The 115,343-nt window shown below is 45.8% G+C and carries 104 protein-coding genes, 3 tRNA genes and 2 pseudogenes (2 of these 109 cut by a window edge); 28 read left to right on the top strand and 81 right to left on the bottom strand.

Going from position 1 to position 115,343, the window contains the following annotated elements:
• The 4 genes from grxB to H3S82_RS07940 all read left to right on the top strand — a co-directional run.
• A protein-coding gene (gene grxB / locus H3S82_RS07925) for a glutaredoxin 2 (RefSeq protein ID WP_198233049.1) crosses the window boundary here: on the top strand, nt 1-239 show its 3' end. The gene continues 412 nt to the left of window position 1, outside the view; only the last 239 of its 651 coding nucleotides appear in the window; its start codon lies off the left edge, out of view; the stop codon is at nt 237-239.
• 20 nt (nt 240-259) lie between these two features.
• Nucleotides 260-610: a DMT family protein gene (locus tag H3S82_RS07930; RefSeq protein ID WP_077971728.1), complete on the top strand. Its 351-nt coding sequence runs from the start codon at nt 260-262 to the stop codon at nt 608-610.
• Between the two features lie 80 nt (nt 611-690).
• The gene (locus H3S82_RS07935) at nt 691-1,902 is read left to right on the top strand and encodes an NADP-dependent isocitrate dehydrogenase (RefSeq protein ID WP_077973559.1); all 1,212 of its coding nucleotides are present in this window, start codon (nt 691-693) and stop codon (nt 1,900-1,902) included.
• A gap of 158 nt (nt 1,903-2,060) precedes the next feature.
• Nucleotides 2,061-3,518 (top strand): MFS transporter, encoded by a 1,458-nt coding sequence (locus tag H3S82_RS07940; protein WP_198233050.1) that lies wholly within the window; start codon nt 2,061-2,063, stop codon nt 3,516-3,518.
• On the opposite strand, the gene cbiB is transcribed toward H3S82_RS07940, so the two are convergent.
• The 4 genes from cbiB to cobA form a co-directional block, all read right to left on the bottom strand.
• Nucleotides 3,477-4,454, bottom strand: a complete 978-nt coding sequence (cbiB, locus tag H3S82_RS07945) for an adenosylcobinamide-phosphate synthase CbiB (RefSeq protein WP_198233051.1) — start codon at nt 4,452-4,454, stop codon at nt 3,477-3,479. The genes H3S82_RS07940 and cbiB overlap by 42 nt on opposite strands.
• A gap of 5 nt (nt 4,455-4,459) precedes the next feature.
• Nucleotides 4,460-5,683, bottom strand: coding sequence for an MFS transporter (locus tag H3S82_RS07950; RefSeq protein WP_077971732.1), 1,224 nt, complete (start codon nt 5,681-5,683; stop codon nt 4,460-4,462).
• A gap of 229 nt (nt 5,684-5,912) precedes the next feature.
• A complete protein-coding gene (locus tag H3S82_RS07955; RefSeq protein ID WP_198233052.1) occupies nt 5,913-7,211 on the bottom strand; it encodes a cobyrinate a,c-diamide synthase in 1,299 nt (432 codons plus the stop codon).
• Nucleotides 7,208-8,017 (bottom strand): uroporphyrinogen-III C-methyltransferase, encoded by an 810-nt coding sequence (gene cobA, locus H3S82_RS07960; protein WP_198233053.1) that lies wholly within the window; start codon nt 8,015-8,017, stop codon nt 7,208-7,210. Before cobA ends, H3S82_RS07955 begins: the two co-directional genes overlap by 4 nt.
• Before the next feature lie 117 nt (nt 8,018-8,134).
• On the opposite strand from cobA, the gene H3S82_RS07965 reads away from it, so the two are divergent.
• Both H3S82_RS07965 and H3S82_RS07970 read left to right on the top strand, forming a co-directional pair.
• Nucleotides 8,135-9,238 carry a cobalt-precorrin-5B (C(1))-methyltransferase gene (locus H3S82_RS07965; RefSeq protein WP_198233054.1) on the top strand — a complete coding sequence of 368 codons (1,104 nt, stop codon included), beginning with the start codon at nt 8,135-8,137 and terminating at the stop codon, nt 9,236-9,238.
• Nucleotides 9,225-10,004: a cobalt-precorrin-6A reductase gene (locus H3S82_RS07970; protein WP_198233055.1), complete on the top strand. Its 780-nt coding sequence runs from the start codon at nt 9,225-9,227 to the stop codon at nt 10,002-10,004. Before H3S82_RS07965 ends, H3S82_RS07970 begins: the two co-directional genes overlap by 14 nt.
• On the opposite strand, the gene cobM is transcribed toward H3S82_RS07970, so the two are convergent.
• From cobM to H3S82_RS07985, 3 genes are read right to left on the bottom strand one after another with little or no spacing between them, the layout of a single operon-like run.
• On the bottom strand, nt 9,937-10,704 hold the full coding sequence (gene cobM / locus H3S82_RS07975) for a precorrin-4 C(11)-methyltransferase (RefSeq protein WP_198233056.1): 768 nt from the start codon (nt 10,702-10,704) through the stop codon (nt 9,937-9,939). The two genes, H3S82_RS07970 and cobM, sit on opposite strands and share 68 nt — an antisense overlap.
• The gene (locus H3S82_RS07980) at nt 10,701-11,087 is read right to left on the bottom strand and encodes a cobalamin biosynthesis protein (protein ID WP_198233057.1); all 387 of its coding nucleotides are present in this window, start codon (nt 11,085-11,087) and stop codon (nt 10,701-10,703) included. The genes cobM and H3S82_RS07980 overlap by 4 nt, the downstream gene beginning before the upstream one ends.
• A 14-nt stretch (nt 11,088-11,101) precedes the next feature.
• A complete protein-coding gene (locus tag H3S82_RS07985; RefSeq protein WP_198233058.1) occupies nt 11,102-11,539 on the bottom strand; it encodes a TerB family tellurite resistance protein in 438 nt (145 codons plus the stop codon).
• Nucleotides 11,540-11,698: 159 nt separating this feature from the next.
• On the opposite strand from H3S82_RS07985, the gene H3S82_RS07990 reads away from it, so the two are divergent.
• Nucleotides 11,699-12,487, top strand: a complete 789-nt coding sequence (locus H3S82_RS07990) for a TSUP family transporter (protein WP_198233059.1) — start codon at nt 11,699-11,701, stop codon at nt 12,485-12,487.
• Nucleotides 12,488-12,589: 102 nt separating this feature from the next.
• On the opposite strand, the gene H3S82_RS07995 is transcribed toward H3S82_RS07990, so the two are convergent.
• The 13 genes from H3S82_RS07995 to gyrA all read right to left on the bottom strand — a co-directional run bounded on the left by H3S82_RS07995 (nt 12,590) and on the right by gyrA (nt 29,764).
• Nucleotides 12,590-13,018, bottom strand: a complete 429-nt coding sequence (locus H3S82_RS07995) for an EamA family transporter (RefSeq protein ID WP_077971747.1) — start codon at nt 13,016-13,018, stop codon at nt 12,590-12,592.
• The gene (gene cobO / locus H3S82_RS08000) at nt 13,018-13,644 is read right to left on the bottom strand and encodes a cob(I)yrinic acid a,c-diamide adenosyltransferase (protein ID WP_198233060.1); all 627 of its coding nucleotides are present in this window, start codon (nt 13,642-13,644) and stop codon (nt 13,018-13,020) included. Before cobO ends, H3S82_RS07995 begins: the two co-directional genes overlap by 1 nt.
• Nucleotides 13,623-17,372 carry a cobaltochelatase subunit CobN gene (cobN, locus tag H3S82_RS08005; protein WP_198233061.1) on the bottom strand — a complete coding sequence of 1,250 codons (3,750 nt, stop codon included), beginning with the start codon at nt 17,370-17,372 and terminating at the stop codon, nt 13,623-13,625. The genes cobO and cobN overlap by 22 nt, the downstream gene beginning before the upstream one ends.
• A complete protein-coding gene (gene cobW / locus H3S82_RS08010; RefSeq protein WP_198233062.1) occupies nt 17,372-18,439 on the bottom strand; it encodes a cobalamin biosynthesis protein CobW in 1,068 nt (355 codons plus the stop codon). Before cobW ends, cobN begins: the two co-directional genes overlap by 1 nt.
• 5 nt (nt 18,440-18,444) lie before the next feature.
• Nucleotides 18,445-18,957, bottom strand: coding sequence for a bifunctional adenosylcobinamide kinase/adenosylcobinamide-phosphate guanylyltransferase (cobU, locus tag H3S82_RS08015; protein ID WP_198233063.1), 513 nt, complete (start codon nt 18,955-18,957; stop codon nt 18,445-18,447).
• Between the two features lie 265 nt (nt 18,958-19,222).
• Nucleotides 19,223-20,677, bottom strand: coding sequence for a cobyric acid synthase (locus tag H3S82_RS08020; RefSeq protein WP_198233064.1), 1,455 nt, complete (start codon nt 20,675-20,677; stop codon nt 19,223-19,225).
• A 472-nt stretch (nt 20,678-21,149) separates the two neighbouring features.
• Nucleotides 21,150-22,136 carry an LLM class flavin-dependent oxidoreductase gene (locus tag H3S82_RS08025; protein ID WP_077971758.1) on the bottom strand — a complete coding sequence of 329 codons (987 nt, stop codon included), beginning with the start codon at nt 22,134-22,136 and terminating at the stop codon, nt 21,150-21,152.
• A gap of 68 nt (nt 22,137-22,204) precedes the next feature.
• Nucleotides 22,205-23,332, bottom strand: a complete 1,128-nt coding sequence (gene tgt, locus H3S82_RS08030) for a tRNA guanosine(34) transglycosylase Tgt (RefSeq protein WP_198233065.1) — start codon at nt 23,330-23,332, stop codon at nt 22,205-22,207.
• A 5-nt stretch (nt 23,333-23,337) separates the two neighbouring features.
• Entirely contained in the window at nt 23,338-24,414 is a 1,077-nt protein-coding gene (queA, locus tag H3S82_RS08035; protein ID WP_198233066.1) for a tRNA preQ1(34) S-adenosylmethionine ribosyltransferase-isomerase QueA, read from the bottom strand.
• A 904-nt stretch (nt 24,415-25,318) separates the two neighbouring features.
• Entirely contained in the window at nt 25,319-25,831 is a 513-nt protein-coding gene (locus H3S82_RS08040; protein WP_077971764.1) for a peptidylprolyl isomerase, read from the bottom strand.
• 10 nt (nt 25,832-25,841) lie between these two features.
• A complete protein-coding gene (locus tag H3S82_RS08045; RefSeq protein ID WP_198233070.1) occupies nt 25,842-26,399 on the bottom strand; it encodes a peptidylprolyl isomerase in 558 nt (185 codons plus the stop codon).
• A gap of 37 nt (nt 26,400-26,436) precedes the next feature.
• Nucleotides 26,437-26,931, bottom strand: coding sequence for a pantetheine-phosphate adenylyltransferase (gene coaD, locus H3S82_RS08050; protein ID WP_198233067.1), 495 nt, complete (start codon nt 26,929-26,931; stop codon nt 26,437-26,439).
• A 40-nt stretch (nt 26,932-26,971) separates the two neighbouring features.
• On the bottom strand, nt 26,972-29,764 hold the full coding sequence (gene gyrA, locus H3S82_RS08055; protein ID WP_369458785.1) for a DNA gyrase subunit A: 2,793 nt from the start codon (nt 29,762-29,764) through the stop codon (nt 26,972-26,974).
• A gap of 242 nt (nt 29,765-30,006) precedes the next feature.
• On the opposite strand from gyrA, the gene H3S82_RS08060 reads away from it, so the two are divergent.
• Nucleotides 30,007-30,639, top strand: a complete 633-nt coding sequence (locus tag H3S82_RS08060; RefSeq protein WP_198233068.1) for a MarC family protein — start codon at nt 30,007-30,009, stop codon at nt 30,637-30,639.
• A 425-nt stretch (nt 30,640-31,064) separates the two neighbouring features.
• Here the strand turns inward: H3S82_RS08060 and H3S82_RS08065 are convergent, their stop codons facing one another.
• Nucleotides 31,065-31,562 carry a single-stranded DNA-binding protein gene (locus tag H3S82_RS08065; RefSeq protein ID WP_198233069.1) on the bottom strand — a complete coding sequence of 166 codons (498 nt, stop codon included), beginning with the start codon at nt 31,560-31,562 and terminating at the stop codon, nt 31,065-31,067.
• 236 nt (nt 31,563-31,798) lie between these two features.
• On the opposite strand from H3S82_RS08065, the gene uvrA reads away from it, so the two are divergent.
• Nucleotides 31,799-34,714, top strand: coding sequence for an excinuclease ABC subunit UvrA (gene uvrA, locus H3S82_RS08070; protein ID WP_198233216.1), 2,916 nt, complete (start codon nt 31,799-31,801; stop codon nt 34,712-34,714).
• A 656-nt stretch (nt 34,715-35,370) separates the two neighbouring features.
• Here uvrA and H3S82_RS08075 read toward each other — a convergent pair.
• Together H3S82_RS08075 and H3S82_RS08080 are read right to left on the bottom strand one after the other, a co-directional pair.
• Nucleotides 35,371-36,612 carry a porin gene (locus H3S82_RS08075; protein ID WP_078039644.1) on the bottom strand — a complete coding sequence of 414 codons (1,242 nt, stop codon included), beginning with the start codon at nt 36,610-36,612 and terminating at the stop codon, nt 35,371-35,373.
• Between the two features lie 131 nt (nt 36,613-36,743).
• Nucleotides 36,744-38,273: an NAD(P)H-hydrate dehydratase gene (locus H3S82_RS08080; protein WP_246785254.1), complete on the bottom strand. Its 1,530-nt coding sequence runs from the start codon at nt 38,271-38,273 to the stop codon at nt 36,744-36,746.
• A gap of 236 nt (nt 38,274-38,509) precedes the next feature.
• Between H3S82_RS08080 and H3S82_RS08085 the strand changes: the two genes are divergently transcribed.
• The 3 genes from H3S82_RS08085 (at nt 38,510) to H3S82_RS08095 (ending at nt 41,027) form a co-directional block, all read left to right on the top strand.
• Nucleotides 38,510-38,848 (top strand): P-II family nitrogen regulator, encoded by a 339-nt coding sequence (locus H3S82_RS08085; RefSeq protein ID WP_075870859.1) that lies wholly within the window; start codon nt 38,510-38,512, stop codon nt 38,846-38,848.
• A gap of 78 nt (nt 38,849-38,926) precedes the next feature.
• Nucleotides 38,927-40,336 carry a type I glutamate--ammonia ligase gene (gene glnA, locus H3S82_RS08090; protein ID WP_077971776.1) on the top strand — a complete coding sequence of 470 codons (1,410 nt, stop codon included), beginning with the start codon at nt 38,927-38,929 and terminating at the stop codon, nt 40,334-40,336.
• 142 nt (nt 40,337-40,478) lie between these two features.
• A complete protein-coding gene (locus H3S82_RS08095) occupies nt 40,479-41,027 on the top strand; it encodes a hypothetical protein (protein WP_077971777.1) in 549 nt (182 codons plus the stop codon).
• 640 nt (nt 41,028-41,667) lie between these two features.
• Here the strand turns inward: H3S82_RS08095 and H3S82_RS08100 are convergent.
• The 4 genes from H3S82_RS08100 to H3S82_RS08115 all read right to left on the bottom strand — a co-directional run bounded on the left by H3S82_RS08100 (nt 41,668) and on the right by H3S82_RS08115 (nt 44,626).
• A complete protein-coding gene (locus H3S82_RS08100; protein ID WP_198233214.1) occupies nt 41,668-42,096 on the bottom strand; it encodes an organic hydroperoxide resistance protein in 429 nt (142 codons plus the stop codon).
• 91 nt (nt 42,097-42,187) lie between these two features.
• Nucleotides 42,188-42,976, bottom strand: a complete 789-nt coding sequence (locus H3S82_RS08105; protein ID WP_198233213.1) for an ATP12 family chaperone protein — start codon at nt 42,974-42,976, stop codon at nt 42,188-42,190.
• Nucleotides 42,969-43,646 carry an HAD-IA family hydrolase gene (locus H3S82_RS08110; RefSeq protein WP_198233212.1) on the bottom strand — a complete coding sequence of 226 codons (678 nt, stop codon included), beginning with the start codon at nt 43,644-43,646 and terminating at the stop codon, nt 42,969-42,971. The genes H3S82_RS08105 and H3S82_RS08110 overlap by 8 nt, the downstream gene beginning before the upstream one ends.
• Nucleotides 43,643-44,626 (bottom strand): RluA family pseudouridine synthase, encoded by a 984-nt coding sequence (locus H3S82_RS08115; RefSeq protein ID WP_077971789.1) that lies wholly within the window; start codon nt 44,624-44,626, stop codon nt 43,643-43,645. The genes H3S82_RS08110 and H3S82_RS08115 overlap by 4 nt, the downstream gene beginning before the upstream one ends.
• Before the next feature lie 210 nt (nt 44,627-44,836).
• On the opposite strand from H3S82_RS08115, the gene H3S82_RS08120 reads away from it, so the two are divergent.
• Nucleotides 44,837-46,666, top strand: coding sequence for a glucan ABC transporter ATP-binding protein/ permease (locus H3S82_RS08120; protein WP_198233211.1), 1,830 nt, complete (start codon nt 44,837-44,839; stop codon nt 46,664-46,666).
• 1,016 nt (nt 46,667-47,682) lie between these two features.
• Here H3S82_RS08120 and alaS read toward each other — a convergent pair.
• The 36 genes from alaS to rpsL form a co-directional block, all read right to left on the bottom strand.
• Nucleotides 47,683-50,349, bottom strand: coding sequence for an alanine--tRNA ligase (gene alaS / locus H3S82_RS08125; protein WP_198233210.1), 2,667 nt, complete (start codon nt 50,347-50,349; stop codon nt 47,683-47,685).
• A 1,333-nt stretch (nt 50,350-51,682) separates the two neighbouring features.
• Complete coding sequence (recA, locus tag H3S82_RS08130) at nt 51,683-52,765, bottom strand: recombinase RecA (RefSeq protein WP_077971797.1); 1,083 nt, start codon at nt 52,763-52,765, stop codon at nt 51,683-51,685.
• Nucleotides 52,766-52,981: 216 nt separating this feature from the next.
• Nucleotides 52,982-53,653, bottom strand: a complete 672-nt coding sequence (locus tag H3S82_RS08135; protein ID WP_077971798.1) for an OmpA family protein — start codon at nt 53,651-53,653, stop codon at nt 52,982-52,984.
• Nucleotides 53,654-53,764: 111 nt separating this feature from the next.
• Nucleotides 53,765-55,045, bottom strand: coding sequence for a replication-associated recombination protein A (locus H3S82_RS08140; RefSeq protein ID WP_198233209.1), 1,281 nt, complete (start codon nt 55,043-55,045; stop codon nt 53,765-53,767).
• Between the two features lie 47 nt (nt 55,046-55,092).
• Nucleotides 55,093-56,487, bottom strand: coding sequence for a DegQ family serine endoprotease (locus H3S82_RS08145; RefSeq protein WP_077971802.1), 1,395 nt, complete (start codon nt 56,485-56,487; stop codon nt 55,093-55,095).
• 886 nt (nt 56,488-57,373) lie between these two features.
• The gene (gene rplQ, locus H3S82_RS08150; RefSeq protein WP_198224386.1) at nt 57,374-57,799 is read right to left on the bottom strand and encodes a 50S ribosomal protein L17; all 426 of its coding nucleotides are present in this window, start codon (nt 57,797-57,799) and stop codon (nt 57,374-57,376) included.
• Between the two features lie 23 nt (nt 57,800-57,822).
• Entirely contained in the window at nt 57,823-58,836 is a 1,014-nt protein-coding gene (locus tag H3S82_RS08155; protein WP_077971808.1) for a DNA-directed RNA polymerase subunit alpha, read from the bottom strand.
• A 93-nt stretch (nt 58,837-58,929) separates the two neighbouring features.
• Nucleotides 58,930-59,319 (bottom strand): 30S ribosomal protein S11, encoded by a 390-nt coding sequence (gene rpsK, locus H3S82_RS08160; RefSeq protein WP_075870499.1) that lies wholly within the window; start codon nt 59,317-59,319, stop codon nt 58,930-58,932.
• A 125-nt stretch (nt 59,320-59,444) separates the two neighbouring features.
• A complete protein-coding gene (gene rpsM, locus H3S82_RS08165; protein WP_075870498.1) occupies nt 59,445-59,813 on the bottom strand; it encodes a 30S ribosomal protein S13 in 369 nt (122 codons plus the stop codon).
• Between the two features lie 183 nt (nt 59,814-59,996).
• Nucleotides 59,997-60,575 (bottom strand): adenylate kinase, encoded by a 579-nt coding sequence (locus H3S82_RS08170; RefSeq protein WP_077971810.1) that lies wholly within the window; start codon nt 60,573-60,575, stop codon nt 59,997-59,999.
• On the bottom strand, nt 60,572-61,918 hold the full coding sequence (gene secY, locus H3S82_RS08175) for a preprotein translocase subunit SecY (protein ID WP_078039655.1): 1,347 nt from the start codon (nt 61,916-61,918) through the stop codon (nt 60,572-60,574). Before secY ends, H3S82_RS08170 begins: the two co-directional genes overlap by 4 nt.
• Nucleotides 61,919-62,148: 230 nt before the next feature.
• Nucleotides 62,149-62,616: a 50S ribosomal protein L15 gene (gene rplO, locus H3S82_RS08180; protein ID WP_198224384.1), complete on the bottom strand. Its 468-nt coding sequence runs from the start codon at nt 62,614-62,616 to the stop codon at nt 62,149-62,151.
• A 20-nt stretch (nt 62,617-62,636) separates the two neighbouring features.
• On the bottom strand, nt 62,637-62,843 hold the full coding sequence (rpmD, locus tag H3S82_RS08185; protein WP_077971819.1) for a 50S ribosomal protein L30: 207 nt from the start codon (nt 62,841-62,843) through the stop codon (nt 62,637-62,639).
• Between the two features lie 33 nt (nt 62,844-62,876).
• On the bottom strand, nt 62,877-63,437 hold the full coding sequence (rpsE, locus tag H3S82_RS08190; RefSeq protein ID WP_078040399.1) for a 30S ribosomal protein S5: 561 nt from the start codon (nt 63,435-63,437) through the stop codon (nt 62,877-62,879).
• A 103-nt stretch (nt 63,438-63,540) separates the two neighbouring features.
• The gene (rplR, locus tag H3S82_RS08195; RefSeq protein ID WP_077971821.1) at nt 63,541-63,903 is read right to left on the bottom strand and encodes a 50S ribosomal protein L18; all 363 of its coding nucleotides are present in this window, start codon (nt 63,901-63,903) and stop codon (nt 63,541-63,543) included.
• 12 nt (nt 63,904-63,915) lie between these two features.
• The gene (rplF, locus tag H3S82_RS08200) at nt 63,916-64,449 is read right to left on the bottom strand and encodes a 50S ribosomal protein L6 (protein ID WP_078039658.1); all 534 of its coding nucleotides are present in this window, start codon (nt 64,447-64,449) and stop codon (nt 63,916-63,918) included.
• 37 nt (nt 64,450-64,486) lie between these two features.
• Nucleotides 64,487-64,885, bottom strand: coding sequence for a 30S ribosomal protein S8 (rpsH, locus tag H3S82_RS08205; protein ID WP_075870491.1), 399 nt, complete (start codon nt 64,883-64,885; stop codon nt 64,487-64,489).
• Nucleotides 64,886-64,899: 14 nt separating this feature from the next.
• Nucleotides 64,900-65,205: a 30S ribosomal protein S14 gene (rpsN, locus tag H3S82_RS08210; protein WP_077971825.1), complete on the bottom strand. Its 306-nt coding sequence runs from the start codon at nt 65,203-65,205 to the stop codon at nt 64,900-64,902.
• 24 nt (nt 65,206-65,229) lie between these two features.
• Nucleotides 65,230-65,787, bottom strand: coding sequence for a 50S ribosomal protein L5 (rplE, locus tag H3S82_RS08215; protein WP_077971827.1), 558 nt, complete (start codon nt 65,785-65,787; stop codon nt 65,230-65,232).
• A complete protein-coding gene (rplX, locus tag H3S82_RS08220) occupies nt 65,780-66,094 on the bottom strand; it encodes a 50S ribosomal protein L24 (RefSeq protein ID WP_077971829.1) in 315 nt (104 codons plus the stop codon). The genes rplE and rplX overlap by 8 nt, the downstream gene beginning before the upstream one ends.
• A gap of 12 nt (nt 66,095-66,106) precedes the next feature.
• Nucleotides 66,107-66,475: a 50S ribosomal protein L14 gene (gene rplN, locus H3S82_RS08225; RefSeq protein ID WP_008039971.1), complete on the bottom strand. Its 369-nt coding sequence runs from the start codon at nt 66,473-66,475 to the stop codon at nt 66,107-66,109.
• Nucleotides 66,476-66,619: 144 nt separating this feature from the next.
• Nucleotides 66,620-66,859 (bottom strand): 30S ribosomal protein S17, encoded by a 240-nt coding sequence (gene rpsQ, locus H3S82_RS08230; protein ID WP_077971831.1) that lies wholly within the window; start codon nt 66,857-66,859, stop codon nt 66,620-66,622.
• Nucleotides 66,860-66,871: 12 nt separating this feature from the next.
• Nucleotides 66,872-67,072, bottom strand: a complete 201-nt coding sequence (gene rpmC, locus H3S82_RS08235; protein ID WP_077971833.1) for a 50S ribosomal protein L29 — start codon at nt 67,070-67,072, stop codon at nt 66,872-66,874.
• 12 nt (nt 67,073-67,084) lie between these two features.
• Nucleotides 67,085-67,498: a 50S ribosomal protein L16 gene (gene rplP / locus H3S82_RS08240; protein WP_075870485.1), complete on the bottom strand. Its 414-nt coding sequence runs from the start codon at nt 67,496-67,498 to the stop codon at nt 67,085-67,087.
• A 38-nt stretch (nt 67,499-67,536) separates the two neighbouring features.
• Nucleotides 67,537-68,247 carry a 30S ribosomal protein S3 gene (rpsC, locus tag H3S82_RS08245; protein ID WP_077971835.1) on the bottom strand — a complete coding sequence of 237 codons (711 nt, stop codon included), beginning with the start codon at nt 68,245-68,247 and terminating at the stop codon, nt 67,537-67,539.
• Nucleotides 68,247-68,636 (bottom strand): 50S ribosomal protein L22, encoded by a 390-nt coding sequence (gene rplV / locus H3S82_RS08250; RefSeq protein WP_075870483.1) that lies wholly within the window; start codon nt 68,634-68,636, stop codon nt 68,247-68,249. Before rplV ends, rpsC begins: the two co-directional genes overlap by 1 nt.
• Before the next feature lie 2 nt (nt 68,637-68,638).
• Nucleotides 68,639-68,917: a 30S ribosomal protein S19 gene (gene rpsS / locus H3S82_RS08255; protein ID WP_075870482.1), complete on the bottom strand. Its 279-nt coding sequence runs from the start codon at nt 68,915-68,917 to the stop codon at nt 68,639-68,641.
• 15 nt (nt 68,918-68,932) lie between these two features.
• The gene (rplB, locus tag H3S82_RS08260) at nt 68,933-69,766 is read right to left on the bottom strand and encodes a 50S ribosomal protein L2 (protein WP_077971836.1); all 834 of its coding nucleotides are present in this window, start codon (nt 69,764-69,766) and stop codon (nt 68,933-68,935) included.
• 20 nt (nt 69,767-69,786) lie between these two features.
• The gene (locus tag H3S82_RS08265; RefSeq protein ID WP_077971837.1) at nt 69,787-70,080 is read right to left on the bottom strand and encodes a 50S ribosomal protein L23; all 294 of its coding nucleotides are present in this window, start codon (nt 70,078-70,080) and stop codon (nt 69,787-69,789) included.
• A complete protein-coding gene (gene rplD / locus H3S82_RS08270) occupies nt 70,077-70,697 on the bottom strand; it encodes a 50S ribosomal protein L4 (RefSeq protein WP_077971838.1) in 621 nt (206 codons plus the stop codon). The genes H3S82_RS08265 and rplD overlap by 4 nt, the downstream gene beginning before the upstream one ends.
• Nucleotides 70,698-70,699: 2 nt before the next feature.
• A complete protein-coding gene (gene rplC / locus H3S82_RS08275; protein ID WP_077971839.1) occupies nt 70,700-71,437 on the bottom strand; it encodes a 50S ribosomal protein L3 in 738 nt (245 codons plus the stop codon).
• A gap of 27 nt (nt 71,438-71,464) precedes the next feature.
• A complete protein-coding gene (rpsJ, locus tag H3S82_RS08280; protein WP_075870855.1) occupies nt 71,465-71,773 on the bottom strand; it encodes a 30S ribosomal protein S10 in 309 nt (102 codons plus the stop codon).
• A 66-nt stretch (nt 71,774-71,839) separates the two neighbouring features.
• Nucleotides 71,840-73,015 (bottom strand): elongation factor Tu, encoded by a 1,176-nt coding sequence (gene tuf, locus H3S82_RS08285; RefSeq protein ID WP_078040400.1) that lies wholly within the window; start codon nt 73,013-73,015, stop codon nt 71,840-71,842.
• Between the two features lie 64 nt (nt 73,016-73,079).
• Complete coding sequence (fusA, locus tag H3S82_RS08290; protein ID WP_077971840.1) at nt 73,080-75,164, bottom strand: elongation factor G; 2,085 nt, start codon at nt 75,162-75,164, stop codon at nt 73,080-73,082.
• A 30-nt stretch (nt 75,165-75,194) separates the two neighbouring features.
• Nucleotides 75,195-75,665 (bottom strand): 30S ribosomal protein S7, encoded by a 471-nt coding sequence (gene rpsG, locus H3S82_RS08295; RefSeq protein ID WP_075868529.1) that lies wholly within the window; start codon nt 75,663-75,665, stop codon nt 75,195-75,197.
• An 18-nt stretch (nt 75,666-75,683) separates the two neighbouring features.
• Nucleotides 75,684-76,055 (bottom strand): 30S ribosomal protein S12, encoded by a 372-nt coding sequence (gene rpsL / locus H3S82_RS08300; protein WP_002964366.1) that lies wholly within the window; start codon nt 76,053-76,055, stop codon nt 75,684-75,686.
• A 905-nt stretch (nt 76,056-76,960) separates the two neighbouring features.
• Between rpsL and xth the strand changes: the two genes are divergently transcribed.
• The 5 genes from xth to H3S82_RS08325 all read left to right on the top strand — a co-directional run bounded on the left by xth (nt 76,961) and on the right by H3S82_RS08325 (nt 81,154).
• Nucleotides 76,961-77,737 carry an exodeoxyribonuclease III gene (xth, locus tag H3S82_RS08305; protein ID WP_198232835.1) on the top strand — a complete coding sequence of 259 codons (777 nt, stop codon included), beginning with the start codon at nt 76,961-76,963 and terminating at the stop codon, nt 77,735-77,737.
• A gap of 155 nt (nt 77,738-77,892) precedes the next feature.
• Nucleotides 77,893-78,798 carry a transporter substrate-binding domain-containing protein gene (locus H3S82_RS08310; RefSeq protein ID WP_198232836.1) on the top strand — a complete coding sequence of 302 codons (906 nt, stop codon included), beginning with the start codon at nt 77,893-77,895 and terminating at the stop codon, nt 78,796-78,798.
• 128 nt (nt 78,799-78,926) lie between these two features.
• On the top strand, nt 78,927-79,679 hold the full coding sequence (locus H3S82_RS08315) for an amino acid ABC transporter permease (RefSeq protein ID WP_198232837.1): 753 nt from the start codon (nt 78,927-78,929) through the stop codon (nt 79,677-79,679).
• Nucleotides 79,680-79,681: 2 nt separating this feature from the next.
• Nucleotides 79,682-80,395 (top strand): amino acid ABC transporter permease, encoded by a 714-nt coding sequence (locus H3S82_RS08320; RefSeq protein ID WP_149867440.1) that lies wholly within the window; start codon nt 79,682-79,684, stop codon nt 80,393-80,395.
• A 12-nt stretch (nt 80,396-80,407) separates the two neighbouring features.
• Nucleotides 80,408-81,154, top strand: a complete 747-nt coding sequence (locus H3S82_RS08325) for an amino acid ABC transporter ATP-binding protein (protein WP_077971854.1) — start codon at nt 80,408-80,410, stop codon at nt 81,152-81,154.
• A 598-nt stretch (nt 81,155-81,752) separates the two neighbouring features.
• On the opposite strand, the gene H3S82_RS08330 is transcribed toward H3S82_RS08325, so the two are convergent.
• The gene (locus H3S82_RS08330; RefSeq protein ID WP_078040401.1) at nt 81,753-82,547 is read right to left on the bottom strand and encodes a tetratricopeptide repeat protein; all 795 of its coding nucleotides are present in this window, start codon (nt 82,545-82,547) and stop codon (nt 81,753-81,755) included.
• A 356-nt stretch (nt 82,548-82,903) separates the two neighbouring features.
• Between H3S82_RS08330 and H3S82_RS08335 the strand changes: the two genes are divergently transcribed.
• A complete protein-coding gene (locus H3S82_RS08335; RefSeq protein WP_198232838.1) occupies nt 82,904-83,152 on the top strand; it encodes a hypothetical protein in 249 nt (82 codons plus the stop codon).
• A gap of 91 nt (nt 83,153-83,243) precedes the next feature.
• On the opposite strand, the gene H3S82_RS08340 is transcribed toward H3S82_RS08335, so the two are convergent.
• The 6 genes and pseudogenes from H3S82_RS08340 to H3S82_RS08360 all read right to left on the bottom strand — a co-directional run bounded on the left by H3S82_RS08340 (nt 83,244) and on the right by H3S82_RS08360 (nt 90,539).
• Nucleotides 83,244-85,967, bottom strand: a complete 2,724-nt coding sequence (locus H3S82_RS08340; protein WP_198232839.1) for a valine--tRNA ligase — start codon at nt 85,965-85,967, stop codon at nt 83,244-83,246.
• Nucleotides 85,968-86,249: 282 nt separating this feature from the next.
• Nucleotides 86,250-86,789 (bottom strand): DUF2497 domain-containing protein, encoded by a 540-nt coding sequence (locus tag H3S82_RS08345; RefSeq protein WP_370541282.1) that lies wholly within the window; start codon nt 86,787-86,789, stop codon nt 86,250-86,252.
• A gap of 137 nt (nt 86,790-86,926) precedes the next feature.
• Nucleotides 86,927-87,014 (bottom strand): annotated as a pseudogene (locus tag H3S82_RS11405) (DUF2497 domain-containing protein); the annotation flags it as partial.
• A gap of 718 nt (nt 87,015-87,732) precedes the next feature.
• Nucleotides 87,733-89,088 carry a TolC family outer membrane protein gene (locus H3S82_RS08350; RefSeq protein ID WP_077971863.1) on the bottom strand — a complete coding sequence of 452 codons (1,356 nt, stop codon included), beginning with the start codon at nt 89,086-89,088 and terminating at the stop codon, nt 87,733-87,735.
• A gap of 142 nt (nt 89,089-89,230) precedes the next feature.
• Nucleotides 89,231-89,905, bottom strand: a complete 675-nt coding sequence (locus H3S82_RS08355; protein WP_198232841.1) for a protein-L-isoaspartate O-methyltransferase — start codon at nt 89,903-89,905, stop codon at nt 89,231-89,233.
• Nucleotides 89,906-90,465: 560 nt separating this feature from the next.
• A tRNA-Cys gene (locus tag H3S82_RS08360) sits at nt 90,466-90,539 on the bottom strand.
• A 578-nt stretch (nt 90,540-91,117) separates the two neighbouring features.
• Here H3S82_RS08360 and H3S82_RS08365 point away from each other — a divergent pair.
• A tRNA-Asn gene (locus H3S82_RS08365) sits at nt 91,118-91,192 on the top strand.
• A gap of 578 nt (nt 91,193-91,770) precedes the next feature.
• Here H3S82_RS08365 and H3S82_RS08370 read toward each other — a convergent pair.
• Nucleotides 91,771-92,451, bottom strand: a complete 681-nt coding sequence (locus tag H3S82_RS08370) for a glutathione S-transferase (protein WP_198232842.1) — start codon at nt 92,449-92,451, stop codon at nt 91,771-91,773.
• A gap of 312 nt (nt 92,452-92,763) precedes the next feature.
• Nucleotides 92,764-93,747 carry an autotransporter outer membrane beta-barrel domain-containing protein gene (locus H3S82_RS08375; RefSeq protein WP_198237133.1) on the bottom strand — a complete coding sequence of 328 codons (984 nt, stop codon included), beginning with the start codon at nt 93,745-93,747 and terminating at the stop codon, nt 92,764-92,766.
• A 947-nt stretch (nt 93,748-94,694) separates the two neighbouring features.
• Between H3S82_RS08375 and H3S82_RS08380 the strand changes: the two genes are divergently transcribed.
• The 6 genes from H3S82_RS08380 (at nt 94,695) to pqqE (ending at nt 101,939) form a co-directional block, all read left to right on the top strand.
• Nucleotides 94,695-95,732, top strand: a complete 1,038-nt coding sequence (locus tag H3S82_RS08380; RefSeq protein WP_255519326.1) for a LacI family DNA-binding transcriptional regulator — start codon at nt 94,695-94,697, stop codon at nt 95,730-95,732.
• Nucleotides 95,733-96,014: 282 nt separating this feature from the next.
• The gene (locus H3S82_RS08385; RefSeq protein ID WP_198233530.1) at nt 96,015-98,462 is read left to right on the top strand and encodes a membrane-bound PQQ-dependent dehydrogenase, glucose/quinate/shikimate family; all 2,448 of its coding nucleotides are present in this window, start codon (nt 96,015-96,017) and stop codon (nt 98,460-98,462) included.
• A gap of 400 nt (nt 98,463-98,862) precedes the next feature.
• A complete protein-coding gene (gene pqqB, locus H3S82_RS08390; protein WP_198232845.1) occupies nt 98,863-99,798 on the top strand; it encodes a pyrroloquinoline quinone biosynthesis protein PqqB in 936 nt (311 codons plus the stop codon).
• Nucleotides 99,791-100,549: a pyrroloquinoline-quinone synthase PqqC gene (gene pqqC, locus H3S82_RS08395; RefSeq protein WP_198232846.1), complete on the top strand. Its 759-nt coding sequence runs from the start codon at nt 99,791-99,793 to the stop codon at nt 100,547-100,549. Before pqqB ends, pqqC begins: the two co-directional genes overlap by 8 nt.
• The gene (pqqD, locus tag H3S82_RS08400) at nt 100,546-100,851 is read left to right on the top strand and encodes a pyrroloquinoline quinone biosynthesis peptide chaperone PqqD (RefSeq protein ID WP_246785255.1); all 306 of its coding nucleotides are present in this window, start codon (nt 100,546-100,548) and stop codon (nt 100,849-100,851) included. Before pqqC ends, pqqD begins: the two co-directional genes overlap by 4 nt.
• Entirely contained in the window at nt 100,848-101,939 is a 1,092-nt protein-coding gene (gene pqqE / locus H3S82_RS08405; protein ID WP_198237134.1) for a pyrroloquinoline quinone biosynthesis protein PqqE, read from the top strand. The genes pqqD and pqqE overlap by 4 nt, the downstream gene beginning before the upstream one ends.
• Nucleotides 101,940-102,519: 580 nt before the next feature.
• Here the strand turns inward: pqqE and H3S82_RS08410 are convergent.
• The 5 genes from H3S82_RS08410 to ilvA all read right to left on the bottom strand — a co-directional run bounded on the left by H3S82_RS08410 (nt 102,520) and on the right by ilvA (nt 108,225).
• Nucleotides 102,520-103,041 carry an N-acetyltransferase gene (locus H3S82_RS08410; RefSeq protein ID WP_198232847.1) on the bottom strand — a complete coding sequence of 174 codons (522 nt, stop codon included), beginning with the start codon at nt 103,039-103,041 and terminating at the stop codon, nt 102,520-102,522.
• A gap of 1 nt (nt 103,042) precedes the next feature.
• Entirely contained in the window at nt 103,043-103,903 is an 861-nt protein-coding gene (gene sseA, locus H3S82_RS08415) for a 3-mercaptopyruvate sulfurtransferase (RefSeq protein WP_198232848.1), read from the bottom strand.
• 401 nt (nt 103,904-104,304) lie between these two features.
• The gene (locus H3S82_RS08420) at nt 104,305-105,729 is read right to left on the bottom strand and encodes a DEAD/DEAH box helicase (RefSeq protein ID WP_198232858.1); all 1,425 of its coding nucleotides are present in this window, start codon (nt 105,727-105,729) and stop codon (nt 104,305-104,307) included.
• A 656-nt stretch (nt 105,730-106,385) separates the two neighbouring features.
• Entirely contained in the window at nt 106,386-106,916 is a 531-nt protein-coding gene (locus tag H3S82_RS08425) for a hypothetical protein (RefSeq protein ID WP_198232849.1), read from the bottom strand.
• A gap of 40 nt (nt 106,917-106,956) precedes the next feature.
• Nucleotides 106,957-108,225, bottom strand: coding sequence for a threonine ammonia-lyase IlvA (gene ilvA, locus H3S82_RS08430; RefSeq protein WP_077971880.1), 1,269 nt, complete (start codon nt 108,223-108,225; stop codon nt 106,957-106,959).
• A 648-nt stretch (nt 108,226-108,873) separates the two neighbouring features.
• Here ilvA and H3S82_RS08435 point away from each other — a divergent pair.
• Nucleotides 108,874-108,960, top strand: a tRNA-Leu gene (locus H3S82_RS08435).
• Between the two features lie 524 nt (nt 108,961-109,484).
• Here the strand turns inward: H3S82_RS08435 and H3S82_RS08440 are convergent.
• The 4 genes and pseudogenes from H3S82_RS08440 to H3S82_RS11410 form a co-directional block, all read right to left on the bottom strand.
• The gene (locus H3S82_RS08440) at nt 109,485-109,751 is read right to left on the bottom strand and encodes a hypothetical protein (protein ID WP_198232850.1); all 267 of its coding nucleotides are present in this window, start codon (nt 109,749-109,751) and stop codon (nt 109,485-109,487) included.
• A gap of 1 nt (nt 109,752) precedes the next feature.
• Complete coding sequence (locus H3S82_RS08445) at nt 109,753-112,122, bottom strand: mechanosensitive ion channel family protein (protein WP_246785256.1); 2,370 nt, start codon at nt 112,120-112,122, stop codon at nt 109,753-109,755.
• 962 nt (nt 112,123-113,084) lie between these two features.
• Nucleotides 113,085-113,168, bottom strand: a pseudogene (locus H3S82_RS08450) (hypothetical protein); the annotation flags it as partial.
• Between the two features lie 7 nt (nt 113,169-113,175).
• Complete coding sequence (locus H3S82_RS11410; RefSeq protein WP_369459117.1) at nt 113,176-113,289, bottom strand: hypothetical protein; 114 nt, start codon at nt 113,287-113,289, stop codon at nt 113,176-113,178.
• Between the two features lie 267 nt (nt 113,290-113,556).
• On the opposite strand from H3S82_RS11410, the gene secD reads away from it, so the two are divergent.
• Nucleotides 113,557-115,343 carry the 5' portion of a protein translocase subunit SecD gene (secD, locus tag H3S82_RS08455; protein ID WP_198232860.1) on the top strand. Its footprint extends 763 nt past the window's final position, so 1,787 of the gene's 2,550 nt are visible here — the first part of the coding sequence; the start codon lies at nt 113,557-113,559; its stop codon lies beyond the right edge, outside the window.

Consider the following 115,343-nt stretch of genomic DNA (forward strand, 5'->3'; position numbering starts at 1 on the left):
ATCAGGCGATGGCTGAAACAGCCGAACATAAAAAGAAGGTCGAAGACAAACTCGCAACTTTGTCTTTTCATCCGGATAATACCAATGAAAACTTGAGCTGGGACGATGTCATGATCTTTCCGACATTACGCAATCTGACGATTGTCAAAAACATCAAAATGCCACAGCAGCTCCAGAATTATGTCAAACATATTTCTGCTCTGACCGGCGTTCAACTTTATTACGATCGCGCTTTATAAACTTTTTTAATTTACGACAAATGCAAATTTTACCCTATATCGCGCCTATCGGCTTGTTGTTGTTATCAAATGTTTTCATGACCTTTGCCTGGTATGGGCATTTGAAATTCACCAACAAGCCGTTAATGATCGTCATTATTGCAAGTTGGGGAATTGCATTTTTTGAATATTGCCTTGCAGTTCCGGCAAACCGATTGGGACACACTGTGTATAGTGCGGCCCAACTCAAAACGATTCAGGAAGTGATCACACTTCTGATATTTTCCGGTTTTTCCATTCTTTATCTTGGCGAAAAACTGACTATAAACCATTTTGTCGGCTTTGCGCTTATTGTAAGCGGCGCCTACTTCATCTTCAAAGGTCCGTTATAATCTCGGTTTAGGGCTTTCCAGTTCGTGTTTGCGAATGTTATAACGGCAAAAATACCAAAATTATGGAAGAGGATTATCATATGGCAAAGATCAAGGTCGCAAATCCCGTCGTCGAACTCGACGGCGATGAGATGACACGCATTATTTGGCAATATATCAAGGAAAAATTGATCCATCCCTATCTCGATGTAGATCTGAAATATTATGATCTTTCGATAGAAAATCGTGATGCGACCAACGATCAGGTAACAACCGACGCTGCAAACGCCATCAAGAAATATGGTGTTGGCGTTAAATGCGCGACAATCACACCCGACGAAGCGCGCGTTAAAGAGTTCAACCTGAAAAAAATGTGGAAGTCGCCGAATGGTACAATCCGTAACATTCTTGGCGGCGTTATTTTCCGTGAGCCAATTATTTGCAAAAACGTTCCGCGACTCGTTCCGCACTGGACAAAGCCGATCATTATCGGTCGTCATGCTTTTGGTGACCAATATAAAGCAACAGATTTCAAATTCCCCGGCAAAGGCAAGCTGACAATCAAATTTGTGGGTGAAGACGGAACCGTTATTGAACATGACGTTTATGATGCACCGGGGGCCGGCGTTGCATTGGCCATGTATAACCTTGATGCATCAATCCGCGATTTTGCCCGTGCATCGTTCAATTATGGTTTGCAACGCAAAGTTCCGGTCTATCTTTCCACAAAGAATACCATTTTGAAGGCTTATGATGGCCGTTTCAAAGATATCTTTCAGGAAGTTTTCGATAAAGAATTCAAGTCTGAATTTGATAAATACCATCTCACTTACGAGCACCGTCTGATTGATGACATGGTGGCCTCATCACTGAAATGGTCCGGTGGTTATGTCTGGGCATGTAAGAACTATGATGGTGATGTCCAATCCGATACAGTGGCTCAGGGGTTCGGCTCTTTGGGGCTCATGACCTCTGTTCTTATGACACCTGACGGCAAAACAGTTGAAGCCGAAGCTGCACATGGAACAGTAACCCGCCACTATCGCCAATATCAGCGCGGCGAAGAAACATCGACCAACTCGATTGCTTCAATTTTCGCGTGGACACGCGGTTTGGCACACCGTGCAAAGCTCGACAACAATGACCAGTTGAAGCACTTTGCCGATACACTTGAAAAAGTATGTGTCGACACGGTTGAATCCGGTTTCATGACCAAGGATCTTGCCCTGCTCATCGGACCGAACCAGAAATGGCTTTCAACAACAGGTTTTCTTGACAAGATTGCGGAAAATCTTGCCAAAGCACTTGCTTGAATATTTCAAATTTAAAAAGCCGAAAGCCCCGTTTCACACGGGGCTTTTTCTCTTGGCGGGAACAAAAATTGCTGATCAAAGTTTCGTTTCTTGGCTCCACGGTCTTATGACGTTATTTAGAAGACCGGCACTGATTCTAAAAATACATAGGGATAACAATGAATGAACAAGGCTGGTCAACACTTCTTTCAGGTAGAAACGGTGTCCGCTCTGTAACACTTGCAGGCGGGGTTGCTCTGCATGCGGTCAATGTCTATATTGTTGTCACTATTCTCCCTTCTCTTGTTGCCGATATTCACGGTGAACAATATTATTCGTGGGCAGCAACAATTTTTGTGACAGCATCACTTATCGGTGCATCGCTTGCAGCAAAATTACTAGCCCGTTTCGGGCCCAAAACAGCTTACGTCCTTTCGGCTCTCCTGTTTGCAGTTGGCACCCTCATCTGTAGTGTTGCTCCGACTATGGCGGCGTTCCTGTTTGGTCGGCTCATTCAAGGTTTCGGCGGCGGATTTTTGTTGTCATTGTCCTATTCCATGGTCAGAATTGTATTCGACCCTGCCTTATGGCCACGTGCCATGGGGCTCATTTCCGGCATGTGGGGCATTTCAACATTACTTGGCCCCGCTATTGGCGGCATTTTTGCCGAATACAGCACTTGGCGTGCTTCATTCTGGACGGTTGGTATTCTGGCACTTTTATTTTCCGGCGTTGCACTTAAAGTTTTGCCTGCCTCGGCAAAACTTAAGAATGCTTCGGAACGGCTTCCTGTTATCCAACTTGCTGTTTTGACCGTTATGGTTCTTGCCATTTCCGCAAGCAGTGCGGTTGCCGACAACAACATTAAAATTGCCGGTATTATTATCGGTGCTATCCTGCTTTTAGTTCTTGGGATTATCGACAATCATTCTGAAAACAAAATGCTTCCCGAAGGTTCATTTTCTATTCAATCGATATTCCTGCCGCTTTACGGCCTGATGGTTATTATTTCGGTCGCTGTAAACGGTGCGGAGCTTTATCTTCCCCTGTTTCTTCAGGAACTTCACGGGCGTGGACCACTTGTTGCAGGCTATATTGCCGCGCTTATGAGCATCGGCTGGACTTGTGGTTCATTGCCAAGTGCCGGAGCCGCTCCAAAAATTGTGCGCAAAATCATCATTCTCGCGCCCGTGATTGATATGCTCGGAATGGCAACATTGTTTTATTTCATCCCCTCCGAAATGCAATCATCGGGATTTCTGATTTCGATTTGTATTGCCCTTTTCCTGATCGGTGTCGGGGCTGGAACATCGTGGCCGCATTTGCTTACCCGCGTATTACAATGTGCTTCCGATAAAGACGCCACGCGTGCCAGTGCATCTCTCACAACAATCCAATTGTTTTCAACAGCTTTAAGCGCAGCACTCGCCGGAAGCATTACCAATCTTGCCGGATTATTTGATCCGGGTGGTGTCAGCGGTATGATTGCGGCTTCCAAAGTGCTGTTTATCTTTCTGATTATTATATTGCTACTTGCTGTACCGCTCGCCTTTATTATTTCGCGCGATATGCTCAACCGTCCCGATGGAAAACATTCAAACAACCAAAGCGATCAGAAACAGCACCAGAATAATTAAAAATAACACATCCATCAAACGCTTGAAGAGCCGGATAGCACGATAAATATCGGCGGGACCGGCCATTTTCCCGCTATCATTCTGGAAAGGTTCATCAACGGCTTTGCCTGAATAGATTCTCGGTCCCAAAAGCTTGACATCAAGGGCGCCTGCAAAGGCGCATTCGGGAAAACCGGCATTGGGCGAATGATGGTGCCTCGCATCTTTTTTCACCACTTCGAGTGCTTTTGCTGCAGCTTTCCAATTGATAAAAAGTCCGGATGTCAGGATAACGATAAACGCTGTCAATCTTGCCGGTATAAAATTGACAACATCGTCAAGTCGTGCCGAAGCCCAGCCGAAATCCTTGAAGCGCTCATTCTTATAGCCGATCATCGAGTCGGCAGTGTTCACCAATTTATAACAAAAAAGGCCGGGAAGACCGAGAACAAGATACCAGAATACAGGTGCCACAACGCCATCAGAGCTATTTTCGGCGAGGCTTTCGATAGCTGCACGGCAAACCGCACTTTCATCGAGATTTTTTGTTTCCCGCCCGACGATGAGTGAAACAGCATCTCTCGCTTCAACAAGCGAACCTTGTTTGAACGCTTTTTCCACTTTACCAACGTGATCAACCAGGCTTTTTTGAGCAATAAATATGGAGGCAACCAGCGCCTCAATGACTATCCCTGCGAACCCCAATCCGAACAAAAACTTATGAATAAAAAGGCCAACAAAAAAGCTTGCGGTTAACAAGACGAGAAGAGCATCGAGGCCACACCATTTCCTGAGACGGGGCGACATCGACTTTCTGTTATATCTTGTTTCAAACCACTTTATCCCTGCCCCGAAAGCCGCTACCGGATGAGGGAGCTTGCGCCATATCCAGTCGGGGTCGCCGATTGAACGATCAATCAGGAGCGCCAATAAAAGGATAAAACAGAGACGCTCCACCGGTGTCATACCTGTTTTTGTGCTTTGGCCTGATCACGCTTATCGACGTACCACGATGCTGCAAAGATCAACACACCGCAAAATGTAAGACACCCGCCCAAAATCGCCGTATCCTGATAACCGAAGCCTAGGCGCAAAATTTCTGCACCCGATTCAGCACCCAAAGCATTGGCAACATTGTAGGCCGATTGCATCAGTGCTCCGGCGAGTGTCTGGGCGTTGGCTGCAACATCCATCACGCGCGCCTGAACTGACGGCATACTGGCAAAAGATGTACCAATCAAAAAACAACCGATCGCAGCCGTAATGCCGGAGTGACAGAGGAAGAAAAACAGAAAGAATGTAATTGTACTCCAAAGCATTGCATAAAATATCATCTTCATCGGACCAATTTTCACCGCTATTTTTGGTCCGAAGATGTTTCCTGTTACCATGCCAAGGCCGATAAGCGGCATGATAAACGGTACCCAGGCAATTGAAACCCCGGAAACGACAGTCAAAGTCGATTTGATGTAGCTGAATACAGTAAAGAGACCTGCAGTGCCAATGGCTACCATTGCCAGCATGAACCAGACCTGCTTTTCTTTTAAAGCGCTAAGTTCGGTAAGTGGACTTGTACCCAATGCCGTTGGCAAACTGGGCAAAAACAAAAATACCAAAATAGCACAAAGAGCACCGATGCTGCCGACCAGCACAAAAGCCATTTGCCAACCAAGTTGCTGACCGAGCCAGGTTGCAAAAGGTGCGCCAACAACAGTCGCAATTGTAAGCCCTAGCATCACCGCACCGATCGCCTTGGGACGATTTTTCATCTCCACCATAGAAGAAGCGGCAATAGAGGCAACACCGAAATAGATGCCGTGCGGCAAACCGCTCATGAACCGTAAGCCAACCAGCGCGTGAAAGCTCGTCACACAGGCACTCGCAATATTGGCAAAAGCATAAAACAGCATCAGAGCAATCAGAACATATTTCCGCGGAAATTTTGCAGTTGCTACAGCCAGAACCGGCGCACCAACAACAACCCCCATTGCATAGGCCGAAATATATTGGCCGGCGGTCGGTATATCCACTCCCGAACTTTTGGCCATTTCCGGTTGCAGCCCCATTGAAACAAATTCTGATGTACCGATTGCGAAGGCGCCGACAGCAAGAGCAAGTATGCTGATACGGCGTGTTCTTGCGTTAACCGCGGAAGCAACATTGAGCTTATCAATTTCATATTTCATAATTAACGGACGAATCCCTGAATGCGGTAGTTTTTCAATTATCCGGTTTTGCCATTTCACATCATATTAGTGCAAGAAAATATCTTCCAATTTCAATATGTTCACGGCAGTTTGTATTGAAGTCTTTTGCTTTAACTGCTCTTCCGATAGAAAACTGAATAGCTTACCTTTTAGCGAAATTGCAATAAATGCATGTAGTTTTAACTGCATCCACAATTTCCGATTTTTTTCAACCTTCAATATCTATCAAATGAATAAATGAACCGGCAACACTGTTTATTCTCATTCCCCTTGTACCTAAAGAATTGTCGAGCGCATCATAGGCTTTAAAAAGCGGTATATCGACCTTTTCATCTACAATGGAGGCATAATGGAATTCGTGACCTCGAAAGCGGTTTTTTCCAAAAAACGCCCCTTCCGGAACCAGACGGCGATAGCCTAAATGCAGTTTCTTCTGTTTGAAGCTGGTATTCAATGGCAAAAGACCAAGCATCAGGTGTTTAACCCCTTCGCTATCTTCCAATGTTTCCCCCAAGGTCATATAACCACCGCATTCGCCATAAATGGTTTTTCCGGCTGTTGCCATATCAACCATGGCTTTTTTGAATTTATCCGCTGCCGCCAGTTTTCCGGCAAAAAGTTCCGGATAACCACCACATAAATAAATGCTGTCACACTCTTTATCCGGCACCTCATTCGCCAAAGGCGAAAAGAATGTGATTTCGGCACCGGCTTTTCTCCAACCATCAAGCAGGTGTGGATAAGAAAAGCGGAAAGCATCATCACGGCTCACCGCAATACGTTGTCCAAGTGGCGGAATATGATCAATCGTAGCACTAGTAACTTTCACCCGATTTGAAGTCGATAATGTGATCATCGCCTCGAGATCAACGCTTGCCTTAATGATTTCTGCTGCTTTTCCGATAAAGTGATAAAGATCGGTTCTTTCCGAAGCTTGAACCAAACCCAAATGACGTGAGGGGAGTGTCAGCGCTTCATTCCTGTAGACCGCACCAACCACCGGTATATCAAGCGGTTGCAAGGCCGCGCGAAGCATAGCTTCATGTCGGGGACTTCCAATTTTATTCAGAATAATTCCGGCAAAGCGCAATTCCGGCATAAACTCGGCAAAGCCTTTGACAAGTGCCGCAACCGAATGTGATTGGCTTGTCACATCGACAACAAAAAATACCGGCAAATCCAACAATCGGGCAAGTTCGGCAGACGACCCCTTGCCGTTCATGGCGCCATCATAAAGCCCCATCATACCTTCGACCACAAAAAACTTCTGCTCCGAAGTGTCGGTAAAATTGATATTTCTTATGAGCGCGTCGCGCATTGCCCAACAATCGAGATTGTAACTATCCTCGCCTGTTGCCGCTTTATGAAACGCGGGATCAATAAAGTCGGGACCTGCTTTTCGCGGCGCCACGGCGACCCCCACTTCTTTCAAAGCGCGCATCAATGCCAGAGTGATAACAGTTTTACCGGCTCCCGAATTGGCAGCGCTCACCATAAAGCCATTCATAATGATCTGTTATCCAATTCGTCTGTAACAATATTTGGAGCAAGTTTATCGGAAAGAGAAACAACTTTACCAACGACAACAATTGTCGGTGGTTCGATATTATGCTCTTTGATTGTTTGTTTTATATGGCCGAGTTCGGTTTTATAAATCCGCTGATTGGAGGTGGTCGCATGCGTGATAAACATAACCGGCTCGTCACTTTTGCGCCCGCCTTTCATAAGGTCATCGGCAATTTCATCAATATGTTTCATCGCCATATAAAACACAAGAACCGGTGCAGCGCGCGAAATTGCTTTCCAGTCAAAAGATTTGGGCACTGTTCCGTCAGCATCATGACCGGTTAAAAACAATACACTATGATTGACCGAACGATGCGTTACCGGAACACCTGCATAGGCAGGCCCTGCTATTCCTGCTGTTATTCCGGGAAAAACGCGAAAGGGAATATGCGCCTCTATCAAGGCAAGCGCTTCTTCACCACCACGCCCGAAAACAAAAGGATCGCCACCTTTCAAACGCAAAACCCGCTTGCCTTCTCTGGCAAGGCAAATCATGCGGTCGGTAATTTCCTGCTGTTTAAGCGAGGGTTTGCCACCGCGTTTACCGGCAAATTCTAAAATTGCGCCTTGTTTTGCAAGCTTGAGGCACGAATGATCGACCAGCGCATCATAAAGGATGTGGTCTGCCTGTTTGAGTGCATTGACACAATGAAGCGTAAGAAGTCCGGGATCACCCGGCCCAGCGCCCACCAACCACACATGCCCCGCAATGAACTGTGGCAATTTGAATGGCAAATCTGCCGTCATTTCGGGTCCTTTTGATGGTAAAATCTATAGAAATCAAGAATCAATGCATTATATGTGTTATCTATTGTGCAGTTTCCAACCACTGTAAACGTTTAATTTTCAAGAAATATTGTCAAAATGGCAGATCTGCAAAGCACATTGAAACGCAAACCGGAAGGTCCCCTTCGCTTGGGCTGGACAACAGGCGCCTGCGCTACCGCTGCAACCAAGGCAGCGCTCACTGCTCTCATAACCGGTGCTTTTCCCGATCCCGTGGAGATAAGATTGCCAAGGGGGCAAATGCCGCAATTTGCGCTTTCTCTCAAAAGTCTTGGAGAAAATCAGGCGACAGCAGGAATTATCAAAGATGCAGGTGATGATCCCGATGTGACAGACAAGGCGACCATTATTGCCACTCTCACCCCTGCCCGTCCAAACAGTGGAATTATATTCAAAGCAGGAAAAGGTGTTGGAACTGTTACAAGACCGGGTTTGCCGCTTGATGTCGGGGAAGCGGCCATCAACCCCGTTCCGCGCCGGATGATGAGCGAGGTTTGCAAGGAAATTTGTGACATATATTCTTTTCCGCAAGACCTGGTCATTACAATTTCAGTGCCGGATGGCGAAAATATCGCGCTCAAAACATGGAATCCGCGCCTTGGTATTCTGGGCGGCATTTCCATTCTCGGCACTACCGGTATTGTTCATCCGTTCTCGTGCTCGGCATGGATTCATTCTATTCATAGCGGTATTGATGTAGCACGTGCGGAAGGGGCAAGCCATGTTCTTGGTGCAACCGGCGCAACTTCGGAAGATGCCGCACAGGCAATCTACCATCTTCCCGACTATGCCATATTGGATATGGGAGACTTCGTCGGTGCCGTGTTAAAATATTTGCGTCACCACCCGATTGATAAACTGACAATTGCAGGTGGTTTTGCAAAACTCACAAAACTCGCGCAAGGGGAAATGGACCTTCATTCTTCCCGCTCCCAAGTCGACAAGACATTTTTGTGGAATGTTGCAAAGAATGCCGGCTTGAACCAATCTTTCAAGCAATTCATCGAAAATGCGAATACTGCAAAAGAAGTGCTTGATATTGCTACAAAAGAAGGAATTGATATTGCTACCCCTATTGCGCTTCAGGCAAAACATATTGCTGAAGAAACATTAAGGGATGCGCCGGTATCGGTCGAAATCATTGTGACCGACAGGAAGGGAAATATTCTTGCGAGAAAGTAGGACAGTTTTATTATTGGGTGGCACCAGCGAAGCCTATGCTCTCGCAGAAAAATTTGCCGAAAAGGACTATCCTGTTCTTTCGTCTCTCGCTGGCCGCACATCGCATCCGAAAATTCCCGCGGGGCGATACCGCATTGGCGGGTTTGGCGGCATTGACGGGCTTATCAATACAATCAAAAAGGAAAATATAGGGCTTATCGTTGACGCAACCCATCCTTTTGCCGAAACTATGACCGATCATGCCTGGCGGGCAGCGCGCGCAGAAAAAATCGACTATATCCGGTTCGAGCGTCCGCTCTGGCAAGCGGGTAAAGAAGACAAGTGGCTGACGGTGAATAATATTGCGGAAGCCGTTACTGCTATTCCTGTAAATAGCCGCTGCTTCCTTGCGATAGGGCGTCAGCACGTCAATGAATTTCTGGTGCGCAAAGATGTTTCATTTGTCGCGCGTATGGTCGAGAAGCCGGAAAATTTTGTTCCCGAAGCCAATATAGAAATTGTGCTTGGTAAACCGGAAAACGAACAAGAAGAATACGACTTTCTCGTCAAACATCATTTTGATTGTCTCGTGTGCAGAAATTCCGGAGGTTCCGCCTCTTTTCCAAAGTTGGAGGCTGCCCGCAAACTCGGCCTTCCGGTGATTATGATCACCAGAAAGCCCCTGCCCAATGTCGTCACATTGAACACGGAAAAAGATGTTATCGACTTGGTGCGGACGTTTTGCCAAGCGGACCGTGCGGAAAAGCATAAAGAGACGAACGGCTAAGCTTTTCCGGACGAAGTGCTTTTCCGACAAAGATGATTGCGGTTTTTTCTATTTTTTCTTGCGCTATCTTTTCATGAATATCGGCCAATGTGCCTGAAATGATTTTTTCGTCCGGCCAGCTTACGTGATAGGCAACAATGACGGGGCAATCGGCCCCGTAAATCGGCAATAATTCTTTCTGGATTGCAGCAATATTTTTTGCCGAAAGATGAATTGCCATTGTCGCTTTTGCTTGTCCGAGATTTGACAATGTCTCAAGTTCCGGCATTGGTGAAGAATTGACCGATGTCCGTGTCAAAATGACCGATTGGTTTAGCTTTGGAAGTGTCAATTCCTGCTTCATGGCTGCCGCTGCCGCCGCGTAGGAAGCAACCCCCGGTACCACCTCATAATTGATTGCAAGCTTGTCGAGCGCTGCCATCTGTTCGGCAATTGCGCTATAGATCGAAGGGTCGCCGGAATGAAGCCTTGCAACATCCTTTCCCTCTTTTTCCGCTTTGACAAATTCTTCGACAATCGCATCAAGATCAAGATGGCCGGTATTGACGCGCCGTGCTTTATAAGGAATTTCGGCAATCAATTCTTCCGAAAGAAGCGAGCCGGCATAAAGGCAGACCGGACAACGTTTTATGAGATTGAGCCCGCGCAGTGTAATGAGATCATATGCCCCCGGACCTGCGCCAATAAAATATACTGTCATTCTTCCTTCTGTCCTGCCACAGCAATGGTAAGCCCACCAATTTTTGTCTTTTCAACGAGCAAAATACCACTTTTACCGGAAGCCGCCAAAGCCGCCGCTTCCGCAACGCCATGGCAGCCCGTATGTTGAAAAACAATATCGGAGGGGTTCTTCAGAAAGCAAGTCATTGTCTCCAACTCTTCTGAAGAAAATGTAATGAGTGGAACAGAAAGACGTTGCAAAGCACGCAAAATAAGCCCGTTGGATTTTTTACCGTCAAGCGTTGAAAAAGCCGCAATATTCCACTTTTCGAGAGTTTCGAGAGCTTCTTCCATGTCGCCCGTCGTGGCAGATGACGAAATGCCTATGCCCACAAAAACCGGCATAGAGCTTCTATTGACCATATCCGTTTTTGCCTTCAAGCGCGTCTTTTGACGGTGTTATAAATCCGCTCCACTTCTTGCGAGGGAACACCGAGAATTGCGGCTATCCGATGGATGAGCGCAACTTCATCCGCATCGACATGGTTATCGGCAGCCGCAATCGTCATCAAATTTTCGATAAGTGCAGTACGCCGATCCGGCGCCAATTCGCCGAAGAGAGCCGCAGCCTGACCGGTTGTTGTTTCATAGCCATAATCATAAAGATATTGGATGACATCCGGCAAAGCATCGGGAGATACGCCGAATTGTTGTTCGGCAATTTTTGAAAAAGCGGCAGTTTCGCTTGGGGTATGTTTACCATCGGCAAAACCCAAATGAATGAGCAAGAGAAGTTCGGCCGCTGTTGCCGGATTTTCGGCCACTTTACGAACCGAATTATGACGGGAAAAATAATTTGCGATGCTGTCAAACATGCGAAACTCCGCTTCTTGCCACGTTAGAAGAGCTGAACTAAAAGCAGAGCTTGCCAATATTGCACAAAAAACACAAGTGCATGAATGCAACGTTTGACGTTTCTTTATCGAAATTATTCTATTATTTCTTATTCTATTCTTTTCAGGTAATATTCGCCAATGCTGGAATTCCTTTTTGACCCGACTGTTCTGATTTTGATTTTTGCCGGTTTGCTTGCCGGTTTTATAGATTCGATTGCCGGTGGCGGTGGCCTCATCACCATCCCTGCCCTGATGCTTTCAGGCCTTCCACCAGTTGAAACACTAGGTACAAACAAGTTGCAGGGACTTTTCGGGTCATTTTCTGCAATGGTGGCCTATGCCCGTGGTGGTCAAGTCAATATAAGGAGACAAATCCTCCAAGCCACTATGGCCTTTATCGGAAGTGTTATCGGCGCATTGGTTGCGACCCTCATTCCTGTCAAATTATTTCAAGCGTTCCTGCCCGTTTTGCTCATTATTGTCGCCGGTTATTTTGCGTTAAAGCCGAACCTCAACGACATTGATAAACAGGAGCGGATGCGGCCAATCATCTTTTCGCTGACTATGGCGCCACTTGTCGGCTTTTACGACGGCATATTCGGTCCGGGTGCCGGTTCTTTCTATATGCTGGCCTTTGTTTCTTTGTCAGGGTTTGGAATCCTCAAAGCGACAGCCCATACGAAACTGTTGAACTTTTCATCCAATCTCGGCGGTTTTTTAACCTTTGCTGTCATGGGCTCGATCAATGTAAAAATCGGCATTGCTATGGGAATTGCCCAATTCATCGGTGCACAAATGGGTGCGCGCGTTGCCATGAAAACCGGTGCCAAGCTCATAAAACCGCTATTGGTCATTGTATGCGTTATTCTTGCCTATAAACTCTTGGAAGCTCATGACAATCCGCTACGGCAATGGCTGAACTTCTGAGAGTTAAAACCTCTCCATCAGAATATCATCATGGAGCTTTAAAAAACCGGTTTGCACAAAGCTGCCGAACCGGTTTTTTAAGACAGAACAATTGATGTTTTTCTAAAATTTTAATGCCAGTAAAATAACACCTGCCCCGATCAGCACGACGCCGGTCCAGTTGATGGCTGTCAATTTCTCACCAAGAAAAGTAACGCCGAAAATGGCAACAAAAATAACCGACAATTTGTCAATCGGAGCAACATGGGAAGCATCTCCCAATTGCAGAGCGCGAAAATAGGCAAGCCATGAAGCACCCGTGGCAAGTCCTGATAAAACAAGGAAAACCCATGATTTTGCCGGAATAGCTCCCGGACGTTGCCATTGTCCGGTAATGCTTAAAAAGAGACACAATGCGGCGATGATAACGATTGTTCTTATCAAAGTGGCAAAATCGGAATTGATACCGCTTATACCTACTTTTGCAAAAATCGCTGTTAAAGCCGCAAAAATTGCTGAAAGAAATGCCCAGAACTGCCAGGTTGCGGTCATCAGAATTCAATCCCCTTCTGTCCTTTTATGCCGGAACGGAACGGGTGTTTGACCAATTCCATTTCTGTCACCAGATCGGCAGCCTCAATCAATTCATTTCGTGCATTGCGACCGGTAATGATAACATGCTTCATGAAAGGTCGCTTCGATAATACATCAAGCACTTCTTCCAAAGGTAAATAATCATAGCGCAATACGATATTCAACTCGTCACAAAGCACCATATCCGTGGTGTCGTCGAGGATCATATCTTTGGCAATGTTCCATGCTTTTCGCGCTTCGGCAATGTCTTTTTCACGATCCTGCGTTTCCCATGTAAAGCCTTCACCATGGGCATAAACGCGCACCTGATCGCCAAATTTTTCAAGTGCGATACGCTCGCCGGTTTGGCGTAATCCCTTGACAAACTGCACAACGCCAACCTTCATATTCTGGCCGAGAGCACGAAAAACCATACCGAAAGCTGCCGTTGTCTTGCCTTTGCCCTTGCCCGTATGAACAATGAGAAGACCTTTTTCTTTGGTTTTACCGGCTTCTATTTTTTTGCGCGCGGCCTCTTTCTTTTTCATTTTTTCGGCATGACGGGCATTCAATTCCGCTTCCGTCAGCTTTTCCTTGGCGTCCATCTTATCGAGCCTTTCTGTAGTTCTTCCAGTTCAAACAAAGCAGAATTGGAGCGCGGTTTCCACAACTCTCTCCGGATCGCCTGTTCAAGTTTATGTGCCATTTCTCTTAAAGCGGCAGGATTATTTCCGATTAAAAAATTCCGCACTGTCTCGTCGTCGATATAGGCATTATAAATCGCTTCGAATTGTTCATTGGATACGGCATTTGTTGTAGCCGAAAAAGCAAAGAGATAATCGACAGTTGCAGCCATTTCGACCGCGCCTTTAAAGCCGTGTCGCATGACTCCTTCTATCCATTTCGGATTAACGGCACGCCCGCGGAGTGTTCGCCCGATTTCTTCCTGCAATGTTTTTATCATTGGCCGTTCGGGGCGCGACATATCATTGTGATAGACTTTCGGAAAAGCACCCTGCTTATCAGCAACTGCCGAAGCCATTCCCCCTTCAAAGGCATAATATTCACCGGAATCAAGAAGATCATGTTCGCGATTATCCTGATTTTGGACAACGGCATTGATATGATGAAGCCGGTTTTCAAGCATATTTTGTGCAGAAACACCATCTTCCTTACCGTAAGCAAAAGAAGAATGGGCAATCCACGCTTTACCAAGGTCGTTACGGTCATTCCATTCGCCCTTGTCGAGAAGCTCCTGAACGCCTGTTCCATAGACACCCGGTCGAGCGCCGAAAACACGAAAACCGGCTTCTCTTTCTGCCTCTTTTGTGCTCTTTCCGTTTTCTGTGAGCGTTTTTACGTCTTTCAAATAATGCGCATGAAGCGGATTATCTTCTTCCTCTTCGTCAAGCGAGGCAACGAGACGCACCGCCTGATCGAACAAGGCGATCTGTTCGGGAAATGCATCGCGGAAGAAGCCGGAAATCCTTAATGTCACGTCAACACGTGGCCGACCAAGAACTGCTATCGGAATAACCTCAACACCGGTCACACGGCGGGATGCCGCATCCCACAAAGGTTTGACGCCGATAAGTGCGAGAGCCTGCGCAATATCATCGCCACCGGTGCGCATATTGGCGGTTCCCCAAGCGGTAAGGCCAAAAGCCTTCGGCCAATCACCGTGATCCTGCACATAGCGGATAATGAGAAGCTCGGCCGATTTTTTACCCAATTGCCAAGCCGACTGTGTGGGCACTGCCCTAGTGTCGAGCGAAAAAAAGTTGCGCCCCGTCGGAAATACATCCGGCCGCCCGCGTGTCGGAGCGCCGGATGGACCCGGCTCCACAAAATGCCCGTCAAGAGCCGTTAAAAGCCCGTCAATTTCTGCCTTGCCGCAACTTAAAATCAATGGCCGCAATGTTTCTTCAATATTTTTAAGAATTGGCGCTGTTTTCGTGAAGTTTTGCGGAAGAGTGACCTTTCCGGAAACCAGCGCCAGCGCCAGAAGTTCAATCCGTTCAACCGTGTCACCATTTGTGCGCCATAGGCTGTCGGTCATTCCTTTTAATATTTCAGGCTTTTCACCTTGCCATTTTTCTGAAAAAACACAATCAAGCGGGTCGAAAGCAAGTCCGAGATCATCGGCGATAGCGCGGTGTAAACTGCCATTTTCTCCCTCGCCACGGGGAACACGTGCCGTTGCAACAAGGAGATTTTCCAATTGTTCGCCAGAAGGCGCTTTGCCAAAAATATGCAGCCCGTCCCTGATTTGCAATTCTTTAAGATCACACAAAAAGGCATCAAGTTTCTCAAGTGCCAGATCATCGCTATCATGGTCTTCAATTCCGGCATCATGATTGAGACCGGTGAGCCGCACCAGATCAAGTATTTCGCCTTTGAGCTTTACGAGACGGCGCGGGTCAACGCCTGAGGCCTCATAATATTCATCAACAAGCCCTTCCAGATCTTTTAACGGGCCATAACTTTCCGCGCGTGTCAAAGGCGGGGTCAGATGGTCAATGATAACGGCAGAAGAGCGTCGTTTTGCCTGTGTCCCTTCACCGGGGTCGTTAACAATAAACGGATAGATATGCGGCATTGGTCCAAGAGCAACTTCAGGATAGCAATGGTTCGAGAGTGCCAAAGCTTTTCCCGGAAGCCATTCAAGATTGCCGTGTTTACCCATATGGATGATGGCATCGGCTTTATAAACAAACCGGAGCCAGAAATAGAATGCAAGGTAATGATGGGTGGGAACAATGTCGGGTGCATGGTAGACTTGCTTTGCATCCATTCCGAATGCACGTTCCGGCTGTAATCCGACAACCGTTTCCCCCAACATTAAAACCGGCAAAGCCAATCCGTTGTCAACCACATAGGCATCGTCTTCCGGTGCGCCCCAGCGTGCAGTCACTTCATCTTGAATCTTTTTATCAAGTGATTGAAAGAACTTCTTGTAAACACTCAAAGAAAGAGCTTTCCGAACTATCCTTCCCTTTACTCCTTCATTGGTTGGACCTTCAATCATCAACCGCATGAGTTCATTGCCATTTTCCGGAATATTTTCTATTTCGTAGCCTTGGTTTTTCATGGCTTTAAGCGTCACAATCATGGCTGCCGGTGTATCAAGCCCGACACCATGCCCCAAGCGGCCATCGCCACCGGGATAATTGGCCATGACAATGGCAACATGCCGTTCTTCCGGCTTCTTGTTGCGCAATCTTACCCAGTTTTTTGTGAGCTCTGCAACAAAATCGACCCTGTCTTTTAAAGGTTTATGGACGACAACATTACATTCTGTCTCGTCATCGAATTCCACTGCCGATTTGAAAGACACAGCGCGGGTGAATACGCGTCCATCAACTTCCGGAAGCGCAACATTCATGGCAAGGTCACGGGCGGTCAAGCCACGTCCATCTTTTTCCCATTGCTCTTTGCTGCTTCCGGCAAAAACCACCTGCAAAACCATTGCGCCGCGCTTTTCGAGCACGGTAGGTTTTCGTCCCGTATGCCCGTTTGAAACCGCAAAGCCGGTCGCATTCAATACAATATCGGGCGAAAGCCGGTCAAAAATCGAATCGACAATTGCGACACTCAATTCATCTTTAATACTTGAAACAAAAATCGGCAGCGCGATTAATCCGCGTTTTTGAAGTGCGTCGATAAGTGCTTCCACGCTCGCTGTTTGCCCGCTCTGCACCAATGCACGATAAAAACAGATGGCTACAACCGGTTTATGGGTGGCATTGTGACGTTTTACGAGATCATCAACAGTTAACGGCGGGTCATCCGGTGACCAGAGACCTGCCTTCATCAAGGGGATCGCCTCGACAGGCTTTTCGTGGCGGCCTAGCAAATAATCGCAATATTCGAGAAAGGAGCGCATATTTTGGGCGCTCGCTTCAATAAGATAGTGCCAAAGATTGCGGCAATCCTCTTCGGCAACAGTAGAAAATTTTTGCAAATTTTCGTCTACTTTATCGTCACCGGGCAAGACCACCAGTTTGATATTCTTTTCCAGTGCCAGCGAGTGGAGGACTTGCAAGCCATAAGGCCAATAACTTTCGCCGCCTATCACGCGCAACACAATCAATTTCGCATATGACGCGGTTTTTTCGACATAGGTGTCGACCGACATGGGATGTGAAAGCGAAAGCAAATTAACAAGCCTTAGCGAAGACGTTGTTTTCTTCAATGCGGCTTTTGCAACCGAAAGGCTTGCCAATTCGGTGTCAGCCGACGAAAGAAAAATAACATCGGCCGGCGACTGTCCAAGATCAATCGCCTTATCCTGTTCGGCTATGGTTCCCTTCTGGGCAAGAAGCAAATGCATCAGACATCAAGCGCTTCAATTGTTTTGCGCACCTTCTCCTCGTCGATTTGGTGAAGACCGATAACAACAAGGTGGCTTTTATGCTCTTCGTTTTTTTGCCAGGGGCGATCAAAATAGGAATCAATCCGCTGACCTACGGCTTGAACAACAAGGCGTATCGGCTTTCCAACCACATTGACAAAACCTTTGAGCCGCAAAATATCATTTTCTTCAATGATCGTTTTCAACCGTTCGATCAAAGCCCTCGGATCATGGATGGATGGTGCGTTAACGACAAAGCTTTTGAATTCGTCGTGGTTATGGGGAACGCCTTTCGCATGGTTCATTTCATGGTGGGATTTGCGGTTTTCAATATCGCTCTCGGTACCGACGCCAAGCCCCAATATAAGATCGGTTCCGATACTGCCAAAACTCGACGTGACCATTTGCGGAACTCTGTCACTATGGCTTGAAATGATATTGCGCACATTCTCGAGCTTATCCTCGTCGATAAGATCAACCTTGTTGAGGACGATAAGATCAGCCGCATGAATTTGGTCTTCAAACAATTCTTCGAGCGGGCTTTCATGGGTGATCGAATTATCTTGGGCACGTTCGGCATTGATTTTGTCAATATCATCGGCAAACCGGCCTTCGGCCACCGCCGGAGCGTCAATCACGGTGATCACTCCGTCAACGGTCACCTGCGTTTTGATTTCAGGCCAATTGAAGGCTGCAACAAGCGGCTGGGGAAGTGCCAAACCTGATGTTTCGATCACAATATGATCAGGTCTATCCTCGCGCTCGAGAAGTTTGGTCATAGTCGGAATAAATTCTTCAGCAACCGTGCAACAGATGCAACCGTTATTAAGTTCAATGAGATCATCATCGTGGCAATTATCAAGACCACAGCCTTTGAGCAAACCGCCATCCACACCAAGTTCGCCGAATTCGTTAATGATGAGAGCAATGCGTTTGCCTTGCGCATTTTCCAATAAATGCCTGATCATTGTGGTTTTTCCGGAACCCAAAAATCCGGTTATGACGGTGGTTGGGATTTTGCTTTGTAAAAATTTTTGTTCCGACATTAAAGTTAGCCTTTCAATTTAAGCGGCAGACCAGCCGCAACAAAAAACACCGTTTCTGCTATATTTGCAATTTTCTGGTTCATGAGACCGGCATAATCACTAAATTCACGCGCAAGCTTGTTGTCCGGCACAATCCCGAGTCCTACCTCGCTCGAAACAAAAACCGCTTCTACCTCAAGCTTTGCAAGACCATCAACAAGCTTTGCTATTTCTGTTTCAACGTTCCGGTGATACTCCAATAAATTACCAAGCCAAACGCTGAGACAATCAATAAGGACGATCTTTTGTTCATTATTGTGTTTTTGGATCTCGCCTATAAGATCAATCGGTTCTTCAACATTAATCCAGCCGGACTTACGGCGTGAGCGATGCATGTCGACCCGTTTTTTCATCTCGTCATTGAAAATTTCTGCCGTTGCGAGATAGACCGGCACTTTATTGGCAGACAACACATAATTTTCGGCAAAAACCGACTTTCCCGAACGCGTACCGCCAAGAATCAATGTTATCTTTGCCAAAAAACTCCTCCATTTACGGAATAGACATTCATCACTTTACTAAGAAAGCTGAAAACCGGCTTCATGCCTTTGATGCAGAATCAGAGTTCTTGAATGATGAGAACACAAACCGGAACCGGATTTCTAGCCCATTCTTAAATACAATAATTTGACTGACCGGTTCGAATGAAATGCCCGAATTGGGTCCACTTCCTGAAAGTCCAGTTTATTTTTCGCAAATTCTTTTGCAAAAAACCGGCTATTTATAGAGATAGCTGCTTAAACTTTATCGTGCAAGCCGAAAAAGCGCGTTTATGTCGACAGCCTTTTCCAGTTCATCGGCAATCTTATCGAGCGCATTATCAATTTTTTCAAAATGTCCGGACGCATCCGGCTTTGCACCAAAATTTCCGATAAAATAACGACGAAAAGCATCTGCCGAAAATAAACCATGGAGATAGGTTCCCCAAATCTTTCCATCTGGCGAGGCCGCACCGTCTTCGACATTGTTTATTTTTAAAGGGGCATGGCGACAATCGGGACCAAAGCTTTTGCCCATATGAATTTCATAACCTCTGAGCGGAAGTCCACTTAAAAGATGAATAGCATTACTATTGCGCGTGAGTTTTCGTTTTCCGATTTCGGTTACCATATCAAGCAGGCCAAGCGCATCTATTTCGGTAACGTTTCCTTCCAGACAATCGCGATCAAAAATTTTCCTGCCCAGAATCTGGAATCCACCGCAAATGCCGATAACCATTCCGCCTTTTTTAGCGTGTTCGATAATCTCCCCATCCCACTTATTTTCACGAAGAGCAATCATATCGGCTATGGTCGATTTGGAACCGGGAAGGATAATAACATCGCTATCGGCTGGAAAACACTCACCCTTCCGGACAAAGACAATTTCAACATCACTTTCGTGAGCCAACGGGTCGAGATCATCAAAATTGGCAATATGGGGTAAAACCGGTAGAGCTATTTTTACTTTGCCATGTTTTTTTGGCTCTCTATGTTCGAGTGCCATCGAATCTTCAGGAGGCAACAGGCTCGCCCCTTCAAGCCAGGGAATAACGCCGAGGCATGGCCAGCCGGTAAAATTCCGGATTGCTTTGATTCCGTCATCAAAAAGGCTCAAATCCCCACGAAATTTATTAATGAGATAACCGCAAACCATTGCGCGGTCTTCACGATCAAGAATTGTTGCGGTACCTACGAGTGAAGCGATCACACCACCGCGGTCAATGTCACCAATCAATACGACCGGCACATCGGCGCTTCGCGCAAAACCCATATTGGCAATGTCACCATGGCGCAAATTGATTTCTGCCGGTGAGCCCGCCCCCTCCACCAGCACCAAATCGGCTCTCTCCTTCAATCGGGCAAAAGATTCCATGACCCGATCAAGAAGTGCACCCTTCATTTTTTGATAGTCGGCACCTTTTTTAAAACCGGAAAGCTTACCCTGTAGAATGATTTGGGAACCGGTAGAACTTTGCGGTTTCAATAAAACCGGATTCATATGAACGGACGGTTTTTCATTTGCTGCAAAAGCTTGCAGCCATTGACCGCGCCCGATCTCGCCACCATCATCGGCAACCGCAGCATTGTTCGACATATTTTGCGGTTTGAACGGCATTACCTTGATGCCCTTGCGGGAGGCCAAACGGCAAAAGCCGGCAACAAGAACTGTTTTTCCGACATCGGAACCTGTGCCCTGAAACATCAATGCACGTGCCAAATCAATCACCCTTTACCAATAAAAAAATCGCAATTTTTTTCAAAAAAATAGCGATTTTCATACTTCATTAAGTGTTCGCTAACCCGTGATTAACATTGTTGATCTACAAAGGCTCCAGAAACAAAAACACTTTGTTTCTCTCTGGATCAGGTAGTGCGTACCAGAGGTGTAATTCCGGACACGTGTATGAGTATCGTCCGGAAAATGCGTAAGATAAAACTGCGTAAACGGGCCACCGCTTGCGCAGTTTTACGCATTTCTAGCCTGCTTTACGGGTTAAGAAAAGATGACTTTCCGGTTCTTCCACATCTTTTCAGAAAACGGTGCATTGATAGCTCTGTAAGACAGCTTCAACCCAAAGAAAAACGCCGACTGTGCATTTTGGAAATAAATGATTTTAACCCCACAAATCCGCGACCATTAGCGCTCGGTTATCGAGGGCTCTACCGCTTGCTCATAGAGTGATTAAAAATCATAAATCTTTAATGATTCGGGCAAGAAGTGTGAATGAATCCATGCGTTTTTTATTATCCCAAATCGGGCTCGTAACAATCAACTCGTCGGCATTCGTATCGGCTATCAGTTTTTTCAGTCCTTGCTCGACTGTTTCAGATGAGCCAACGACAGAGCAAGACAAAGATTGCTCAAGCACCAAGCGGTGATTGAAAGGCAGATTGTCAACATAATTCATGACCGGTTTCGGTAATGGACCGGCACGCCCCGTTCTCAAATTGACAAAGGATTGTTGTTGGGAAGAAAATAGAAACTTTGCTTCGTCATCCGTTTCAGCAACCACAACATTTGCCGCAACCATTGCAACGGGCTTATCCAGATATTCCGACGGTTGGAAATTATCGCGATAAACTTTAAGTGCGCGATAAAGCTCGGCCGGTGCAAAATGCGAGGCAAACGAATAAGGCAAGCCCAAAACTGCCGCAAGCTGCGCCCCATAAAGGCTCGACCCCAAAATCCAGACCGGTACGTGCAAACCCGCTCCCGGAACTGCCCGCAATTGTTGCTGAGGCTCGGCATCTTTAAAATAGTCAAGCAATTCGACAACATCGCGGGGATAATCATTCGGGTTGCTATCAAGCGAGCGTCTCAAGGCTCTGGCTGTCATCTGGTCTGTGCCCGGAGCACGACCTAATCCGAGTTCAACCCTGTTCGGATAGAGTGCTTCAAGAGTGCCAAATTGTTCGGCAATAACGAGCGGAGAATGGTTAGGAAGCATAACGCCGCCCGCACCAACAACGATTTTATTGGTCGAGGCAAGAATCTGCCCCATTACAACCGCCGTTGCAGCGCTTGCAATGCCGGTCATATTGTGATGTTCGGCATACCAGATACGAGGAAACCCTAGCTCATCCACATGTTTGGCAAGAGCTATGGAATTTTTTAACGCCTGAGCAACCGAACTTCCCTCAGGCACGGGACATAGATCAAGGACAGATATTTTCATTTTTTAAATATAGGAACTCTGAAAATGAATACAACGAGAGAAATTCAATTGAGTAGAGCTTTTTTAAATCAATCTGCTCTATCGCCCCTATTCCACTCTTCGGTTACTTCGGCTACAAAATCGGCATAACGATGTGCTTCGATCGCGTCTCTTATGCCTTGCATCAATTGCTGGTAAAAAGCGAGATTGTTCCACGTGATCACCATTCCGGCCAATGGTTCACCCGCTTTTACAAGATGGTGAAGATAAGCACGGCTATAATCCCGTGCCGCCGGACAGGGAGATTGAGGGTCTAGCGGGCGCGGATCTTCGGCATGTTTTGCATTTCTCAAATTGATTTTACCAAATCTGGTAAATGCCAAACCATGTCGGCCTGCCCTTGTCGGCATGACACAATCGAACATGTCAACGCCATGCGCCACACTTTTTAAAATATCATCAGGTGTGCCAACCCCCATCAGATAACGCGGTTTATCTTGCGGCAAAATCGAACAGGTCACATCAAGCATATCCATCATGACATTTTGCGGCTCACCTACCGCCAGGCCGCCAATGGAATAGCCTTTCAAATCGAGATCCTTCAAAGCATTTGCCGACCGTTCCCGCAAACTTGCATTATCCCCACCCTGAACGATACCGAACATCGCCTTGCCCGGTTGGTTCCCGAATGCCGTTTTGCAACGTTCTGCCCAGCGTAAAGACAATTCCATTGCCTTTTCCATTTCTTTGAATGATGCAGGCAAGGCAACGCATTGGTCGAGTTGCATCTGGATGTCGGAATCAAGAAGGCACTGTATTTCGATCGACCGTTCCGGTGTCAGCTCATAACGCGCACCATCAATATGCGATTGGAAGGTCACGCCCTTTTCGGTCAATTTCCGCAGTCCTGCAAGTGACATAACCTGAAACCCGCCGGAGTCAGTCAAAATAGGTTTTGGCCAACGAGCAAAAACATGAAGGCCGCCCAATCTTGCAATACGTTCTGCACCAGGGCGCAACATCAGGTGATAAGTATTGCCGAGTATAATATCGGCACCGAGCTCTTCAACCTGCTCCATATACATTGCCTTCACCGAACCGGCGGTTCCTACCGGCATAAAAGCAGGTGTGCGGACTTTGCCGCGCGGCATTGTAATTTCGCCACGCCGCGCGTGACCATCTTCAGTAATTTTCTTGAAGGTGAAGGTTTCGCTCATTGTTCCTAATCTTTTCGTTCCAGAAAACTTGTATCGCCATAAGAATAAAAACGATAGCCTGTTTCGATAGCATGTTGATAGGCGTGTTTCATTTCATCAAGCCCGCTAAAAGCCGATACAAGCATGAATAATGTCGAGCGCGGCAAGTGGAAATTGGTCATCAGGCAATCGACAAAACGGAAATGATAACCTGGTGTTATAAAAATATCAGTTGAATCGGCCCACGCATCAAGTTGCCCGTTTTCATCCGCAGCACTTTCCAGAAGTCGCATAGCCGTTGTGCCAACAGCAATCACCCTGTTACCGCGTTTTTTCACAGCCATTAATGCATCTGCCGTTTGTTGATCTATATGGCCGATTTCAGAATGCATTTTATGATCTTTTGTATCGTCAACCTTGACAGGTAAAAATGTGCCTGCGCCGACATGGAGCGTTACAAAATATTCTTCGACACCCCGATCTTTGATTTGCTGCATCAAATCCTTGGTAAAATGAAGACCGGCAGTCGGCGCGGCAACCGCACCTTCTTCGCGGGCATAGACTGTCTGATAATCGGTTTCGTCACGCTTGTCTTCGCCCCGTTTCAAAGCAATATAGGGTGGCAAAGGCATGTGGCCGATAAGCGCGATTTCACGATCAAGCTCTGCACCCGATTTATCGAATTCCAACAGCATTTCGCCGTTTTCGCCTTTTTCACGAACCGCGGCAACAAGCTTGTCATCATCGTCAAGGTTTGGATCCTTCTTGTTGAAAACAATTGTTTCGCCAATTTTTAAACGTTTGGCCGGACGAACAAAAGCAAGCCACTCATTGGGGCTTACGCGTTTATGAAGTGTTGCGCCAATATGGGCAATAGCGGCACCGCGCCGCCGTTCTCCCTGTAGTTGGGCTTTTATAACCTTGGTATCATTGAAAACCAGTGCGTCGCCTTTTTTGAGAAGTGAGGGTAAATCGCGCACATGTAGATCTTCAAGACACCCGCCTTTTCCGACATGTAAAAGACGGGCACTTTCTCGCGGCACTGCAGGTCGCAAAGCGATTTGTTTTTCAGGTAATTCGAAATCAAAAAGATCAACTTGCATAAGAGCGCACGCACATTCATAAATCGGACAAGCGGATAAGGCTTGTCGCACTGTTATATCAGATTAAACGACCAGCCGAAATGGAGGCCCTGCCAAGGATACTTGGTAATGGTTTTTTACTAAAGCATTTTCCGAAAAGTGTGAAGCGGTTTTCGGAAGCAAAAATGCGCTGCTAAAAACCCATTTTCCGAAAAGTGTGAAGCGGTTTTCGGGATTAAAATGCGCTGCTAAAACCAATTTTTTCGAAAAGTGTGAAGCGGTTTTGTAGGGCTAAATCTGTCATTTGTCACAGAGTATCTTCAAAAAAGGAATGCGGATATAACGCGATTTTTCGGGCTAAAAATCGTGTTTTTATCAAGTGTTTCTGTCAAAACACTAAAAGGGCATTTCAACTTCTACAGGTAAGTTAGCGTCAAGTTCGGATTAAAATGAAAAATGGCGGAGGTTTTCGGAAAACATCAGGAAATGCATTGAAGCCGGATATATTCTAGTCAGGTTATTCAGGAGCTTTCCCTGCAATAAACCGAATGAATATCAGCATATTTTACATAAGAAAAATAATGAAAATCCGGTTTTTAGCGCCGCGCAAAATCACTTTTACATTTAAGCTTTTTAGTGCCAATTAGCCGTTCGTTCCCGATTCCAAACATCTTATAAAGGGGTGATCTGAACGATATAAAAAAATATCGACAAAAACTTTTTACATTAAATTCAAATCGTTAAATGCCAAACATGAATCATTTTGTGAAGATTATATCGCTGCTGTTTCTATAGAGATACAAACTTCCATGTGCTGGAATTTCACGTTTTAAAAAAACAAAAGGTGTTCCGAATTTTATTCAGAACACCTTTTTTCAAGTTTCATAAATCAAAGCTTCCGAACAACTGTGTTCAACTCTGAAAATTATTTTTTATCAGCAGCAATTGTTGCTTTGACAATGCTGTCAGGATCGCTAACAGGCTCGCCTTTTTTGAGCTTGTCGACATTTTCCATGCCTTCAATGACCTGACCCCAAACCGTATATTGCCGATTGAGCCACGGAGCATCCTCAAAACAGATAAAGAACTGGGAATTTGCCGAATTCGGGTTTTGACTGCGTGCCATAGAGGCAGTACCGCGCTTATGTGGCACATTGGAAAACTCGGCTTTAAGATCGGGCTTGTCCGACCCACCCATGCCTGCTCGCGCTGCATTGAATTTCTTGCCGCCTTTTTTGCCAAATTCGACATCGCCTGTCTGTGCCATAAAACCGTCTATCACGCGGTGAAAAACCACGTTGTCATAAGCACCTTCACGGGTTAATTCTTTAATTCTCTTGACATGTTCGGGTGCAACATCAGGCAATAATTCTATAACCACATCGCCCTTTGTCGTTTCCAATATCAGAGTATTTTCCGGATCTTTAATCTCAGCCATTTCTTTTCCTTTATTTTGTAGCCTCTATACGTGCTTTTACAATGACGTCTGGATCAGCAACCGAACCGTTATTATCTGCCCGCCCTTTTTTGATTTTATCAACGACATCCATGCCTTTTACCACTTCACCAACAACCGTGTATTGGCCATTGAGGAAAGACGCATCATCAAAACAGATGAAGAACTGGGAATTGGCCGAATTCGGGTCTTGCGAACGTGCCATTCCGACTGTGCCGCGTTTGAAGGGGACTTTGGAAAATTCTGCTGCAAGGTCGGGATATTGTGAGCCACCCATGCCTGCACGACGAATATTGAATTCGGGACTGCCTTTTTTGCCGAATTTTACATCTCCGGTCTGCGCCATAAAGCCCGGAATAACCCGATGGAAGACGACATTATCATATGCGCCTTCTTTGGTGAGCTTTTCGATTTGTGCAACATGTTTGGGAGCAATATCCGGACGCAACTTAATTGTTACGTCACCATCTTTCAGTGTTAATACCAGATTTTCTCCACCTGCAGCAAAAGCCACGGGAGCAAGCGAAAAAAGTGCAAACAGAACGGCCATAATGCCCAAAAGTTTACGAACCAAGATCTTTCTCCATTTATGATTTGAATTTTTTTGTTAACGCCAATGCAACATTTTCGGGAACAAAGGGCGAAACATCCCCCCTCATCAACGCAATTTGACGAACAAGAGTAGCAGAAATTGAACGAACCGCATCGGCTGCCGGTAAGAATAATGTCTGTATTCCGGGTGCCAATGCCCTGTTCATGCCGGCAAGTTGCATTTCATAGTTGAAATCCGTGCCATCACGCAAACCGCGTATAATAAAATTTGCGCCGATCTCGCGTGCTTTATCAACCAGCAGATTGTCGAAGGAAATAACTTCCAAACGCTTTTCAGTGTCTTTCAAAATAGTCTTGGCAACGGTTTCGATCAATTTCTTACGTTCTTCAAACGTAAAAAGCGGGGCTTTGCTCGGGTGGATGCCAATAGCAACAACAACCTTGTCCGCCACTGCAAATGCACCACGCAAAACGTCGAGATGGCCATTGGTAATCGGATCAAACGAACCAGCAAAAATTGCTACTTTCATCTTTCACCTCCCGTCAGCCATCTTGCTATGACTTGATTATTCAATCATCCGTTTGCGTATTAGAATTGCCTGACGAACTGTTGTCATCATTCGGCACAGTTTCGTCAACGTCGCTATCGTCCTCTTCCGATTCAGAGATACGTTCAACCGAAACAACTTTTTCGTTTTCGGCTGTATCGAAAATCGTGACACCTTTTGTCGACCGGCCTGCAATGCGAATTCCTGCCACCGGAACGCGGATGAGTTTACCGCCATCCGAAACAAGCATGATCTGGTCATTTTCCTCAACAGGGAAGGATGCAACCAGCTTGCCGATTTCGGCCGTCTTTGAAGGATCTGTCGCTCTTATTCCTTTGCCACCACGACCGGAAATTCTGAATTCGTAGGATGAAGAACGTTTGCCATAACCGAACTCACTTACAGTCAACAGCATCTGTTCATGTTGAGAAAGTTCATTATAACGTGCTTCGCTAAGCTCGGCATCGCCTGTTGCTTCTTCCTCGTCACTGATTGTTACATCATCGCTATCGTTACCAGCCGCACGACGTTCGGCAACGGCGCGTTTGAGATAAGCCGACCGTTCGGCCGGTGTTGCTTCGACATGCTCCAGAATAGCCATTGAAATGACTTTATCACCTTCACCGAGATTGATACCGCGCACGCCAATGGAATTTCTACCGGCAAAGACACGAACATCGGAAACGGCAAAACGGATACATTGACCGTCAGCAGTGGTCAAAACCACATCGTCATTTTCTGTACAGGTATCGACAGACAGAATTTCATCTTCATCATCGTCGAATTTCATTGCAATTTTACCATTGCGGTTAACTTGTACAAAGTCGGAAAGCTTGTTTCGCCGCACAGTGCCACGTGTTGTCGCAAACATGACATCAAGTTCGCTCCAGCTTTCCTCATCCTCCGGCAATGGCATGATTGTGGTGATGCGCTCGCCTTGCTGCAAAGGCAGAAGATTGATGAGCGCCTTGCCACGCGATTGAGGTGTTCCCACCGGCAAACGCCATACTTTTTCTTTGTAAACAATGCCACGTGAAGAGAAGAACAGAACCGGCGCATGCGTATTGGCAACAAACAGACGGGTTACAAAATCCTCGTCCTTTGTTGTCATGCCGGAGCGGCCTTTACCACCGCGATGTTGCGCCCGATAAGTATTGAGCGGAACGCGCTTGATATAGCCGCTATGGCTTACAGTGACGACCATTTCCTCACGCGCAATGAGGTCTTCGTCATCCATTTCGGCGCCACCGGAGCCAAATGAAGTAAGACGCGGCGTGGCAAATTCGTTGCGAACAGCCATCAATTCGTCTTTGACAATTGTCAAAACACGCAAACGGGAACCCAGAATATCAAGATAATCGGTAATTTCCGCGCCGATTTTATTGAGCTCATCGGCAATCTCGTCACGCCCCAAAGCTGTCAGGCGTTGCAAGCGCAAATCAAGAATGGCACGCGCCTGTTCTTCCGAAAGATTATAGGTATTATCTTCATGAATAATGTGACGCGGGTCATCAATCAATTCGATAAGATGGCGAACTTCTGCAGCCGGCCAACGGCGTGTCATCAACTGGTCACGCGCGGTTTGCGGGTCCGGTGCATTACGGATAAGCTGGATGACTTCGTCAATATTGGCAACAGCAATTGCCAGACCAACCAAAACATGGGCACGTTCACGTGCTTTGCGCAGTAAAAACTTGGTACGCCGTGTAACAACTTCTTCACGGAACAGAACAAAGGCCTTGAGCATATCAAGGAGAGTCATCTGTTCAGGCTTACCGCCATTCAATGCCACCATATTGCAGCCAAAAGAGGTTTGCAAAGGCGTGTAGCGATAAAGCTGGTTCAAAACGACATCGGCAACGGCATCACGCTTCAGCTCGATCACAACGCGATAGCCTTCACGATCGGATTCATCACGTAAGTCCGAAATGCCTTCAATCCGTTTTTCGCGTACAAGCTCGGCAATTTTTTCAACCATTGTCGCTTTATTCACCTGATAGGGAATTTCAGTAACAACGATGGCCTGCCGGTCATTGCGGATTTCTTCAATATCGACTTTGGCGCGCATAATAAGCGAGCCACGTCCGGTTTCATAAGCCGAACGTATACCGGCGCGCCCGAGAATAATCCCGCCAGTCGGAAAATCCGGCCCCGGTATGATCTTGAGCATTTCGTCAAGTGTTATGGCCGGATTATCAATGAGAGCGACACAACCATCAACAATTTCGCCAAGATTGTGCGGCGGAATATTGGTGGCCATACCGACCGCAATACCGCCTGAACCATTCACCAGAAGGTTCGGGAAACGTGCCGGAAGAACAATCGGTTCCTGCTCGCGACCATCATAATTATCCTGAAAATCGACAGTCTCTTTGTCAATGTCATAAAGCAGACTATCGGAAACTTTTTCCAGCCGACATTCGGTGTAACGCATAGCTGCCGGCGGATCACCGTCAATCGACCCGAAGTTCCCCTGCCCGTCAATAAGCGGAACGCGCAGCGAAAAATCCTGCGCCATGCGCACCAGCGCATCATAGATAGATGAATCGCCATGCGGGTGGAATTTACCCATCACCTCGCCGACAACACCGGCAGATTTACGATAAGGCTTGTTATAAGAAAGCCCCATCTGGTTCATCGCATAGAGAATGCGTCGATGAACCGGCTTCATACCGTCGCGAACATCAGGCAGCGCACGCGATACAATCACACTCATGGCGTAATCGAGGTAAGAGCGCTCCATTTCCTCTACAATATTGACCGGTTCAATACCGTTCGGATTTCCTGAATCTGGTGGTACAATTTGATCGTTCACGGTTATATAACTTCCTTAATAGAATCAGCCCTTCCTTTATAACGAAAAATGCCCCGAAAAGCCAATTTCTCTTGCCCTTCCATGCATGGATTTGGCTATTATTTTCAGTGTGTTAGTTAGCCACAAGAAAAATCGGTGGATGACTTTATGGTGAATTTGTGCCATGAGAGCTGAAATGAATGTTTTCAACAGCCCCTGATTTTGGCACATACCGAATGATGGCGCACCAAGGAGTAACAATCATGTTTGACGCAGGTTTGTTGCTAAATGCGTTTATCACATTACTGGTTACAATTGACCCTGTAGGTCTCGTGCCGATTTTCTTAGGCCTCACGCGTGACATGACGCATATGGAACGCAAGTCCACAGCCATTGCCGCGTCTGTCATTTCTTACGTTATTCTGCTCGCTTTCGCACTTATCGGCGGCGCAATATTGGAAGGGCTGGGCATTTCGCTCGGTGCATTCCAGATTGCCGGCGGTATTTTATTGTTTGCGATTGCTTTCGAGATGATTTTTGAAAAACGCTCGGCGAGAAAACAGAAATCTGTCAAAACCGCGGTTACACGCGATCATATTCACAATATTGCAGCCTTCCCGCTTGCAATACCGATGATCGCTGGACCCGGCGCGATCTCGGCCACTATTCTGATGGCCAGCAAAAACCCCGGATTCGTCGGCACTCTGGTTTCCTGTTTTGTTATTCTGATTTCGGTGATTGTCTGTTATGGCTTCATGCTTCTTGCCCACCCGATTGACCGACTTTTAGGTGAAACGGGCAGAACAATACTGACCCGCCTCTTCGGTGTCATCCTTGCGGCATTGGCGGTTCAATTCGTTGCCAACGGAATTTTGGCTCTCTTCCATATTGTTTGAAACTGCGTCACCACCAAACGCCTTTTCGCGTATCATTTCAGGATTGTTGCGCATGTGGCTGGTTGCCGCTCCAATTTTCATGAAAAACTGCCGGACACGCCCGAAACAAAGACATGTTCAAAACACTTTGGAAAACACGAGTTACAATCCGGCAAGACAGCTCCGGAATAGGCTATACATCCAGCCAATCTTACATATTGGAATATCGGCTTTATTTTCTATGGCAAGGCGTCTTAGAAATAAAAGTTGCAGCCTGATAAAAACTCCCTGCTTCACTTATTCCCAAAAGCTGCGATTCGCTTGAAAACAATGAAAACGGGGAGCTTTTTCAATTTTTTGAGTTATGCAAATGAAGTTCCAATAATATCCCTGCCATGCATTGAAAGGCAATTGAAAGGCGGGATAATCGCTAAAGAACTAGAGCCTCAAAACGGAACATCGTCATCAAGCTGACGCGAAAAATTGCTTCCAGATTGATTGTTTCCGCCCTGATCGGAATTGCCGTAGCCGCCACCAAAACCGCCGGAACCGGATTGATCGCTCACTTGCTGACGGCTGCCGCCACCCTCGCCGCGGCTATCAAGCATTTGCAATTCACCGCGATATTTTTGCAAAACAATCTCGGTTGTATAACGGTCATTGCCGTTCTGATCCTGCCATTTGCGGGTTTGCAACTGCCCCTCAATATAAACTTTCGCACCTTTTTTAAGATATTGCTCGACAACTTTGACCAGATTTTCGTTAAAAATGACAACGCTGTGCCATTCTGTCCGCTCGCGACGCTCGCCTGTATTACGGTCACGCCACGTATCCGACGTTGCAATGCGCAAACTTGCCACTTGATCACCAGAATTCATTCTACGAATTTCCGGATCTGCACCGAGATTACCAACCAGAATGACCTTGTTAACACTGCCTGCCATTATAAAAACTCCAAACCACGCGGCAAAAAGCCGAAAATTAAATGCTAAAGCTCAATTTGCCACCATATAATCTATTTTCAAGCTTGGGGCAAAAAAGCCTGTTTTATTCATGCAATTTCCACAGAACTTCTATTTTTGTTATTTTTTTAAGCCAAATCTTACCATTGCAATTTTTGACCATCTCACCTATTTGAAAGCGAGTGTTCCATTTTTGTTCTTTCCCCGCAAGGCCAAATATGTCTGATCAGAAATATATTTCAATACGTGGTGCCCGCCAACACAATTTAAAGAACATCGACCTCGATCTGCCGAGAGACAAATTGATTGTCATGACTGGTCTTTCGGGATCGGGTAAATCGTCACTTGCATTTGATACGATCTATGCCGAAGGGCAAAGGCGATATGTGGAAAGCCTTTCAGCCTATGCCAGACAATTTCTGGAAATGATGCAAAAACCGGATGTTGACCAGATTGACGGTCTCTCTCCGGCAATTTCCATTGAACAAAAGACCACGAGTCGTAACCCGCGTTCAACTGTCGGCACGGTGACGGAAATTCACGATTATATGCGCTTGTTGTTTGCGCGGGTCGGTGTGCCCTATTCGCCCGTCACTGGGTTACCCATTGAAAGCCAGACTGTCAGCCAGATGGTTGATCGCATTCTGGCACTCCCCGAAGGAACGAGACTTTATATTCTGGCTCCGCTCGTACGCGGGCGCAAAGGCGAATATAAAAAGGAAATGGCCGATCTCCTTAAAAAGGGTTTCCAACGCGTCAAAATTGACGGCGTTTTTTACGAGATTGCCGATGTTCCGGAACTCGATAAAAAATACAAACACGATATTGATGTTGTCGTAGACCGTCTTGTTGTAAAACCCGACATTTCAGCCCGTCTTGCCGATAGTCTTGAAACCTGTCTTCATCTCGCTGACGGATTGGCAGTTGCCGAACTTGCCGATAAACCGCTTCCAAAAGAACAGACAGCCGGAGGCTCGGCCAATAAATCGAAAAATGATACGCATGAACGTTTACTCTTTTCCGAAAAGTTTGCCTGCCCTGTTTCGGGCTTTACCATTCCGGAAATAGAACCCCGGCTTTTTTCTTTCAACAATCCGTTCGGTGCTTGCCCGACCTGTGATGGTTTGGGGTCGCTACAGGCAATTGATCCGGCCATGGTGGTTCCTGACGAGAATTTGTCTTTGAAAGCAGGTGCTATTGCTCCGTGGTCGAAATCCTCTTCACCTTATTATAATCAAACACTTGAAGCGCTTGGAAAAGCTTATCATTTCAAGCTCACAGACAAATGGAAAAACCTTTCCGAAGAAGCCCGTCATGCTATCCTTTATGGCACCGGCAAGAAAGAAGTAACCTTTACCTATCATGACGGTATGCGCTCCTATTCGGCAACCAAAAATTTTGAAGGCGTCATTCCGAATATGGAACGGCGCTGGAAGGAAACCGATTCAGCCTGGTCGCGCGAAGAGATTGAGCGTTATATGTCGTCTTCCCCTTGTCCGGCATGTAAAGGCTATCGATTGAAGCCGGAAGCGCTGGCCGTAAAAATCAACAAGCTTCATATTGGCGAAGTGTCCGAAATGTCGATTTCCAAAGCCGATAAATGGTTTCAGGAAGTGGACAAAACCTTCAATGAAAAACAGAAAAATATTGCTTCGCGCATTTTGAAAGAAATTCGCGACCGTTTGAAATTTCTGAACGATGTCGGGCTTGAATATCTCACACTGGCGCGTGCCTCCGGCACGTTATCCGGTGGTGAAAGCCAGCGCATCCGGCTTGCTTCGCAAATCGGCTCGGGGCTAACAGGTGTTCTTTATGTTCTCGATGAACCATCTATCGGATTACACCAGCGCGATAATGCACGCCTTCTTGAAACACTGAAACATTTACGTGATCTCGGCAATACGGTGATTGTTGTCGAACATGATGAAGATGCCATTCTGACTGCTGATTATGTCGTCGACATCGGTCCGGCTGCCGGTGTTAACGGCGGTAAAGTTGTTGCGCAAGGAACGCCAAAAGATATTATGGACGATCCGGCTTCCCTCACTGGCCAATATCTTTCAGGAAAAATGTTCGTTCCCGTACCTGCAGAGCGCCGCAAAATTTCCAAGACAAAGAAATTGCGTGTTGTGGGTGCGAGAGGCAACAATTTAAAGAATATTACAGCCGATATTCCTCTTGGAACGTTCACCTGTGTCACCGGTGTTTCGGGCGGTGGCAAATCGACATTCCTCATCGAGACGCTTTTTAAGGCAGCCTCGCGTCGCATCATGGGAAGCCGTGAACATCCGGCCGAACATGATCGAATTGAGGGGCTCGAATATCTCGACAAGGTGATCGATATTGACCAGTCACCGATCGGGCGCACGCCGCGTTCGAATCCGGCAACCTATACCGGTGCATTTACCCCGATACGTGACTGGTTTGCCGGTTTGCCGGAAGCAAAAGCCCGTGGTTATCAAGCGGGGCGTTTTTCATTCAATGTCAAGGGCGGGCGCTGTGAAGCCTGTCAGGGCGACGGTGTCATAAAAATCGAAATGCACTTTTTGCCGGATGTTTATGTGACATGTGATGTCTGTCACGGCAAACGCTATAATCGGGAAACGTTGGAAGTCACCTATAAAGGTAAATCCATCGCCGATGTTCTTGATATGACAGTGGATGAAGCGGCGGAGTTTTTTCAAGCAGTGCCTGCCATTCGCGACAAGATGGATACTTTGGTCAAGGTCGGGCTTGGCTATGTCAAGGTCGGCCAGCAGGCGACCACCCTTTCCGGTGGGGAAGCGCAACGTGTAAAGCTTGCCAAGGAACTCGCACGCAAGGCAACCGGCCGGACACTTTATATTCTGGATGAACCGACGACAGGCCTTCACTTCCATGATGTCGCAAAACTTCTTGAAGTGCTGCATGAACTTGTCGATCAGGGAAATACTGTCGCTGTTATCGAGCACAATCTTGAAGTGATCAAGACCGCCGACTGGATCATCGATCTTGGACCGGAAGGTGGCGATGGCGGCGGCGAAATCGTTGCTGTCGGCCGTCCTGAAGATATTGTGAAAGTCGAGCGCTCTTACACCGGACAGTTCCTGAAAGAACTTCTGGAACGCCGGCCAACGAAAAAAGCAGTGTCGTAACACGCGGACAAACAAAACGCATTCGGGAAAAATTATAAAAAAGGCGTGGCTTTTAAAGTTTCGCCTTTTTTGAAATTGTTGAGGCCAATAAATTTGAAAATTTTTGTCGTAGACAAACAACTGAACTTAAAAAACGATAGCCAAATACAAAAACCCAAATACAAAAACGATGCCGCAGAATGGCAACTCACATGTTTTGCAGGCTGCTCCTCATCTCAATCCCTCTCACGGGCTTTGCCTCTCCTACCCCTTCTCGCAGGTATGTTGTTGATCAAGGGGATATTTTTAGCTCAGTGTTCCGATAAGTTGCCCTATTTAGAGCTGATAATGAGATCGCTTTAAAACACATTTCATTCAGGAATGTGTTGAATACGTTATAAGGGACGAGCCACATCAATTCCCGATAAGCGATGCTAACTTCCTAAAAATGTTTCTCGCCTTCACCTGCAACCAATATCTTTAGCCTGAAATCCGGAATAGTTGGTTTCTTTGTTCTTGCTCAATGTCCCATCATATCGCGCATTCGCTATCTCTTTGTTATGGCCGTGCAATCAATCTTATAAATTCAAAAGTCAGACGGAAATCAGAAGCCATCTGGAATTCGTCAAAAAAAATGGCGGCCAAAGCCGCCATTTGAAACATCAATGGATATGATTTTAGAAATTGCGCTGCATACGCAACATGCCCTGAACGGCATTGTCGCCGTGGAATGTAACGCGTGAACCATCATCCCACTTCTTGTCATTACCAAAGTTCAGGTAAGAAACTTCAGGTGTAACAACGAGACCCGGAACAAGCTCATAAGCCATATTGACCGATGCACTGAAAACATCTGTATCGTCATAGGTCAACTGGGAATTGAAGGAAGCCTTCTTGGTGGCTTTATAGGTTGTACCACCCCAAACGGCCCAATCGCCACCCCAATCACCATATTGACTGGTGTGCATGCGATAATAATAATCATGCTTTCTGTTGGGGCGATCATTATTATAAACATCGTCATAGGCGTAATAGTCGTCATTGCTCTTGTAACCGCCCATAACCCAAACCGACAATTGATCGGTTACGTTCAAATTGACACGAAGTTTGGCAGCCCATTCTTCCCATTGTGCATCATAAGCACCAATAGCAGCAATAGACCCCCAGCCCTGTACGAATTTCGCACCGAGAAGAACATTCGGTGTGTAATCATCAATGCTGCTACCACTATAGAAATGGCGCGCATTGGGGTCATCGCGGTTGGCTTTTCCGGCACCGGTTGCAACCCGTTTACCCATGCCCTTTAGATAATAGTTGTCGCCAGCATTATCGCTGCCGTTATCAGTACCTTGTTCAACACCGATAATTGCCGAAAAGCCGTTATCTGCGGAGAATGTATAGCTTAAAACATTGGTACGCTGGAACATGCCGGGATCAACGACATCATCGTTCAGGACTTTACCGAGATAGCCCGTCCAATGCCAGAAAATCGATTCGTCAACACCAACACGCAAACCGCCCAATTCGATGTACGCAAAGTGGGCCTGACCGCTCAAAGTATCATTGCCATCGTCCCACTGATTACGTAGTTCGACCAAGGTGCGCAAAGTACCAAGTTCGGTTTCGCTTGCTGTCTGGAAGCGCAATTCACCGCGGGCACGCCATGCATAGGTGTCACGATCTTTTTTGCCCTTATATGCGTAAACATTATCGCCGCCTTTAATATCGGCACGCAAATAACCGCCAACGCGCATACATGTGTCGGTTCCGGGGATATAGAAATACCCTTGTCCATAAGCGTCGCAAACACGTACATATTCGACGGGTTCCGGCTCGGCTACAACAACATCGGCAGCGTAAGATGCACTCGATATAACCATGGCAGCAGCAGAACCTGCCAACAGTGCTTTAATTTTCATACGGATTTCTCCCTGTGCCCGATAGGCTATACTGAATAGAAATTTGTAATGATGTTATGTGACAGTCCCCCCGCAATGAAAAGCCAAAATTGGAAAAAAGTGCTATCTATAGTTAAGTAGTGATAAATTAGTCACATAATTGTCTCGGAAAGAACCAAGGGGATTGCTGAAACAATATCTTCTGCAATCATACCGTGTCCAAAATGGTCAGCACACTGCGCATGCAGAAAGACTCCGGCGCAAGCTGCTTCGAAAATCGGCATGTGTTGTGCACCCAAACCACCGATAATTCCCGAAAGCACGTCGCCGGAACCTGCTGTCGCAAGAAACGGTGTCCCATTTACATTAACCGCAAGGCGACCATCTGGAGATGCTATGACTGTATCCGCACCTTTATAGACGACCACCGCACCACTTTCGCTCGCAGCTTTTCGGGCTTTTTCAATACGTGACAAATCCTTGCTTTCCGAAATAGAGTAAAAAACGCGTTGGAACTCCCCTTCATGTGGCGTCATAATAACCTTGACCGGTGATTGTTTGATAAGTGCAAATATTTTCCGACTTTCTTTGGCGATAGCAGTAAGCGCATCGGCATCAAGAACGAGTGTAAAAATTTTACTCTTCAAAAGAATTGCTTCTACAATCGAAAAAGCACGCTCCAATGAACCGAATGCGGGCCCCAGAACGACCGAACGCACTTTCCGGCTTTCGAGAAAGTCGAGAATTTCTGCGTCGCTCCCCATTTCTTTAAGCATGATACTGGTGAGATGCATTTCATGAACGAGAAGTGCGTCTTCCGGAGCAATTATTGTAACAAGCCCTGCTCCGCTTCTTGCGGCAGCATGGGCAGCAAGTCGTGCAGCACCGGTTGATGATTGAGGGCCGGAAAACACCACCGCATGTCCGCGACGATATTTATGTGTATCATAATCGAGTTCCGGCCAATTGTTGAGCCAGAGCGAAGGAAAATTGATAAAGCGCTCCGGTTTGATAATTTCCAGCACTTTTTCCGGAATACCGATATCGGCAAGTCTGATCTCGCCACATTGTAATCTGCCGGGGTAACATACATGTCCGGGCTTCAATCTGAAAAATGTGACTGTCTTTGCCGCCTTGACAGCCTCTCCTTTTATTATCCCGCTTTCTCCGAACACACCCGAAGGCAAGTCGACGGCAATAACCGGAACACCACTTTCATTCAATTTTTTCAATTTCTCCTGAAGCGTTTGTTCCAAAGGGCGATCGAGCCCTGCTCCATATAAGGCATCAATAACGACATCAAAATCCTGTGGCGAAGAAAATTTATCAAAAGGCAAGCGCTTTTCGCCCCACAAAGCAGCCGCTTTTTCGGCATCGCTTCCCGATCTTGGTTTCCCTAACGCAAATATAGTCGGTTCGAAACCATGGCTTTTAAGAATATGGGCCGCCATATAACCATCGCCGCCATTATTTCCCGGCCCGCATAAAACAGCGATTTTTCGGCAACACCGATAATCATTTAAAATAATATCGACGATAGCCTCACCGGCGCGTTCCATAAGTTTGAAACTGTCATGCCCGTTTAACGTGGCAGCCAGCCGATCGGCTTTCCCCATTTCTTTCGGTGTCAAAAGTTCAACAGGAAAATGTCTACTTAACTTTGGTGTTGCATATTTTTTCATCACGCCGCCCATTTTTTATTCATCCACGACACAAATTGTTAAGTCCAATATAATTGTTTGGTCAAAATTCGCTATGGTTAACAATCTATAAATTGCGCATTCCTGCAAAATATTGTTGAGTTATTGCGTTATTTTTCCAACTTGGCACAAAACATGCTTATAACTTAATAGATAATGGAAAAATCGACTTAAAGCGGTTACCGAAGCTAAAGTTTAACGTTGGAGGCGAAATCAATATGAAAAAAATCGAGGCTATCATTAAGCCATTCAAGCTTGATGAAGTGAAGGAAGCCCTTCAGGATGTCGGCTTGCAAGGTATAACCGTTACGGAAGCCAAAGGGTTTGGCCGACAAAAAGGCCATACAGAGCTTTACCGTGGTGCAGAATATGTTGTTGATTTTCTCCCCAAGGTAAAAGTCGAAATTGTTGTTGCCGATGAAACCGTGGAGCCGGCGATTGAAGCTATTCGCAAAGCTGCACAAACCGGTCGCATCGGTGACGGGAAAATTTTTGTTTCATCTGTCGAAGAGGTTATCCGCATCCGTACAGGTGAAACGGGCGTAGACGCTATCTAAGCCATAAGTTAACTCATGCCCCATATTTACGGGGCATGTCCGATCAACCCTTTATTACTTTTAAATAAGGAATGTAATATGACGACTGCATCTGATATCCTTAAGCAGATTAAGGATAATGACGTTCGCTTCGTAGATTTGCGTTTTAGTGACCCTAAAGGCAAATTACAGCATGTAACCATGGATATCGCTGAAATCAGTGAAGACACATTTGCTGATGGTGTCATGTTCGATGGATCTTCCATCAGCGGATGGAAAGCAATCAATGAGTCGGATATGGTCTTGATGCCGGATCCAACGACCGCCCATATGGATCCGTTTTTCGCCCAATCCACAATGGTTATCCTGTGCGACGTACTCGACCCGATCTCAGGTGAATCCTATAACCGCGATCCGCGTTCGACCGCCAAAAAAGCCGAAGCTTATCTCAAATCATTGGGTATTGGTGACACAGTCAATGTCGGCCCAGAAGCCGAATTTTTCTTGTTTGACGATGTTCGCTTCAAAAATGACCCTTACAATACCGGTTTCAAGCTCGACTCCAACGAGTTCCCCTCGAATGACGACACCGAATACGAGATGGGCAATCTCGGGCACCGTCCGCGCGTAAAAGGCGGCTATTTTCCGGTTCCTCCGATTGATTCCTGTCAGGACATCCGTTCGGAAATGTTAACCGCTCTGACCGATATGGGCGTTCGCGTTGAAAAGCACCACCACGAAGTTGCAGCCGCCCAGCACGAGTTGGGTATCCGCTTTGACACATTGGTGCGCGAAGCCGACAAAATGCAGATATTCAAATATGTCGTCCATCAGGTAGCCAATACTTATGGCAAATCGGCAACCTTCATGCCGAAGCCGATTTTTGGCGATAATGGTTCGGGTATGCACGTCCATATGTCGATCTGGAAAGACGGCAAACCGACTTTTGCCGGCAATGAATATGCCGGCCTTTCGGAAACCTGCCTGTTCTTCATCGGCGGTATCATCAAACACGCAAAAGCTATCAACGCTTTCACCAACCCGTCGACCAACTCCTATAAGCGTCTTGTTCCGGGTTATGAAGCTCCGGTTCTGCTTGCCTATTCGGCACGTAACCGTTCAGCCTCCTGCCGTATTCCGTTCGGTTCGTCGCCAAATGCAAAACGTGTAGAAATCCGTTTCCCTGACGCGACAGCCAATCCTTATCTGGCTTTCTCGGCAATTCTGATGGCCGGTCTTGATGGCATCAAGAACAAGCTCCATCCCGGACAGGCAATGGATAAAGATCTTTATGATCTGCCTCCAAAAGAATTGAAAAAAATCCCGACTGTTTCCGGCAGCTTGCGTGAAGCATTGCAATGTCTTGATAAAGACCGCGCCTTCCTTAAAGCCGGTGACGTATTTGACGATGACCAGATTGATTCGTTCCTCGAATTGAAGATGGAAGAGGTTCTGCGTTTCGAGATGACACCTCATCCGATCGAATTCGATATGTATTATTCGGTCTGATTTTCGTTAACCAAGATCATTGAAAACGGGGGCTTCGGCCTCCGTTTTTGTAACATTTCCTGCCTTTTTCCTGTCACGCTTTGCCTTTAGACTCCGGATTCACTATAACAGACATATGAGTGAACAGTATCAAGGGTAAGTTATGCGACGCATCTCCAAAATCATCGTTGGTTTATCAATTGCTTTTTGTGGTCTAAACTCGGCCAGTGCACGATCGGCGACGGACGCAGAAGTCAAGATGCTGAGCGATGCGACAAATAATTACGCAACTGCGCTCCAAACTTCCAATTTCGATGCTGTTTTGAATGCAATACCACCGCGTATCATCCAGACACTAGCTGCTCAATCGAAAGTTGATCAGGAGCAATTCCGCCAGATTATGGTGAACCAGATGAAACAATTGGCTCAAACCTATAAGGTTGACAAAATAACCATAAGCCAATCGAAAAAAAGTGCGGGAGAATTCAAGGATGGAACGCCTTACTATATTATTCCCACCGATTTTGTGATCACAACAATCAACGGCAATAACAAAAATCAGATCAAAGGCGAACTTGTCGCCATTCTTGATAATAATCAGTGGTATTTTGTCCGTGGTGACGACGCAACAACAATTTCTACAATGAGCGAAGCATTTCCGGGATTTGAAGAAATAAAGCTCAGCGCGCCGGAAATCAAACCGATCAAATAGCGTTTGTGATCTAACTCTTCATTTGTTTGATTTCATAAAATCCAGATTTCTCTTTCCATAAATCCACGTGCGGTTCTAGAAAGTTTTCGACACGTTTCAAACTGAGCCGCATTTTTTTCAAACCGGTTTCCAACAATTTTTAGATGCTGTTCCGCAAAGTCGGTGGCTGACCGCTTGTTTTTGCGGCTCAAAACAGAATAACAATCTTCAAAATTTGAAATTTTGTCGCTTGCGATGAATTTCAATGCTGATATATCGCGACGGGAGAGTTAGAAATTGCACGACTGACCAAGTGATCTCGAACAAAAATTTTAGCTGGTAATGCGGCTTTACCATGCCGAACACGAAAAACAGCCCCTTTATCAAAGCCATAACAAATTCGATTTTGAAGATAGGCTGACGGCCATTGCGTGGTGACCGAGCACTTGAAAATCGGGATGTGCGATCTTTCAGACTTATCTGTCTCTGCAAGTGCTCATTCGAGTTATCGACGATAGCCATGAAAATAAAAATCACTGCAGCATCAAAGCCCATTTAACTGAACCTTACGGTCGCGCAGAGAGACAGCTTTTCGTTGCAGAAAAACTCTCCGATCGGTTCATAACCATTTGATACCGCAGTGTTTTTTGAGTTATTATTATCAGATAACTTTAATCTGCACAGCGATATTGTTGCGCGTCGCATGGGAATAAGGGCAAATCTCGTTATGCGCGGTGTGGGCGGCCATTTCAGCCTGTTGTTTGTCGAGCCCTTCCAGATGCACTGTCAAAACGACTGTAAGTTCAAAACCACCGCTTTTGCGTGGTCCAATTCCGACTTCGGCTTTTACATAACTTCCATCCTGAACTTTAAACCCTGCTTTTTGTGCTGCAAAACGTGTTGCCGATTCAAAACATGCGGCATAACCGGCGGCAAAAAGCGTTTCAGGATTGGCACCGATAGTACCGTTACCGCCCATCTCTTTAGGTTTTACCAAGTCGATGTCGAGCGCACCATCTTCCGAGTGCACATGGCCTTCCCGCCCACCTTCGGCAATCGCTGTCGTTCTATAAATTATGTTCGATAACATTGAGCTTCACTCCTTGGTGATAAAAACTTGCTTGTTTAACCTAGCGTGTTTTTCCGGAGAAGCAATAAACCACCGGTCAAACTTTTGAAATTTACGGGTTTTCAATAGCAGCGATAACAGCAGCCGCCGCTTCATATTCAGCCTGATGATAGGCGCGCTTTTCCTTGGCTTCGGCATCTTCTCCCCAATGTTCGACGGTCCAGTCTTCGTCAAGATGGGCGATTTGCCAAGCCTCTGTCAGATTTATTTTACCTTTCCAGACCGCAAGTGCAATGAGCGCCGAACCACAAAGAGTGGTGATCGAATGCAATGCCGCCAGCACATAAGGAGACTCGATTGTTTGAAGAGCATCGCGTATAGCTGAAATTGAACTCTCGGGCTGTGTTACAAACATCACCCCTTCTGTCAGCATAAAACGCGCACCATAATTGTTGCGAATCCACTCAAGGATCGGGTCCCAATGATGGTGTTGTCTTTCAACCAACTCTTTTGGAGAATCCGCCCGATAAAACAACATATCATTGCCGACAAATTCCAGAATATCGTGCCGCACAACATCCACATTATCGATGACACCGTCGATGATCGAGTTGACGAGGCGGGTTATCGGCATTTTCGCCGGATCAATTGTCTTTTGTTGCGAATTGAATTCGTTTGCGACCATCTCGGCCAACGTTCTATTGGGCAAAACAAGTTTATGGCGCGCCGGCGTTTTGACTGTTTTGTCATCAAGAACAACAGCAAATTCCCCGCCTTCTTCCTTAACGGAAGCTTCTTTGTAAAACCGCTTTGGTAATTCGCGTTTCGAGAGAATCTGAGCCTGTTTCACCGGATCAGCTTTTTCAGCTTCGTCGTTCAGCTCTTGCAGCAATTCACGCATTGTTATCACTTTCAAAAATCGGAATTATGTCTTTTGGCTCTCTTACCAGTTTATCGGCACCTGCTTCTTTCAAAGCTTCCGGCGTATTATAGCCCCAGAAAACGCCGATCGCTTTGGCATGAGCAAGCTTCGCCATTTGCATATCGAAAATTGAATCCCCGATCACATAAGTATTTTCTGGAAACACGCCGGTTTGTTTACAACTTTCGATAACCATTGTGGGATCAGGCTTTGACGGGCATTCGTCTGCTGTTTTGATTGTAACAAAACAATGGAGCTTGTAGGCTTCGATTATTTTGTCAATTCCGAGCCTCGACTTGCCGGTGACGATGCCCAAAAGAACATCATCTTTATTTTCAAGCGCTGTCAACACTTCCGGAATTCCCGGAAAAAGCGGCTCGGTAAAAGAAATATCGCCTCTGTTTTTTGCGAAAATCTGTTTATAAGCTGTCACCATTTTAAGAATTTCATCATCAACAGGACGATCTAAAAGACGGGCAATTGCACGATCAAGCGATAGGCCGATGACCAATTTTGTCTCGTCAAGATCGGGTTCTTTATAAGAAAATTTTTCAAATACCTGAACCATTGCCCGTTGAATAGCAAAGACACTATCAACCAGCGTTCCATCACAATCAAAAAGTGCGAGGCGAAGCGGCTTGTCGGTCAATCTTGATCTCCGTCACTTTCATCGAATGCAAGAAGGTTGAAAGTTTGCACCATATGGGGCGGAAGAGGAGCTGTCACATCCAATATTCCTCCGGAAGGATTGGGGATTCTTATCCGGCGGGCATGGAGATGAAGTCGATTCTGGATACCGCCCGGCAGTTCCCAGTTCTGATCTGCATAAAAATATTTGGGGTCGCCAATAATCGGATGTCCAATATAGGCTGCATGAACACGTAATTGATGCGTGCGTCCTGTATAGGGTTCCATTTCAAGCCACGACAAAATCTGCCCGCGCGTGTCTATAACACGGTAATGCGAAACAGCATGATCGGAATCCGGTTCACCATGCGGGCATACCCGCATTTTATCGCCGTCAGGGGTCGATTCCTTAACAAGCCATGTCGAAATCTTGTCTTCGCGTTTTTTGGGAACACCTCTCACAATAGCCCAATAGGTCTTTTTGGTTTCACGGGCACGAAATGCTGCTGCCAAAGCCTGCGCTGCGGAGCGTGTTTTTGCAACAACCAGTACGCCTGACGTATCGCGATCAAGCCGATGGACAAGGCGTGGCTTTTCGCCTTTTTGATTACGCCAGGCTTCAAGCATGCCGTCGACATGGCGGGTAACACCCGAACCACCCTGAACAGCAAGACCGGCGGGCTTGTTAAACACATAAAGCTTCTTATCTTCATAAAGAAGCATTTGCTTTAAAACGTCACCGTCATCCTGCCCGCGAATAGTTTTGCCTGTAAGCGGCACGGCACCTTTTTCATCAACAGGGAGAGGCGGCACGCGCACCGATTGCCCGATTTGCAGTCTCGTATCAGACTTTACCCTGCCCCCTTCAACACGAATTTGCCCCGAACGCAAAAGTTTTTGCAGGTAGCCGAATCCCAGTCCCGGATAATGAGCCTTGAACCAGCGGTCAACGCGCATACCGTTTTCATCTTCATCAACTTTTTTTATTTCAACACCGGCCATCGTCATCTCCTTGGTGTTTTCTCTAGCATCATCGAACGACAATAGCGACATGATTTATCATTACGATCACACTCGGTTACATCCTGTTGTTAAAAGTGGTTTTGCTGATCGTAAATTGAACGGTAGCGCACCTTAAATAAACATTATAAAGAGTTGAACTGTTTTTCAAACGGACAACCACGGGGACAAGGTGTCATTGGAGGTATAAGCTTGTCGCTTTTTAAAACTTATACGCGCGCAGTCAGCTATTTGATGACAGAAAAGAAAACTGTCATCATCATTTGTGCAGCCAACATTGCCATGGCGGCAGTGCAGGTTTTTATACCGAAAATTTTCGGCTGGATTATTGATGAACTGTCTTTGACCGCGCAAGCAGTATCAAGCGGCACTGCCTTTTCGGCTGGTGATACATTCTCAGCCGTTATTCCTTATCTCGCATTGTGGACAGCTCTCGGTATGTTTTCCATTGTGGCAACCGTAATGGTCGATCGCGGTGCCGATCGTCTGGCACATCGCAGACGCTTGGGCGTATTGGCTGAATCCTACCAACGCATTATCAATATGCCGCTCGCATGGCACCAGAAAATCGGTACCTCCAACGCTCTTCACACCATGCTGAGGGCTTGCGAATCCATGTTCACGATGTGGCTTGAATTCATGCGCCAGCATCTCGCTTCAATGATTCAGCTTATAATTCTGTTGAGTGTCGCAATCTGGACAGACTACCGGCTATCCATCGTTCTGGTTTCGCTTGGCGTGATTTATATTATGATTGCCCGCCTCGTCATGACCAAGACCAAAACAGGTCAGGAGTCGGTTGAAAAATATCATCTTGCCTTATTCGAGCATGTGACAGATTCTATCTCCAACGTTTCCGTCGTTCAAAGCTACAACAGAGCAGACGAGGAAAGCGCACGCGTTAAACAGAATGCGCAAAACGTTCTGAAAGCCCAATATCCGGTTTTGAACTGGTGGGCCTTGGCTGCCGGCCTTAACCGTATGGCCTCGACAATTACAGTGATCGTCGTCATTGTTCTTGGTGCTTATCTCGTTTCCAAAGGTATTCTCAATATTGGTGACGTTGTCGCTTTTGTTTTCTTTTCGCAAATGATGATCGGTCAACTTGACCAGATCAGCAATTTCATCAACCTTATCGGTTCCAACCGTGCGAAACTCGACGCTTTTTATGACATGATGGATTCGACAATTGCCGCCGCCGAACCGGCGGGCCTTCCCTCATTGACAAACGTCAAAGGCGATATCCGTTTCGACCATGTCACGCACGAATTTTCGAACACTCTACAAGGTGTCTATGACATCTCTTTTGAAATCAAACCCGGCCAGACCGCCGCAATTGTCGGGCCTACCGGTGCGGGTAAAACAACACTGATCAATCTGTTACAACGTATCTATGATCCGGAAAGCGGCGTTATAACGATTGATGGTGTGGATACCAGAACAGTCAATCGTGCATCTCTTCGCCATGCCATGGCTACCGTGTTTCAGGATTCGGGTCTCTTTAACCGCACAATCAAAGAAAATATCAGCATCGGTCGTCCCGACGCCACAGATGAAGAGGTTTTCGAGGCTGCCAAGATTGCTGCAGCCAATGATTTCATTCGTGCAAAAACCAATGGCTATGACACACGGGTGGGCGAACGTGGGTCACTGCTTTCCGGTGGCGAACGGCAAAGACTTGCAATCGCCAGAGCAGTACTCAAAAACTCGCCTATTTTTGTGCTTGATGAAGCAACAAGTGCACTGGATGTCGAAACGGAAGCACGTGTCAAAGAAGCAATTGACACAGTAAGCCGCAATCGAACAACGATCATCATCGCCCACCGGCTTTCGACAGTGCGCAACGCGGATCTGGTATTGTTTATGGATCGCGGGCATATTGTCGAACAAGGAAGTTTCGATGAACTTGCCGAAAAAGGCGGTCGTTTCACAGCCCTCCTGAAAGCGGGTGGTTTAACAATAGACCATTCGCCCCATGCGCTTAATCATGACAACGCTGTTCAGGCTCAACAACCATCTTAACCCGACCGATTTAATGAACCAGAGCCTCGACTATAAAATCATTGCCGATGGTAAAGCTCAATGTTATCAGATTGGCCGGTTTCACTGTAAGATCGGGTAAATAACCTCCATATTGGCAACTTGCGGGGCAAGAAAACACTTGGCGTTTTCGAATAAAAAGAAATGGGTTGAACCGGAATAGAATAAACGCATGAGCGAAAAAGGCAAATTTCTTCAATAAATTTAATCCTGTTCCATTCACGAGAAGCCGCTATTGCCAACTCAACGTAACGGTGACGCCCAAAATACAGATTTTCCGTTCTTGCACTTTGTAACCCGCTTTCCATTTTTCAAGCGACATTAGCCGGCAATAAATAGCTGAAAACCCGATTTCACTCTGTGATGGCAGCAATATCCCGCCCATCAAAGGCCAGTAAGAAACCCCTCTGTTCAATTAGCGATACATTCATCCACTGTGGGAAGAGCCCTCTATCGGAAATAATCACCGGTGCATGAAAAATGGGGCTATTCAATCCCGCTATACGAACGGCACAAATGGCTATTCCAAATCTTCCATTTGATAGCGATGATCAAGCAAGATAAGTATGGACCTATTATCACTCATTGATCAAAGCCCGTCATGACCATTCGTTGCATTTCTCAACTTTGCAGATCACTTCTCACGAACGATCACCATCAGCCGGCAAAGTTTTAACTTTTGAAAATCCTGTTTAATTGTTCGCTAAAAACAAATTTATAGGTCTTGCCGCGCTTAAAGTATTCCCTTGAATAGGCCTAAAACCTCCCGTAGCGCCCTGCTCTCGAAAAACACGTGGCATTTCAAGATCGGCGCGCTATTACCTTCCAAAGTGAGCTTCCCGCACTCTCGCAATTTCACTAAAATGATATGAAGCCCAAAACCGGAAGCAGCGTCAAACTTCTCTACGGCCTTGATGGAATGACTGCAGAGAAGAACGATAAAATCGTAAGCCCATAAGACAATAAAAAAGCGGGCTAGTGCCCGCTCTTTATAGCAATTATTTCTGTAATTTTTGTCTCAAGGCTTTCATGGCATCATCTGCTTTGTTGCCATCCGGTCCTCCGGCTTGGGCCATATCAGGACGACCGCCACCGCCTTTGCCGCCCAGAACTTCGGACAATGCCTTGACGAGTTCGACAGCATTGAACCGTTTTGTCAAATCGTCGGTAACACCGACGACGGCACTCGCCTTGCCATCTTCCGAAACACCGATAAAGGCAACAACACCGCTACCGATCTTGTTTTTACCGGCATCGGCAAGTGGCTTCAAATCCTTTGGCGCGATACCATGAACTACACGTCCCATAAAGGCTAGTCCGTCTATCTGTTCGATATCGGCTTCGCCGTGATCATTTGCACCACCGGACAAGGCCAATTGCTTTCTCGCTTCATTCAACTCTTTTTCGAGCTTGCGACGTTCTTCGACAAGCACATGAACACGTTCCAATGCTTCCTGAGGCGTTGTCTTCAATGCATTGGCAATTTCGTGAACACGTTGATCTTGTCCGTCAAGATAGTGGCGGGCGGCATCGCCTGTCAGTGCTTCAATACGGCGAACACCGGCAGCAACTGCGCTTTCGGAGACAATCCGGATTAGCCCGATATCACCTGTCCGTTTGACGTGGGTACCACCGCAAAGTTCAAGCGACCAGGCGCGGTTTCCAACTTTTGTCGGGTCAACCCGTTGCCCCATAGAAACAACACGAACCTCGTCACCATATTTTTCGCCGAACAAGGCCATTGCACCTTCGGCAATAGCATCGTCAACGCTCATAAGACGGGTTGTAACAGGGCTGTTTTGCAAAACAATTTCATTTGCCAAATCTTCAACCTGTTTGATTTCTTCCGCTGTCATCGGTTTCGGATGCGAGAAGTCAAAACGCAGGCGTTCCGGTGTTACCAACGACCCTTTCTGGGCAACATGGGTACCCAATGTTTCGCGTAAAGCCTCGTGTAAAAGGTGGGTTGCCGAGTGGTTGGCGCGGATTTTACGACGCCGTTTTTGGTCTACATCAAGCTCGACAACATCGCCGGTCTTGATCGAACCGTTTTTGGCAACACCGATATGGACAAAAACACCATTTGCCTTTTTCTGTGTGTCTGTGACGTTGAAGGAGAACTTTTCGCCGGCAATTACGCCGGTATCGCCCACCTGACCACCGGATTCACCGTAAAAAGGTGTCTGATTGACGATCAATGCGCCTTCTTCACCTTCCTTCAGACCATCGACAATTTTGCCATCTTTCACAATTGCAGTAATCACTGCTTCGGCTTTTTCTGTCTCATAGCCAAGAAATTCGGTGGAACCGACGCGATCGCGAACGGCAAACCAGACGGTTTCGGTTGCCTCTTCTCCGGAACCCGCCCAATTGGCACGGGCTTCGGCTTTCTGGCGTTCCATTGCCTTGTCAAAAGCTTCGACATCAACCGTTATATTGCGGCGACGAAGCGCATCCTGAGTAAGATCAAGCGGGAAACCATAGGTATCATAAAGTTTGAAGGCTGTTTCACCATCAAGATGATCGCCCGATTTCAGATTGTGGCTTGCCTCGTTCAAAAGGGTAAGACCGCGTTCCAAAGTCTTGCGGAAGCGTGTTTCTTCCAGACGCAAGGTTTCCGAAATCAGCGCTTCTGCGCGGATAAGCTCGGGATAGGCTTGTCCCATTTCGCGTATCAAAGTCGGCAACAGGCGCCACATCAATGGTTCCTTGGCTCCAAGCAGCTCGGCATGACGCATGGCGCGACGCATAATGCGGCGCAATACATAACCACGCCCTTCATTGGAAGGCAAAACGCCATCAGCAATCAAAAAGGCAGATGAACGAAGGTGATCGGCTATCACACGGTGACTTGCAACAAATTCTCCCTCGGCCTTGACGCCGGTTGCCTCTTCGGAAGCGCGGATCAATGTCTTGAAGAGGTCGATGTCGTAATTATCATGAACACCTTGCAAAACAGCGGCAATACGTTCAAGCCCCATGCCCGTGTCAATAGATGGGCGCGGAAGATCATTACGCTGGTCCTTTGTAACCTGATCATATTGCATGAAAACAAGGTTCCAGATTTCAATGTAACGATCGCCATCTTCCTCGGCGCTTCCCGGCACGCCGCCCCAGATTTTATCACCATGATCATAGAAAATTTCCGAACATGGCCCGCAAGGACCGGTGTCGCCCATCGCCCAGAAATTGTCGCTGGTTGAAATCCGGATAATTTTATCGTCAGTGAGACCAGCTATCTTTTTCCATAGCTCGGCTGCGGCATCATCCTCATGATAGACGGTGACAAGCAGCTTTTCTTTCGGCAGACCGAATTCTTTGGTCAGTAAATTCCAGGCAAAATAAATGGCCTGTTCTTTGAAATAATCACCAAAAGAGAAGTTGCCAAGCATCTCGAAAAAGGTGTGGTGGCGCGCTGTGTAGCCTACATTGTCAAGATCGTTGTGCTTCCCCCCGGCGCGAACACATTTTTGTGCTGTGGTTGCCCTTTTATAGGGGCGTTGTTCAAGGCCGGTAAACACATTCTTGAACTGTACCATTCCCGCATTGGTAAACATCAAGGTTGGGTCATTTCTCGGAACCAGAGGACTGGACGGGACAATTTCATGTCCGTTTCTATGAAAATAATCCAGAAATGTTGACCGGATCTCGTTAACACTATTCATCACTGACACCTGTATTCGCCGCAGAGCTTATTCTCGCCCGCCCGATTTTAAAAAATATATTGACTGCCTTTTAGAGCATATTCTCTAATCTGAAAACCACTTTTTCACGCCAATCCCGCATTGTGAATTCTATATCCGGTGCTTTTCGGTTCGAGCAAAGTAGATCAACAGAAAACATTTGAAACATATGCCGCGAGCTTAAAAAAATCGCGCTTATTCAAACATTATCACGAAGACTTTAATGGGCGATAGCGAAAGCAACTTCTGATGAACACATTTTATCCGCTTAAATTCAATGGCTATCCATTGTCCGGTTTTTGGTCAGGGCCGCTCTATCACAAATTCTCAAATTACATAAATCCTTGTGGGAATCTGTTACCCAAATATCCTCGATGAATTGCGTGAGAGGGAATTTTTTGAATTACGGCTACATTTCGTTGTGTTAAACCCGTTTTTCTTCAATTTTCTACCGCAAATCCGATCTTGTTCCTCCCAATTATTCAATCCCGAAATCAAAAGTGAACAACATCCGATAAACTCCAATCTGCAATTTATTGAATTACCTCCAGCAATCGGTCAAATGCCCAATTCGGAGAATGACAATTCACAAAATTTGAACATGGCTCATTATTCCGCAATAATTGCATGAGATACCAAGGCCACAACAATTTTTAGCAATAATGAATAATAAAGTTCATTAGACCGAACTTTTATCCGTTCAATTTGTTTTCCAGAAGCGCCTGATCAAAAAGCTGTTAAAAAGCGAACACCTCGCGCTAATAACGACAAAACTCCGGACACTTCGTTCATGTGAAAGTACAACACGCCGTACTAAGAGCCATACATAGAATTTTAAGGAATTCTGGGGATTTTTGAGGAATTTTAAGAACTCTTGTGGAATGACGACAGAAGAATCTTCATGAAAAACTGTGTAGTCACGCACAACCACTGCAAAGCGAATATGATTTCGACAGAACAAAGCCGTTTCACTCCGACATAGACACATATCCTGCTAGCATTTTCCCTGAGGTTTTATTCCTGCCGTTTTTTCCCAGTAGGTTTTTCCTGTCGCTTTTCTGCTGCCTTTATTAGTTAGCCCTCACAATTCAAATTCTATCGAACGACGTTTATATTCAATGCCGTTGGAATTATACATAATCGCTATCATAATTATCTAAAATAAAAGGGCGGAAGCCCTGCGGCTAACGCCCCTTATTCAATCATGAACCGGATTTCGAAATCGTAATTCCTTAAACGTTTTCACGTTGGTATGGACAAAATTTCGAGCCGGAAATCTTCCTAACCTATCTTAGCCGGTTTCGATGAAAACGGATCACCCCGCTGCACTTTCATCATCGGCTTCCGGGCCACCGTTTTCCAGTAGTTCCGTTGCGATTAAACCTGCATTCTGGCGCAAGGCAGCCTCGATCTCTTCGGCAACTTCCTTATTGTCACGCAAAAACTGTTTGGCATTTTCGCGCCCCTGCCCCAAACGCTGGGAATTATAAGAAAACCATGCGCCGGATTTTTCAACAATGCCGACTTTTACACCAAGATCAATAAGTTCTCCTAACTTGGAAATTCCCTCGCCATACATAATATCAAATTCTACCTGCTTGAACGGAGGGGCAAGCTTGTTTTTGACGACTTTGACACGAGTCTGGTTTCCTACAACTTCATCACGATCTTTGATCGAACCGATACGACGAATGTCAAGACGAACCGAAGCATAAAACTTCAAAGCATTACCGCCAGTCGTCGTTTCCGGAGAACCAAACATGACGCCAATTTTCATCCGGATCTGGTTGATAAAGATAACCATGCAATTCGAACGGGAGATTGAAGCTGTTAATTTGCGAAGAGCCTGACTCATCAAACGAGCTTGCAGACCGGGAAGTGAATCTCCCATCTCTCCTTCTATTTCAGCGCGCGGCGTAAGAGCTGCAACAGAGTCAACAACCAGAACGTCAACAGCACCCGAGCGGACCAATGTGTCGGTAATTTCCAAAGCTTGTTCGCCTGTATCAGGCTGCGAAATGAGAAGATTTTCAACATCGACACCAAGCTTGCGGGCATAAACCGGATCAAGAGCATGTTCGGCGTCAATAAACGCACAAATACCACCGCGCTTTTGCGCTTCGGCAATTGTATGAAGCGCCAAAGTTGTTTTACCGGAACTTTCAGGCCCATAAATTTCTACGATACGCCCTTTGGGAAGGCCACCTACACCAAGCGCGATATCCAGCGATAAAGAACCTGTCGGAATTGTTTCGATCTCGACAATGTGCTTATTATCGCCAAGGCGCATAATAGAGCCTTTGCCAAATGAACGTTCAATCTGGGATAGTGCGGCATCCAGAGCTTTCGATTTATCCACTGTTTTGTCCTCAACGAGTCGCAATGTATTCTGTGACATCTTACACTAACCTTTTCTAATATATGAAGCCAGAGCATGCACTTAATTATAATGTTTTTGTACACTATTTGTTCTCATTTGGCAAGTAGCTTAATATCTTGTTTTTATTGAATTAATTATTTTTGTTCTAATAATGTTCTCTTAAAGAAAATAAACTGGGTAAAAAGAAAACCGCCGTTTGTGCGGCGGTTTCAAAAAGTTAGCTGATCGGGAAAATCAATAACCGTCCTGACGCAAAGGAGCAATCTGGATTTCTACACGACGGTTTTGCGAGCGCCCTTCGACTGTATCATTTGAAGCAATCGGATTGGAAGGTCCGTATCCCTGAACAGCCAGACGCCGCCCATCAATACCTTGACTATTAAGATAATTTGCAACCGAAAGTGCGCGTCGTTGCGACAAGTCCTGATTGTGCTGGAGACTGCCGGTCGAATCTGTAAAACCAAAAACATCAACCAGAGATTTGTTATATTTTTTCAATACAATGGCAACAGAATTCAACACCGGATAGAACTGCCCTTTGACTGAATCCTGATCGGTATTGAAAGTGATATTGCCCGGCATATTGAGCCGTATCTGATCACCAACACGGGTAACAGATACGCCAGTGCCCTGCAATTGTTGACGAAGTTCGGCTTCCTGCCGGTCCATATAATTTCCTATGAGTCCACCGCCAAGCGCACCAACGCCGGCACCGATCAGAACAGCATTTCTTTGCGCGTGGCTCGATCCGCCGACCATCAAACCACCAAGAGCACCAGCGACAGCACCAATTGTTGCGCCGGTTGCCGTTTTAGATACCTGACTTTCGCCGGTATAGGGATTTGTCGTTTCACATGCGGTCAAAAAACTGGCAGATAGAAAAAGAATGCCCAACTTTTTCAACATAGTTTGTAATCTCCGTTTTGAGTAGATTCGCGTAAATCTCCTGTCGGAGATTATAGAGGTGGCTTACCGGATTTCACTAGATGAATTCAATTTTTATCCGTTAATACCATATTAATTTTCTTTGTTCCGTTCTTTACGTAGTCTTTCCCACCATTCCAAGCGCTTTTTTATTTCACGCTCGAACCCCCGTTCCGGCGGGTCATAATAATGTTGACGCCCCATTTTTTCAGGAAAATATTCCTGACCTGAAAATGCATCCGGCTCGTCATGATCATAACGATAGCCTTCACTGTAACCTTCCTGCTTCATTAATTTTGTAGGAGCATTAAGGATATATTTTGGCGGCATTAAGGAGCCGTTTTCGCGAGCCGACCGCATTGCCTTCTTAAAAGCGGTATAGCCGGCATTGGATTTCGGCGCCGTTGCAAGATAAATACAGGCTTGAGCAAACGCAAGTTCGCCTTCAGGAGATCCCAGATAGTCATAGGCATCTTTTGCAGCATTGGCGATGACCAATGCCTGTGGATCCGCAAGTCCGATATCTTCAATCGCCATCCGCACAAGCCGCCTGCCAATATAATGCGGATTTTCTCCTGCATCCAGCATACGCGAAAGATAATAAAGCGCCGCATCGGGATCGGAACCTCGAACCGATTTATGAAGAGCCGAAATCAGATTATAATGTCCGTCTTGGCCTTTGTCGTATATAGCAGCTCTTTGCTGGACGATATTTTGCAGTTCTTTCTCGTCAAAAACTTCATTCGACCGCGCTGCACGCCACAATTCTTCTGCCATGGTCAACACGGCACGCCCATCGCCATCCGCCATATGCACCAGCATTTCCCGTGCGCGCTCGTCAACGGGTAATGTTTTACCCTCGATTTTTTCGGCTCTTTTAAGAATTGTTGCCAGACTTTCTTCATCAAGCGGATAAAAAGTGAGAACGCGTGCACGCGAAAGCAAAGCAGCATTGAGTTCGAATGATGGATTTTCAGTCGTTGCACCGACAAGTATGACTGTCCCGTCTTCCATAACCGGCAAAAAACTGTCTTGTTGAGCACGATTGAAGCGATGGATTTCATCAACAAAAAGTAATGTTTGCCTGCCAGACATACGTCTTGCACGGGCACTCTCGAACACTTTTTTAAGTTCGCCAACGCCTGAAAAAATAGCCGAGATCTGTTCAAAAGCCAATTTTGTCTCGTTTGCGAGAAGACGTGCCACGGTTGTTTTTCCGGTTCCTGGAGGCCCCCAAAAGATCATTGACCCCATTGACCCCGATGCGATCATTCTGGTTAACACACCTTCCGGCCCTGTGAGATGGTCCTGACCAATAACTTCCGATAGCTGTTGCGGCCGCATTCTTTCCGCAAGCGGCCTGGTTTTATCCATGTCGGAATCAGTAGAGGATGTAAAAAGGTCGTTAGTCACCTGTCACCTCAACGCACAAATTGACGAACCAACATGCCATTGCGCTCGAATTCGAGTTGCCAGATACGCGGATTACCTTTTGAGAGTACCTTCTTCAGATCGTCAACTGTCTTGATGTCCTTGCCATTGAGACCATGGATAATGTCACCACGCTGAAAGATACCTGCCGCATTGCTATTGTCGTCGACATTATTGATTACAACGCCTACTGTGTCTGGCGCTACATGAAACCGGCGTGCATTCATTGGCGTCAAATTCATAACTTCGGCACCGGCAAAAGGAGTATTTCCTGTCAATTTTTCCGGACGTGAAACCTCGTTTTCGGGAACTGAAGTGAGAGAAATAGAGGTGTTTCCGGTCTCACCATTTCTCAGATACTCAATATCAAGCGTATGACCGATCCCCGTTGTCATCAGTCGATAACCAAGGCTGTCCGGATTATCAATACGCACATTTTGCGCCTTCAAAATGACATCACCGATTTTAAGACCGGCTTTTTCAGCGGGGCTTCCTTTTGTAACATCGGTAATAATGGCGCCATAAGGCTGAGCCATTCCCAGCCCTTCGGCAACATCTGCTGTTACATTTTGAAAAGAGGCGCCAATATAGGGAGGTTCGAATGTCTGCTCTCCTCTTTTTACCGCATCAAGAACGGTTTTTACAAGATTTGCCGGAATTGCAAAACCAATTCCGACCGAACCACCCGACTGCGAATAGATGGCCGTGTTGATACCGATGAGCTCACCCCGCATATCAATCAATGCACCACCAGAATTGCCGGGATTGATCGGGGCATCTGTCTGGATAAAAAAGTCGAAATCGGAAATACCGACACGTGTACGGGCTTGTGCTGAAACAATACCGCTGGTAACGGTCTGCCCCACGCCGAACGGATCACCTATTGCAAGCACGAGATCGCCAACTTCGACTTCATCCGAGTCGCCCAAAGGCAAGACCGGAAAGGGAGTTCCCTTCGGAGTGATTTTCAGAACTGCTATATCTGTCGCCTCGTCTTTCAGCATCACTTTGCTTTCAAATTCACGTCCATCGGACAAAGCGACTTTGATTTCGTCGGCGTCACGAATAACATGATAATTCGTCACTATAAGCCCGCTTTGATCAACAATAACTCCGGAACCGAGCGACGATTGCTTGCGTGATGGTGCGTTTTGTAACGATTGCCCGAAAAATTGTTCGAAAAATGGATCATTGGCAAAAGGTGAACGGGCACGAACGATTCTTGCCGCGTAAACGTTGACGACAGACGGCGCTGTCTTCTTAACCAGAGGCGCAAAGCTCAATTTGATTTCGGCTTGTGACTGCGGAACTTCTGCAAAGCTTGCTTGAGGTAAAAGGGCTGTCAATAAGCTGAAAAGAACAATGGCCTTGAAAATGGGTTTCATTCTTATTTCCTTACAAAAGACTTTATTCTTGTAACGGTTCGGGCAGTTTTCAATCTATAAGCGTTTCATCAAAAGAAACGATCCTTATTCGACAGCCTTCAACAGATTCTCATTCTATTTATGATTTTGTCAAAAGAACGAAATTGAATTGATTTTAGTATGTTGTTGTCAGTAGTTACGAGTCTCGGTGCACTCTCAAAACCCGTTGATATTATCATCAATAGGCTCACCAACTCCGGCATTCCTTTTCTTGTCATCTGACAATTATAAAAACTTCGCATAACATATGTAAAGCTCGCAAAATATTGAGTGTTCTATGACATTGTCCTTCGGAAGCTTTCATTCGCCCAATTATCATCTATTTATATCCGATTATCTCCCTCCGCCCGACCACATTCATGTCTTTCACGTAAAACGTTCCTATTGATAAGACATCTCAAGAAAACAATAGTAAAATAAGTGGCGAGCTGATCCGGATTTTCAGGCAACTTTTAATGGAATTAGCTATTCAACGGGAAGGCAATTTTGTGAAACGAACGCCATTCATTTTCAATCCATTATAAATGGCTCAACAATGCGTGTCTCTTCTTCAATTATGAAGCAGGCTCATGGCAAGTCGATAGTCAATGTCCAATAATCATTCATCATCAAGCACTGCGGTAATTCAACTACCAAACGAGACCCGTTTTCGCCGAGCGACAATCCCGCACACTGTCATCACCAGAAATTTTAAAACGCCAATGAATTTCCGGTTATAAGTAGAAACAACCGAAATCGGCCTCAAACGTGACATTTCCGATTTCAACGAATAAACTGCCAAAAAAACAAAAAACCCGCCAAACAAGCGGGTTTTTTAACATTAATCATTTTTTCAAATGATAGCCAATCAAGCGGCTTCTGATTCCTTGGCAGCAGCTTCTACACGTGCTTTATCTGCTGCACCTTTGGCATTGACGTCGCGTTCAACAAATTCCACAACAGCCAGAGGAGCATTGTCACCGGCACGGAAACCGGCTTTCATAATACGTAGATAACCGCCATTACGTGTAGCGTAGCGCGGTGCCAATGTATCAAACAATTTTGCTACCTGTTTTGCATCGCGAATCGCAGAAATGGCTTGCCGGCGTGCATGAAGACCTCCACGCTTGCCTAATGTTACCAACTTTTCAACGATTGGACGAATTTCTTTTGCCTTTGGAAGCGTCGTCACGATCTGCTCATGCTCGATCAGTGACGTTGCCATATTGGCAAACATCGCCTTACGGTGACTAGCAGTGCGGTTCAGCTTGCGGCCTGACTTACCATGGCGCATGAGCCTTCTCCTTAATTTTTAACTCAGTATTGATCTTCATAACGTTTTGCGAGGTCGTCGATATTTTCAGGCGGCCAAGCGGGGATTTCCATACCAAGATGAAGCCCCATAGATGCAAGAACTTCCTTGATTTCATTGAGCGACTTACGACCAAAATTAGGAGTACGCAGCATCTCTGCTTCCGTTTTCTGGATAAGGTCGCCAATATAAACGATATTGTCATTTTTAAGACAATTGGCAGAACGAACTGAAAGTTCCAGCTCATCCACCTTCTTGAGCAAGGCCGGATTGAATGCAAGTTCGGAGACCTGCTCTTGCGGAGCCTCTTTCTGGGGTTCCTCGAAATTGACGAATACCGAAAGTTGGTCCTGTAAAATACGAGCAGCAAAAGCAACAGCATCTTCTGCCGTAACCGCACCGTTCGTTTCAACCGTCAGGATCAATTTGTCGTAGTCAAGAACCTGACCTTCACGGGTATTCTCGATCTTATAAGAAACCTTGCGAATTGGCGAATAAAGGCTATCAACCGGAATAAGCCCGATTGGAGCATCTTCATTACGGTTGCGATCTGCCGGGACATAGCCCTTACCCGAATTCACTGTAAATTCCATACGGATTTCTGCGCCCTGATCGAGCGTGCAGATAACATGTTCCGGATTGAGGATTTCAACATCGCCTACCGTCTGGATATCACCGGCTGTGACGACACCCGGCCCTTCTTTACGGACGACCATGCGTTTTGGTCCCTCACCTTCCATGCGGATGGCAATCTCTTTGATATTCAAAATAATATCAGTGACATCTTCCCGCACGCCCGGTATTGACGAAAATTCATGCAACACACCGTCGATCTGTACAGCTGTGATAGCCGCACCCCGCAAAGAAGACAGTAATACACGCCGTAAAGCGTTACCTAATGTTAAACCAAAGCCGCGCTCCAACGGTTCGGCAATTACAATAGCTTTATTTGAACCACCTTGCGTTTGAAACTCGACTTTATTAGGCTTAATCAGTTCCTGCCAGTTTTTCTGGATCATATTCCTATTCCTGTCCTTTACTTCCGTCACCATTCAGCCGTGACGGCCAGCTTGAACGCCAGAGCAGCGCCCTGACACCGAAAAACAACCGGATTAAACGCGGCGTTTCTTACGCGGACGGCAACCATTATGCGGAATGGGTGTCACATCACGAATAGATGTAATAATAAAACCTGCAGCTTGAAGAGCCCGTAAAGCTGATTCCCGACCTGAACCAGGACCGCAAACTTCTACTTCCAGCGACCGCATCCCGTGATCCTGTGCTTTTTTTGCACAATCCTCTGCAGCAACCTGAGCAGCAAAAGGTGTCGATTTACGCGAACCTTTGAACCCCTGAGCACCGGCAGACGACCAGGAAATCGTGTTTCCCTGAGCATCGGTGATCGTGATGAGCGTATTATTGAATGTCGAATTAACATGGGCTACGCCCGATGAAATGTTTTTACGTTCGCGACGGCGAATACGTGTAGGCTCTTTGGCCATAATTTTCCTTTCACTGATCTCTGCACCGCCGTAGTTCCAGCGGCTACACCTTATTTGCTACCACTTGCATTTTTGGTAACCTTTTACGACCAACCTGCAAGTGAAGCGAATTCATGTATTGCTAATTATTTCTTTTTACCGGCAATTGCCCGTGCCGGGCCTTTACGGGTACGTGCGTTGGTATGGGTACGTTGACCGCGAACCGGCAACGAACGGCGGTGACGCAAGCCACGATAGCAACCAAGATCCATAAGACGCTTGATATTCATCGAGACTTCACGACGAAGATCACCTTCCACCTGATAATCGTGATCGATAGCTTCACGGATTTGAAGAACTTCAGCATCCGAAAGTTCACTCACACGGCGCTCAGCAGGAATACCGACCTTATCAACGATTTCTTTAGCAAATTTCGGTCCAATCCCATGAATATACTGAAGAGCGATAATAACGCGTTTATTCGTAGGGATGTTGACGCCAGCAATACGAGCCACGCCTGTTCTCCTTAAATTAAATTTCAACCATTTGTGCAGTAGTCATGAAACAACTAAAACACAAAACGACCAGAACCGCACACAAAGCCGATTCCAATCATCTCTCAAAAAAATGAAATTGTGCTGTCTTTGACGGATTTCACCGCAAAAGTCAACTCCCTTTCACATATATGATGAACTGTTTCAGTGAAGTATCTTTTCAATCGCTGATGTGACTTCTTTTACAGGAGCCATGCCGTCAATTTTCTTCAACAGTCCGGTCTTTGCATAAAACTGCGATAATGGTGCAGTTTTTTCGCTATATTCGACAAGCCGTTTGGCAAAAGCTTCGGGGTTATCGTCCGAACGGACTTTTCCACCTGCAGCAATGGTTTCCGCCACACGGGTTTTCATACGGTCAACGAGTGCATTCTGATCAACTACGAGTTCAATCACTGCATCAAGCTTTGTATGTTTGCTCGACAAAATTGTTTGTAATGCTTCCGCCTGCCCTACTGTGCGAGGATAGCCGTCGAGAATAAACCCCTTTTTGCAGTCGGGCTCGTCAATCCGGTCAGACACTATCTGGTTGACGATTTCATCAGAAACCAGTCCACCAGCATCCATAATCGACTTGGCTTTTTTGCCAATCTCGGTTCCGGCAGCAACAGCAGAGCGCAACATATCGCCCGTCGACAATTGCGGAATACCGTATTTCTCGGTTAGTATTTTTGCCTGAGTACCTTTACCGGCACCGGGCGGTCCTAAAAAAATCAGTTTCATCTATTTCTTTTCCCGCTCCTGAGTTTTGATTTCTTAAGTAACCCCTCATATTGATGGGCAACAAGGTGACCTTGAATCTGGGCAATCGTGTCAAGTGTTACAGTTACAACGATCAAAAGCGACGTACCACCAAGATAGAACGGAACATGTAGCGTCGACATTAAAAATTCCGGCAAAAGACAAACAAGAATAATATAGATAGCCCCGACAACGGTAATACGTGTAAGCACATAATCGATATATTGCGCTGTCCGTTCACCAGGTCTTATTCCGGGAATAAAACCGGAATGCTTTTTCAACTGATCGGCTGTGTCTTTCGGATTAAAGACAATAGCGGTATAGAAAAAACAGAAGAAAGCCATAAGCCCCGCATAAACAACCATATAAAGCGGTTGCCCGTGACTTAACGAAAACGAAATCGTTTGCAGCCAATGCGGCATATTCTGTGAAAAATTATTGACCGTTGCAGGCAACATCAAAAGTGACGATGCAAAAATCGGAGGAATGACACCGGCTGTGTTAAGCTTCAGCGGCAAATTCGATGTATCGCCTTTGAACATCCGGTTACCCATCTGGCGATTGGGGTACTGAATAATGATCCGCCGTTGAGCGCGCTCCACAAAAACGATAACAGCAATAACTGCAATACAAATAACAATGATAAGAAGCAGCATAAATGTGGAAAGATCGGCTTGCGCATGCGCTGTCAAAAGCTGTGCAATCGCGGACGGGAGATTTGCAACAATACCTGCAAAAATAATGAGTGATATGCCATTACCAATTCCGCGAGAGGTTATCTGCTCACCCAGCCACATCAAAAATATCGTACCACCGGTCAGCGTAATCACGGCAGTGATTCTGAACATCATTCCGGGCTCGCTAACAATCTGCAAGCCCGTCCCCATTCCACTCTCAAGCGCAATGGCAATTCCGTAGGCTTGAATGAGTGCCAGAAAAACAGTCCCGTAACGCGTATATTGATTGATGATCTTTCGTCCTGTCTCGCCTTCTTTCTTCAAGGCTTCGAGCGAAGGGATAACGGAGGTCATCAACTGCACGATAATAGATGCAGAGATATAAGGCATGATACCGAGAGCAAAAATTGCCATACGACCGACAGCGCCACCGGCAAACATATTGAACAGACCCAAAACGCCAGAAGAATGTTGGGCGAATGTCTGTCTCAATGCATCAACATTGATTCCCGGCATAGGAATATAAGTACCAAAACGGTAGACAAGCAATGCACCCAAAGTAAACCAGATACGTTTCTTCAGTTCGGTAGCGCGTGAAAAGGCGCCAAAATTAAGATTGGAAGCCAGTTGTTCTGCGGCAGATGCCATAAAATCTCTCCGGTTTTAATTCACGGCAAAACACCATGAAAATCAACACATGCTTTACCCCCCTGCGCAAAAAAACGCAAAGAGAAACAATGTTCGTTAAACCTATTTTAACTCACAGACGTTTTGCCTGATAAAAATAGTTTTTGCAATAACAATCATGCATATAAAAAAGGTCTGGAATGAATGCTTACCACATCACACCAGACCGACATATGTTTCAAGAAATTGCTTTATTCGGCGGCAGCTTGAATATTAACAACGCCACCGGCTTTGCTAACTTTCTCGATTGCTGCTTTTGAAGCACCAGCAATATCCAAGGTTACTTTGGCTTTCAATTCGCCATCCGACAAAAGACGGACACCATCTTTTTCACGACGAATGACACCGGCAGCCTTCAACACAGCCACATTTACAGGCTTTGAAGCATCGATTTTACCGGCATCAATAGCAGCCTGCAAACGCCCGACCGATATTTCATTGAAGCTTTTTGCAAACAGATTATTGAAACCACGCTTCGGCAAACGGCGATAAACAGGCATTTGCCCGCCTTCGAAACCGTTAATAGCAACACCCGAGCGTGCCTTCTGACCTTTTACACCGCGACCGGCCGTTTTTCCCATGCCGGAACCGATGCCGCGCCCAACTCTTTTACGATTCTTTGTAGCGCCTTCCTGATCGCGCAGTTGATTGAGTTTCATGTTCTTTACTCCTACAATCCTCAGCCTTCATCCACAATACGGACGAGATGCTCTACTTTTGCAATCATACCACGCACTGCAGGTGTATCGTTCAAAGTGCTGCGGCGATGCAACTTGTTAAGCCCTAGCCCTTTCAACGTGGCACGTTGAACTTGCGGGCGACGAATTGGACTGCCGATTTGTTCAACAGTTACCTTCTTGCCACTATGGGTTTTTTTCCCAACCATTTTCAAATTCCTCTATATCGCAAGTTCCACGAACTATTCTTCGTTGCCAATAAGATTTTGCCGACGAGCCTGCAACGTCGAATATTTTATTCCACGTTGTGCAGCAATATCTTTCGGATGAACCTGACGCTTCAATGCATCAAATGTCGCACGGATCATATTGTAAGGGTTGGACGAACCTAACGACTTTGCAACAACATCCTGCATACCGAGTGTTTCAAAAACAGCACGCATCGGACCACCTGCGATAATACCGGTACCGGCAGCAGCCGATCTCAACAATACACGACCGGCACCATGACGTCCTTCGACATCATGATGAAGAGTACGACCAGAACGAAGTGGAACATAAATCATCTCATGTTTGGCTGATTCGGTAGCTTTGCGAATTGCTTCCGGAACCTCGCGGGCTTTACCATGACCAAACCCGACACGCCCCTTCTGATCACCTACAACCACAAGAGCGGCAAAGCCGAAACGGCGTCCGCCTTTAACAACCTTGGCAACGCGGTTAATATGAACGAGTCTGTCAACAAACTCGCTGTCCCGCTCTTCATGACGCTCGTCACGATTATTACGTTCTTTTTGTGCCATTCCTAATTCCTTTTTCTTTTCCGGAAGCACGTATCAAAAAAGAATTCCCCCACAACAAGAGGAATTCTTCGGCGAAAAAGCCCGAAAAAATCGGGCAATCAGTTTAAAAGCTCAAACCACCTTCACGAGCTGCATCGGCCAAAGCCTTAATGCGACCATGATAAATATATGCACCGCGATCGAATACAACTTCTTTAACGCCGGCAGCCTTGGCTCTTTCAGCGATAAGTTTGCCGACAGCAGTTGCTGCCTCGACATTGGCACCACCCTTGAGCGAAGGACGAAGTTCCTTATCCAAGGTTGAAGCCGATGCGACTGTGCGACTATGCAAATCATCAATGATTTGAACATAAATATTCATATTTGAGCGATGAACACTCAATCTCAAGCGGCCGTTAGCAACCGCTTTGACCTGACGGCGAACACGCTGCGCGCGACGCTGAAGTATTTCTTTAGGCGAAGCCATGACGCAAGTTCCTTATTTCTTCTTGCCTTCTTTGCGCACGATACGCTCGTTCGCATATTTGACACCTTTACCTTTATAAGGTTCCGGCCCGCGATATTCGCGAATTTCGGCGGCAACCTGCCCAACCTTCTGCTTGTCAATTCCCGAAACCAGAATTTCAGTCGGCTTTGGAACAGCAACAGTGATACCTTCAGGAACATGATAAACCACATCATGACTAAATCCCAAAGAAAGTTGAACATTCTTACCCTGCATCGCTGCACGATAACCAACACCGTTGATCTCAAGCTTCTTTTCAAAGCCACTCTTAACACCTTCAATGATATTTTCAATCATCGAACGAGACATTCCCCATTTCGAGCGTGCTTCCTTGGTTTGATCGCGCGGCGTTACATGAACCACATTATCTTCCAATTTGAGATGGATTTCGTCATCAGCAACGAAACTCAATTCTCCCTTAGGTCCTTTGACCTTGATCGCTTGCCCATCAACTGAAGCAGTAATGCCAGCCGGGACATGAATCGGTTTTTTTCCAATACGTGACATTGTATTAACCTATCTTTCTAGCTTTTCCCGACATCTCTTAGAAGATGCGGCAAAGAAGCTCCCCACCAACATTCTGCTCACGAGCCTCATGATCAGCCATCACACCTTTCGGAGTTGAAAGGATAGAAATGCCAAGACCGTTTGCAACTTGTGGAATAGACTTCACAGAAACATAAACGCGTCTACCGGGTTTCGAAACACGCGAAATTTCACGAATAACCGGTGCACCGTCAAAATATTTCAATTCGATTTCGAGCTCGGACTTACCGTTTTCAAAATCAATCTGACTATATCCGCGAATATAGCCTTCGGTCTGCAAAACATCGAGAACACGAGCGCGCAATCTTGATGCAGGCGTCGAAACCTTCGACTTCTTGCGTCCGAGTGCATTACGGATACGGGTAAGCATATCTCCAAGAGGATCTGACATAGACATTTACGAAACTCCTCTTACCAGCTTGATTTGACAACGCCGGGGATATGCCCGAACGAACCGAGATCACGCAATGCAATACGTGACATTTTCAATTTACGATAATAACCGCGCGGACGCCCTGTAACTTCACAACGGTTACGGATGCGAACCTTTGCCGAGTTACGAGGCAACTCGGCAAGCTGAATGGATGCGCGAAAGCGCTCTTCCAACGGCACCTTCTGATCCATGACAATTGCTTTCAGACGCGCACGGCGCGCTGCAAACTGCTTAGCCATCGCACGGCGATGCTTATTCTTCTCAACGGCACTTGTTTTGGCCATAACTTTACCTCGCTACGCTTGCCGTTACGCACGGAACGGAAAATTGAAACCGCGCAATAATTCACGCGCTTCATCATCCGTTTTCGCTGTCGTACAAACGATGATATCCATACCCCAGATTTGATCTACCTGATCGTAGTTGATTTCCGGGAACACAATGTGTTCTTTGATACCCATGGCAAAATTGCCACGACCGTCAAAACTTTTCGGATTAAGACCACGAAAATCGCGAACGCGTGGCAAAGCAATTGTTACCAGACGATCAAGAAATTCATACATACGGTCTCTACGCAATGTAACTTTAGCACCGAGAGGCATTCCCTCGCGAACCTTGAATGTCGCAACGGAATTACGTGCGTGCGTTACAATTGCTTTCTGCCCGGCAATAAGACTCAAATCTTCAGCAGCTCTGGCAGGTTTTTTGGAATCTGCAGTTGCTTCGCCAACACCCATATTGAGAACAACTTTCTCGACATAGGGAACCTGCATATTGTTTTCGTAATGAAACTTGTCTTGCAGTGCTTTGCGAACAACATTGACATAGTGCGTCTTCAAACGCGGCTCTTGAATCTTATCAGCCATTGATCAGATCTCCCGAACGCTTGGCAACGCGAACCTTCTTGCCATCCTTCTCGATACGAAATCCTACACGGGTAGGTTTTCCATCCTTAGGATCGGCGATCGCCAATTTGGAAATATGAAGAGGAGCTTCTTTGGAAATAATGCCTGCCTCCTGAGTTTGCGTTTGCCGCTGATGGCGCTTCACCATATTGATACCGCGTACAATAGCAGTGTTTTCCTCAGGATTAACCTTGATCACTTCCCCGTTGCGCCCTTTATCCTTACCTGAAAGGATGACGACTTTATCGCCTTTACGAATCTTGTTCATCGCAACGGCTCCCTATAGTACTTCTGGCGCGAGCGAGATGATCTTCATGTGATTCTTACCGCGAAGTTCACGGGGAACCGGTCCGAAGATACGAGTACCGATCGGCTCTTTCTTGTTATCAACCAAGACAGCAGCATTTTTATCAAAACGAATAACGCTACCATCAGCGCGACGAATATCCTTGGCAGTACGAACCACCACGGCTTTCATCACATCACCTTTTTTTACGCGGCCACGCGGAATTGCTTCTTTGACCGAGACAACAATAATGTCTCCGACAGAAGCGTATTTCCGCTTCGAGCCGCCCAGCACCTTGATGCACATGACACGACGGGCGCCGGAATTATCCGCGACGTCGAGGTTTGTTTGCATCTGAATCATGACTGGCCGCCTTCTCTAAATGTTTACGTCCGGCAGTGCATTTGACACATTCGGACTTGCCTGTCAAATTATGATTAAGACTTTTTCAAACAAAATGTTGGGCACAATAATACCCAACCTTTTGTTTATCAAAAATCCGATTTATTAAGCAGCGCCGTTTTTAACAACGACCCAGCGCTTGTCTTTCGAAATTGGCTTCGATTCTTGAATAAAGACCTGATCACCAACTTTGAATTCGTTGTTTTCGTCATGCGCTTTGTACTTCTTGGACTGGCTGACAGTCTTCTGTAAGAGCGGATGCGAATAGCGCCGCTCTACTTTGACTACAACAGTCTTGTCGTTCTTATCGCTGACGACAACGCCTTGCAGAATGCGTTTAGGCATGTCTTAACTTCCTTAAGCCTTGCTTTCGGCCGCCTTCTGGCGGGCGATTGTTTTTATGCGTGCGATATCACGGCGAACCTGTTTAACGCGCGCTGTTTTTTCCAACTGACCAGTTGCTTTCTGGAAACGCAGATTGAACTGCTCTTTCTTGAGCTTGGCCAACTCTTCATTCATCTGATCGAGCGTCTGGGCCCGTACTTCTGAGGCTTTCATCGCTTAGTCCCTTTATTCAGCTATACGCTGGACGAAACGTGTTTTAATTGGAAGCTTTGATGCGCCCAACCGTAACGCTTCACGTGCCACATCTTCAGGTACGCCGTCAAGCTCAAACATGATACGTCCCGGTGCAACACGCGTTGCCCAAAATTCGACAGCGCCTTTACCTTTACCCATACGAACTTCGGTAGGCTTCGATGATACCGGAACATCCGGAAAAACGCGGATCCACACACGGCCGGCACGCTTCATCTGACGCGTGATAGCACGACGGGCCGCCTCGAGCTGACGTGCAGTAACACGTTCCGGCTCCATAGCCTTAAGACCGTAGGCACCAAAATTAAGTTCCGTACCACCCTTCGAAACACCGTGAATACGGCCTTTGAATTGCTTGCGGAACTTTGTGCGTTTTGGCTGCAACATTGTTCTCTACTCCAAATCCTTTTTTGCCCGTCTAAAAATCAGGCGTTTTCACGACGGCGGTTCGAATTCGAACCTTGATTATCGCCTTCAGTAGCACGACGTTCTGAAGCCATCGGGTCATGTTCAAGAATTTCGCCCTTGAATACCCAAACCTTCACGCCACAAATACCATAGGCAGTATTGGCTTCCGCTGTGCCGTAATCAATATCCGCACGCAAGGTATGAAGCGGAACGCGGCCTTCGCGGTACCATTCCATACGGGCAATTTCAGCACCACCAAGACGGCCGGCGCAATTGATACGGATACCTTCAGCACCAAGACGCATTGCCGACTGGACGGCACGCTTCATAGCGCGACGGAAAGCCACACGACGTTCCAATTGCTGGGCAATTGACTGGGCAATCAACTCGGCGTCGATTTCCGGTTTGCGGACTTCAACGATATTCAAAGCAGTGTCGGCATGTGTCATTTCAGACAATTTGCGACGCAACTTCTCGATGTCGGCACCCTTCTTACCAATGATCAGGCCCGGACGAGCCGAATGAATGGTAACACGGCACTTTTTATGCGGACGCTCAATAACGACTTCCGAAATAGCTGCCTGCTTCAACTCGTTCATCACATATTTGCGGATTTTCAAATCCTCATGCAATAAACGACCATATTCACCGGTATCGGCATACCAACGAGAATCCCATGTACGATTGATACCGAGACGAAGCCCGATTGGATTGATCTTCTGACCCATTATGCGGCCTCCTCTTTATCGGACACTTCACGAACAACAATTGTAAGATGAGAGAACGGACGCAAAATTCTGCTGGCGCGGCCACGACCACGCACATGAAACCGCTTCATAACAATCGACTTACCGACTGAAGCTTCCGCCACGATAAGCGAATCGACATCCAAATCGTGATTGTTTTCTGCATTGGCAATCGCAGATTCCAACGTCTTTTTCACCGTATCGGCAATGCGTTTACGAGAAAAAGTCAAATCTGCAAGAGCTGTATTAACCTTTTTACCGCGAATCATTGCCGCTACAAGATTAAGCTTCTGCGGGCTGACACGAATTGTGCGAGCGACTGCCTTTGCTTCATTATCTTTAAGCTGGCGCGGAGCCTTAGCTTTGCCCATTATTACTTCCTCTTCGCTTTCTTGTCCGCACCGTGACCATAATAGCTGCGGGTTGGAGCGAACTCACCGAACTTATGTCCGACCATTTCTTCCGAAACAGAAACAGGAACATGCTTGTTTCCGTTATAGACACCAAAGGTCAGGCCAACAAATTGCGGCAAAATCGTGGAGCGACGGCTCCACATTTTAATAACCTCGTTACGACCGCCGGCACGTACCTTCTCAGCTTTCTTGAGAAGATAGCCGTCAACAAACGGTCCTTTCCATACTGAACGAGCCACTTCAGACTACCTCTCTTATTTCTTGCGTTGATGACGTGAGCGCATGATGAATTTATCAGTCGCCTTATTCGAACGTGTACGCTTGCCTTTTGTAGGCTTACCCCACGGAGAAACCGGATGACGACCGCCTGATGTACGACCTTCACCACCACCATGAGGGTGATCGACAGGGTTCATTGCAACACCACGAACATGCGGACGCTTGCCACGCCAACGGGCACGACCAGCTTTACCATCGTTTGTGTTACCATGATCCGAATTCGAAACGGCGCCAACAGTTGCATAACAGCCACTGGAAACCAGACGTTGCTCACCCGAATTCAAACGAAGAATAGCCATTCCCTGATCACGACCAACAAGCTGGGCGTAAGTACCGGCCGAACGGGCAATCTGCCCGCCTTTACCAGGCTTCATTTCAACATTGTGGATGATCGTACCGACAGGCATATTACCAAGAGGCATCGAGTTGCCGGGCTTGACGTCAACATTAACGCCAGCAACAACCGTATCACCGACACCCAAACGTTGCGGAGCCAAAATGTAGCTCAGATGACCATCTTCATAACGAATGAGCGCAATAAACGCTGTCCGGTTCGGATCATATTCCAAACGTTCGACTTTTGCAGGCATATCACGTTTCAAACGCTTGAAGTCCACAAAGCGATAAGTTCTTTTATGACCGCCGCCCTGATAACGGGCAGTTACACGGCCGCGATTATTACGACCGCCTTTCGACGACAGCCCTTCGGTCAGCGCTTTTACTGGCTTGCCTTTGTAAAGACCTGAACGGTCTACAATAACAAGCTGACGCTGCCCTGGCGTGGTCGGATTAAAGTGCTTGAGTGCCATTATTCCTAACTCCGAGCCTCTTAAAGACCAGTCGAAACGTCGATTGACTGACCTTCAGCCAGCGTCACGATCGCTTTTTTGACATCACTCTGTCGACCGACAACGCCTTTAAAACGTTTCACCTTACCCTTACGGGTTGTTGTATTCACTGCTGTAACTTTGACACCAAATAAAGCTTCAACAGCCGCTTTGATTTCAGATTTTGTCGCCTTGGGGGTAACCTTGAAAACGACCTGATTGTTTTCCGATAGCATCGTCGATTTTTCGGTAATAACCGGACTTACGACGACATCATAGTGGCGAAGATCTGTCATTTGAACCGCTCCTCAAGGGCTTCGACAGCTGCTTTGGACAAAACAAGTTTGCCACGACGCAGAATGTCATAAACATTAATCCCCTGAACCGGCAAAACATCTACATTTGGAATGTTCGATGCGGCACGGGAAAACTTCAAATCAATTTCCTTACCACCGATGAGCAGTGCATCAGAAAAACCGAGTTTTGCGAAATCCTTGGCTAAAACTTTCGTTTTTGCTTCTTTGACATTCAACTCGTCCACAATGATCAGATCATTGGCTTTGACTTTTGCCGACAATGCATGACGCAAACCCAAAGCACGAACCTTTTTCGGTAGTTCATGTGCATGGCTGCGGACGACAGGCCCGTGAGCCTTACCACCACCACGGAATTGCGGAACACGAGCAGATGAATGACGGGCGCGGCCTGTCCCCTTCTGCTTGTACATTTTTGCACCCGAACGCGATACATCGGCACGTGTCTGGCTTTGATGTGTACCTTGCTGACGACGGGCGAGCTGCCAACGGACAACACGTTGTAGAATATCTTCACGAGGATCTAAACCGAAGACATCTTCCGACACCTTCAATTTGCCAGCATCCTTGCCGTCAAGAGTAGTTACGATGAGATCCATTATCAGGCTCCCTCAGCGACTGTAGCTTCCGCCTTGGGGGCAGCAGCATCTGTTTTTGCATTCTTTGGCTGACGCAAAGCGGCTGGCTTCGGTGCATTCTCCGGAACGCTCTTCTTGACAGCATCCCTTACCAAAATCCAGGCACCTTTCGAACCGGGAACAGCACCGCGAACCAAAATCAACCCGCGATCAGCGTCGGTTGAAACAACTTCTATATTCAAAGTTGTAATTCTCGTCTGCCCCATATGGCCAGCCATTTTCTTACCCTTAAACACTTTGCCCGGATCCTGACGTTGACCCGTCGAACCATGGGCACGGTGCGTAATGGAGTTACCGTGCGAAGCACGATGTCCGCCAAAATTATGACGTTTCATAACGCCGGCGAAACCTTTACCGATTGATGTACCGGTGACATCAACCAATTGACCGGGAACAAAATGTTCCGCAGTAATCTCGGCCCCAACCTCCAGAAGATTGTCGGGACTTACACGAAATTCCGCAATTTTCGCCTTCGGCTCTACCGAAGCTTTTGCAAAATGACCACGCAACGCTTGAGAAGTGTTTTTCACCTTTGCAAGCCCTACGCCTAACTGAACAGCTGTGTAGCCATTCTTCTCAACTGTACGCTGAGCAACAACCTGACAATTCTCCAAACGAAGAACTGTAACAGGTACATGTTCTCCGGCATCATTATAGACGCGGGTCATGCCCAGCTTTTGTGCTATTACACCTGAACGCATCGGGTTCGTTCCTTCCGTCCCCAAGCCTTAAAGCTTGATCTCGACATCAACACCAGCAGAAAGGTCGAGCTTCATAAGCGCGTCCACAGTCTGCGGCGTCGGATCAACAATATCAAGAAGACGCTTATGTGTACGCATCTCAAACTGCTCACGGCTCTTCTTGTCGATGTGCGGCCCACGATTAACCGTGAACTTCTCGATTCGCGTAGGAAGCGGAATCGGTCCACGGATATTGGCGCCAGTACGCTTGGCGGTCGACACAATCTCACGTGTCGATGCGTCAAGAATCCGGTGATCAAACGCTTTTAAGCGAATGCGGATGTTCTGACCGTTCATACTTTTCTTATCCCTGTCAACTGGAACGTCTTTTTTCAAAGACGCTCCTTAACAATTAAAATTCAACTATTCAATGATTTTAGAAACGATACCGGCACCAACAGTGTGGCCACCTTCACGGATAGCGAAGCGGAGCTTCTCTTCCATAGCAACCGGAACAATCAGTGTGACATCCATCGTAACATTATCACCCGGCATAACCATTTCTGTACCTTCCGGCAGTGTTACAATACCGGTAACGTCTGTCGTACGGAAATAGAACTGAGGACGATAATTGGTGAAAAATGGTGTGTGACGACCACCCTCATCCTTTGTCAAAATATAAGCTTCTGCCTTGAACTTGGTGTGCGGTGTAACTGTACCGGGCTTCGCCAATACCTGACCACGTTCAACACCTTCACGTTCAATACCACGAAGAAGTGCACCAATGTTGTCGCCTGCTTCACCTTCATCAAGAAGCTTGCGGAACATTTCAACGCCGGTTACCGTCGTCTTTGTTGTCGGACGAATACCAACGATTTCAACTTCATCACCAACCTTGACAACACCGCGTTCAACACGGCCGGTAACAACTGTACCACGACCGGAAATCGAGAACACGTCTTCAATCGGCATCAAGAAAGGCTGATCAATCGGACGCTTCGGAGTTGGAATATATTCATCAACTTCGTGCATCAAAAGACGAACAGCATCTTCACCGATTTCCTTGTTGGTGCCTTCAAGAGCAGCCAATGCAGATCCCTTGACAATCGGAATCTCGTCGCCAGGGAAATCATATTTCGAAAGAAGTTCACGAACTTCAAGCTCGACAAGCTCAAGAAGTTCTTCATCATCTACCTGATCAACCTTGTTCAAGAAAACAACAATTGCAGGAACGCCAACCTGACGGGCAAGAAGAATGTGTTCACGTGTCTGAGGCATCGGGCCATCAGCAGCCGAAACAACAAGAATTGCACCGTCCATCTGGGCAGCACCAGTGATCATGTTCTTGACATAGTCAGCGTGTCCCGGGCAATCAACGTGGGCGTAGTGACGCTTCTCTGTCTCGTATTCAACGTGCGCTGTAGAAATCGTGATACCACGAGCACGTTCTTCCGGCGCAGCATCAATCTGGTCATACGCCTTGAACTCACCAAAATATTTTGTAATCGCTGCCGTCAGCGTTGTCTTACCATGGTCAACGTGACCAATCGTGCCGATATTTACATGCGGCTTCGTACGTTCATATTTGGACTTTGCCATCTGAGCTCTCTCCATTTCCTGCCCTATTCAGGGCTGAGTTGAAAGTTAATACGTAACCGCCTGATTACGCGAATTTTTTCTGAATTTCTTGAGCCACTGCTGTAGGCACTGGTTCATAATGATCAAATTGCATTGTGTATTGGGCACGCCCCTGGCTCATCGAACGCAAGCTATTGACATAACCAAACATGTTTGCGAGCGGAACCATAGCATCAACCACAGTTGCAATACCTCTCGGTTCTGTACCGGAAATTTGTCCGCGACGGGAATTCAAATCACCAATAACATCACCAACATAATCTTCCGGTGTGACAACCTCGACCTTCATAATTGGTTCAAGAAGCTGAGCACCGGCTTTCTGGGCACCTTCACGGAAAGCTGCTCGACCGGCAATTTCGAAAGCAAGGACCGAAGAGTCAACATCGTGGTAGGCACCGTCAAGCAAAGTGGCTTTAACACCCTGCATTGGGAAGCCGGCAAGAGGACCTGAACCCATAACACTTTCGAGCCCTTTTTGAACGCCCGGAATATATTCCTTGGGAACGGCACCACCAACAATCTTGGATTCAAACAGCAAACCTTCACCGTCATAAGGTTCAAAAAGAATCTTGACGCGAGCGAACTGACCCGAACCACCAGATTGCTTCTTATGGGTATAGTCAACTTCGGCAGGTTTCGTAATCGTTTCACGATAAGCAACCTGCGGCTGACCAACATTGGCTTCAACCTTGAATTCGCGACGCATACGGTCAACGATGATATCCAGATGAAGTTCACCCATACCTGCAATAATAGTCTGACCGGATTCCTCATCCGATTTAACACGGAATGACGGATCTTCAGCAGCCAAACGATTGAGCGCAATACCCATCTTTTCTTGATCGGCTTTCGTCTTCGGCTCGATTGCAATTTCAATAACCGGATCAGGAAATTCCATGCGTTCAAGAATGACCGGATGAAGCGGATCGCAAAGTGTATCGCCTGTTGTTGTTTCTTTCAAACCGGCCAATGCAACAATATCGCCGGCAAAAGCTTCATCAATATCGGTACGTGCATTCGAATGCATCAACAGCATGCGGCCGATACGTTCTTTCTTGCCTTTTACAGTGTTTTCAAGAGAGACGCCTTTATGCAACTCGCCCGAATAGATACGGCAGAAAGTCAAAGAACCAACAAACGGGTCGTTCATAATCTTGAATGCCAACATCGAAAGAGGAGCGGCATCAGAAGATTCACGTGTTGTTTCTTCACCTGTCTTAACATCGACGCCCTGAATAGCAGGAACATCAACTGGAGACGGAAGATAAGAGACAACTGCATCCAGCAAAGGTTGAACACCCTTATTCTTAAAAGCAGAACCACAAAGAACCGGATGGAAGAGTACTTCACAAGTACCCTTACGGATCAATGCAATCAGCTCTTCATTAGTCGGCATTTTACCTTCGAGATAGGCTTCGGTAGCTGCTTCATCAACTTCAACAGCAGACTCAACCAGTTTCTCACGATATTCTTCAGCTTTTTCCTTCATATTAGCAGGAATTTCGCTGGTAACTGTATGACCGCCAATCGAACCATCCCACGTAAGGGCTTTCATATCGATAAGATCAATAACGCCTTCGAAATCATTCTCTGCACCAATCGGCAATTGAAGAACAAGCGCCTTTGCACCAAGACGTGAACCAACCATTTCAACGCTGCGATAAAAATCAGCGCCGATCTTGTCCATCTTGTTGACAAAAACCATCCTCGGTACGTGATATTTTTCAGCCTGACGCCAGACAGTTTCAGTCTGGGGCTCAACACCGGCATTCGCATCCAGAAGTGCAATAGCACCATCAAGAACACGCAAAGAACGTTCGACTTCAATCGTAAAATCGACGTGCCCCGGGGTGTCAATAATATTAAACCGGCACTTCTCGCCGTTACGACCTCTCCAGAAGGTGGTTGTCGCAGCAGAGGTAATGGTAATACCACGTTCCTGCTCCTGCTCCATCCAATCCATCGTAGAAGCGCCATCATGCGTTTCGCCGATTTTATGATTCTTACCGGTATAGTAAAGAATACGCTCGGTCATTGTGGTCTTACCGGCATCAATATGCGCCATAATACCAAAATTGCGATAATCTTCGATTTTATACTCGCGAGCCATATTTTTTGCTTTCGATTAAAAAGAGTTCTCTTACCAACGATAATGCGAGAATGCGCGGTTGGCTTCCGCCATACGGTGCGTATCTTCGCGTTTCTTGACAGCCGAACCACGATTATTCGCTGCATCCATCAATTCGCCCGACAAACGATCAACCATAGTTGTTTCGTTGCGATTACGGGCCGCAGCAATGAGCCAACGAATGGCCAATGCCTGACGACGATCAGGACGAACATCCACCGGAACCTGATAGGTTGCACCACCAACACGGCGAGAACGAACTTCAACATGAGGAGCAACATTCTCTAATGCTTGATGAAACAGAGCAACAGGTTCTGTTTTTGCTTTATCTCCAACTGCATCAAGCGCACCGTAAACGATGCGTTCTGCAACTGACTTTTTACCATCAAACATGATGGCATTCATAAATTTTGTAATCACAAGATCACCGAACTTCGGATCTGGATTAATCTCACGTTTTTCTGCTCTATGGCGACGGGACATTGGCTTCGTCTCTCAAACTTATTTAGGACGCTTGGCACCGTATTTGGAACGGCGCTGCTTACGATTCTTAACACCTTGTGTATCAAGCACACCACGAATGATGTGATAACGAACACCAGGCAAATCCTTAACACGTCCGCCACGAATCATGACAACGGAGTGTTCCTGAAGGTTATGACCTTCACCAGGAATATAACCAATAACTTCAAAACCATTGGTCAAACGAACCTTGGCAACCTTACGGAGAGCCGAATTAGGTTTCTTTGGTGTCGTTGTATAAACGCGCGTGCACACACCACGCTTTTGCGGGTTTGCCTGCAAGGCAGGAACCTTATTACGCTTGACCGGCGCTGTACGCGGCTTGCGGATCAACTGGTTTACGGTAGGCATTCAACCTTCCTCTTTTCAATCTCTTTTTCGTCTCGCCCAATTTGGGCCGCTTCACTTTATTTAGTTCCCAATCAACCGGATTTAGCTCCGAACCAACTGGTAACGACAGTAAACACATGCACAAAAAACCGGGCCTCACCGCTATCGTGCAGATCACCCGACTATAAGCAGAGGAGACCTTTTAAAGCCTCATGCATCCGGCATTTGCGTTTCAAAACCGTAAAACGAACCCTGTTTGAGGCGAACTCCAAAACGTGTCGTTTTGAAAATGTAGCTAACCTCACATCGGCTCCGATGGCGGTTTATTAACGATAAACGGTGGTTGCGTCAAGTCCTATAGCCGAGAAAAACTATGAAATCGCGAATTTTACAGCGATAAGATGAACAATTGGCGGTTTATCGACATAGCAGCGACAATGTTGACCTGATTTTAACAGCCTATTCCCTTTTTGAACCCCTTTCAGAGAGTGTCGGACGCTTTCCTATTTCGGTTTTAATGTCCATTACCAGGTCATTCGAGGAATCAACCAGACTGAAAACAAGAATCGGCTATAAGTTATTCCGTTAAAATATGATGAACATTTCGGTATATTGTCATCGATAAAATGTGAAACTCTCCCGGAAAAAGCCATATAGATAATATTGTCATTCATTATGGTCGCTACTGGCTGTGCTTATGCGAGATTTTTCGTACGCCAACCTCTTTGCAAAGTGAGCCAGGTTACTTTTTTCAAGCCCGTATAATTAAGAAGTTGCCTTACCGTAAAAAGACTGCCCGCACGTTCAAGTGTTCGATTACCTCTATTAATGAAGAATCGTGATTGAAGATTTTCTTGTCCCCATTATTCATTATTATAGAAACAAACACTTGAAGCTTTAGAAAAACATTGATTAAAGTGTTCTTCATGAAAATAGCAACCTGGAATGTGGCCGGTATCAGGGCCAGACATGATACTCTTATAAAGTGGCTTAAGCAGTCTCAAGTCGACGTGGTGTGTCTGCAGGAAACAAAGACAATCGATGCTAATTTTCCGCGAGCCGAAATTGAAGCGCTCGGTTACAACATCAATACCCATGGACAGAAAGGCTTCAACGGTGTGGCGCTTCTTTCCAAGATTAATCCTGACGAGGTAATCTGTGGTCTGCCTGGCGATGACAGCGATGAACAGGCCCGTTATATCGAAGCTGTTTATTCCACAAAAACCGGCGTTATACGTATTGTCTCGCTTTATGTACCGAACGGTAATCCGGTTGATAGCGAAAAATATCCTTATAAACTACGTTGGTACGAACGCTTCTATGACCACGCAGTTTCACTTCTCGCATTGGAAGAACCTCTGATTTTTGCCGGCGATTATAATGTCATCGATTCTGCTCTTGATGCCAAAAATCCTCAGGAGTGGGAAGGAGATGCATTGTATCTGCCAAAAAGTCGCGAAGCTTTATGGAAGATAAAAAATCTCGGCTTCTATGATGCCACCCGTACCACTTCGGATAATCCCGATTATAGTTTCTGGGATTTCAAATCCGGCGCATGGCAGAAAAATGATGGAATAAGAATTGATCATTTTTTCATTTCTCCAGAGGCAGCGGATAAACTTGAAGCTAGCTTTGTAGAACGGGCTGTTCGCGGCTGGGATAAACCGTCCGATCACGTTCCTGTCGTTATTGAATTGCGTTAGGCCATTGTGCTTTTTCACCCGTCAAATGCAAAGAATGGATTTAAAAATAAAGAATTGGTTAAAAATGCAGAAATGTTATATTCATGAAAAAAATGTGCTAGACTTGCTTTGAACAGCAATTTTCTTGCAAAAATAATCGATTAAGGAGAACATTCATGAGAAAAGCCCTGATGGCTTTTGCCGCTATGGCAATCTTGGGACTGACCGGAACAGCAATGGGCCAGCAAAAGGATACACTTGAAAAAATTAAAGATAGCGGCTCGATAACGTTAGGTGTGCGCGAATCGTCTGGTTTAGCTTATGCTCTCGGTAACGGCAAATATGTGGGGTTTCATACCGAGATGGCTGAGCGCATTATTGACGATATTTCTAAAAAAATAGGTAAACCGATCAAGATCAATTATTTACCGATCACTTCTCAAAATCGTATTCCGCTTTTGCAAAACGGAACCTATGACTTCGAATGTGGCTCGACAACCAACAATGCTGCGAGAGGTAAAGAAGCAGCTTTTGCCTATACAACTTATGTCGAAGAAGTACGCATTGCCACCAAAAAAGATTCTGGCATTAAATCGATTGCCGATCTCAACGGAAAAACAGTTGCAACGACGACAGGAACAACATCTGTACAGCTTATTCGCAAAAACAAACGCGCGCAAAATATCGATTTCAAGGAAGTAAACGGCAAAGATCATGCCGATAGTTTCTTGCTTCTGGAATCGGGAAGAGCTGATGCTTTTGTGATGGACAGATCAATTCTCGCCGGAAATATTTCAAAATCGAAGAATCCGTCCGATTATGTTATTTTGAATGACGTTCTCTCGGTCGAACCGATTGCCTGTATGTTGCGTCTTGATGACAAAAATTTGGAACAGGCAATTGATGACAGTATTGTTCGCCAAGTAAAAGATGGCTCACTGGAAAAACTTTATAACAAGTGGTTCATGCAGCCGGTTCCGCCGTCAAATACAGTTGTCGGGTTACCTCTTTCGGATATTACCAAAGATGCATGGGAACATCCCAACAACAAGCCAATGGAAGAATATAAAGAAAACAAATAATAAAACTGTGCGTAAAGGCTGCATGTATTTGAAATTATATGCAGCCAATTTTATTCCGTATCGGAACGATTGGCTCGTCTAGTTTAGGTGTGCGGGTACTCGCATAAGTTTGTCGGGAATAGTCTACAATGGATTTTTCATTCCTCTGTATGGATGATATTGATCACACCCACGTTGCCGGTTGTTTCGGTAAAGCAGGTGTGAGCCATACTTATCTTGATACTTTGCTCAACGCTTTTTTGAACACGGCTCTGCTTTCAATTTCGAGTTTGATTTTAGCCATTATTGTCGGTGTCATTATCGGCACAATGAGAACGCTGCCACGCACGACCATATTGAACCGGATATTACGAGTAATTGCACGAGTTTGGGTGGAAATAACCCGTAACATCCCGCTTCTTGTCCAGATTTTCCTTTGGTACTTCGTAGTCCCGAAGATATATCCGCCAGCAATGAACTTTCCGCCGATGATATTAATCATTTGCGCATTGGGATTTTTTACCTCTGCCCGTATCGCCGAACAGGTTCGCTCCGGAATTGAAGCCATTCCGACAGGACAGCGTTATGCGGCTATGGGAATGGGATTTACGACTTATCAGACTTATCGATATGTTATTTTGCCCCGTGCAATGCGCACAATCCTGCCACCGCTCATATCGGAATCGATGGGGATTGTGAAAAATTCGGCTGTCGCTTTTGCGGTATCAATCCACGAACTGATGCAATTCCAGTTTCAGGCTATTGAAGAAGTCAGTCATGTTTACGAGAACTACATGGTTGTAACAGTTCTTTACGTCATTATTTCGCTGGCTATTTTTATTGTCATGTCAATTATTGAACGGATGGTCAAAATTCCCGGTTTCCAGACGGAGGGTAGATAATCATGTCAAACCTCGGATCTACCCTTTCCTATTACCTGACATTCGACTTTTCGTGGATGGATTTTTCTTTTTTCACCTTCGATGTCTTCAAAACCTATATTTTGTCGGGACTTGTTTTCAGTGTTGTTTTGACGGTCGTCGCTACAATATTGGGGATCATTTTCGGAACACTTCTCGCAATGATGAGGTTGTCCTCGATAAAACCGTTATCATGGCTTGCAACCTTCTATGTCACCGCTATGCGCGCAATTCCGCTGGTTATGGTTATTTTGTGGTTTTTTGTTCTATTGCCTTTTGTCACCGGTCATTCGATCGGAGCAAACAATTCAGCCTTTATAACATTCACTGCTTTTGAAGCGGCATATTTTGCAGAAATCATGCGGGCGGGGATACGTTCAGTTCCACAGGGACAGAAATTTGCCAGTGAAGCTCTCGGCATGACTTATTGGCAATCCATGCTGATTGTCATATTGCCGCAAGCACTGCGCAACATGCTTCCCGTGCTTCTGACGCAGGTTATCATCCTCTTTCAGGATACATCACTGGTTTATGCAATTAGCGGTAATGACCTTCTTAAAGGTTTCGACATTGTGGCAAACAATTTCGGTGTCAAACAGGAAGCTTATATACTGGCCGCCTTGTTCTATTTTGTGATCTGTTTTACGCTGTCGCAGGCCGTTATGTACCTGCAGAAAAAAGTCTCGATTATTCGCTGATAGGAAAGTTTCATGTCCGAACACATGATTGAAGTCAAAAACGTTTCCAAATGGTATGGAAAATTCAACGTTTTGAAAAATTGCTCGACCAATATAAGCAAGGGCGAAGTGGTCGTTGTATGTGGGCCTTCCGGTTCAGGAAAATCGACCTTTATAAAAACCATCAATGCTCTTGAGCCTTTTCAGGAGGGGCAAATCTGGGTTGACGGTGTTCCGGTTCATTCTCCGAAGACCAATTTGCCGAAACTGAGAAGCCGTGTCGGAATGGTTTTTCAACATTTCGAGCTGTTTCCCCATTTGTCCGTGATGGAGAATTTGACCATTGCACAAATTAAAGTTCTTCATCGTTCCAAAAAAGAAGCCGTCGAGAGCGGATTAAAGTATCTCAAACGTGTCGGCTTGATTGATCACAAAGATAAATATCCCGGTCAACTATCGGGTGGTCAACAACAACGCGTAGCAATAGCGCGCGCTTTGACTATGGATCCGATTGTCATGTTGTTCGACGAACCGACATCGGCTCTCGACCCCGAAATGGTGGGTGAAGTTCTTGATGTCATGGTCGGGCTTGCTCAAGATGGAATGACCATGATCTGCGTTACCCATGAAATGGGCTTTGCTCATAAAGTTTCCGACAGAGTAATCTTTATGGATGACGGGAAAATATTGGAAGACTGCACATCGGAAGAATTTTTTGCTTCGCCGGAATTGAGAACGCCGCGTGCCCGTGATTTTCTGTCAAAGATATTAAGTCATTAATTGATGAAACCCGATAAATGATCACTTGTGCGATTTAGATCGTGTGGCATTGGTCGGGCAAATATCCCGCTTTGGCTGGTTCTATTCTCATGCCTGGAAGCTCGTTAAGTCTTTGTGACTGTTTAGCCATTTTGTTTTCTTGAATTAACAGAAAGAGTGAACACTTCTTCTCTAAGAGCCTGAAAGGAACAATTTCGCCATTGTTTTTCCGGCAATTTCCACTACCATCAAACCGATCATCCGGTGTCCCCTGCTCAAAAATTATATGCGTGCGTAGTAACCACACCGGAAGGCGCCAAAACATATCATTATATTTTTTTGAAAACTGAAATTTTTAAAACGTAAGAAATGGATATTTCACAGTCTCTCAGGACAAAGCCAAGAAAAGTTTAGAGGATATTAAGTCCGGAATAATGTTTACTCTATAATGTTTTTAGAAAAATATCCACTTTCACTATATCCGGTAATTAAATATCGTTGTTTTACTTGACATCAGCCTAATAACCGGCCGTTTTTATTGACTGTAGTCAGATCTCAAAGCCTCTTGATAAGGGATGGCGGTAATATAGATTTAAATTATAACGGAAGAAAACCGGTATCAGAAACCATTATCATTTTTGATAATATCGCTCGCAAGAGAAATAGCTGTGCGGCGATCGGCCTCTCCGGAAACCGCAAAAGCACGTTCTTGTAACTGTCTTATCCATGTCTGATCATGCGGAGCAGCTTTTTCATAGGCCGCAGTCATCATCGCCAGTCCCCGTACGGTCTTTCCCGCTTGGAATAACATGTTCCCCAACATTGCCTGTGCTGCAGGATTGCCTTTTCGTGCCGAAAGCTGAAACCAGCGAGCTGCCTGAACCGGATTTTTTTCGCCGCCATCGCCATTCAACAACATTTTCCCCAAGCGATATTGTGCTTCGGGATTGCCGAAATTGGTAGCCGCTTGCAAATAAAGACTGCGCGCTTGAGGCATATCCTGTTTGACAGGTGAATTCGGAATGCCGGTTACGAGATAACTTGCAATTTCCACCAGTGCATCGGAAAGATAACTTTCATCTTCCGACCCCGGATCAGCGCCTTCCTGAACGATGCGAACATAAAATTGATAAGCCTCATAATCATTTTCGACCACACCATCGCCATCGGCATACATGCGGGCAAGTTTCCAGTTAGCTCCCGGGTGCCCCCTGTCAGCCGCATATTTCAGTGCTTTGACCGCTTGATCTTTATCACCGTTTTTATAGGCAGAAATACCGCTTTTGAAAAATTCGAATGGACTATTCGACTCGTTTTTGCTGTGATTGATATCCAAAGCCGATGCGGTAGAAAGGCAGATTCCCAATGTGAGTGCTGTCACACTGGTCAACCAACCTTCTTTGCATCTTTTCATTTGAATTTTTCCTGTCTCGCCACAGATACGCAACAAAATTACTTTGCATTGTTAAAAATGCACTGGCTTTGTGGTGGGAATGAGGCACCAACTATGTTGCTGACGATAGCACATAAACAATGAAAATTGTGTTGCCTGAAAGCAACATACAGAATTGAGTTTGCTATGGTTAATCCGTTATAATGCGATGTTTTTTAAAATTGCATCCGGCCAGCCAGTTATGTAAAATTAAGAAAGGTCAGTCTTGTTTGACAATGAGATGCTCATAATTATGAGATAGTCGCATTTTCGAGATGGCCGTAGTTTTGAGCCACTTTTATTTATCTAATCCGTATCAACCTTTTCTATGAGTTGAAATGATGACGAGTAAATCGAGTATCGTAGCGTTCGCGTTTTTTATGGCAGTTCTGTCGGGCTGCACCGCAACGCAAAAGCCTTCTGTAAACGAAGCAACCGACACTTCCGGAACAACCGGTTATTGGTATCTTGGTGACAATGGCGAACGCCAGTGGCGGACACTCAATCCTGCCGACATTCCTGCTCCTGCTCCAGCAGTGCGTAAAAACTATGCATCATCTGTCGGTAATGGTAGCGGAAAAGGTTGAATTTGCTTTAGCAAAAACGGTTTAATTTCAAGAAAACCGCCCGAAAAAATTTCCGGGCGGTATTTTTACTTTGACGTTATTCGAAAGAAATTCATCCCAACCGTTTGATTGCAATAACCAGTTTTTCTTTGGCCGCATTGAGTTCGTCCAAACGTTCCCGTTCGGCTTCGACAATATCCGGCTTGGCATTTGCAACAAATTTGGGGTTATTGAGCTTCTTTTCAACCTTCTCTATATCAAGGTCGATTTTCCCCATTTCCTTTGAAAGTCTTGCACGCTCCGCTTCGAAATCGATCAATTTTCCAAGTGGCATGCAAAATGTTGCTTCGCCTAGTATAATCTGGGCCGACGCTTCGGGAACCTTGTTTGCAAATTCGATTGTTTCGATGCGGGCAAGCCGTTTGATTGCCGCTTCATGGCGCTCCACACGTTCTTTTGTTGTCTGTCCTGCCTCGACGATCACCAAAGGTGCCATAGCTCCCGCAGGGACATTCATTTCAGCGCGAGCCGAACGGATTCCACCGACAACATCAATAAGCCAATTGATGTCCTCTGCCGCTTTTTCGTCACGGAAATTGATATCCGGCCACGATGCCAGCGCCAACATGGTATCTCTTTTATGTTTATCTGTTGCCGTCAAAGCCCATAATTCTTCTGTCATATAAGGCATAAACGGGTGGAGAATTTTATAGACTTGCTCAAGAACCCAGGCAACACAAGCTTGCGCTTCCTTTTTCTCGTTCTCATCTTCTCCCTGAAAAATCGGCTTTAACAATTCGAGATACCAATCACAGAGAGTATTCCAGATAAACCGATAAACCGCCGCTGCCGCTTCATTGAACTTGTAGGTTTCAATTCCGGAGGTAACCGCTTCAATTGTTTTCGAAAGTTCTGTCAAAATCCAGCGGTTAAGCGAAAGTTTGACCGATTCCGGCTTGAATGACGGATCATAGGCAACGCCGTTCATTTCGGCAAAACGCGTAGCATTCCAGAGTTTCGTTCCAAAATTACGATATCCGGCAATGCGCGCGGGATCGAGTTTCACATCGCGTCCCTGTGCCGCCATAATAGCCAGAGTAAAGCGCAATGCATCAGCTCCGTATTCATCCATCAGATCGAGAGGATCAATAACATTTCCCTTTGATTTTGACATTTTGGCGCCGTGTTTGTCACGAACCAGCGCATGCATATAAATGTTATGGAACGGCACATCATGCATGAAGTGCAGCCCCATCATCATCATACGGGCAACCCAGAAAAACAAAATATCGAAACCGGTAACGACAACACTCGTCGGATAATAGATTTCGAGTTCTTTTGTCTTGTCAGGCCAGCCGAGTGTCGAGAATGGCCACAAAGCAGATGAAAACCAGGTGTCAAGCACATCTTCGTCCCGCCGCAATTCAACCGCTTTGCCGTAATGCGCGTCAGCAGCCTTTTGTGCTTCCTCGGCCGATTTTTCGACAAATACCTTGCCATCAGGCCCGTACCACGCCGGAATTTGGTGCCCCCACCATAATTGGCGGGAAATGCACCACGGTTCGATATTTTCCATCCAGTTGAAATAGGTCTTTTCCCAATTTTTGGGAATAATTGTGGTCTTGCCGTTCTTGACAGCATCAATGGCCGGTTTTGCAAGCTCTGCCGCATTGACATACCATTGATCGGTCAATAATGGCTCAATCGGTACGCCACCGCGATCTCCATGAGGAACCATGTGAGTGTGGTCTTCAATGCCTGCTAGATAGCCGCCCTCTTCCATCATCTCGACAATCTTTTGCCGTGCGACAAAGCGGTCCACCTGATCGAATGCGTCAACGAGCTTGTTCAGCTCTTCGGTCTTGTCCAGATCTTTCAGAAAATCCTCGTTGTCACGCAGAAAAATTTTGGCATTTTCTGTCATGATGTTGATGATTCTCAGGTTGTGACGACGCCCTACTTCAAAGTCATTGAAGTCGTGCGCCGGTGTAATTTTAACAGCACCTGTGCCCGCCTCGGGATCAGCATAATCATCACCGACAATTTCAATTTTGCGGCCGACAAACGGCAATATTGCATGGTGGCCGATGAGTGCCTGATATCTTTTGTCTTTCGGATTAACGGCAATACCGGTATCGCCAAGCATAGTCTCCGGCCGTGTTGTCGCCACGACAATGAAGGTGCTCGGATCATCCGGATTGAAGACTTTACCTTCCAGAGGATAACGGAAATGCCAGAGATGGCCCTTTACTTCCTTCTGCTCGACCTCAAGATCGGAAATTGCGGTCAACAATTTCGGATCCCAATTGACAAGACGTTTGTCCTTATAAATCAACCCTTCTTTATAAAGGGTAACAAAAACCTCGAGCACCGCACGCGAAAGCCCTTCATCCATCGTGAAACGCTCGCGCGACCAATCGCAAGAAGCGCCCAGACGCCGCAATTGGTGTGCGATTTTGCCGCCCGATTCTTCGCGCCATTGCCAAACACGTTCGACAAATTTTTCCCGCCCCATTTCCTGACGGGTTGGTTCTTTTCTTTGCGCGAGCTGCCGTTCGACGACCATTTGTGTGGCAATACCGGCATGATCCATACCAGGTTGCCACAAAACATTCTTGCCCCTCATACGCTCGAAACGAACCATAATATCCTGAATGGTATTATTGAGCGCATGTCCCATATGGAGAGAGCCGGTAACATTGGGCGGCGGAATGACGATACTGAACGCTTCCGCACCGGGCTTCGAACCGGCGCCGGCTTTGAACACGCCGTTGTCTTCCCATTGTTTTTCTATACGGGGCTCGGTCGAGCCGGCATCATATGTCTTGTCTAACATTCTCTTTTCCAATTATTACCGGTACGCGATTGCACTCATTGCCCATTTCAAAAAATGGCCGAGTTTAATCTGGACAACACTATTTTTACGGTTGTAGCCGACTTCATGTCAGGATTCAAAAAATAATGGAATAATTCTGCACAATTTGTCGAAAAAATAAAACCGCCTGCCAACACAAAAACACTTTGCATTTATGAGACGGCTTTATAACCTCAATTGGCTTTCAATGACTATATTTGCCCGCAATCAAAATTGGATGAGCAGAAAAATCCCCTTCCCTTATCATCCTTGATCAGACGGAAAATTTCTCTTGAATGCGCCACTAATTTCTTCACGCAAGATTTTCTCGACAAGAGCTGGCCAACGTTTTTGCAACCATTGTACAAGAATTGGCCTCAGAGTTTCTTCGGCCAAGGCATTAACATGGTTCCAAAATTCAGGGCTGAAATGAATATCGGAATAAATATCCTCATTATTCACTTCCGTATTTGTAGCGTTATCGGCAGCCGTTTCAACATCCTGCCGAGCTGACAAATCTGCGCTTTCAATCGATTGATAATTCGTGTTGTCAGGTGCAATCTGTTGCCCACCGGCTAAGTCGGTATTACCGGCAAAGTCAGCAGGCTGGTTATTAAAATCTTGCGGAGTCTCATTGACAGTATTTTGCTGTTGGAAAGAGGATTGTAATGGCTCATCAACCGGTTTTTGACGAAGAGTCGATGGTGCCGATACATCATTTGAAAAAGCATCTTTAGTACCAGCATCAGCCACGCTTTGATTGCTGTCTTTTTTTAGCCCTATCCGTGCGGCCAATACTTTCATAGCCTCATCAACCGACAAATCATCAAGTCCTGTCTGAGCATTATTTTGCGCATTATTTAATGTCTGTTGTCCTGTAGCTTTAGCAGCGCTACGATTATTCACAGAAGTTTTTGCAGCAGTACGATCATTTACACGACCGGTATTTTCCTCAATTATTTCTCGTATAGACGCGAGTATCTCATCCGTTGTCGGTTGTTCCCTCAACGCATTTGAACTTTGTGCCATACCATTAACCTCATAAATGCAATCTGAATCTGCGTTGAACTTAGCAAATCGTTAACCCTACTAAAATAATGGAGCGCATCTTCCAACCACCTACGCACAGATTTCTTCGCTTCGCCCTGCTCCGATTTTTGCCAAGCTTGATGTTTAAGCAATATCCAACAGCCGAAATTTTCATTTTCAGATTAATTCCCGACCTGTAACCGCGCTCTATATTTTTCGAGTCTCTTCTGTTTCCCGTTTTTTTTGACCGAGCAATTTACAAAAGAAATCACGCAATTCGTGACGCCGGTTTTTGCATTCTCTCAGCCTTGATCGGGAATATGAAATTCCTTCCGGAAAAATGTCTTGCTACATCTCCATCCGCAACAGAATGGGCGATCCGTTTTTATTTTTCGTATTTCAATAATAATAAAGTGTTCTTATCGATCTCATTCAACACCATATATATATTATATCCGGAATATTCCCGTATAGTCTCAATAAAAACCATTCATTTAAATTAGTTTTTCAATATTTTTCTTCTCAAAAATAATATTTATTATATCTAAAAGAAATTTCTATTTTAAATTAATGTGAAAAAAATCATGCGTTATTTAAGTGTTTTCTATTCGAATATAAAAAATATAAACTTCACAAAAATAAAAGGGTGCATGGATTACCATTGCACCCTTATTTTGTTCTTTTGAACGACAATAAAAAAACGTCTTGTCAGGTAAACTTAGCGACCATCAGGTGTGCGCACACCGATCCATTTATCCTTCACTGCCTTGTTGTGTTCTTCCGGATCATATTTAACGACATGCAATCCCAGTTGAGCGGCTGTCATTTTACCAATTGCGGACTGGACATTATAGCTTGCTACCACAACATTCCGTTCGGCCGTAACCAGAGAAATCTGTGCATCAATAAGCTGGGTACGTGAATTCAAAACGTCCAGAGTTGTCGCTTGACCAACGCGATTTTCCTGTACCCGACCATCAAGAGCAATTTCAGCAGCACGAACACTATCACGATAAGCGATAACCGAAGCACGAGCACCTTCCAGTTGCGACCAGGAAGAGGACATATTTTCGCGAACACTATCCTGGGCAAGATCCAACTGGATTCTTGCTTGCCCGAGTTGTTCTTTTGACTGCCGGATCTGGGCCGAAGTACGCCCGCCCTGATAGATAGGAACATTAATGGAAACGCCAACAGAGTTGGACCGGCCACCATCACCGGGGCCATTATAAATCTGGTTATAGGAAGTGCTTGCCGATAAATCGACTTGCGGAAGCAAAGCACCTTCCTTTGCTTTCACATTATAGGAGCTCGCATCAATCAGATATTTCGAATAGAGAATCGCAGGGTGAGTCGCTGCACCGATTTTGTATCCTGCATCCGGCGAGGCCGGCAGAGCTTTAGAAACCGGAGGCCGCTCCAACTTGTCCGGATCAGCCCCGATGACCTGCCGATAAACTGCTTCGGCCGATTTGACATCGGCACGTGCGAGACTAAGCTCGGATACTGCAACCGAACGCGCTGCTTCCGATTGTGCCAGATCGGTTCTCGTTCCTTCACCAACATCAAGTTTTGCTTTGTCAGCGCGAACCTGTTCTTCAAGCGCTGCAAGGTTCTGACGGCGCAATTCTGCAATTTGGCGATATTGGAAAACATTGGCATAGGCAGTTGCTGCATTTACCAGCATATTCTGTTCGGTATTTCGAAGATATTCCCGTTGCGCCTGTGCCTTGACCTCTGCCGAAGCAACTGTGTTCTTGGTAACAAAACCATCAAAGACTTTCTGGCTTAATTGAACACCCAGTGAACCGGTAGTTGTATAGTAAGTTGTAGCGGCGCTGCGCCCACGCGCATAGGAGCCAAACCCTTCGATCTGTGGGCGGAAATTCGATTTAGCGATAGCTATATCCTCATCAAGAATACGTGCACTTGCTCTTTCACTGTTCAAATTGCCATTATTCGTGTAAGCTTTGGCGAGAGCCCCCATGAGCGTTTCGGCATGCACCGATTGCGTTGCAAAAACAACGCCTGATAGCAACAAAGCCGACAAAAGAGCTTTTTTTGTTTTCACCACAGCTACACCTCTATTCAAAAACTTTTCGTAACTCGTCTTACCCCGACGAGTTGTTACTATTTACTCGACCGTCGCAAAAAAGCAATGGATCAAGGCATTAAAAATCAAAACGTTGCACAAGCGCAACCCTTAAGAGGAACATTTAGAATACGAATTCCGGTGTTTTTACAAACCCTTCCAAAGGATTGATTGCTAGGTTGAACAAGCGGCGAGCCGAAACAACGCCGTCTTCTTTCATATAAAGGCGCGCAACCGCAGAATTTCCTTGCCCCTCTGCAACGAGAAGTCTTCCGCCTTCCCTGAGCTGTGCAAAAAGACCTTCGGGTATAAAATCCACAGCCCCTTCCAGCAAAATCACGTCGAACGGACCTTCTTCCGCGTAACCTTTTGTCAACGGCCCCTTCACAACAACGACATTGTCATAACTGCCATTTTGCAAATTTTCATTGGCATAAGCTGCCAATTTTCCATCTTCTTCCAAAGCAATGACCGAGCTCGCCAATTTCGACAAAAGTGCGGCGCTATATCCCGTACCTGCACCGATATCGAGCACAACATCTTCAGACTTGATATCGGCCGCCTGCAACAGTTTTGCCAAAGCGGCAGGTTTCATAAGGTAACGTCCACGCCCTCCGGCACGTGAAGCCGTCAACGGAATCGCCTCGTCTGTATAGCTTAATTCCCTCAAGTTTTCTGGTACAAACTTTTCGCGGGGAACGGTCAAAAATGCTGCCAGAACTCCCAGCTTCGTGACATCCACGGTCCGAATCTGCCCGTCTACCATTCTCTGTCTGAGCATTGAAAAATCTGCTGCCATAACCGAACTTCCTTTTTAATCCACCACGTAAAATGCTGTAACGGAAATATATACCCTGTGAGGTGTCGCAAAAAACACGGCTACAGTCAATCACAAGATTTTCCGGGCCTGTTTTCCGCTCAAGAAATCAGCAAATAGAGTTTTTCCCACTTAATAGTTCCGTTTGCGAGTCCATATACCACAGAAAATGAATTTGATCACAAAAAACTCGGGGATAGCAAAAAACCCGGGCTTTTGGTGAGCCTGGAGTTCAAAATCAGGGTGGAAGTACCTCTGACCTACCGGCATTTTGTCCTCATTGTCCGAAATCGGCATTTAGCCGCCAAGTTCGTGATAAGAACCATTTCCTATTGTTGAAAACTCTATGGGCAAAACAGCTCAAATAAACAGAATCTGAACAAATGTTTTTGCCCTCACATCAATTTTCCGGAATTATGAAAAACAGTGCCCCCCGGGAAGAACCTCGCTCACGCTCTGAAAGAACAGATAATTTTCTCCCCTCATCAGAAATACTTTTATGAAATAATATCGGGAAAAACGGGTAGACGTAAGCGATTAAGTGGAGGCCTCGCCCGGAATCGAACCGGGTTACAAGGATTTGCAGTCCTCTGCGTAACCGTTCCGCCACGAGGCCTCAAAAAATGTACGTAGGTCATTAAGTTAAGCGAACGCTTCCGTCAAGATACCCGATTATGATTATGTGTATTTTTTGATAAATCTTTTCCAATGATTGCGCTTCGGAGTTTTGTATGGTGTGTAGCGAAAAATAATTTGATGCCTTTTCCTGACATATCTAAAAAAAATTTACCGGCTACGATCATGTTGTGGTGAAATATGATGACCCTTTTGTCCGGAAGTTAAAAATCGGAACCGGTTTTATGTGCAAACATCAAAAATAACCGGAATGGCAACAAAAACTTCTAAGAACAATCCTCTTTTCAAAAAGTGAGTCTTAGAAAAATTACTTTTTGCATAGAGCGACCGGTTTATTGCGAGATAACAAATAATGGATTCATTCTTTTTATCGGCTCGGACGAAGGCCGTGTCTTTCACCAATAGCTTGCCAAAAAGGCCAATTTTCCGGATAATTTGTTGAAATTGACGCCTCTATTAAAGTCGTCACGAGATTTTTTTTAAAAAATATCATTTCCCTATTTGCAAAACATAAATTCATTTGCTATAGCCCTGCTGCATCACATAAGTGAGCGCCATTCCCCGGTAGCTCAGTGGTAGAGCAACCGGCTGTTAACCGGTTGGTCGCTGGTTCGAATCCGGCCCGGGGAGCCACTTAATTCTTGGCTGTTCTGGTGATGAAGTTTTCCGAAATAGCTTATTTAGACCAAACGTTCGCTGTTATGGCTTGTATAGGAATTATATGTAATAGCGGTCAGGACATTTTTTTGAGCTTCGGACATATCTTTAAAATTAATCTGTTGTTATAAAGTTTCTGGAAGTTCGCCCGTTCTTTCTTTGCAACGCGTTACAAACATTTTTCCGCTGTTCTATTGGCATATTTCAATAAGCCATGTTCATCAGTTGCATGTGAATTAACCATCTGAACGAACATCGGCCCTTTTAGCCATATGTTCTTGCCGGTCTTTCTCATAAAACTACGCCAACCACATTCAAAACGGGAAACTTTTTCTATCCATAGAAAGGTTTTGTAACTGGAAGGATTATTTTTTTCGAATTCCTGATTAAGGCGAGCGAAGAGGTTGAAACAGTTGCTATAGAAAAGATGCAACCTCTCATGTCGCTGCGGCATCCTGAGCGCTATAAAGCAGTTTGCAGAAGTGATGTGGAAAGACAATTTTCTACGCTAAAAATATTTCCATAGAACTTTAGAAACACCATTGAATGATTTATCAATTTCTTCTGTGATCCTCTTCACGATTGGCATAGCGATCAAGCTCCGCTTCTTGCCTAAGATCTCTTTCTGGCTCTTCCAAAGCCCGCTCTTCCCATTCCTGCATTGCGGGAAGTGCAAGCAATTTTTCCACATAGTCTAATGATTTCCTATTTAACAAAAGATTGTAGTTTTTAACCCGAAAAGCCACCGGACAGAAAAAAGCATCAACCGCCGTAAACTTGTCCCCCGCCAGAAACGGACCGGAGAATTCTTCAAGGCCTGACAGAAATAATTCATCCAGTCTGCGAATGTCTTTTTCCAAATCCGCTGTCATTTGTTTCAACTTTGCAACAACTCCGACGGACATCGGGCAGCAGGTACGCAAGGATTGAAAAGAAGAGTGCATTTCCGCTGCGGCCGAACGCGCCCACGCCCGGGCAATACGTTGTTCCGGCCAAACGGTAGCATGGCTTTCAAATAAATATTCCGTTATTGCCAGACTATCCCATATTGTCACATTTCCATCGATCAGAACCGGAACTTTTGCAGATGGCGAAAACACCTTGAACCGATCAAAATTATCCGGCTTGAAGCTATGGCTTATTTCCTCGAATTTTATACCGAGAGTTTTCATAAGCACCCATGGCCGTAGTGACCATGAGGAATAGTTTTTGTTAGCAATATGAAGTTGGTACATTCGGAAAGACCCTGACATTTTTAAAATAGGTTTTACAATTTTCTTGCCCGATAAAAATCCGGATAATTTTCTAACTGTGCAAGATCTTATTCGAGATTGCAGCAACACCCATTGAACTATACAAAATTTTCTAAATTCACGTCTTATAATATTTCTTTTATATCAGAAGCTGCCGCTTAATCATATTCTCCCGATAAGTTAAATGAATTCAACAAAATAAAACCTCTCCTTTTAGAAAAGGAGAGGTTTTATCTGTCGTATTTCTTGATAATTTAGAAAAACAAATTTTTACAGTTCGTCAATCGCGGCTGATCAGAACTGGTATTTGATCTTGAGGCCGCCACCACCGCCTTCACGTCTACCAATGAAGCCCTGACCGGTTACATCAACACTCAATGCATCAATCGTGCTGACAGGCTTCATCGAAATACCTGCTTCCACAATGCCTGTGTCACCTTCAAGCGACGGCTTGTCCAGTTTAAATCCATAAGCACGGGCTGCAACTTCACCATCAAATTCGTGATCGTAAGCAATACCGACATATGGCTTAAGCTGTTGGTTATAAATCATCGTATATCTGGTACCGATGCGTAAACGCGAGCTATCAGCTTCATCAAAGTGCAAACGGTCACGACCGACATCAACTGTTTCACTATCAATCTTTGTCCAGAAATAGCGACCATAAACATCCAGCGAATTACGTTCGTCGAAATTCATGACATAACCGACACCACCATGCAGGCCGTAATAGTCCGCACCACTGTCGTAATCGCTCCCCACGCCGAATTCGCCCAACAAGTCATCTGTGTCGAAATCGGTATCTATATGACCGGCACGGAACGATGCTTCCGCATAAAGCCCGTCTGCCTGACCTGCGTCAAGCTTGTTGACAAGACCCAAGCCTGTACCGGCAAAATCAATCCGACCAAGAACACCACCACCTGTATAGTGTGTGTCACCGTCACCATGAACCGATGCATAATTGGCAAAGCTGTTAGAAGTGTCATAGGTACCACGGCCATATTCGAAGAATGCACCGAGTGTTACCGGATGTTTATCTGCAAGTTCAAAACCGGTTGCCAAGCCGACAGCCATATTGACGCCGTCAACATCTGCATGACTTCCTGTCTTGTAACGGTGCGAGCTACCGTCAATAACGAAGAACGGCATCAAATTCATCTGCCACGGATTATTGCCACCCTCTGCAACAGAACTTCTGGCTGCACGAATGCCGGCATTGGCAATCAAATCCGCTCCCTGGTTCAACATGTTATTGATAACCGATTTGACGACCATGATTGAACGCGTTTTCTGAAACGCGCGATCCGTCGGCAGCAATGTTCAAGCTTGTTTTAACCGGACGAAAATCCGATTACTCGCCACCACATCAAAACGAGCTGAATTTTTTAAAAAAATCCCGATTGATTGAAGTTTATCACTCATAAATTGCCGGCGTCGGAAACCGGATGAAAATCACATTAAACTATCGCTCTTGTGCTTCACAAAAGCAGTTTGCAATCAGGGACGACGCGTTTTTTGGTAATGCGGTTAAAAATTATACTTTTCTCAGACTTTATAAAACCGACATGTGGAGGTGATGATAGAAGCTAAGCTAGCCCTGCGTTAATAAATACTCCATCTATAAAGGAGCCGATATAAAGGAGCCGACAAAAAAGCCTGTAAAAACATAGGGTCATGAAAATTTCAGGCAAAACCACCAAAAAGCATCCTTTCCGGCATTATCACTTAGTGGGGTGCATAGGGGTAAATAACGCCCTCACCATTATCAAAGTTTTGCAATTTGAAAAACCGGATAATAATATGAGAGGAATTTTTATAATTTTAATTTGATTATATATTAATATATTTTAATCAAAAAAATAATAATATTCAATTTAAACTGTTTTGCTTAATATATATTATATAATTTATTCACGTTTATTTACTTGAATTGATAGCCATTCACATAATGATATTTTTTTTTAAAATTATTTTACCTCTTCAAAAAGCTGTTACAGAGCCGGAAAATGGGTTTTTAAATCAAGCTTTATGTTATTATTAATCGCCAGTTTTCAAGAGATACCAAACATTAATCAAAAAGCTCATCGTGTTCTTGATATTCCTAAGTCCGGACACGTTTGATCTGCTTTGATACGTTGGCATGTTTTTGAAAAGGGATTGCAGTATTTCTTCAGTGCAATTTCGATGTCAATTTTCGGGATATAATTTCGGGAGAAGAATTTTTGTCAGCTATAGCTTGTTCACGTTTCAGAAAAGCCGGGATTAAACGTGTAAACACATCCGATATAGCAAGGCTGACGGGGATGAGCCGGAGCACTGTCGATCGTGTTTTGAATGAACGTGGAAGTGTATCGGAAACGACCCGCAAAAAAATTATTGCGGCTGCGCGGGAACTCGGTATGAAACGCGTCCTGCCGGATCTCTGGCACGGTACATACCGTATCGAACTTATTATTCCCAAAAATGCGCCTCGCAACCACTCCCCTTTATGGGGAGAAATTGACGCGTTAGCGCAAATTCATGCCCGCAATTTACCGTCATATATTTCATTACACCGCACACTCATTCCCGAAGGCGACCACGATAACCTTTATAAAGCGATTTTAACGCCTCCTTTCCAGCGCAATGCACTCATTATAGCAGCCGGATCGGATGAAGCTGCAATCCCTGCACTTCGTGAAGTGGCGAAACGTGGCGAGCAAATTGTCACGATTGTCAATGATGTACCGATTGATGTCGACCATCTTTATGGTGGCGTTGACAATTTTGTTCAGGGTGAAACTGCCGGACAATTAATGAATGGATTATTGCGCAATGACGGAGAGGTTCTTGTTATTCAAGGTTCGAACAAACGGCGTGAACATCGCGATCGTGTTGTGGGCTTTCTGAAAATAATCGATCAACACTGTCCGGTTATCATTCACGAAACCAGTGAAGATGACGATATGACGAGCACGATTGTGCTCCAGACATTAAAAAAACATCATATCGTCGGAATATATTCGGCAGTTCATGCACCGGACGCTATCGGCGATATTCTGAAAAAAATGCCTGACCGGCCAAAGTGGATCAGCCATGAATTGAGCGATCAGCACAAATTGCTTCTTCAACAAGACGTGATTGACTTCGTTCTCGATCAGGATGTCGACACACAAGTCGCGTGGGCAATAGCCAATGCAGCAGCCCCGATTCTGGCGGGAAATCACGGTACTCATCTGAAACAGCCAGAGTTTAAAATTTTTTGCAAAACAAATATCTGAAAAGGCAAGTTTTTAATTGCGTCAATTGCGTCATTTTAGTGACGCCCCAAGCCTTGCTGCTTTGCTATTGTCAGACTAGACAAAATTGGAGACAAAATGTCGCAGGTTAAACCGGAAATGAGAATTTCCCGACATCTGCATATTTTGAAAGGCTTCTAACCTTTGTTTTCTCGAAAAATTGCTAATTGATCAAGCTGAAACGGAATTTATTGAAGCGGTGCATCGAAAATTTGTCGGTCTCTTGATTGATGGGCGAGGTAATCCAATAGATTGGGAGTATAAATGACAAATTGGAAAATATGGACGCTACGCGTCCTTGGGATCATTGCCCTCTTATTGGGGCTAGCACTCACCATTGGCGGTATCTGGCTCATAGCACTAGGCGGTTCCTGGTTTTATGCCATTGCCGGTATAGCCATGATGGTGATCGGCATCGACGTTTTCAGACGTCGTGCTTCGGCTTTATGGGTTGCCTATGGGCTGCTCATTGTTGATCTTTTATGGGCATTTTGGGAAGTGGGCTTCGATTTTTGGCAACTTGTGCCAAGAATTATGGTATTTCTCGTCTTTGCTTTGGTCGTTTCTATTATTTCACCGGCATTGCTCAAGAAAAATGGCGCAAAGTCATTTTCCGCAATGTTCGCAACGGTCAGTTCTGTGGTCCTTGCCATCGCTGTTATTGCGGTTCTCGCCAATATGCCGCGTCCGCATGCATTGGTAACAGCAAGTGGCGAAAAGTCGCCTGTTGTCTATGAAGATGCAGGAAAGGACAGCGGAAATGATTGGCCTGCATGGGGGCGCAACACCAAAGGCAACCGTTATGCCCAGTTCGACCAGATCAACAAATCCAACGTAAAGGATTTGAAAGTTGCCTGGACTTATCATACAGGTGATCTTGCAATCGACGGTGCAGAATATCAGGTCACGCCACTCAAAGTGGATGACACGGTTTACCTTTGCACACCGCTCAATAAAATTATCGCACTTGATGCAACAACCGGCACTGAAAAATGGAAATATGATCCGAAGCCGAAAATCTTCCAGAGTACAAAAGGCTGGAAGAGATGCCGTGGTGTTGGCTATACGGACCTCACAGAGCAGTATCAACAGGCTGCTGCCAATCATTCAGCATCAAACGGTGATAACGAAAACAGCAGCAATACCGAGGCTGCCCTTCCGACGGTTTGTCGCAAACGTATTGTTGTAACCACAATTGACGCACGTCTCTTCACACTTGACGCTGAAACCGGCAAGCTTTGTGACGGCTTTGGCGACAATGGTTTTGTTGACCTGACTGTTGGTCTTACAAAAGAACCTCCAACAAGCGATCAGGGCTCATACAATATCACCTCCGCTCCGCTTGTTGCCGAAGGCGTGATTGTCGTTGGTGGACGGTTGAACGATAACCTGACAGTTGGCGAACCTTCCGGTGTTGTCCGTGGTTTTGATGCCGTTACCGGTAAAATTCTCTGGGCATGGGATGCAGCACGCGGTGCAAAAGACAGCACTCCGCTTCCAGCCGGTCAAACCTATGCGCCTGAAACACCGAATTTCTGGGGCACAGCCGCCTATGATCCGAAGCTTCACCTTGTCTATTTCCCGACAGGTAACCAGACTCCGGACTTCTGGACAGGCAATCGCCACCCCTATTCGGATGAATATAATGACTCTATCGTCGCGGTAGACATAAAAACAGGTAAGGAAGCCTGGCATTTCAGGACTGCCAATATCGACCAGTTCGACTATGACGTTTCGTCCCAGCCTATACTTTATGACCTTCCAAGACCTGATGGTTCCGTTGTACCGGTTGTCATCCAGTTGACAAAACGTGGCGAGATTTTTGTTCTTGACCGCCGCAATGGTCAACCAGTCTATCCGGTCGAGCAACGCGCTGTCGCCACAGATGCGATGCCGGGCATGAATGTTGCACCGACACAACCCTTCTCGGCTCTTTCAGTCGGCACAGAAAGACTTAAAGAATCCGATATGTGGGGTGGCACAATCTTCGATCAACTCGTTTGCCGTATCGCATTCAAATCGATGCGTTGGGAAGGCGAATGGACACCATTGTCGGATAAGAAACGCACTCTTATTTTCCCTGGTTATTATGGCGGCATGAACTGGGGTGGCGGCGCAATCGATGCTGCAACCGGTACGCTTATCGTCAATGATATACGCATGGCACAATGGGGCCGTTTCATAAAACAGGATGTCGCCAAGAAAATCGGTTTGAAGCCAACCACTGAAGGAGAATATTCAACGCAAACCGGTACTCCTTGGGGTGTTGAACGCTCGATGTTTGTTTCTCCGCTCGGTGTACCGTGCTTTAAACCGCCATTCGGTTCATTGACGGCTATCGACCTTGTTACCGGAAAAACAAAATGGCAGGTTCCGCTTGGCTCTATTCAGGATGCACCGGTTCACGGATTTGTCCCCGGCGTTTATATCCCGATTGGAATGCCAACAATGGGCGGGCCGCTTGTTACCGGCGGTGGATTGACATTCTTCCATGGTTCGCTTGATTATTACATCCGTGCATTTGATAGCGACACCGGTAAAGAACTCTGGCGCGGTCGTCTGCCCGTTGGCGGACAAGGTGCACCAATGTCATATATCGGCAAAGATGGAAAACAATATATCGTAGCCGTTGTGGGTGGTGCCACACGCACAGGAACCAACAAAAACCGTTCCGATCTGGTAATCGCCTACAGTTTGCCGGATAAAAAATAAAAGGGACATTCTGCCCTTTTTGAAAAAGCTTCTTCCGGTCTATCCGGCAGAAGCAATAAACCCGAATATTGAAGGAGAAAAACCGTGAAAAAAACATGGAAAAAACCGTCTATGTGTCAAGTCGCTGCAGGAATGGAAATTTCCCGTTACTTGCCAGCGGAAGTAAAGAACAAACGTTGATTTGAACATGACGCCTGCAGTTTTTTCTGCAGGCGTTGCGTTAAAAAACGGCTTCATGCCGGTTGACATATCGTTCCGCAATCAACCCCGCAAAGTTTTAAAAAAATTTCAACGGATATTTATCCGTTCATATTAGTGCAGAAAATTTGTCATGCCGGTTATTCAAGAGTTTTAGCACTATCGCCAAGTCAATAAAAAACGTCAAATCAGACAGTTCGTTATGTATATTAAAGTTTTAGGATCAGCAGCAGGCGGCGGCTTTCCGCAATGGAATTGCAATTACTATCTGAGCCGCAATGCGCGCAACCATCAATCGGGTTTCTTACCCCGCACCCAATCAAGTATCATTGCCTCGGCAGACAAAAAACATTGGATACTCTTTAACGCTTCGCCCGATTTACGCCAGCAAATCAATTCCACTCCGGAACTTTTTCCAGACCCGAATGGACTATTGCGTTCAACCCCGATTTCTGCAGTTGTTCTCACCAATGCCGATATTGACCATATTGCCGGTCTTTTGACCATGCGCGAAAGACAACCCTTTGTCATTTACGCAACGGAACGTGTTATCAATGTGCTTAATAGTAATCCCGTTTTCAACATTCTGGATCCAGCAATAGTCAAGAAAATAGTATTGCCACTCAACAGGTTAACCAAGATTTCTGATGTGAATAATGAACCTTTAGGCATTGAGATCAAGGCTTTTCCGGTTCCCGGAAAAATTGCTCTTTTTCTGGAAGACAAAAAGAAAAAGGATTTCGGTTCCGAAACTGAAGATACAATTGGCGTCAGAATTTTTGACAAGGAAAACAATCACTCGGTTTCCTATATTCCGGGTTGTGCAAAAGTGAGTTCTTTTGTCAAAAATCAGACAGAAAATAGTGATTGCCTGTTTTTTGACGGCACCTTGTTTCGCGATGACGAAATGATAACAGCCGGCCTTGGCCCCAAAACCGGACAACGCATGGGACATATGTCGATATCGGGTGCCGATGGCGCTATCGAAGTCTGGCGCAACGCAAAAGTTTCAAGAAAAATATTTATTCATATCAACAATAGTAACCCGGTCCTTGATGATCATTCGGCTGAACGTCATGAAGTCGAACAATCCGGCTGGGAAGTTGCATTTGACGGAATGGAGATCAATTTTGACTGATTATCACAATATTGCCCGCAATGGCCTGACACCTAACGAACTTGAAAAAATACTACGTCAGATCGGGAAAGAACGTTACCATATCAACCACCCCCATCATAAAATGATGATGGCTGGCAAAATGACGAAATTGCAACTTCAAGCCTGGGCATTGAACCGCTATTGTTATCAGGCAGCCATTCCACGAAAGGATGCGGCAATTTTGATGAATTCCAAAGATCCGGTTTTCCGTGCCGAATGGCGCCGCAGGATTAGCGATCATGATGGCACAAACGGGCTGGATGGCGGCGTTGCGCGCTGGTTGAAACTTGCCACCGGTTTGGGACTTGATGAAGAGATGGTCAAAAGCGAAAGACAGGCTCTTTGGTCAACGCGTTTTGCTGTCGAAGCTTATGTTAACTTCTGCCGCCAAAGGCCGCTTCTCGAAGGTGTTGCTTCGTCATTGACGGAATTGTTTTCACCGACAATCATCGCCGAACGTGTTCCGGGTATTTTGGCAAAATATCCTTATGTGAGCGAAGAGACATTGGCCTATTTCAAACCGAGATTGACACAGGCACCGAAGGATTCAAGTTTTTCATTGGCCTATGTGCGCGAACATGCCGACACGCCCGAAAAACAGCAGGCCGTCATAGATGCTTTGATATTCAAAACCGGTGTGCTCTGGTCAATGCTTGATGCGCTGGATTATGCTTACGGAGAAGCCGGACGCATTCCCCCTGGCGCTTTTCGCGGTACCTCGAACGAATGATGACGGACCGTTTGCTAAAACAAAGAAAAATTCTGAGCGACGAAAGCCGCCCGGAATTGTTTCATCACGTCAGAATTCAATATGAACCGGTGAGGAAGACTTATGCGCTGCTTTCACCGGAAAAAGTGTTTTGGCCGAATGAAATCGGGCTTGATATATTGCGGCTTTGTGACGGAACAAAAACTGCACACGAGATTGCTCTTTCTTTATCCGAAACCTATGATGCTCCGGTTCACGAAATCATTGACGATGTTTACTCCTTTTTACAAGATTGGGCCGACCAACTTGTCGTAAAAATATGACTGTAGAAATCTTCCCTCCCATCAGTATGCTGGCAGAACTCACTTATCGATGCCCGCTTCAATGCCCTTATTGTTCCAACCCGCTGGAACTCATGAAAGCCGATCAGGAACAGGATAAGAGTTTTTGGGAAAAGCTTTTCAAAGAAGCAGCAAAGCTCGGCGTGTTACAAGCGCATTTGTCCGGTGGCGAACCAACATTGCGTAAAGATCTTGTAGAAATTGTTGCTGCCGTTCATGATAGCGCCATTTACTCGAACCTTATTACCGCTGGAGTTGCTTTATCGGAAGCAACATTGGAAGCTCTAAAAGAAGCAGGCCTTGATCACGTACAACTATCGTTACAGGGCACAACACCGCAAACGACAGAATTGATAGGCCATTATAAAGGCGCATATGAGAAGAAAATAGCAACAGCAAAACTTGTCCGTAAACTCGGCCTGCCACTTACTTTGAATGCACCGATCCATCGTTACAATATCGACGAGCTTGACGCCTATTTCGATCTTGCGCTTAAGCTTGATGCCGAACGCATAGAAATCGCCAATGTTCAATATTCCGGTTGGGCATTGCTTAATCGCAACGCTTTGATGCCCAAACGTGAAGACTTTGAAAAACAGATGGAAAAGGTCGAAAAATATCGCGAGGAGCTACGGGGTATCATCAATATAGACTATGTCATTCCAGACTATTTTGCCGATTACCCGAAGCCATGCATGGGCGGCTGGGCTCGCGATGCCTTTGTCGTCATCCCTGACGGTACAGTTCTGCCCTGTCATGCGGCGAGAACCATAAAAACGTTACAGTTCGATAAATTCGGAGAAAAAACACTTTCCGAAATCTGGCATAACTCGAGTGCGTTCAACGCCTTCCGCGGATTTGACTGGATGCCGGAACCTTGCCGGTCCTGCAAAAGACGCGATATTGATTTTGGTGGCTGCCGTTGTCAGGCATTGGCATTGGTAGGTGATGCATCAGCAACAGACCCCGCCTGCATCAAGTCGCCTTTTCACCAGAAAATCAGAGAGTTGGGAGAGCAAGCAAGCCATGCCAATGCACCTCTTCAATACCGTCGTATCGGCGTTTTCTGATCAAATATTGCTTCCGTTTCAAATCGGATTTTGATTGCCGTTATTGAACTTAAAGGTGCGAACCGACAAAAATTCGATATCGTGGAATTTCCGAGTCTTTTTTTCAAATCAATCCGGAAAATCGAAATTCACGAAAATGAAATAGTTGATTTAACAAAACATTAGCGTGTTTGATCAATGTACAAAACTATCCATTCAATCAAGCGTCTTCCATAGCTCGGCAAACGAGATTTTTTGCGCTGAAAGTCAAATTGAATTTTATATGGTGACCATAGGTTTGGGTAATGATTGGCAGTGCCCGCTATATGAGTAGCGGAGAATAGTGACAAGTTTCCTGAAATAGAATGGCACTCAACCAATACCCGCATTGCTTTTGTCAAGCGGCAAAAAAGCAAGTTATTCATGTCCACAAGGAGCGCGATCGGCGTTCAGACCGCATTGTGGCGCTTTCGAATGACACTAAGATAAGGTCAGCTTCTTTCGTGACATATGGAAATTGGATGTTGCTGTTGAGCTAACAATTAAACCTTTATCTTCATGCAAAAACTCGTCGGAGATAAAGACTTTCCGGATTACTTGCTCAATCCCAACGCTCGATCATAACGTCATTGTAGCTTACCGGTGTGAAACCACATTTCTGGTAGAGCTGTAAGGCACGTGGACTATCCAATGTATTGGTTTGAATAATGACTTTATCCGGATTGGATTCCCACACAGAATGCAAAATCTCGTTAAAAAAGAAGTATGACAGCCCCCTGCCCTGATAATCCGGTACAAGACCGAAATAGACAATTTCGGCAGACTTAGGCAGCTCTTTCAGATTTATTTCAGCAAAACCGGCGGGGCAACCGTCGACATAAAGGACATGGATAACTGTATTTTCCGATTGTATCAGATCTTTCAAAGCCGCGTCAGTCATTTTCCGACGGACATTCCAATGGTGTGCCTTGCCAATCTGCTCATAAAGATAGCGATAAAAATGGACAGGCATATGATAGGCGCGCATAATCGCAATTTGCAGATTAATCGGAGAAGGCACAGTCATCGTAGGCCGCTTATACATTTCCAGATGCGTGACACGGGCATTGAGAAAATGTGGCATATTATTCATCCCCATCAGTGCCAGTAACAACCGGCGTATCTTTTTTAGACCCCCATTCACTCCATGACCCATCATAAAGCCTTACATTATGGTTACCTAATGACTCGAGCGCCAAAGCAAGCACCGCAGCCGTTACACCGGAACCACAAGTGGTTACAACCGGAGCCGCGACATTAATACCTGCATCCTTAAAAATAGTTTTAATCTTGTTCAGATCTTTAAAATTACCATCGGTAGATAAAGTCGAAAACGGGATATTATGAGCGCCCGGCATATGGCCTGAACGCATTCCCGGTCTCGGCTCCGCTTCCTCACCTAAAAATCTTTTATGTCCACGAGCATCGGCTATTTGAGTTGTTTCGCCGTCCACGAGTTGCCGCATCTCGTCAATGAGCACAACCTTGTCTTGTTCAAATTTTACCTGAAAAGACGTCTTTTTAATCTTTGTCGGTTCATTGGTGACCGGATAATGTTTTTTTTGCCAGCCCACAAAGCCACCATCCAGAACATAAACATGTTTTGCGCCCATGACACGAAACATCCACCATGCCCGTGGTGCCGAGAAAAACCCGATGCCGTCATAGATCACAATCGTATCATCAGCATTGACACCCATCTCGCTTGCAAATTGTGCGAACTTTTCAGGGCTCGGAAGCGTGTGGGGAAGACCGGATGTCTCATCACAAACTTTATCATGATCAAAAAATACAGCACCCGGTATATGGGATTTTTCATATTCATCCCGACCATTGCGTTTGGCGGCGGGCAAATACCAGGAAGCATCAAGCACCGAGAGATTGGAATCACCCAATCGCGCTTTCAACCAGTCATCTGAAACAATAAACTCACTGTGGGTTTCCATGATATTATCCCGATTTCCTTAATCCTTGCAACTATATGAGAACATTAGGTGATTTTGCGAAAGATTCAAAGCGGAATAGTAGCGGACTTATAGAGCAATGCAAGTTTAATATAGGACATAATCAAATCGGATGGGCGGCGAGGAGTTGAAAATCGTTGCCATAGTCCAAAGGAGATTTTCCGATCATTTTCGATTTTTGAAAACGTCAAAAGCAACTCATATCCCGAGTAATCAAGATTCCCGCCCAAACCGACATCTCTACCTTGGAGATCAAATCGGAAAAAGCCCGAAAAGCAATCAAAATGCTATCGGGCTTCATTCATAACGGTTGGAAAGCTGAAATGCCTTCGAATTATAATTCCGTTTAGAAAATTATTAGGAAGTTATTCCTCTTCCAAAACTTAGGCCGCGCGTCTTACCGACTTTCTTAATCTTACCGGTTTTTTACGATTATTCGGCTTCTTTCTTTTTGTGCTTACCGGTTTCTCGTTTCGTGCTTCGAGCGTTTCACGATTTTTTCTGGCATCGTTATTTCTGTTTCTCCGCTTGAAGCTTTTTTGACGATCACCCGACAAAGCCTGTTCGTCATCTCTGGTCATAGTCCCGCCGGGCTTTCCGGAAACAGGTTTACGGCGGTGCGTTCTATTCTTTTCGTGAAAAGTCCCGTCCTTTTTGTGTTCATGAGAGCGAGCCTCATCCGAGGAATCGGTCTTGTCTTTACCTTGTTTATTTTCCACTTTTTCAGGTAAAGGACCAAACTGTGGCGGAACGTCTTCACGTGGCAACTTCATGCGAATAACACGTTCAACAGCTTTAAGCCGTGCACTCTCGATACTCTCGTCATAAAGCGTAATGGCTTCACCATGCGCGCCGTTGCGTCCGGTACGTCCAATCCTGTGCACATAGCTTTCAGCCTCGTCAGGAAGTTCGTAATTGATAACATGACTAATTCCCGGAACGTCGATGCCCCGTGCAGCAATATCGGTTGCAACGAGAATGCGCACTGTTCCGTCACGAAAACCTTTCAAGGCTTTTTGACGTGCATTCTGCGATTTGTTGCCATGAATTGCTGCAACAGAATAGCCCGTTTTGGAAAGATTGCGCGTTACCGCATCCGCGCCATGTTTGGTGCGCGTAAAAACAATCACCGAGCTTAAAGCCGGATTGGTCAAAAGCTTGTTGAGAACATCCTTTTTGTTACGACGATCGACTTTATGAACAACCTGATTGATTTCGGCAGCCGTTGTCCCCTGTTTTGCAACTTCGACATGAACCGGATCATGAAGAAGCGTCTCTGCAAGCTTTTCGATTTCCCTCGGCATAGTCGCCGAGAACAAGGCTGTCTGGCGACCTTTCGCCACAAGATCGGCAATCCGGCGCACATCCTTGATAAATCCCATATCGAGCATACGGTCTGCTTCATCAAGAACGAGATAGTCTGTACGGGATAGATCTACGCTCTTGTCACGCACCAGATCCATCAACCGTCCGGGCGTTGCAATGAGCACATCAACACCTTGCGCCATGCGCTTGATCTGCGAATTTTTCGAAACGCCCCCGAGAATGAGACAAGTGGAAAGATGCGTATTTTTCGAGACCATATGAATAGCCTCTTCAATCTGTACGGCAAGTTCACGTGTGGGAGCGAGAATTAAGGCGCGAGCTGTTTTCGGGCGCCGCTTATCGCCCATTGAAAGGATTTTTGTTAAAACCGGCAGACCGAACGCCAATGTTTTTCCCGAACCGGTTTGCGCAATACCTAAAATGTCACAATCGGCAAGCATTGAAGGAATAGCTTCTTCCTGAATAGGCTTAGGCTCGGTCATGCCGGCTTTCAGAAGATTTTTAGCGAGAATAGGCGATACACCCAATGCCTCGAAGGCATTCGAATTTTGTGTTTTCAAAATAAAATCTTTCCCTGCCACTTCCGGACAGGCTTTTTACTCCTGATCTCCCGCGCAACCGGAACATCGGATTAATCAATATAAGGACGAAACGCTCGAGGTTAGCCCTTGAAGCGACTTGCGCGACCAATGAACACCTTTGGCAAGGTGAATGATGCTACAAAGTCCCTTTATAGAAAGTTGGCTCACCAACCCAAGCATCACAACCAGCCTTATCGTTCAATGTGATATAAAAAGCAACTGCTTTCATCCAAAATAAGTAAACTATGACCGCTCGTTGCAACTTCGTCGTTTACCGGAAGAGCGACTGTTTTTTCTTCAACAAAAATATCCGAACATCACCAAATGAAAATTCATTTTGTCGGATATTGCCGCTGCGATCTAATATTCATTCTACCGGATAAAAGCGTGAACGATGATGCATCACGCGAGGTCCAGCAATTATCACCTTCAAGGAAAAGCTTTTTTCCTCAATCAAAAGAGTGCCAATCGTCACACAAAACTTAAGCGGAATGCTGCCCGAACTTTATAAAACGATAAAGCCATGAACCTCATATTTCAGGAACAAACAGGATAAATTATTTGCGGGTTATTTTTTCTTGCGGAATATTTACATCCTGAAAATCCGGATAAATTTCCAGAAATACCGGATTTTGAATAGTCTTCTGCCCGCCATAAATGAGATGCCACTTTGTGTTATCAATAATTGCCAGCGTTGGATATTCGATAATGGCATCTTTTGTTTCTACCCGTGTCGGTATCAGCGCATAAGGAATACCATTGGTTGTCTGACGATATTCGATCTTCCCCGTATCCAGACGATAAGCTCCGGCTGGAAGATTGGAAAACTGGCTTTCCAATTGATTGATAAAATTCTTTTTGAGAGTCTCTTCGTCTGTCTTCAGCCTGAGCGCCATCTCCTTGAAGAGGCGCTCGGGCATATTATTGGCAATGAAGCTCAGATCCTTTTTCTGCGCTGCGTTATTGATTTGTGCAGCAAGACCGTCGAGTTCGGCTTTCTGGATAGAGTCCGGCTCGGCCGCATTCGACACTCCGATTCCGGAAATAAATAACGCCAAAGCAAAAAACAGCGAGGTGAGAAACTTCATTGATAACGACCTTTTGGTTCAATATAGGTATTTGATTTAATTATATAATATAATCAAATAATACCCTGTCATTGGTTATATCGCGATATGCCCAACCAAGCTCTTTGAACTTTGTTTCAAGAACTGCGAAATTCTCGAAACGTTTTGTCTCGATTGCGATAAGAACGGAACCGAAATTGCGTGCCGATTTTTTCAGATATTCAAAGCGCGCAACATCATCATCCGGTCCGAGCTGGTCGAGAAAACCACGCAATGCGCCAGGACGTTGGGGAAAACGGAAAATGAAATATCTCTTCAATCCTTGATAACGCAAGGCGCGTTCTTTCACTTCCGGCAAACGTTCGAAGTCGAAATTGCCACCAGAAATGATAAGGAGAACTTTTTTGCCTTTCAAATCCTGCGGAGAAATGCTCTTCAATGCATCAATTGAAAGACCGCCAGCCGGCTCCACCACAATGCCTTCGACATTCAGCATTTCAATTATTGTTGCGCTCAAACGGTTTTCCGGAATAATCGACACATCATAGGGTGAAAACCCTTTCAGCATCTTGAAGTTCAGTTCCCCAATCTGGGCAACTGCCGCGCCATCGACAAATGTGTCAACATCTTCCAGTTTGACGCGTTTGCCTTCCTTTAAACTGGTGTAGAGACTTGCAGCCCCTTCCGGTTCGGCAAAGCGGATGTGGGTTTTTGTCCAACCACTTTCGCGGATAAAATGGCTGATGCCACTGGCAAGCCCGCCACCACCAACAGGAATGATAACCAGATCGGGTTTTTCATCTCCGACCAGCTCTTGCCACTGCTTTGCAGCCTCGTACATAACCGTTGCTTGTCCGGTCACAATCCGCATATCATCGAAAGGCGGTGCCATTACCCCGCCGCCTTCAGCAACGAAAGCTCTTGCGGCTGCATAGCATTGATCAAAAGTATCGCCGATCATACGAATTTCAATAAATTCGCCTCCGAATGAGCGGGTCTTGTCAATCTTCTGCTGCGGTGTTGTCACCGGCATGAAGATAACACCCTTACGCTTGAAATGATGACAAGCAAAAGCCAAACCCTGAGCATGATTGCCGGCTGAAGCGCAGACGAAAGCCGCTTCCGGAGCTACCTTGTCGAGCATTTGCGAAATGAAATTGAAAGCACCACGAATTTTATAGGAGCGAACCGGAGTCAGATCCTCACGCTTGAGGTAAATTTCTGCATCATATTTCTGACTTAAATACTCATTCCGCTGAAGCGGGGTCTCATCAAAAAGACTGCGCAAAGCTTTGGCAGCTTTCGCCACGTCTTGAACAAACTCACTCATGATATAAAATGCTTTCTATTCCATAAAATTCGAGCTGGCTTTCTTCTGGAAAGTCAATCTTGGCTAGATTAGATCAAACGAGATTATATTCAACAAAAATTCGCAGTCGAATGGCGCGAGACACAAAAAATTCAACTTTCATATCAATCGCACCAATCGCGTTCAATTGCACGAAATGCTGCTTCCATTGAAACGACTTTCGCCCCCTCCACCCTTTTCATATATTGAAAACACCATATCCGGAAAATAAACCCCGCAAAGAAAATTATCGGTAGATAGCAGAATGAAACGTATTTACTAAAACCCGATCTCCTCGGATTGATGAAGTCATATCGGTAGACCTTCCAATTTAATAATCAATATCCAGATGCCCGCATGGTTCGCTCATTAAAAGGCGAAATGAAAACTATCATCTTTCCCATTCTGATAAATTCCGGCGAGCAACAGGAGAAAACATCGGTGACTATTTTCACTGCTTTTTAACGTCTCGTTTTTCAGCGCACTAATTTACGGTGCTAAAAAACTACCGTGCCAAAATAGACAGAAACGTTCGATATTTAAAAATATTGTGGCTATTTCCCCGAGCCGATTTTAAATTAATTTTTTGGCTTCACTTTTTGATATTCGTTCCCTATAAGGGCAAAAGCTGCGGACGTGGCGAAATTGGTATACGCTAGGGACTTAAAATCCCTCGATCTTTAGATCATGCGGGTTCAAGTCCCGCCGTCCGCACCACTACCTTGTTTTAAGCTTCCCCATGCGTTTCTTGCATCTGGTTCAAAGAAAACGCTTCCTTGCTCAACCCGATAATATCGGTCTTAATCTTTCAATTCGCAAAAAATTAGGAAAAGTTCGAAATGAACATGTTTGAACGGATATTGCTCTGCGTTCAGCTTATTGCCCAGTTTCTTAATCAAAGGCGGTTAATCGAAGTCTCTCAATCAAGTTCAAGCAGTCTCTCGACCAAATTAATCAAGTCTATTGCAAAGCCTTTGGTGCAACCAACGCGAACATAAACATTCAAGAACAACTACATTCTGATAGGCGACCAATCGAAAAGACGATTTTTTGAATATAAAAGCACGCTCTTCGTCACAAAAAGAGCTGCCGCTAATTTATCATGCGTTCCTTAAAACCACAGGGAACAAAACGCCAAAGGGATAGAGCGTTATCATCCGACATCAAATCCGACACACGTTTTTAAGGCAAAAATACCGAGCTCTCTGTTTCTCAAAATGGGGACAGTCAATTTTCAGCTTTCATTTGAAGCTCGCACGACTTCCGTTAATTTCTATTGTATCTGTCGCCTTGATTGCAAAGCGATCACCATTCGGGAAGGTAACGAAACATCCCTTTGGACAGATGTCGACTGTCTGATCCGCCTTCAAAGACACATCCCGTCTGGAACTCCCTTCAGCGACCACGAGAGATTCTGTTTTTTGATCGGTATTTTTTATTGTTGCGGCTTGCCCCTCTTCTGCAAAGAAACATGTCAAAGCAACAGCTACAAGAAACCATTTTGTCATATCAGGTAATTCCTTCGTCAGAAAACCGCTTATAAGCCTGAAATCGCACTTTGTTTGTGACCGCAATTGTCGCGGTAATATCGGGCACGTAAATTGCCAGAGTAAAATTGAAATTATTGCTGTCAAAGCTTGAAAAACTGACCCATGGACTCGGATTTTTCAAAACTCCTTCGGTATTATTGGCGGTTTCCATCAATACCTCGACGATATGTTCCGGATCGGACATGGCCGGAACAGTAAACGTCACGTCAACACGCCCGATTTTATTACGATGTGTCCAGTTACCCACATTGTTATTAATGAGACTTGAATTCGGCACGATAATCGTTTGCCGTTTCAACGTCTCGACTTCGGTTGCACGGACACTGATGCGTTTGACAATTCCGACAATTGTACCGGTTTCGACATAATCGCCAACTTTGAAGGGACGCTCTGCCAACAGAATAAGACCGGAGACAAAATTCTGGACAATATTTTGAAGTCCAAAGCCGATACCAAGTGAAAGACCACCGGCGATCAATGCAAGGCTACTCAAATTGAAACCGGCGGCCGACAGGCCTATCAGCGCGGAAAGCGCAATACCGCCATAACCGACGACCGTACGGATGGAATTTCTGACACCTGAATCGACCTTTCCGCGGGCAAGCACTGTGCCATCCAGCCAGCCGATAAACCAGCGTATCAGGAACCAGCTTATCAAAAAGAAGACAATGCCGATTGAAATACCGACAAGCGAGATGGATACATTTCCAATTTCGAAGCCGGTCATTATGTGAATGAAGGCCGATAAAATATCGGATGCCGAAAAGCCGAGTTGCATGATGATCGGCGGCACACAAACAATAATCACAATAATGTTGAGGAGAATACCGGCAACAAGGCCAAGCTGGTCCATTGTGCTATCGTCGATATTAAATCTTTGTACCAGACGACGACCAATGAATGTCTTGGCGAAAGCTCCCTCTTCAGCCGTTGCACGCGCTGTTTGTATGCCAAGATACATCAACACAAGAAATGCACCGCTAACAACGATTTGTTGAGAAATAAAACGGGCCATGCCGACATAACCGGCAAGTGCTGTCAAGATAGGCAATAACCCGACAACAATAAGCGGAATACGGATATAGAGCGGCCAGGACGTTACCTTTTTATCGTCCTCGCTGCTCGTTCTCGCCCGAACAAAGGAAATCGCCAGAATAATAATACCAACAAGAATAACCGAAATGAAGCTCTTGGCGATAGCAAGTGAAAGAGGTGCTGATACGGCGCGATAAACAGCATTCAGGAAATAATCCAGTGCCATTACCAACGCCAATAAGGTCAATAGCACAATCAACAGACGCGCCGGTTTCGGTGCTATATTCATCAACCGCAGCTCTGGCAGTTTTGGCGAGAGAATGACAAAAGACATACGGGCGATAAAAAACACCAGCATAATGACGTCTGCCGCCGAGCGGAATACCGGTTCCAGATTTGGCCAACTAATTCCGAGATAGTTGAAAAATATAAGTATGAGAATGACAAAAACCGCGCAAATCATTGTCGGAACAAGCGTTGCGACAAAAGCAAATGACAAGCGCTTCAAATAGGATGCGTCTTCTTCTTCCTTCGTCGCCTCATGTTTGACACGACCGATCAATTTATGCGTCGAAACAACAAGAACACCAGCGATAAAAAGTGGAATCAAAATGCTAGCACATAGCGCTAACAACTTGAATTGATATACAAATTGCCACCAGGAAAACATCAACGAGAAAAAGTCCGCCGCTGCATCTTTTGCAGATTGGGCAATTTGTGTACCAAGAGGTGAAGAAAACTCCACCTTGTGGGTCAATGTTCTTGCAAACAATTCCCGCGATTGCGCTATCGTTCTTTCGACAAGACGATTGGCATCAATCGAACAATCTTCGAGCTGTCCGACCAAAGTATTGATCTTCACTTTGAGCTGGCGAAGATTATTTCTCTCGTCGGTAACTGTTTTTGCTTCCTGAACCCCGTCTTGAGGCTCGCCCAATTGATCCAGACGTAAATTGATATCATTCAACGGTGAACGGAAAAGCAGAGCCGTGTTAATGACCTTGCCGCTGACATCCTGTGCTTTGTTACGGATATCGGTCAAGGCTGCATCGTCATCCTGTCCGGCGTCATAGCTCTTCAATAGCTCTTTTAGCTGATCTTTATAGCCATTCACGACCACTTGTTGTTGTTTGACAAGATCTGCGGGGCTTAAAACCGTATTATCACTGGTTGAAGGCGTTTGCGCCTCCGCAACATTCCCGACCGCCGATAGACTTGATAAGGTCATTCCTGTCGAAGAGATTGCCAGAGCAATGATAAAACAGAAATTGCGAATGAGATTTTTAAAATTCATTTTAAAATTCAAAGGACCAACCATTCCAGATAAAGATAACGAATCGCGCATATAGGCTTTAAAAACCAAAAAGCAATTTTAGGGAATGTTACCGGACACCCCCCAATATCAACTATTGTTTTTTGTTTTCCTATAAAATTTTTACAAAACTATGACAAGCCAAGGCCTGTTTTCTCCGATTATTAAAAAAATCGTTCTTCTTCAAATAAGTGCACAAAGACTAAAACATAATCGATCGAATTTTACGCACCTACCGCACTTTCAAGGAAAGTTCACAAGGAAAGTAAAAGCAAGGTCGAAACAAACACCGGATTTTCTTCATAGGCCTTCATAACCAGCCTGAAGGTCTTGTTGCAAATGACAATATAGCGACTTTTAAAATCAACAAAAAAACCGCATCAACCAAATTAGATCGCGAAAAATTGGCACTACATTCTAACACCATAAAACCAAATAATTTCAATTCATTACTCAATCAACATGAATCAAATTCTCTAAACACCCCGTCGTGATTTCGAGATATTTGATATTGGCAGACAGAAATTTTCGATGGTTTCTGTAGAATTCAAAATCTCGCCAATTTGACCGGAACAATGCCGGTTATACTCTATCCGTTACCGTCATTGGGAAAGCCGGTTAATAAAGCTTTAAAGACGTTTTTATTCAATCAATTGGATGAAATTCCTGAATCAAAAAACGAAATCGGTTCACATGAATTTACCGGAAACATAATGAGCCAAAAGTTACGCACTGCAATTACGGCAACCATTCTGATCAATCGGCTTTGCACTTTTGTTTCTTGTTAGCAAATACTCCCTCCCCGATTGATCCGGAATTGATTACCCGTGTAAAAGTTGCGGATTGGTTCACAATATAACTCTTAGATGACTTGATTAACTTTAGAAATGCAGCTTGTTTCAATTTTGAAATTAATCGTCTATCTGCTTAAAGCGGCATGACATCGCCATTTCAGGTGCATAACCCGCTTCGACCAAAGTTTCAAAACCGGTGCCGATAAGGTTGACAAGTCCACCGCAAAGTGTTGATCAAAGTTTATTGCCGACAATGTGTCTCATCGTCATAATGACGCTCGATATTCTTTTTTTGATGATTTTTTGAACAAACCGGATTTCGAGGAAAATTTTCCGCATTATTGTTTTGAAATATTAGGCATTAGCACTAAAATCGATAGTGCAAACAGGAGTTTAGCAAAACTCCGGCATCGGTCCTTGTTGCCGCTTGATCTTTCCATTAGTCTGAAAAGAGGACTTTGTGCGAACATTTAATGGCAAGCGGACGGGAAATCATATTTTCGACACGAAATTAAGGCGTTGCTACTGCCTAAATGTTGAAAACTTCAAAAAGAAGGTTCTTATCTGAACCAAATCGTAATATAGAACCTATTTTTTAGGTGCCAATTATTGGATGGATCTTATGCGAACACCACGCTGGCTAACAACTTTATATTTTGTCGTTCTTCTCTTGGGAGTTCTGGTTGCACTACCTAACCTGTTGACGGAAAAGCAGCTCGAATATTTACCATCATTCATGAGGGATACAAAAGTTGTTCTGGGCCTTGACCTCAGAGGTGGTTCTTCGCTCGTTCTCGAAGTCGATGCCAAGTCGCTCAAGCGCGATCAGTTACGTACCGCACTTGACAATGTCCGTGGCAAACTTCGCGAAAAGCAAATCCAGTCAACCAGTGTCCGTATGATCGGCGATTCGATTGTCGCCGTCATTCCTGATGCGGGTCAGCGCCAAACCGCATTGACTGCGCTTCAAGAATTGGCGACCCCTATTTCGGCAGGCGCATTCCGCGCATCTTCGTCTGATATTGATGTAAGCGAGCAGAATGACGCAATCCGCGTCACGCTGACGGAAGCCGGCATCAAATATCGGGTAAACAATGCTGTTGACCAAAGCCTTGAAATTATCCGTCGACGCGTCGATCAGGTCGGTGTAGCCGAACCGAGCATTCAAAAAGTCGGACTTGATCGCATTGAAGTCCAATTGCCAGGATTACAGGATCCGAAGCAATTACGCGATCTTCTCGGAACTACGGCGAAAATGACATTCCACCTTGTTCCTACCAATGTCGATATGGAAAATCCGCCTGCAGGTGTTTCGATATTGCCGGGTTATACCGACGAAAACCAGCGTTTTCCTATTTATGATCAGGTTTCGCTTGACGGTAGTGTGTTAACCGATGCTTCGGCCGGTTTTGATCCGCAAATTCCCGGCAAGTCGCTTATTTCCTTCAAGCTCAACACAATCGGTGCGAAAGCATTTGCCGAAATTACACGAGAAAACATCGGCAAGCCGTTTGCTATTGTCCTTGATAACAAAGTTCTAACAGCTCCAGTCATTCAAGGCGTCATACCTGGCGGTAGCGGACAAATTACCGGCAATTTCACTCCCAAAGAAGCATCCACCCTCGCCGCCTTGTTGCGTGCCGGCGCATTGCCTGCTCCTTTAACAGTGATAGAAGAACGCACTGTCGGTCCGGATCTCGGTGCGGATGCGATCAAAATGGGGCTTTATACCGGTATTGCCGGTTTCTTCCTCGTGGCACTTTTTATCTTCCTTCTTTACGGGCTATGGGGCATTATCGCCGATATAGCCCTTGCTCTTCATACTGTTCTTACTTTTGCAGCACTCAGTCTCATTGGTGCAACGCTCACGCTTCCCGGTATCGCCGGTATCATTCTCGGAATTGGTATCGCGGTTGATGCGAACATTCTTATCAATGAGCGTATCCGTGAAGAAAGCGAAAAAGGCATGGGGGCTATGGCCGCGCTTGACCGTGGCTTCAAACATGCGTTCTCGACCATTATCGACGCGAATGTGACGGCTGCTATAGCCACTGTTTTGCTGTTGTGGTTCGGTACCGGTCAGATACGCGGCTTTGCTGTCACAATGCTTCTCGGCATCATCATTTCATTGTTTACCGATGTCACCATCGTGCGTATCATTATGTCGTGGGTTGTGCGTGAATGGAAAATTACCAAATTACACATCCATTCATTTTTCAAATTCATTCCCCAACACACCAATTTTCACTTCATGAATGCCCGTTTCATCGGCATCGGTGTTTCCATTTTCCTGTCAATTGCGTCAATCGTGCTGTTCTTCAAGCCGGGTCTTAATTTCGGTATTGATTTTATGGGCGGTAGCCAGATGGCTATTACCACCAAGGCCCCTGCCGATCTTGCTACATTGCG

It is taken from the genome of Bartonella sp. M0192, from assembly GCF_016102305.1.
Lineage (GTDB): Bacteria > Pseudomonadota > Alphaproteobacteria > Rhizobiales > Rhizobiaceae > Bartonella > Bartonella apihabitans.

Excerpts from the sequence above, each read along its gene's own strand:
- H3S82_RS07930 (WP_077971728.1), top strand. The coding sequence starts at position 260 with ATGCAAATTTTACCCTATATCGCGCCTATCGGCTTGTTGTTGTTATCA.
- H3S82_RS07935 (WP_077973559.1), top strand. The coding sequence starts at position 691 with ATGGCAAAGATCAAGGTCGCAAATCCCGTCGTCGAACTCGACGGCGAT.
- H3S82_RS07940 (WP_198233050.1), top strand. The coding sequence starts at position 2,061 with ATGAATGAACAAGGCTGGTCAACACTTCTTTCAGGTAGAAACGGTGTC.
- H3S82_RS07950 (WP_077971732.1), bottom strand. The coding sequence starts at position 5,683 with ATGAAATATGAAATTGATAAGCTCAATGTTGCTTCCGCGGTTAACGCA.
- H3S82_RS07955 (WP_198233052.1), bottom strand. The coding sequence starts at position 7,211 with ATGAATGGCTTTATGGTGAGCGCTGCCAATTCGGGAGCCGGTAAAACT.
- cobA (WP_198233053.1), bottom strand. The coding sequence starts at position 8,017 with ATGACGGCAGATTTGCCATTCAAATTGCCACAGTTCATTGCGGGGCAT.
- H3S82_RS07965 (WP_198233054.1), top strand. The coding sequence starts at position 8,135 with ATGGCAGATCTGCAAAGCACATTGAAACGCAAACCGGAAGGTCCCCTT.
- cobM (WP_198233056.1), bottom strand. The coding sequence starts at position 10,704 with ATGACAGTATATTTTATTGGCGCAGGTCCGGGGGCATATGATCTCATT.
- H3S82_RS07980 (WP_198233057.1), bottom strand. The coding sequence starts at position 11,087 with ATGGTCAATAGAAGCTCTATGCCGGTTTTTGTGGGCATAGGCATTTCG.
- H3S82_RS07985 (WP_198233058.1), bottom strand. The coding sequence starts at position 11,539 with ATGTTTGACAGCATCGCAAATTATTTTTCCCGTCATAATTCGGTTCGT.
- H3S82_RS07990 (WP_198233059.1), top strand. The coding sequence starts at position 11,699 with ATGCTGGAATTCCTTTTTGACCCGACTGTTCTGATTTTGATTTTTGCC.
- H3S82_RS07995 (WP_077971747.1), bottom strand. The coding sequence starts at position 13,018 with ATGACCGCAACCTGGCAGTTCTGGGCATTTCTTTCAGCAATTTTTGCG.
- cobO (WP_198233060.1), bottom strand. The coding sequence starts at position 13,644 with ATGGACGCCAAGGAAAAGCTGACGGAAGCGGAATTGAATGCCCGTCAT.
- cobN (WP_198233061.1), bottom strand. The coding sequence starts at position 17,372 with ATGCATTTGCTTCTTGCCCAGAAGGGAACCATAGCCGAACAGGATAAG.
- cobW (WP_198233062.1), bottom strand. The coding sequence starts at position 18,439 with ATGTCGGAACAAAAATTTTTACAAAGCAAAATCCCAACCACCGTCATA.
- H3S82_RS08025 (WP_077971758.1), bottom strand. The coding sequence starts at position 22,136 with ATGAAAATATCTGTCCTTGATCTATGTCCCGTGCCTGAGGGAAGTTCG.
- tgt (WP_198233065.1), bottom strand. The coding sequence starts at position 23,332 with ATGAGCGAAACCTTCACCTTCAAGAAAATTACTGAAGATGGTCACGCG.
- queA (WP_198233066.1), bottom strand. The coding sequence starts at position 24,414 with ATGCAAGTTGATCTTTTTGATTTCGAATTACCTGAAAAACAAATCGCT.
- H3S82_RS08040 (WP_077971764.1), bottom strand. The coding sequence starts at position 25,831 with ATGGCTGAGATTAAAGATCCGGAAAATACTCTGATATTGGAAACGACA.
- H3S82_RS08045 (WP_198233070.1), bottom strand. The coding sequence starts at position 26,399 with ATGGCCGTTCTGTTTGCACTTTTTTCGCTTGCTCCCGTGGCTTTTGCT.
- coaD (WP_198233067.1), bottom strand. The coding sequence starts at position 26,931 with ATGAAAGTAGCAATTTTTGCTGGTTCGTTTGATCCGATTACCAATGGC.
- H3S82_RS08060 (WP_198233068.1), top strand. The coding sequence starts at position 30,007 with ATGTTTGACGCAGGTTTGTTGCTAAATGCGTTTATCACATTACTGGTT.
- H3S82_RS08065 (WP_198233069.1), bottom strand. The coding sequence starts at position 31,562 with ATGGCAGGCAGTGTTAACAAGGTCATTCTGGTTGGTAATCTCGGTGCA.
- uvrA (WP_198233216.1), top strand. The coding sequence starts at position 31,799 with ATGTCTGATCAGAAATATATTTCAATACGTGGTGCCCGCCAACACAAT.
- H3S82_RS08075 (WP_078039644.1), bottom strand. The coding sequence starts at position 36,612 with ATGAAAATTAAAGCACTGTTGGCAGGTTCTGCTGCTGCCATGGTTATA.
- H3S82_RS08080 (WP_246785254.1), bottom strand. The coding sequence starts at position 38,273 with ATGAAAAAATATGCAACACCAAAGTTAAGTAGACATTTTCCTGTTGAA.
- H3S82_RS08085 (WP_075870859.1), top strand. The coding sequence starts at position 38,510 with ATGAAAAAAATCGAGGCTATCATTAAGCCATTCAAGCTTGATGAAGTG.
- glnA (WP_077971776.1), top strand. The coding sequence starts at position 38,927 with ATGACGACTGCATCTGATATCCTTAAGCAGATTAAGGATAATGACGTT.
- H3S82_RS08095 (WP_077971777.1), top strand. The coding sequence starts at position 40,479 with ATGCGACGCATCTCCAAAATCATCGTTGGTTTATCAATTGCTTTTTGT.
- H3S82_RS08100 (WP_198233214.1), bottom strand. The coding sequence starts at position 42,096 with ATGTTATCGAACATAATTTATAGAACGACAGCGATTGCCGAAGGTGGG.
- H3S82_RS08105 (WP_198233213.1), bottom strand. The coding sequence starts at position 42,976 with ATGCGTGAATTGCTGCAAGAGCTGAACGACGAAGCTGAAAAAGCTGAT.
- H3S82_RS08115 (WP_077971789.1), bottom strand. The coding sequence starts at position 44,626 with ATGGCCGGTGTTGAAATAAAAAAAGTTGATGAAGATGAAAACGGTATG.
- alaS (WP_198233210.1), bottom strand. The coding sequence starts at position 50,349 with ATGAATAGTGTTAACGAGATCCGGTCAACATTTCTGGATTATTTTCAT.
- recA (WP_077971797.1), bottom strand. The coding sequence starts at position 52,765 with ATGTCACAGAATACATTGCGACTCGTTGAGGACAAAACAGTGGATAAA.
- H3S82_RS08135 (WP_077971798.1), bottom strand. The coding sequence starts at position 53,653 with ATGTTGAAAAAGTTGGGCATTCTTTTTCTATCTGCCAGTTTTTTGACC.
- H3S82_RS08140 (WP_198233209.1), bottom strand. The coding sequence starts at position 55,045 with ATGGATAAAACCAGGCCGCTTGCGGAAAGAATGCGGCCGCAACAGCTA.
- H3S82_RS08145 (WP_077971802.1), bottom strand. The coding sequence starts at position 56,487 with ATGAAACCCATTTTCAAGGCCATTGTTCTTTTCAGCTTATTGACAGCC.
- rplQ (WP_198224386.1), bottom strand. The coding sequence starts at position 57,799 with ATGCGCCATGGTAAGTCAGGCCGCAAGCTGAACCGCACTGCTAGTCAC.
- H3S82_RS08155 (WP_077971808.1), bottom strand. The coding sequence starts at position 58,836 with ATGATCCAGAAAAACTGGCAGGAACTGATTAAGCCTAATAAAGTCGAG.
- rpsK (WP_075870499.1), bottom strand. The coding sequence starts at position 59,319 with ATGGCCAAAGAGCCTACACGTATTCGCCGTCGCGAACGTAAAAACATT.
- H3S82_RS08170 (WP_077971810.1), bottom strand. The coding sequence starts at position 60,575 with ATGAAACTGATTTTTTTAGGACCGCCCGGTGCCGGTAAAGGTACTCAG.
- secY (WP_078039655.1), bottom strand. The coding sequence starts at position 61,918 with ATGGCATCTGCCGCAGAACAACTGGCTTCCAATCTTAATTTTGGCGCC.
- rplO (WP_198224384.1), bottom strand. The coding sequence starts at position 62,616 with ATGAAACTCAATCAACTGCGCGATCAGGAAGGCGCTACAAAGAATCGT.
- rpmD (WP_077971819.1), bottom strand. The coding sequence starts at position 62,843 with ATGGTTGGGAAAAAAACCCATAGTGGCAAGAAGGTAACTGTTGAACAA.
- rpsE (WP_078040399.1), bottom strand. The coding sequence starts at position 63,437 with ATGGCACAAAAAGAACGTAATAATCGTGACGAGCGTCATGAAGAGCGG.
- rplR (WP_077971821.1), bottom strand. The coding sequence starts at position 63,903 with ATGGCTTCGCCTAAAGAAATACTTCAGCGTCGCGCGCAGCGTGTTCGC.
- rplF (WP_078039658.1), bottom strand. The coding sequence starts at position 64,449 with ATGTCACGTATTGGAAAAAAACCGATTCATGTCCCGGCTGGCATTACT.
- rpsH (WP_075870491.1), bottom strand. The coding sequence starts at position 64,885 with ATGTCTATGTCAGATCCTCTTGGAGATATGCTTACCCGTATCCGTAAT.
- rpsN (WP_077971825.1), bottom strand. The coding sequence starts at position 65,205 with ATGGCCAAAACAAGTGCCGTTGAGAAGAATAAGCATCGCCGTGCGATG.
- rplE (WP_077971827.1), bottom strand. The coding sequence starts at position 65,787 with ATGGCTGATAAGATTCAAGAGCCGCGTTTGAAGACGCACTATGTCAAT.
- rplX (WP_077971829.1), bottom strand. The coding sequence starts at position 66,094 with ATGAACAAGATTCGTAAAGGCGATAAAGTCGTCATCCTTTCAGGTAAG.
- rplN (WP_008039971.1), bottom strand. The coding sequence starts at position 66,475 with ATGATTCAGATGCAAACAAACCTCGACGTCGCGGATAATTCCGGCGCC.
- rpsQ (WP_077971831.1), bottom strand. The coding sequence starts at position 66,859 with ATGCCTAAACGCATTCTGCAAGGCGTTGTCGTCAGCGATAAGAACGAC.
- rpmC (WP_077971833.1), bottom strand. The coding sequence starts at position 67,072 with ATGAAAGCCTCAGAAGTACGGGCCCAGACGCTCGATCAGATGAATGAA.
- rplP (WP_075870485.1), bottom strand. The coding sequence starts at position 67,498 with ATGTTGCAGCCAAAACGCACAAAGTTCCGCAAGCAATTCAAAGGCCGT.
- rpsC (WP_077971835.1), bottom strand. The coding sequence starts at position 68,247 with ATGGGTCAGAAGATCAATCCAATCGGGCTTCGTCTCGGTATCAATCGT.
- rplV (WP_075870483.1), bottom strand. The coding sequence starts at position 68,636 with ATGGGCAAAGCTAAGGCTCCGCGCCAGCTTAAAGATAATGAAGCAAAG.
- rplB (WP_077971836.1), bottom strand. The coding sequence starts at position 69,766 with ATGGCACTCAAGCACTTTAATCCGACCACGCCAGGGCAGCGTCAGCTT.
- H3S82_RS08265 (WP_077971837.1), bottom strand. The coding sequence starts at position 70,080 with ATGACAGATCTTCGCCACTATGATGTCGTCGTAAGTCCGGTTATTACC.
- rplD (WP_077971838.1), bottom strand. The coding sequence starts at position 70,697 with ATGGATCTCATCGTAACTACTCTTGACGGCAAGGATGCTGGCAAATTG.
- rplC (WP_077971839.1), bottom strand. The coding sequence starts at position 71,437 with ATGCGTTCAGGTGTAATAGCACAAAAGCTGGGCATGACCCGCGTCTAT.
- rpsJ (WP_075870855.1), bottom strand. The coding sequence starts at position 71,773 with ATGAACGGTCAGAACATCCGCATTCGCTTAAAAGCGTTTGATCACCGG.
- tuf (WP_078040400.1), bottom strand. The coding sequence starts at position 73,015 with ATGGCAAAGTCCAAATATGAACGTACGAAGCCGCATGTAAATATCGGC.
- fusA (WP_077971840.1), bottom strand. The coding sequence starts at position 75,164 with ATGGCTCGCGAGTATAAAATCGAAGATTATCGCAATTTTGGTATTATG.
- rpsG (WP_075868529.1), bottom strand. The coding sequence starts at position 75,665 with ATGTCCCGTCGCCATAGAGCAGAAAAACGTGAGATTAATCCAGATCCG.
- rpsL (WP_002964366.1), bottom strand. The coding sequence starts at position 76,055 with ATGCCTACCGTAAACCAGTTGATCCGCAAGCCGCGTACAGCGCCGGTC.
- xth (WP_198232835.1), top strand. The coding sequence starts at position 76,961 with ATGAAAATAGCAACCTGGAATGTGGCCGGTATCAGGGCCAGACATGAT.
- H3S82_RS08310 (WP_198232836.1), top strand. The coding sequence starts at position 77,893 with ATGAGAAAAGCCCTGATGGCTTTTGCCGCTATGGCAATCTTGGGACTG.
- H3S82_RS08315 (WP_198232837.1), top strand. The coding sequence starts at position 78,927 with ATGGATTTTTCATTCCTCTGTATGGATGATATTGATCACACCCACGTT.
- H3S82_RS08320 (WP_149867440.1), top strand. The coding sequence starts at position 79,682 with ATGTCAAACCTCGGATCTACCCTTTCCTATTACCTGACATTCGACTTT.
- H3S82_RS08325 (WP_077971854.1), top strand. The coding sequence starts at position 80,408 with ATGTCCGAACACATGATTGAAGTCAAAAACGTTTCCAAATGGTATGGA.
- H3S82_RS08330 (WP_078040401.1), bottom strand. The coding sequence starts at position 82,547 with ATGAAAAGATGCAAAGAAGGTTGGTTGACCAGTGTGACAGCACTCACA.
- H3S82_RS08335 (WP_198232838.1), top strand. The coding sequence starts at position 82,904 with ATGATGACGAGTAAATCGAGTATCGTAGCGTTCGCGTTTTTTATGGCA.
- H3S82_RS08340 (WP_198232839.1), bottom strand. The coding sequence starts at position 85,967 with ATGTTAGACAAGACATATGATGCCGGCTCGACCGAGCCCCGTATAGAA.
- H3S82_RS08345 (WP_370541282.1), bottom strand. The coding sequence starts at position 86,789 with ATGAAAGTATTGGCCGCACGGATAGGGCTAAAAAAAGACAGCAATCAA.
- H3S82_RS08355 (WP_198232841.1), bottom strand. The coding sequence starts at position 89,905 with ATGGCAGCAGATTTTTCAATGCTCAGACAGAGAATGGTAGACGGGCAG.
- H3S82_RS08370 (WP_198232842.1), bottom strand. The coding sequence starts at position 92,451 with ATGTACCAACTTCATATTGCTAACAAAAACTATTCCTCATGGTCACTA.
- H3S82_RS08375 (WP_198237133.1), bottom strand. The coding sequence starts at position 93,747 with ATGGTCGTCAAATCGGTTATCAATAACATGTTGAACCAGGGAGCGGAT.
- H3S82_RS08385 (WP_198233530.1), top strand. The coding sequence starts at position 96,015 with ATGACAAATTGGAAAATATGGACGCTACGCGTCCTTGGGATCATTGCC.
- pqqB (WP_198232845.1), top strand. The coding sequence starts at position 98,863 with ATGTATATTAAAGTTTTAGGATCAGCAGCAGGCGGCGGCTTTCCGCAA.
- pqqD (WP_246785255.1), top strand. The coding sequence starts at position 100,546 with ATGATGACGGACCGTTTGCTAAAACAAAGAAAAATTCTGAGCGACGAA.
- pqqE (WP_198237134.1), top strand. The coding sequence starts at position 100,848 with ATGACTGTAGAAATCTTCCCTCCCATCAGTATGCTGGCAGAACTCACT.
- H3S82_RS08410 (WP_198232847.1), bottom strand. The coding sequence starts at position 103,041 with ATGCCACATTTTCTCAATGCCCGTGTCACGCATCTGGAAATGTATAAG.
- sseA (WP_198232848.1), bottom strand. The coding sequence starts at position 103,903 with ATGGAAACCCACAGTGAGTTTATTGTTTCAGATGACTGGTTGAAAGCG.
- H3S82_RS08420 (WP_198232858.1), bottom strand. The coding sequence starts at position 105,729 with ATGACCGAGCCTAAGCCTATTCAGGAAGAAGCTATTCCTTCAATGCTT.
- H3S82_RS08425 (WP_198232849.1), bottom strand. The coding sequence starts at position 106,916 with ATGAAGTTTCTCACCTCGCTGTTTTTTGCTTTGGCGTTATTTATTTCC.
- ilvA (WP_077971880.1), bottom strand. The coding sequence starts at position 108,225 with ATGAGTGAGTTTGTTCAAGACGTGGCGAAAGCTGCCAAAGCTTTGCGC.
- H3S82_RS08440 (WP_198232850.1), bottom strand. The coding sequence starts at position 109,751 with ATGACAAAATGGTTTCTTGTAGCTGTTGCTTTGACATGTTTCTTTGCA.
- H3S82_RS08445 (WP_246785256.1), bottom strand. The coding sequence starts at position 112,122 with ATGAATTTTAAAAATCTCATTCGCAATTTCTGTTTTATCATTGCTCTG.